General features: G+C 32.7%; 96 protein-coding genes, 1 pseudogene, 2 riboswitches and 1 other annotated feature (1 of these 100 only partly in view). Of the genes and pseudogenes, 32 read left to right on the top strand and 65 right to left on the bottom strand.

The genetic code is table 11. The annotated features are described in order from the left end of the window. The 11 genes and pseudogenes from ABEY15_RS04000 to ABEY15_RS04050 form a co-directional block, all read right to left on the bottom strand. Nucleotides 1-98 carry the 5' portion of a lipopolysaccharide biosynthesis protein gene (locus tag ABEY15_RS04000; RefSeq protein WP_429888604.1) on the bottom strand. 1,336 nt of this gene lie to the left of the window's left edge, so only the first 98 of its 1,434 coding nucleotides appear in the window; the start codon lies at nucleotides 96-98; the stop codon falls past the left edge of the window. Next, nucleotides 88-1,221, bottom strand: coding sequence for a glycosyltransferase family 4 protein (locus tag ABEY15_RS04005; RefSeq protein WP_429888842.1), 1,134 nt, complete (start codon nucleotides 1,219-1,221; stop codon nucleotides 88-90). The genes ABEY15_RS04000 and ABEY15_RS04005 overlap by 11 nt, the downstream gene beginning before the upstream one ends. A gap of 214 nt (nucleotides 1,222-1,435) precedes the next feature. Further along, nucleotides 1,436-2,140 carry a sugar transferase gene (locus ABEY15_RS04010; protein ID WP_429888844.1) on the bottom strand — a complete coding sequence of 235 codons (705 nt, stop codon included), beginning with the start codon at nucleotides 2,138-2,140 and terminating at the stop codon, nucleotides 1,436-1,438. A gap of 61 nt (nucleotides 2,141-2,201) precedes the next feature. Continuing rightward, nucleotides 2,202-3,089 carry a UTP--glucose-1-phosphate uridylyltransferase GalU gene (galU, locus tag ABEY15_RS04015; protein ID WP_429888605.1) on the bottom strand — a complete coding sequence of 296 codons (888 nt, stop codon included), beginning with the start codon at nucleotides 3,087-3,089 and terminating at the stop codon, nucleotides 2,202-2,204. Between the two features lie 239 nt (nucleotides 3,090-3,328). Next, the gene (locus tag ABEY15_RS04020; protein WP_429888606.1) at nucleotides 3,329-4,093 is read right to left on the bottom strand and encodes a tyrosine-protein phosphatase; all 765 of its coding nucleotides are present in this window, start codon (nucleotides 4,091-4,093) and stop codon (nucleotides 3,329-3,331) included. Continuing rightward, complete coding sequence (locus ABEY15_RS04025) at nucleotides 4,090-4,791, bottom strand: CpsD/CapB family tyrosine-protein kinase (RefSeq protein WP_429888607.1); 702 nt, start codon at nucleotides 4,789-4,791, stop codon at nucleotides 4,090-4,092. Before ABEY15_RS04025 ends, ABEY15_RS04020 begins: the two co-directional genes overlap by 4 nt. Further along, nucleotides 4,784-5,518: a YveK family protein gene (locus ABEY15_RS04030; protein WP_429888608.1), complete on the bottom strand. Its 735-nt coding sequence runs from the start codon at nucleotides 5,516-5,518 to the stop codon at nucleotides 4,784-4,786. The genes ABEY15_RS04025 and ABEY15_RS04030 overlap by 8 nt, the downstream gene beginning before the upstream one ends. 1,166 nt (nucleotides 5,519-6,684) lie before the next feature. Continuing rightward, nucleotides 6,685-8,232, bottom strand: a complete 1,548-nt coding sequence (locus ABEY15_RS04035; RefSeq protein ID WP_429888609.1) for a chitinase — start codon at nucleotides 8,230-8,232, stop codon at nucleotides 6,685-6,687. A gap of 33 nt (nucleotides 8,233-8,265) precedes the next feature. Further along, nucleotides 8,266-10,571 (bottom strand): annotated as a pseudogene (locus ABEY15_RS04040) (glycosyltransferase family 2 protein). 365 nt (nucleotides 10,572-10,936) lie between these two features. Continuing rightward, nucleotides 10,937-11,812: a UTP--glucose-1-phosphate uridylyltransferase GalU gene (galU, locus tag ABEY15_RS04045; protein ID WP_429888611.1), complete on the bottom strand. Its 876-nt coding sequence runs from the start codon at nucleotides 11,810-11,812 to the stop codon at nucleotides 10,937-10,939. Between the two features lie 497 nt (nucleotides 11,813-12,309). After that, nucleotides 12,310-12,528: a hypothetical protein gene (locus tag ABEY15_RS04050; protein WP_429888846.1), complete on the bottom strand. Its 219-nt coding sequence runs from the start codon at nucleotides 12,526-12,528 to the stop codon at nucleotides 12,310-12,312. 965 nt (nucleotides 12,529-13,493) lie between these two features. Here ABEY15_RS04050 and ABEY15_RS04055 point away from each other — a divergent pair. Then, the gene (locus ABEY15_RS04055) at nucleotides 13,494-13,643 is read left to right on the top strand and encodes a BH0509 family protein (protein ID WP_429888613.1); all 150 of its coding nucleotides are present in this window, start codon (nucleotides 13,494-13,496) and stop codon (nucleotides 13,641-13,643) included. A 527-nt stretch (nucleotides 13,644-14,170) separates the two neighbouring features. Here ABEY15_RS04055 and ABEY15_RS04060 read toward each other — a convergent pair. Further along, nucleotides 14,171-14,857, bottom strand: coding sequence for a winged helix-turn-helix domain-containing protein (locus ABEY15_RS04060; protein WP_429888614.1), 687 nt, complete (start codon nucleotides 14,855-14,857; stop codon nucleotides 14,171-14,173). Nucleotides 14,858-15,028: 171 nt separating this feature from the next. Between ABEY15_RS04060 and ABEY15_RS04065 the strand changes: the two genes are divergently transcribed. Further along, nucleotides 15,029-15,982: a PstS family phosphate ABC transporter substrate-binding protein gene (locus ABEY15_RS04065; RefSeq protein WP_429888615.1), complete on the top strand. Its 954-nt coding sequence runs from the start codon at nucleotides 15,029-15,031 to the stop codon at nucleotides 15,980-15,982. Nucleotides 15,983-16,053: 71 nt separating this feature from the next. On the opposite strand, the gene ABEY15_RS04070 is transcribed toward ABEY15_RS04065, so the two are convergent. From ABEY15_RS04070 to ABEY15_RS04100, 7 genes are all read right to left on the bottom strand, one after another. Then, entirely contained in the window at nucleotides 16,054-17,019 is a 966-nt protein-coding gene (locus tag ABEY15_RS04070; RefSeq protein ID WP_429888616.1) for a phosphotransferase enzyme family protein, read from the bottom strand. A 79-nt stretch (nucleotides 17,020-17,098) separates the two neighbouring features. Then, complete coding sequence (locus ABEY15_RS04075; RefSeq protein ID WP_429888618.1) at nucleotides 17,099-18,652, bottom strand: response regulator transcription factor; 1,554 nt, start codon at nucleotides 18,650-18,652, stop codon at nucleotides 17,099-17,101. Continuing rightward, nucleotides 18,630-20,459 carry a sensor histidine kinase gene (locus ABEY15_RS04080; RefSeq protein ID WP_429888619.1) on the bottom strand — a complete coding sequence of 610 codons (1,830 nt, stop codon included), beginning with the start codon at nucleotides 20,457-20,459 and terminating at the stop codon, nucleotides 18,630-18,632. Before ABEY15_RS04080 ends, ABEY15_RS04075 begins: the two co-directional genes overlap by 23 nt. Nucleotides 20,460-20,732: 273 nt before the next feature. Continuing rightward, nucleotides 20,733-20,912 (bottom strand): hypothetical protein, encoded by a 180-nt coding sequence (locus tag ABEY15_RS04085; RefSeq protein WP_429888621.1) that lies wholly within the window; start codon nucleotides 20,910-20,912, stop codon nucleotides 20,733-20,735. 260 nt (nucleotides 20,913-21,172) lie between these two features. After that, nucleotides 21,173-22,444 (bottom strand): extracellular solute-binding protein, encoded by a 1,272-nt coding sequence (locus ABEY15_RS04090; RefSeq protein WP_429888623.1) that lies wholly within the window; start codon nucleotides 22,442-22,444, stop codon nucleotides 21,173-21,175. A 129-nt stretch (nucleotides 22,445-22,573) separates the two neighbouring features. Next, on the bottom strand, nucleotides 22,574-23,404 hold the full coding sequence (locus tag ABEY15_RS04095; RefSeq protein ID WP_429888624.1) for a carbohydrate ABC transporter permease: 831 nt from the start codon (nucleotides 23,402-23,404) through the stop codon (nucleotides 22,574-22,576). Then, entirely contained in the window at nucleotides 23,404-24,339 is a 936-nt protein-coding gene (locus tag ABEY15_RS04100) for a carbohydrate ABC transporter permease (RefSeq protein WP_069032763.1), read from the bottom strand. Before ABEY15_RS04100 ends, ABEY15_RS04095 begins: the two co-directional genes overlap by 1 nt. Nucleotides 24,340-24,623: 284 nt before the next feature. Here ABEY15_RS04100 and ABEY15_RS04105 point away from each other — a divergent pair, with 284 nt between their 5' ends. After that, complete coding sequence (locus ABEY15_RS04105) at nucleotides 24,624-24,968, top strand: hypothetical protein (RefSeq protein ID WP_429888625.1); 345 nt, start codon at nucleotides 24,624-24,626, stop codon at nucleotides 24,966-24,968. Between the two features lie 51 nt (nucleotides 24,969-25,019). On the opposite strand, the gene ABEY15_RS04110 is transcribed toward ABEY15_RS04105, so the two are convergent. Together ABEY15_RS04110 and ABEY15_RS04115 are read right to left on the bottom strand one after the other, a co-directional pair. After that, nucleotides 25,020-25,889: an amidase domain-containing protein gene (locus ABEY15_RS04110; RefSeq protein WP_429888626.1), complete on the bottom strand. Its 870-nt coding sequence runs from the start codon at nucleotides 25,887-25,889 to the stop codon at nucleotides 25,020-25,022. Between the two features lie 195 nt (nucleotides 25,890-26,084). Further along, complete coding sequence (locus tag ABEY15_RS04115; RefSeq protein ID WP_429888627.1) at nucleotides 26,085-26,426, bottom strand: DUF805 domain-containing protein; 342 nt, start codon at nucleotides 26,424-26,426, stop codon at nucleotides 26,085-26,087. A 258-nt stretch (nucleotides 26,427-26,684) separates the two neighbouring features. Between ABEY15_RS04115 and ABEY15_RS04120 the strand changes: the two genes are divergently transcribed. Then, nucleotides 26,685-27,083 carry a VanZ family protein gene (locus ABEY15_RS04120; RefSeq protein ID WP_429888628.1) on the top strand — a complete coding sequence of 133 codons (399 nt, stop codon included), beginning with the start codon at nucleotides 26,685-26,687 and terminating at the stop codon, nucleotides 27,081-27,083. Nucleotides 27,084-27,137: 54 nt separating this feature from the next. Here the strand turns inward: ABEY15_RS04120 and ABEY15_RS04125 are convergent, their stop codons facing one another. The 7 genes from ABEY15_RS04125 to ABEY15_RS04155 form a co-directional block, all read right to left on the bottom strand. Further along, complete coding sequence (locus ABEY15_RS04125) at nucleotides 27,138-27,479, bottom strand: DUF805 domain-containing protein (protein ID WP_429888629.1); 342 nt, start codon at nucleotides 27,477-27,479, stop codon at nucleotides 27,138-27,140. A 169-nt stretch (nucleotides 27,480-27,648) separates the two neighbouring features. Next, complete coding sequence (locus tag ABEY15_RS04130) at nucleotides 27,649-28,695, bottom strand: LysM peptidoglycan-binding domain-containing protein (protein WP_429888630.1); 1,047 nt, start codon at nucleotides 28,693-28,695, stop codon at nucleotides 27,649-27,651. A 229-nt stretch (nucleotides 28,696-28,924) separates the two neighbouring features. Then, nucleotides 28,925-30,196: an extracellular solute-binding protein gene (locus ABEY15_RS04135; protein ID WP_429888632.1), complete on the bottom strand. Its 1,272-nt coding sequence runs from the start codon at nucleotides 30,194-30,196 to the stop codon at nucleotides 28,925-28,927. A gap of 15 nt (nucleotides 30,197-30,211) precedes the next feature. After that, nucleotides 30,212-31,042: a carbohydrate ABC transporter permease gene (locus ABEY15_RS04140; protein WP_429888633.1), complete on the bottom strand. Its 831-nt coding sequence runs from the start codon at nucleotides 31,040-31,042 to the stop codon at nucleotides 30,212-30,214. Continuing rightward, complete coding sequence (locus tag ABEY15_RS04145; protein ID WP_429888848.1) at nucleotides 31,042-31,974, bottom strand: carbohydrate ABC transporter permease; 933 nt, start codon at nucleotides 31,972-31,974, stop codon at nucleotides 31,042-31,044. The genes ABEY15_RS04140 and ABEY15_RS04145 overlap by 1 nt, the downstream gene beginning before the upstream one ends. A 118-nt stretch (nucleotides 31,975-32,092) precedes the next feature. After that, nucleotides 32,093-33,037: a DMT family transporter gene (locus ABEY15_RS04150; protein ID WP_025568574.1), complete on the bottom strand. Its 945-nt coding sequence runs from the start codon at nucleotides 33,035-33,037 to the stop codon at nucleotides 32,093-32,095. 140 nt (nucleotides 33,038-33,177) lie between these two features. Continuing rightward, a complete protein-coding gene (locus tag ABEY15_RS04155) occupies nucleotides 33,178-34,110 on the bottom strand; it encodes an SH3 domain-containing protein (protein ID WP_429888634.1) in 933 nt (310 codons plus the stop codon). Between the two features lie 493 nt (nucleotides 34,111-34,603). Between ABEY15_RS04155 and ABEY15_RS04160 the strand changes: the two genes are divergently transcribed. Beyond that, the gene (locus ABEY15_RS04160; protein ID WP_429888635.1) at nucleotides 34,604-36,523 is read left to right on the top strand and encodes a heavy metal translocating P-type ATPase; all 1,920 of its coding nucleotides are present in this window, start codon (nucleotides 34,604-34,606) and stop codon (nucleotides 36,521-36,523) included. 308 nt (nucleotides 36,524-36,831) lie between these two features. Here ABEY15_RS04160 and ABEY15_RS04165 read toward each other — a convergent pair whose 3' ends face one another. Genes ABEY15_RS04165 through ABEY15_RS04175 form a run of 3 tightly spaced genes read right to left on the bottom strand, consistent with a single transcriptional unit; the run spans nucleotide 36,832 to nucleotide 38,760 of the window. After that, nucleotides 36,832-37,713, bottom strand: coding sequence for a YihY/virulence factor BrkB family protein (locus ABEY15_RS04165; protein WP_254664549.1), 882 nt, complete (start codon nucleotides 37,711-37,713; stop codon nucleotides 36,832-36,834). Between the two features lie 17 nt (nucleotides 37,714-37,730). Continuing rightward, the gene (locus tag ABEY15_RS04170; protein WP_069032751.1) at nucleotides 37,731-38,270 is read right to left on the bottom strand and encodes a hypothetical protein; all 540 of its coding nucleotides are present in this window, start codon (nucleotides 38,268-38,270) and stop codon (nucleotides 37,731-37,733) included. Nucleotides 38,271-38,283: 13 nt separating this feature from the next. Continuing rightward, nucleotides 38,284-38,760: a low molecular weight protein-tyrosine-phosphatase gene (locus tag ABEY15_RS04175; RefSeq protein ID WP_429888636.1), complete on the bottom strand. Its 477-nt coding sequence runs from the start codon at nucleotides 38,758-38,760 to the stop codon at nucleotides 38,284-38,286. Between the two features lie 351 nt (nucleotides 38,761-39,111). Further along, nucleotides 39,112-39,216: riboswitch (TPP riboswitch) on the top strand. A 281-nt stretch (nucleotides 39,217-39,497) separates the two neighbouring features. Here ABEY15_RS04175 and thiT point away from each other — a divergent pair. Beyond that, entirely contained in the window at nucleotides 39,498-40,079 is a 582-nt protein-coding gene (gene thiT / locus ABEY15_RS04180) for an energy-coupled thiamine transporter ThiT (protein WP_429888637.1), read from the top strand. An 84-nt stretch (nucleotides 40,080-40,163) separates the two neighbouring features. Here the strand turns inward: thiT and ABEY15_RS04185 are convergent, their stop codons facing one another. Together ABEY15_RS04185 and ABEY15_RS04190 are read right to left on the bottom strand one after the other, a co-directional pair. After that, nucleotides 40,164-42,242 (bottom strand): WxL domain-containing protein, encoded by a 2,079-nt coding sequence (locus tag ABEY15_RS04185; protein WP_429888638.1) that lies wholly within the window; start codon nucleotides 42,240-42,242, stop codon nucleotides 40,164-40,166. Between the two features lie 31 nt (nucleotides 42,243-42,273). Continuing rightward, entirely contained in the window at nucleotides 42,274-43,284 is a 1,011-nt protein-coding gene (locus ABEY15_RS04190) for a DUF916 and DUF3324 domain-containing protein (RefSeq protein ID WP_429888639.1), read from the bottom strand. A 480-nt stretch (nucleotides 43,285-43,764) separates the two neighbouring features. On the opposite strand from ABEY15_RS04190, the gene ABEY15_RS04195 reads away from it, so the two are divergent. The 7 genes from ABEY15_RS04195 (at nucleotide 43,765) to opp4A (ending at nucleotide 50,889) form a co-directional block, all read left to right on the top strand. Further along, the gene (locus ABEY15_RS04195; RefSeq protein ID WP_429888640.1) at nucleotides 43,765-43,920 is read left to right on the top strand and encodes a hypothetical protein; all 156 of its coding nucleotides are present in this window, start codon (nucleotides 43,765-43,767) and stop codon (nucleotides 43,918-43,920) included. 320 nt (nucleotides 43,921-44,240) lie between these two features. Continuing rightward, the gene (locus ABEY15_RS04200; RefSeq protein ID WP_335478994.1) at nucleotides 44,241-44,693 is read left to right on the top strand and encodes a Dps family protein; all 453 of its coding nucleotides are present in this window, start codon (nucleotides 44,241-44,243) and stop codon (nucleotides 44,691-44,693) included. A gap of 559 nt (nucleotides 44,694-45,252) precedes the next feature. After that, nucleotides 45,253-46,278 carry an ABC transporter ATP-binding protein gene (locus tag ABEY15_RS04205; protein ID WP_429888641.1) on the top strand — a complete coding sequence of 342 codons (1,026 nt, stop codon included), beginning with the start codon at nucleotides 45,253-45,255 and terminating at the stop codon, nucleotides 46,276-46,278. After that, complete coding sequence (locus ABEY15_RS04210; protein WP_429888643.1) at nucleotides 46,259-47,185, top strand: ABC transporter ATP-binding protein; 927 nt, start codon at nucleotides 46,259-46,261, stop codon at nucleotides 47,183-47,185. The genes ABEY15_RS04205 and ABEY15_RS04210 overlap by 20 nt, the downstream gene beginning before the upstream one ends. Nucleotides 47,186-47,200: 15 nt before the next feature. After that, the gene (gene opp4B, locus ABEY15_RS04215; RefSeq protein ID WP_429888644.1) at nucleotides 47,201-48,166 is read left to right on the top strand and encodes an oligopeptide ABC transporter permease; all 966 of its coding nucleotides are present in this window, start codon (nucleotides 47,201-47,203) and stop codon (nucleotides 48,164-48,166) included. A gap of 14 nt (nucleotides 48,167-48,180) precedes the next feature. After that, a complete protein-coding gene (locus ABEY15_RS04220; RefSeq protein WP_069032748.1) occupies nucleotides 48,181-49,086 on the top strand; it encodes an ABC transporter permease in 906 nt (301 codons plus the stop codon). Nucleotides 49,087-49,110: 24 nt separating this feature from the next. Then, complete coding sequence (gene opp4A, locus ABEY15_RS04225; RefSeq protein ID WP_429888646.1) at nucleotides 49,111-50,889, top strand: oligopeptide ABC transporter substrate-binding protein; 1,779 nt, start codon at nucleotides 49,111-49,113, stop codon at nucleotides 50,887-50,889. A 477-nt stretch (nucleotides 50,890-51,366) separates the two neighbouring features. On the opposite strand, the gene ABEY15_RS04230 is transcribed toward opp4A, so the two are convergent. The 3 genes from ABEY15_RS04230 to ABEY15_RS04240 all read right to left on the bottom strand — a co-directional run bounded on the left by ABEY15_RS04230 (nucleotide 51,367) and on the right by ABEY15_RS04240 (nucleotide 55,550). Then, the gene (locus tag ABEY15_RS04230) at nucleotides 51,367-52,773 is read right to left on the bottom strand and encodes an amino acid permease (RefSeq protein ID WP_429888647.1); all 1,407 of its coding nucleotides are present in this window, start codon (nucleotides 52,771-52,773) and stop codon (nucleotides 51,367-51,369) included. Nucleotides 52,774-53,037: 264 nt separating this feature from the next. Beyond that, a complete protein-coding gene (locus ABEY15_RS04235) occupies nucleotides 53,038-54,324 on the bottom strand; it encodes a Glu/Leu/Phe/Val family dehydrogenase (protein WP_429888648.1) in 1,287 nt (428 codons plus the stop codon). Between the two features lie 14 nt (nucleotides 54,325-54,338). Continuing rightward, nucleotides 54,339-55,550 carry an ornithine--oxo-acid transaminase gene (locus ABEY15_RS04240; RefSeq protein ID WP_429888650.1) on the bottom strand — a complete coding sequence of 404 codons (1,212 nt, stop codon included), beginning with the start codon at nucleotides 55,548-55,550 and terminating at the stop codon, nucleotides 54,339-54,341. Between the two features lie 331 nt (nucleotides 55,551-55,881). On the opposite strand from ABEY15_RS04240, the gene ABEY15_RS04245 reads away from it, so the two are divergent. Together ABEY15_RS04245 and ABEY15_RS04250 are read left to right on the top strand one after the other, a co-directional pair. Further along, a complete protein-coding gene (locus tag ABEY15_RS04245; RefSeq protein ID WP_429888652.1) occupies nucleotides 55,882-57,303 on the top strand; it encodes a sigma-54 interaction domain-containing protein in 1,422 nt (473 codons plus the stop codon). A 126-nt stretch (nucleotides 57,304-57,429) separates the two neighbouring features. After that, nucleotides 57,430-57,699, top strand: a complete 270-nt coding sequence (locus ABEY15_RS04250; protein ID WP_387363496.1) for a hypothetical protein — start codon at nucleotides 57,430-57,432, stop codon at nucleotides 57,697-57,699. A gap of 52 nt (nucleotides 57,700-57,751) precedes the next feature. On the opposite strand, the gene pheA is transcribed toward ABEY15_RS04250, so the two are convergent. From pheA to ABEY15_RS04265, 3 genes are all read right to left on the bottom strand, one after another. Beyond that, nucleotides 57,752-58,600, bottom strand: coding sequence for a prephenate dehydratase (gene pheA / locus ABEY15_RS04255; protein WP_429888654.1), 849 nt, complete (start codon nucleotides 58,598-58,600; stop codon nucleotides 57,752-57,754). Between the two features lie 103 nt (nucleotides 58,601-58,703). After that, the gene (locus ABEY15_RS04260) at nucleotides 58,704-59,690 is read right to left on the bottom strand and encodes a LacI family DNA-binding transcriptional regulator (protein ID WP_429888655.1); all 987 of its coding nucleotides are present in this window, start codon (nucleotides 59,688-59,690) and stop codon (nucleotides 58,704-58,706) included. Between the two features lie 258 nt (nucleotides 59,691-59,948). Next, a complete protein-coding gene (locus tag ABEY15_RS04265) occupies nucleotides 59,949-60,386 on the bottom strand; it encodes a hypothetical protein (protein WP_429888656.1) in 438 nt (145 codons plus the stop codon). A 641-nt stretch (nucleotides 60,387-61,027) separates the two neighbouring features. Here ABEY15_RS04265 and ABEY15_RS04270 point away from each other — a divergent pair. After that, the gene (locus tag ABEY15_RS04270) at nucleotides 61,028-61,399 is read left to right on the top strand and encodes a DUF2500 domain-containing protein (RefSeq protein ID WP_429888657.1); all 372 of its coding nucleotides are present in this window, start codon (nucleotides 61,028-61,030) and stop codon (nucleotides 61,397-61,399) included. Between the two features lie 20 nt (nucleotides 61,400-61,419). Next, the gene (locus ABEY15_RS04275) at nucleotides 61,420-62,415 is read left to right on the top strand and encodes an NAD-dependent epimerase/dehydratase family protein (RefSeq protein WP_429888659.1); all 996 of its coding nucleotides are present in this window, start codon (nucleotides 61,420-61,422) and stop codon (nucleotides 62,413-62,415) included. 154 nt (nucleotides 62,416-62,569) lie between these two features. Here the strand turns inward: ABEY15_RS04275 and ABEY15_RS04280 are convergent, their stop codons facing one another. Beyond that, a complete protein-coding gene (locus ABEY15_RS04280; protein ID WP_429888660.1) occupies nucleotides 62,570-63,247 on the bottom strand; it encodes a diphthine--ammonia ligase in 678 nt (225 codons plus the stop codon). Nucleotides 63,248-63,329: 82 nt separating this feature from the next. After that, on the bottom strand, nucleotides 63,330-63,650 hold the full coding sequence (locus tag ABEY15_RS04285; RefSeq protein ID WP_429888661.1) for a hypothetical protein: 321 nt from the start codon (nucleotides 63,648-63,650) through the stop codon (nucleotides 63,330-63,332). Between the two features lie 142 nt (nucleotides 63,651-63,792). Between ABEY15_RS04285 and ABEY15_RS04290 the strand changes: the two genes are divergently transcribed. Then, complete coding sequence (locus ABEY15_RS04290; RefSeq protein WP_429888662.1) at nucleotides 63,793-64,569, top strand: class I SAM-dependent methyltransferase; 777 nt, start codon at nucleotides 63,793-63,795, stop codon at nucleotides 64,567-64,569. A gap of 85 nt (nucleotides 64,570-64,654) precedes the next feature. Here the strand turns inward: ABEY15_RS04290 and ABEY15_RS04295 are convergent, their stop codons facing one another. Next, entirely contained in the window at nucleotides 64,655-65,929 is a 1,275-nt protein-coding gene (locus ABEY15_RS04295) for an ATP-binding protein (protein WP_429888663.1), read from the bottom strand. 233 nt (nucleotides 65,930-66,162) lie between these two features. Here ABEY15_RS04295 and ABEY15_RS04300 point away from each other — a divergent pair, with 233 nt between their 5' ends. Beyond that, nucleotides 66,163-67,308, top strand: coding sequence for a metallophosphoesterase (locus ABEY15_RS04300; protein ID WP_429888665.1), 1,146 nt, complete (start codon nucleotides 66,163-66,165; stop codon nucleotides 67,306-67,308). A gap of 134 nt (nucleotides 67,309-67,442) precedes the next feature. Continuing rightward, on the top strand, nucleotides 67,443-68,669 hold the full coding sequence (locus ABEY15_RS04305) for an ATP-binding protein (RefSeq protein WP_429888666.1): 1,227 nt from the start codon (nucleotides 67,443-67,445) through the stop codon (nucleotides 68,667-68,669). A gap of 476 nt (nucleotides 68,670-69,145) precedes the next feature. Here ABEY15_RS04305 and ABEY15_RS04310 read toward each other — a convergent pair whose 3' ends face one another. The 3 genes from ABEY15_RS04310 to ABEY15_RS04320 form a co-directional block, all read right to left on the bottom strand. Beyond that, nucleotides 69,146-69,781: an FMN-dependent NADH-azoreductase gene (locus tag ABEY15_RS04310; protein WP_069032735.1), complete on the bottom strand. Its 636-nt coding sequence runs from the start codon at nucleotides 69,779-69,781 to the stop codon at nucleotides 69,146-69,148. Nucleotides 69,782-69,940: 159 nt separating this feature from the next. Then, a complete protein-coding gene (locus ABEY15_RS04315; RefSeq protein ID WP_429888668.1) occupies nucleotides 69,941-70,555 on the bottom strand; it encodes an acetate uptake transporter in 615 nt (204 codons plus the stop codon). 133 nt (nucleotides 70,556-70,688) lie between these two features. Beyond that, nucleotides 70,689-71,570, bottom strand: coding sequence for a radical SAM/SPASM domain-containing protein (locus tag ABEY15_RS04320; RefSeq protein ID WP_091022907.1), 882 nt, complete (start codon nucleotides 71,568-71,570; stop codon nucleotides 70,689-70,691). Nucleotides 71,571-72,592: 1,022 nt separating this feature from the next. Beyond that, nucleotides 72,593-72,851 (top strand) — a binding site (T-box leader). Between the two features lie 66 nt (nucleotides 72,852-72,917). Between ABEY15_RS04320 and ABEY15_RS04325 the strand changes: the two genes are divergently transcribed. From ABEY15_RS04325 to ABEY15_RS04335, 3 genes are read left to right on the top strand one after another with little or no spacing between them, the layout of a single operon-like run. After that, nucleotides 72,918-73,694: an amino acid ABC transporter substrate-binding protein gene (locus tag ABEY15_RS04325; RefSeq protein ID WP_429888669.1), complete on the top strand. Its 777-nt coding sequence runs from the start codon at nucleotides 72,918-72,920 to the stop codon at nucleotides 73,692-73,694. 15 nt (nucleotides 73,695-73,709) lie between these two features. After that, nucleotides 73,710-74,351 (top strand): amino acid ABC transporter permease, encoded by a 642-nt coding sequence (locus ABEY15_RS04330; RefSeq protein ID WP_088013247.1) that lies wholly within the window; start codon nucleotides 73,710-73,712, stop codon nucleotides 74,349-74,351. A gap of 13 nt (nucleotides 74,352-74,364) precedes the next feature. After that, on the top strand, nucleotides 74,365-75,018 hold the full coding sequence (locus ABEY15_RS04335) for an amino acid ABC transporter ATP-binding protein (RefSeq protein WP_429888671.1): 654 nt from the start codon (nucleotides 74,365-74,367) through the stop codon (nucleotides 75,016-75,018). A 393-nt stretch (nucleotides 75,019-75,411) separates the two neighbouring features. Here the strand turns inward: ABEY15_RS04335 and ABEY15_RS04340 are convergent, their stop codons facing one another. From ABEY15_RS04340 to ABEY15_RS04360, 5 genes are all read right to left on the bottom strand, one after another. Further along, nucleotides 75,412-76,428, bottom strand: a complete 1,017-nt coding sequence (locus ABEY15_RS04340; protein WP_025569211.1) for a cytochrome d ubiquinol oxidase subunit II — start codon at nucleotides 76,426-76,428, stop codon at nucleotides 75,412-75,414. A gap of 113 nt (nucleotides 76,429-76,541) precedes the next feature. After that, nucleotides 76,542-77,873, bottom strand: coding sequence for a cytochrome ubiquinol oxidase subunit I (locus ABEY15_RS04345; protein WP_429888673.1), 1,332 nt, complete (start codon nucleotides 77,871-77,873; stop codon nucleotides 76,542-76,544). Nucleotides 77,874-78,107: 234 nt separating this feature from the next. Beyond that, the gene (locus ABEY15_RS04350) at nucleotides 78,108-79,436 is read right to left on the bottom strand and encodes an MATE family efflux transporter (RefSeq protein ID WP_429888850.1); all 1,329 of its coding nucleotides are present in this window, start codon (nucleotides 79,434-79,436) and stop codon (nucleotides 78,108-78,110) included. Between the two features lie 59 nt (nucleotides 79,437-79,495). Beyond that, nucleotides 79,496-79,864, bottom strand: a complete 369-nt coding sequence (locus ABEY15_RS04355; RefSeq protein ID WP_429888674.1) for a GIY-YIG nuclease family protein — start codon at nucleotides 79,862-79,864, stop codon at nucleotides 79,496-79,498. Between the two features lie 19 nt (nucleotides 79,865-79,883). Further along, nucleotides 79,884-80,639, bottom strand: coding sequence for a DUF2087 domain-containing protein (locus ABEY15_RS04360; RefSeq protein ID WP_429888675.1), 756 nt, complete (start codon nucleotides 80,637-80,639; stop codon nucleotides 79,884-79,886). Between the two features lie 572 nt (nucleotides 80,640-81,211). On the opposite strand from ABEY15_RS04360, the gene ABEY15_RS04365 reads away from it, so the two are divergent. After that, nucleotides 81,212-82,510: a polysaccharide deacetylase family protein gene (locus tag ABEY15_RS04365; RefSeq protein WP_429888676.1), complete on the top strand. Its 1,299-nt coding sequence runs from the start codon at nucleotides 81,212-81,214 to the stop codon at nucleotides 82,508-82,510. A gap of 117 nt (nucleotides 82,511-82,627) precedes the next feature. Here the strand turns inward: ABEY15_RS04365 and ABEY15_RS04370 are convergent, their stop codons facing one another. Further along, a complete protein-coding gene (locus tag ABEY15_RS04370) occupies nucleotides 82,628-83,194 on the bottom strand; it encodes a GNAT family N-acetyltransferase (protein WP_429888677.1) in 567 nt (188 codons plus the stop codon). 447 nt (nucleotides 83,195-83,641) lie between these two features. Here ABEY15_RS04370 and ABEY15_RS04375 point away from each other — a divergent pair, with 447 nt between their 5' ends. The 3 genes from ABEY15_RS04375 (at nucleotide 83,642) to ABEY15_RS04385 (ending at nucleotide 87,306) form a co-directional block, all read left to right on the top strand. Continuing rightward, the gene (locus ABEY15_RS04375; RefSeq protein ID WP_429888679.1) at nucleotides 83,642-84,127 is read left to right on the top strand and encodes an RNA polymerase sigma factor; all 486 of its coding nucleotides are present in this window, start codon (nucleotides 83,642-83,644) and stop codon (nucleotides 84,125-84,127) included. Nucleotides 84,128-84,151: 24 nt separating this feature from the next. Further along, entirely contained in the window at nucleotides 84,152-85,024 is an 873-nt protein-coding gene (locus tag ABEY15_RS04380) for a DUF3298 domain-containing protein (RefSeq protein WP_429888681.1), read from the top strand. Nucleotides 85,025-85,272: 248 nt separating this feature from the next. Then, the gene (locus tag ABEY15_RS04385) at nucleotides 85,273-87,306 is read left to right on the top strand and encodes an acyltransferase family protein (protein ID WP_429888683.1); all 2,034 of its coding nucleotides are present in this window, start codon (nucleotides 85,273-85,275) and stop codon (nucleotides 87,304-87,306) included. 518 nt (nucleotides 87,307-87,824) lie between these two features. On the opposite strand, the gene ABEY15_RS04390 is transcribed toward ABEY15_RS04385, so the two are convergent. Continuing rightward, nucleotides 87,825-91,979 carry a S8 family serine peptidase gene (locus ABEY15_RS04390; protein ID WP_429888684.1) on the bottom strand — a complete coding sequence of 1,385 codons (4,155 nt, stop codon included), beginning with the start codon at nucleotides 91,977-91,979 and terminating at the stop codon, nucleotides 87,825-87,827. A 421-nt stretch (nucleotides 91,980-92,400) separates the two neighbouring features. Between ABEY15_RS04390 and ABEY15_RS04395 the strand changes: the two genes are divergently transcribed. Then, nucleotides 92,401-93,621, top strand: coding sequence for a helix-turn-helix domain-containing protein (locus ABEY15_RS04395; RefSeq protein ID WP_429888685.1), 1,221 nt, complete (start codon nucleotides 92,401-92,403; stop codon nucleotides 93,619-93,621). A gap of 62 nt (nucleotides 93,622-93,683) precedes the next feature. Here the strand turns inward: ABEY15_RS04395 and ABEY15_RS04400 are convergent, their stop codons facing one another. The 6 genes from ABEY15_RS04400 to ABEY15_RS04425 form a co-directional block, all read right to left on the bottom strand. Then, entirely contained in the window at nucleotides 93,684-94,490 is an 807-nt protein-coding gene (locus ABEY15_RS04400; protein ID WP_429888686.1) for a M15 family metallopeptidase, read from the bottom strand. Between the two features lie 672 nt (nucleotides 94,491-95,162). After that, complete coding sequence (locus ABEY15_RS04405; protein WP_429888688.1) at nucleotides 95,163-96,737, bottom strand: SagB family peptide dehydrogenase; 1,575 nt, start codon at nucleotides 96,735-96,737, stop codon at nucleotides 95,163-95,165. 23 nt (nucleotides 96,738-96,760) lie between these two features. After that, nucleotides 96,761-98,704, bottom strand: a complete 1,944-nt coding sequence (locus ABEY15_RS04410) for a TOMM precursor leader peptide-binding protein (protein WP_429888689.1) — start codon at nucleotides 98,702-98,704, stop codon at nucleotides 96,761-96,763. Beyond that, nucleotides 98,701-100,647 (bottom strand): putative thiazole-containing bacteriocin maturation protein, encoded by a 1,947-nt coding sequence (locus ABEY15_RS04415; RefSeq protein ID WP_429888690.1) that lies wholly within the window; start codon nucleotides 100,645-100,647, stop codon nucleotides 98,701-98,703. Before ABEY15_RS04415 ends, ABEY15_RS04410 begins: the two co-directional genes overlap by 4 nt. A 169-nt stretch (nucleotides 100,648-100,816) precedes the next feature. After that, on the bottom strand, nucleotides 100,817-101,050 hold the full coding sequence (locus tag ABEY15_RS04420) for a heterocycloanthracin/sonorensin family bacteriocin (RefSeq protein WP_429888691.1): 234 nt from the start codon (nucleotides 101,048-101,050) through the stop codon (nucleotides 100,817-100,819). Between the two features lie 237 nt (nucleotides 101,051-101,287). Then, nucleotides 101,288-101,809 (bottom strand): hypothetical protein, encoded by a 522-nt coding sequence (locus tag ABEY15_RS04425; protein ID WP_429888692.1) that lies wholly within the window; start codon nucleotides 101,807-101,809, stop codon nucleotides 101,288-101,290. A 353-nt stretch (nucleotides 101,810-102,162) separates the two neighbouring features. Between ABEY15_RS04425 and ABEY15_RS04430 the strand changes: the two genes are divergently transcribed. From ABEY15_RS04430 to ABEY15_RS04440, 3 genes are all read left to right on the top strand, one after another. Next, entirely contained in the window at nucleotides 102,163-103,596 is a 1,434-nt protein-coding gene (locus ABEY15_RS04430) for a BglG family transcription antiterminator (RefSeq protein ID WP_429888694.1), read from the top strand. 34 nt (nucleotides 103,597-103,630) lie between these two features. Continuing rightward, on the top strand, nucleotides 103,631-104,197 hold the full coding sequence (locus ABEY15_RS04435) for an HD-GYP domain-containing protein (RefSeq protein WP_429888696.1): 567 nt from the start codon (nucleotides 103,631-103,633) through the stop codon (nucleotides 104,195-104,197). Nucleotides 104,198-104,270: 73 nt separating this feature from the next. Then, nucleotides 104,271-104,372, top strand: a riboswitch (purine riboswitch). Between the two features lie 102 nt (nucleotides 104,373-104,474). Then, complete coding sequence (locus ABEY15_RS04440; protein ID WP_098428231.1) at nucleotides 104,475-105,062, top strand: xanthine phosphoribosyltransferase; 588 nt, start codon at nucleotides 104,475-104,477, stop codon at nucleotides 105,060-105,062. Nucleotides 105,063-105,122: 60 nt separating this feature from the next. Here ABEY15_RS04440 and ABEY15_RS04445 read toward each other — a convergent pair whose 3' ends face one another. The 4 genes from ABEY15_RS04445 to ABEY15_RS04460 all read right to left on the bottom strand — a co-directional run bounded on the left by ABEY15_RS04445 (nucleotide 105,123) and on the right by ABEY15_RS04460 (nucleotide 109,048). Further along, a complete protein-coding gene (locus ABEY15_RS04445) occupies nucleotides 105,123-106,133 on the bottom strand; it encodes a FecCD family ABC transporter permease (RefSeq protein ID WP_429888697.1) in 1,011 nt (336 codons plus the stop codon). Then, nucleotides 106,130-107,140, bottom strand: coding sequence for a FecCD family ABC transporter permease (locus ABEY15_RS04450; RefSeq protein WP_429888698.1), 1,011 nt, complete (start codon nucleotides 107,138-107,140; stop codon nucleotides 106,130-106,132). The genes ABEY15_RS04445 and ABEY15_RS04450 overlap by 4 nt, the downstream gene beginning before the upstream one ends. 191 nt (nucleotides 107,141-107,331) lie before the next feature. Further along, on the bottom strand, nucleotides 107,332-108,252 hold the full coding sequence (locus tag ABEY15_RS04455) for an iron-hydroxamate ABC transporter substrate-binding protein (RefSeq protein WP_429888700.1): 921 nt from the start codon (nucleotides 108,250-108,252) through the stop codon (nucleotides 107,332-107,334). Next, entirely contained in the window at nucleotides 108,203-109,048 is an 846-nt protein-coding gene (locus tag ABEY15_RS04460) for an ABC transporter ATP-binding protein (protein ID WP_429888701.1), read from the bottom strand. Before ABEY15_RS04460 ends, ABEY15_RS04455 begins: the two co-directional genes overlap by 50 nt. 208 nt (nucleotides 109,049-109,256) lie before the next feature. Between ABEY15_RS04460 and ABEY15_RS04465 the strand changes: the two genes are divergently transcribed. Continuing rightward, nucleotides 109,257-110,306: an NAD(P)/FAD-dependent oxidoreductase gene (locus tag ABEY15_RS04465; protein WP_429888703.1), complete on the top strand. Its 1,050-nt coding sequence runs from the start codon at nucleotides 109,257-109,259 to the stop codon at nucleotides 110,304-110,306. A gap of 292 nt (nucleotides 110,307-110,598) precedes the next feature. On the opposite strand, the gene ABEY15_RS04470 is transcribed toward ABEY15_RS04465, so the two are convergent. The 3 genes from ABEY15_RS04470 to ABEY15_RS04480 form a co-directional block, all read right to left on the bottom strand. After that, entirely contained in the window at nucleotides 110,599-111,993 is a 1,395-nt protein-coding gene (locus tag ABEY15_RS04470) for an amino acid permease (RefSeq protein ID WP_429888705.1), read from the bottom strand. Nucleotides 111,994-112,146: 153 nt separating this feature from the next. After that, nucleotides 112,147-113,451, bottom strand: a complete 1,305-nt coding sequence (gene gabT, locus ABEY15_RS04475) for a 4-aminobutyrate--2-oxoglutarate transaminase (RefSeq protein ID WP_429888707.1) — start codon at nucleotides 113,449-113,451, stop codon at nucleotides 112,147-112,149. Nucleotides 113,452-113,674: 223 nt separating this feature from the next. Continuing rightward, nucleotides 113,675-115,096 (bottom strand): aldehyde dehydrogenase family protein, encoded by a 1,422-nt coding sequence (locus ABEY15_RS04480; protein WP_429888708.1) that lies wholly within the window; start codon nucleotides 115,094-115,096, stop codon nucleotides 113,675-113,677. Nucleotides 115,097-115,343: the final 247 nt, after the last annotated feature.

The raw sequence follows: 115,343 nt of genomic DNA on the forward strand, positions 1-115,343 counted from the left end.
GTAGTCAATGGAGATGAAATAAAGCCCAATAAAAGGGTTATCCCACTTCCAATCGCATATTGGAAAAATTTTTCAACTAAATTTTTATTATTGTTCATTTGCTGTTCCCTTACTTGTACTAATAATAACCTCTATCTCTCTCGTAATTGTAGCTTCTTTCCCACATTTCTTTTTAATATCTTCGCTTGCTTGTTTAGATATTTTTTGAAATAAATCAGGATTTCTATATACTTCTAAAATAGAATCAGCTAATTCTTTATAATTATTTGAAAGCAGACCACTTACATTGTTCTCAACAAATTCTGGTATTGCAGTATTATTTGATGTAGCAACGACTAAACCACTCGCCATCGCTTCACACATTGAAACTCCTTGGGAGTCTTGCCTTGTTGGACACAAAAAGATCCCAAATTCCTTGTGTAAATTTGAAATATCATTTTGTTTTAGAAATTTATTATTGCAAATAACATTAGGAAAGTTTGCAAGTTTTTTAGTCAACTTCTTATAATACTTACCTTTCCCATAAATACAAAATTCCATATCATTAAATTCTTTATGTTTACTTAGTTCAATAATTGATTTAACTGCTATATCATTCGCATATTTTCTTGATACAAAAGGTCTAATTAGAAGTATTTTCTTTCTTTGTTCACTAGATTTTGGTATATAAGTAAATAAATCAGTATTTATTACATTATGAACTACGTCTGCTTTATAAAAATCAATACCAATATCCCTTGCTGCGACATTTTTTATCCATTCAGAAACAAAAATAAAAGAAACAGCTCTTTTTTTCATTTTTTGAACAAAGTTTTTATAAGAATTCAATTGAATTCTGTTCCAATTAATGTATCTAAGGAATTCAAAATTCGTGAATTCAAACCATCTACGATACCATCTAATTACTTCAAATAGATGAACCCAAATTACAATTGGAATATCCTTTTCTAATTTATATAATAATTCAATTATCGATTTTATTAAAAAATGTATTAGTAGTCGATCAACATCATTTTCTTTTATATGTTTTAAAAATAATTCTTCATTTCCACTGTAAACAGTTATCCCTTCAAATTCATAAATATGAACTTTATCCATACTTTGATTCAAAATCCAGATATCAGTTTTATAACCATTTTCCAAATAACTTCTTACCCTCTGGTGGACAAATGCATTTCTATATAGATCTTCGTCACTAGGATATCCATCAGTTAGTAACATAAATTTCAATCTGTTTCACTCCTTAACCAAAAAATTAATCCTCTAATATTGATGATAAACAAATTCTTAGAAACATGATTAGATAGACTAACTTTCTAAAGTAGCCAAATTTGTAAAAGTAATATCCTTAAATTTCCCGAGTTTTATTATTAGAATACAAACGAAATCTTTAATTTCTTCCACTTTTTTCTAATACAGAATAATATTTAGTAAATTAATAAGCTCCTTTTCTTAATGCCACATTAATAATAGTTAACATCAAAATCTTAATATCAAATAAAAAAGACTGATTATATACATAATATAGTTCTAAGTCAACTCGTTCTGGATAAATCACTTCACTTCGACCACTAGCTGCCCAATATCCAGTAATACCAGGTTTTACTGATAAAAGTTCATGTTGTTTATATTCGTACTCTTTTAGTTCCTCTTCGACAACTGGACGTGGGCCAACAAGGCTCATCTCACCTTTTAATACATTAATAAACTGTGGAATCTCATCTATACTTGTTTTACGCAAAAATGCTCCTAATTTAGTAATACGCGGATCTTCTTCTGGCTCCAATTTATAGTTATTTGCTATATATTTAGAGTATAATTTTTTATTAGTTTTTAACTTTTCTTCAGCATTAACAACCATTGAACGATATTTGTAAATATAAAAAACTTTACCGTTTTTCCCCACTCGTTTTTGTTTAAAAAAGATAGGACCTTTATTTTCGCCGAACAAATAAATGAATGAAATAAATATTAACGTAAGTCCTAGGAATAATACCCCAACTAAGGCTCCACAGATGTCCAAAGTTCGCTTTCCAAATAAATAAAAATTATTTAATTTTTTCAGTCTAGTTTTTGGAACAACTGAATTATAATTAACTTTTACAAGTTGTGTATCTGGCATTAACTCTCTCTCCTCAATAAATAATAAAACCTCATAAAGAAGTTTTTTATAATTTTTTCATTTTCTTTACAAAATTTCTTTATTGTTTTATAAGGTCTCTTTTTAATATTTCATCCATTAACTTTAATAAATCATTGCGTAACTCACCATTTTTTAATGCCATTTCAATCGTTGTCTGAATAAATCCAAACTTCTCTCCAACATCAAAACGTCTACCTTCAAAATCATAAGCAAATACTCGTTGAATCTTGTTTAGTGCTTGAATCGCATCCGTTAATTGAATTTCATTTCCAGCCCCACGCTTTTGTTCGTCTAAGAACATAAAAATTTCTGGTGTTAAAATATAACGTCCCATAATTGCTAAATTAGATGGTGCAGTACCAGGTGCAGGTTTTTCAACAAAGTCACTTACTCCATATCTTCTTCCTTCATTAATAGATGGATCAATAATACCGTAACGATGTGTTTGATTATCTAACACTTGTTGTACACCAATTACTGAAGAGTGCGTGTTCTCATATTCATCCATTAGTTGGCGTAAGCAGGGTTTACCATCTTCGTTTTGAACAATATCGTCACCAAGTAAAACAGCAAATGGTTCATTACCAATAAATTTACGCGCACACCATACAGCATGCCCAAGACCAAGTGGCTCTTTTTGACGAATGTAATGAATATCAACTTGTGATGGAGCTTGAACTTCTTTTAAAATATCGTACTTTTTCTTTTCTAATAAATTTTGTTCCAATTCGAAAGCATTGTCGAAATGATCTTCAATTGCTCTTTTGCCTTTTCCAGTTACAATGATAATATCTTCAATTCCTGATTCGATTGCTTCTTCAATAATATATTGAATAGTAGGTTTATCTACTATTGGAAGCATTTCTTTCGGAAGTGCCTTGGTAGCTGGTAAGAACCTTGTTCCTAAACCAGCTGCTGGAATAATCGCTTTTCTTACTTTTTTCATAATACCCTCCAATGTTTCTAACCAAATTTTAATGTTAACTTCAAAATAGATCGATTCCATCTATAATCCTTATAGAATTACACATGGAATCGTACTATATGTATAATCTGGGCATCTAACCCATCCTCACACCGTACTCTTGACGACTCGCGTCTAAGGAAGACAAACGTTTGCCTTCCCACAGTACAGCCGAGTACCTCCATTGATAGTGGTAAGGAGATATCACCATTAAACGTTTTTTAAAGAAATAGGCTAAAAATTGACTTCTTTTTTACTGGTTTCGGTGATTCTGGATAAATCACTCTGCCATCGAGTAATGCTTCAGCATTCTCTCGAAACTCAAAAACTTTATGACTACCGTATCTTTTTTCAATCTCATTGAAAGCATCTTGTAAATAGAACCCTCTTGATGTTGTATTATGCGCATCCGATGCAATGAAATGTGTAAGATTCGCTTCGATCAATTGTCTAGAAAACTGTTGGATGTTTTTCCCGAATTTTCCAACTAAACTAGACGCTGTTAATTGAGTTAGTGCACCTTTTTCGACTAAATTAAGTAGAACATCTGGATTTTTCATTAGATCAGTATTTCGTTCAGGGTGTACAATAATTGGAACTTTTTTTTCTAATTGTAAGTCATAAAATAATTTCTCTGTGTAACGAGGAACATGATTAGACGGAAATTCGACTAAAACATACTTATTGCCGAGCGTAAGGATTTCATCCCTTTTAATGTCTTCGATTAAGTCACCATACGCTCTTACTTCTTGACCTGCTAGGATTTGAAGTGGAATTTGTGCTTCATTAAGTTGATTTTGTAAATCAATTACCAAGTGTTCGATATCTTCTTTATCATTAATGTATTTTCCATTTTGATGGTGAGGTGAAGCAACGATTGTTCTTACACCTTCATCTACTGCAGATCGAGCCATCGAAAGTGAATCTTCCATTGTTTTTGCTCCGTCATCTACCCCAGGTAAAATATGACAATGTATATCAATCATTTGCTTTCACCATAATAATAGTAGGTATTGTTTTTATCTTGAGGTACTCCATTTAAAACGGCACCTAAAATTTTAGCACCTACTCGATCTAATAATTCTTTCGATTTTTTAACATTCTCTTTTTCTGCATGTCCGCTACGTATAACTAACACGACACCATCACACTCTTTTGCAAGTATTTGAGCATCAGTCACCGCTAGGATAGGTGGCATATCAAATAACACTACATCAAAATCTTGTTTACATTCTTGGATAAATCGCTTCATTGCTTTTGATGAAAGTAATTCAGATGGATTTGGTGGAATCGGACCAGATGTAACAACAGACAAATTTTTAACCTTCGTTTCTTGAGCAACCATACCCACTGATAGTCCTTTTGTAAGCGCTGAAGTCAGTCCTTCGTAGTTCTCAAGCTGAAATGTATAATGCGTTGTTGGTTTACGTAAGTCAGCGTCGATTAATAAGACTTTCTTTTCTTGATTTGCAAATGTTACAGCTAAATTAGAGATTGTTGTAGATTTCCCTTCACCAGGACTAGAAGAAGTCACCAGTATTGTAGAGATTTCAGTATCGATTGCTGAAAATTGAATGTTTGTACGAATTGTTCGGAATTGTTCTGATGTTGGCGATTTTGGTTCAGTATGAGTAATTAAATTACGATTTTTACCGCTAAATTGTTTTTTCTTACTTTTAAGCATTCTTTACCTCTCCCTTCAAACCAACTCTTTGAAGACTATTTGCTCTTTTTGGCGCGTCCATTTCAGTAATTACACCTAATACAGAAATACCTAAAAGATCTTCAATATCTTTTTCTGTTTTAATTGTGTTGTCAATAAATTCAATTAAGAACGCAAGTCCTACTCCAACCATTAATCCAACTACTACAGCTATCGCTATGTTAAGCTTTGGATTAGGCTTAATTGGTGCAGGATGATCTGCTAATTCTGCTTTTGCTAAAATACTTACATTATCAACACTCATGATATTTCCAATTTCTTTTTGAAATACTATAGCAATCGTGTTTGCAATATCACGTGCCATTTTTGGGTTTTTATCTTGAACTGATACAGTAAAAACTTGAGAATTTTGTTTAGCTTCAACTGTAATTTGACCATTTAATTGATCCATCGTTGTATTTAAATCTAATTCCTTAATCACTTTATCTAAAATAACTGGACTTTTAATAATTTCGTTATAAGTGTTAATCAACTGTACATTAGTTTGAACTTCATTATATTGATATACATCACCAGCCGATTTTTTCTGATTAACTAAAAGCTGTGTTGAAGATTGAAAAATCGGTGTTAGGACAAAAAAACTAACCACTCCTGCAACCATTGCTGCTATAGCAACACATAAAACAATTAAAGTCATTCGCTTTTTAAGTACATTTAATAAATCCTTTATATTAATTGTTTCTTCCATTTTTATCCTCCATTAAGAACGTATTTATATTAAAACTTCTTTTCATTTGTAAAAAATAAATTTCGTTTGTTTTTTTAGTACGTTGGATATTATACCACTATTAATCTAGCAAATTAAGGAAAACATTCATATTTTGTACACCTTTTTTTAAAATAAGGATTTTGGTAACGAAATCTATTAAATTCAAAGTTTTCAGAAGGTATATATACCTATGATTTTTGGTTCATATCTTTCATTATTTCATTATACGACACATAATGTCGAAATTAACATAGGTAATTTTTATCAGAGAAAAAAATTATCTTAAAATAATGATTAATTAAAGATTAGCCTTTAGTAAATGGAATATTTTTCAAAAAACCGAACTGAAAATCATATCAATATAATATAGAATTTAAAATTCATTTTAGTTTGTTAAAATTTAAAATTAAATGAATTTAATTAATATTTTTAATATGTTTGTAAAAAAAATCCTAAATATTACTTTTTCCCTATGATTGCTCAAGCTAACTGAAAATTTTTATAATAGTGAATCACTAAATACAATTTGAAATAATTTCTTACAGAATTATAAGAATTAGTCTATAAAGATTAACTTCTTCAATATTTTTGGTAGTATTTTACAACCTCAAAGTAATTTAGCTTTTTAATATGTATAGATTTATATCCCACTGAACTCCCCCTTTTGCTTAGATTTTATCTCACATCTCTCGAAATTTATATTAAGTCCCCTTTCATCTATAGGAACAAAGGGGTTTATATCGTGTATCAATGAAAGACTAAATTCTTTAAATATGTATCAAATCGCTTGAAGCATAAAACCATCAAAACATCGCGGACATTTATCTTGATATTACCGAAAAAAAAAAGAAGAGACGAACTAAAAAAGTTCGCCCCCTACACTAAAGGTAATTTCAACTTAGCACAAACCTTTGACATGACACCGATTTGGCAAGGTATGAATTCCCCTAAAACCTTTGATAAGCAAAGGATTTTTATATACTATCCAATAGACCCTTCCATCTTATACCTGAATATGAAAGGTTTTTAAATGGGTTCATCTACCGGTTTAGCATTTCTGGTATATGGACTTTCATATTGTTTCATTGTTTTTCATTTTAGATAGGCAAAAATTAGGCACGTATCAATCATAAGCCTAACCATCATTATTTATTAATTTCCTGCAACACTTTCTTAATTTCATCTTGAGTCAACTGTTTCCATGGTGCTGCATCATCATTAGCAAGGGGTTTTTCAGGATTTTCATCTTTGTTCCACCATTTTGCCTCATACGGGATGCCATTAAACATTACCCGATCACCACCATTATAGACTTGTCCTTCTTCCCATTGCTGATAGGTTCCTTTAGGCAAGCTAACTTTTGGCAATGGTTTTTCTCCAGGCAATACCGGACCAACAAGTTCCCAAGGAATTGTATTTTCATCCAAGATAGGTGCATCAGGAGCATCTCCTTTTGTCCACCATTTAGCTCTATATACATTGTGTCTCCAGACAACACGAGTACCTTTTAAATAGGTTGTCGATTCATTCCATATCTCATATGGGGAAGTTTTCGGATCATCCGGTTTATTCAAATCTACGTTCGTTACATCTGACTTGGTTGTCCGTTTTGCATCACCAGAAACACTACCATTCATATTCTCTTTCAAAGTCGTTGCAAACTCTTGATTGTTTTGTCTAACACCACTATAAAAGTTAGAAACACTTTGAATTCCAACACTATTCTCACTTGACTTCCTGTCACGGTTTGCTGACCACATAGACAATCGTCCTAAACCATTATCTACGGCAAATTTATTCAGCTTAGCAGCATCTTCTAAACTAAAAACTTCACCTTGGATATCATTTTGGCCAATCATTGGTGTTGCGCCTAGTTTTCTCCATAATGCTTTATCACTCAAGTTAACCCCTTGTTTTTGATAAATAATCCTTAGTTGGCGATGAGTTTTTTTCAAGGCATTAATCGAATTGTCTGCCATAGAAAGTGCTGAATTACGACTTTCCCCATAATTCATTGTCATAATATTGACGCCAGCTAAGTCTACTCCAGCTTTCAATAATGCTGTTACAGCATCCGTACCATCCTCAGTCAAACCTTGCGGGGTTACTGGTAATGTTACCCAAATGGCTAAGTCTTTTTTATCTTTCTTTCGTTCTTGCTGCAATTTTGCCAAAGCTTCCCCACGAAGTTTAGCTGCATGCTTATTTGTCAATCCTTCTTGCTCTAAATCCACATCAATCGTATTCAGATCATAACGCTTTACTACTTTAGCATATGCATTTTTCATTTTTCCAACATCTGTTGTTGTAATTCCTAATTCCGAATTGGATAAGCCACCAAATGAAACAATGACTTCCCCACCTTTTTGTCGTAGGCGAGCAATTCTCCGGTCCATATCTAAATCCTCAGATGCCTGATCCAACGAATAGGCGCCTCCCCAACTAGGAACAGCACTATTTTTATTCTCAGCTGTTATGAAACCAAGCACAACATTACCATCGACTTTTTCAAATTCATATTGCGGTGTCAGTGTAGCATCGACATAAGCGGCAAACCAAGGGCTCGATTCTACTGCTGTTTTTTCTGTTTTTTTTGTTTTTTCTATTTTACTGACTACGACTATATTATCTCGATAAAAATAACTTACTCCTACAGCTACCACAACTAAACATACCAACATTAAACGCGGCATAGACAATTTCTTTTTATTTTGCATAATCTTTTTTCATCCTATTTTTTTATTGCTGAAATTAAGTTTATCTTCAACTTCAGTTGTCTCTGTATTTTCCATTTTGCCAAGTGAAATACTTAATGGGACTTCTGTTCGCCCTTTATCATCACCATAGTATAAAACCGATTGCCAATTGATTTCTGATTGATTTTGTTCAGCTTTTTCAGTTTGCTTAGGTTTTACTTCTACGAATATCCATTCTTTAAAGTTATGAACCAAATCCACAAGCATATTGACAGGTCCGATAAATGATAATGCAGCCCACCCACAAGTAAAGGCGTTAAAAAAGGAAAATAAAGCATTCGGCCAATTGCCAAGCATGAAAGAGCGCCAGCAAATAAAAGCAGAATAAGCAATAATGATGATTGGCGCTAAGATATAAAGTGTTGGCGTGCCAGTCCGGTCATTAACCTTAGGCGTTCGTGCAAAAGGAATTTTTTCACTTGTTAATAACTGTTGGATTGACTTTAGTACTCCAGCCAAATTAACAGCCAACAAGATTAGATTGAGACCATAAATTCGGAAGATGTCCATTCGTTTATAACGATTGTATTTTAAATCACTCGCCATTGCAGTAAAGTAAGGGACAGCTGCACCAACAATAAAAATACTCAATAAACGATCGTCAAATGGATAGGCTAATAGGAAGATTAAGCCAAAACTAGCCCAAGCAATAGATGCCATGTAATTCACTCGCAACAAGATTTCCATTAACTTAATTGGATTCCCTTCTTGACGGCGTTGGCGAATAGTAGCAAATAGTTTCGACATAATGATTAATCCACCATTAGCCCAACGACGACGTTGAATAACTAAAGAACCGAAATCTGGTGGAGTTGCTGAGTAACTCAAGCGCTCCGGATAATTTGCCAAGGTCCAACCATTTTTTCTAAATCAATACTAGACTCCGTATCCTCAATTACTGTACGGTCTTGGATAAAACGGCGAATTTTAAATCCATTTACATATTCTGTTTCAGCAATTTCCTCGATCGCACGTTTTCGAATAACCGCGTTCGCCCCTACCCAAAAAGTCGCGCCATAATACGTTGTTCCTTGGTGTAAGGTGTGTTGAATATCTGTTGTAGCACCAGCAATTCGTTCGATTCGAGTTGGACATCCACGGAAAGAAGAATAAGGAGTTTGTGTTACAGCTACATTTTCATTTCCTTCTTGATTCAATAGATAGACTAGACGTAAACAATACTCTCTTAGCAGAATAGAATCGGCATCAAGAGTTAGTAAAAATTCAGTATCTGGAATAACTAAATCTGCTTCTGCCTCTGAAGATACTTTCTGCAATACTTTACCGGCTGGTGTTTGGCGAATCTTGTAGCTCCCTCCCATTAAATCAATATAAGAGTTAAGATTCATCGCTTTATTCGCTTCATCAGATAAAGAAACATACTGTTTTCGTTGGAAATACCCTACTTTTCCGGTAAAAATCCATACTAATCGAGAATAAAACTGATAGATCCGTTCATAGCTCATGTAATAATTTTCTTTTGTAGATTTCTCTAACGCTACTGCTGTTACATCTAATTCCTCAGCTAAAGCTCTTAAAACTTGATTATTAAAGAAATCATCTACATGAGTCTCCGAAGGTTCTTCATCAGCAAATTTATTAATCCATTTTGCAGCATACTTATATTGCTTTATTAAATCATTTAAAGTAGAAGAAGAGATTTCCCCTGTTTTGTTATATGTATTTTCAAAATCGTCACGAGCTTTTGCTAGCTTTGTATAAGGGACTTCCAAAAGCTCTGTTATTTCTTTTGCAAGATTCATAGTTGCTTGCAATTTTTCCCTTTTTTGCGGATCTGTTGGATTCGGCTTATCATCAATCAAAAGTTGTACATTGATTTCCGGATATTCTTGTAAAACAGCTGATAGTAATGTTTTTCGAATAACGTCAATCTCTTCATCATACGATGGAACCAAAACAGTAATTCCTGGTTGATTCTCAGAAAAATAAGCAGATAAGGTTTCCCGTGGGACCCGAGTATGCTCTTTAAATCGGATCAATGCCCCTTGTCTAGAATAAAGATACATCAATGCGGAAAAACATAGTGTCGTAACAATCAAGATATATAATCCTGCTTCAACGACTTGTTTAAAAGTACCATTCCCATTATGCAGTTGATCAAAAATTGTGGATGCTACATAAAGCAGCCAAAATCCAATCGTAAACAAAATATAGATTCGATTCAATGTCAATTTTGCAGTGGATGGTTTTTCATGCACTCTTGGTAATGGTTCCAAATTGCTTTCAGTGTTCAATTGTCTTTTCATTTTGTTCATCCCTCTTGTTTCAAGTCCCTATTATTGGGTAAATAAAAAAATACAATGTTTCAACTATTTATGGGTGGGCAGATTAAATTGTCACGTCAAAAATCTCCCATCCTTTTCCGAATAAACTCTTTTCCATTTTTACCGGAGTTTAAAAAAGAAAATTGGACCTTTAGGATCTTCTAACTTTAAAATAATAGCAATAATAATATGAACTGGTAATAGTAGTATAAGACCCAAAAAAGCGCCAGATAAATCCGCTAAGCGCTTAGTAAATAAGTAGATCCTTCTTTTTTCAATTGTTTCTTTCGATAAGAATTGCAAGAAGCATATTCTGATTGTTCAAATCTCATTGCTTTCAATCTAATCATCTATCCTTAATTAACACTGACTGTTAATGTTTCATGTAAATACTTCAATAAATCTTCTCTTAAGTCTTCATTTTTTAAAGCAAAATCAATTGTTGTCTTAATAAACCCTAATTTTTCACCAACGTCGTGACGCTTTCCTTCAAAGTCATATGCAAACACACGTTGAATTGAATTTAATTTTTGAATTGCATCTGTCAACTGAATTTCGCCACCTGCACCGATATTTTGTTCTTCTAAATACATAAAAATTTCAGGTGTAAATACATAACGACCCATGATTGCTAAATTAGAAGGTGCTGTTCCTGGTGCTGGCTTTTCGACAAAGTTTTGTACTTCGTATCTTCTACCCTCTTGCATAATTGGTTCAACAATGCCATATCGATGCGTTTCTTCTTCTGGTACTGTTTGAACACCAATTACTGAAGAATATGTATTATCATATTGGTCCATTAGCTGCTTCAAACCTGGTGTTTGTGCTTCAACAATGTCATCACCAAGTAATACTGCAAATGGTTCGTTGCCGATAAAATTACGCGCACACCAAACAGCATGACCTAATCCTTTAGGTTCTTTTTGTCTTATGTAATGAATGTCGATATTAGATGGAGCTTTAACCTGTTCTAATAACGCATATTTTTCTTTTTCTAATAAATTTTGTTCTAGCTCATATGAATAATCAAAATGATCTTCAATTGCGCGTTTTCCTTTACCTGTTACGATAATGATATCTTCAATGCCTGATTCAATTGCTTCTTCAACAATGTATTGAATTGTTGGTTTGTCTACGATTGGTAGCATTTCTTTCGGCATAGCTTTTGTTGCTGGTAAAAAACGTGTTCCTAATCCTGCTGCTGGTATAATTGCTTTTCTTATCTTCTTCATATCAAAAGCCCCTCCATTGTTTCTTTCCCAAAAGAATAAAGTTTCTACTTCTACATTCATACGAATAAATATACAAGAAGAAACTCTATTTTCTTTTAATCAAAATATAATTTAAGGCATCTACCCCCTCCTCACACTATACCTCTGACGCCTTACGTCTAAGCAGATCATATTATTTTTTTTATTCCTTTTCTCCAATAGGCTTTGCCCAATAGTTTGATTAATTTCAAAAGGTCTATTTGCATTAAGATAAATGGAAAACTAATCAATTTAATCATCTACCACAATATAGCCGAGTACCATCATTGATAACGGTAAGGAGATATCACCTATCATTTATTAGAGATTCTTAGTAAACGAATAAAAATATTTTGTTTTAATTTAAGAGGTTCTTCTCGATAAAGAATGTCACCATTCACAATTGATTGCGCATTTCCCCTCATTTGGAACTCAGTATCTATCCCCAATTTTTTCTCGGATGATTTCGTATGCATCATTTAACTCAAAATTTCGTTTTTCGTGTTACTGCCTCTGATGCAAAAAATATGTACCCAATTTGTCTCAATGTATTTAAAAGCAAACTTTTTAATTTTTTTACCGAATTTACCTGTTATTAATGAAGCCGTTATTTGAGTTAATATACCCTTTTGGACAAATTCAAAAAGAATGTCTGGTTCGTTTATAAGAACTTTGTTGCGATCAGGATGTACAAGGATCTACATAATTCGATTTGATTGTACTTAGTAAAATAACCTAATTGTAAATTGTGGTATATGGGATGAACTTCACATAGTAAATAGCGCCTTTCATCATTAATTGAAACAATTGGATTTTGCTCAATGTCTTGTATCAATTCTCCATAAAACCTTACCTCTTGCCCTGGTAAAATCGTTAAGTGTATAGCTTTTTCTTTTAATACATATTTAAATCTTTTACTTTTTTTACGATTTCTTTTCTGTCTGTATTGTAACTTCCGTTCTGATGATGAGGTGATGGAACAATTGTATGAATCCCATTGTCCACGGCTGCTCGATTTAATAACACACCTAGAATATTTGCGTTTACTAATGTTTATAGCTCTCTTGCTTATTTTATTTTTTTGCTGTGTACCCTCTACGGACAACTAAAATCGTTCCATCACAAACCTGTGAAATGATTTAAGCATCTGTAACTGCTAACAATGGAGGAGCATCTAAAAGAATTAAATCTTATTGTTCATTCCTGTAAACTAATCGTCTACCATCATTTCATCCTATCAATATAACTATTAATTATTCTATTAAAATATAACCTCTGATTCAACAGTGCTTAGTATAACAATTACTTAACAAAAAGTTAAGTAAAAATTAATCATATATTGGTAAATTTTAGGTAAACTCCCCATAAAATAGGTTTTTTTGTCGATTAATTTTCCTAGTTTATGGAAACCATTGCAAACAGGCTTAGTTACATTACATACATTAATGAAAATTGTAACATTAGATACTATTCTAGAATAATTATTAAGTTGAAAATTGAATAATTATTAATCAAATGATAAAAAATAATTTTTACCCTTTTTAGTAAAAATCACTAGCACATTTTAACTTTTCTGTTATATAATAACTAATAAATAAATACACTGTATTAAAACAGATTTAAAAAAATTAATCATTCATTTAATTCAAAGGGAGTGTTGTTAATGATGAGTAGAGAAGAGCGTAAAAACATGGTTCAATTTTTGGCATTAACAAAAGGATTTTCAACTGAGGACTTAGTTTTCATGACGGATGCTGATTTAGAGCACCTTTACGACACAGCTTATACGTATATGTTACATCACGCTGAGTAAGATCTTACATCTTTTGATTCTGCACTTATAAAATAAAAAGCTAGGTGACTATCCTAATTTGGATTCATCTAGCTTTTTCATTTATCAATGTTTTTACGTTAATGCTGTGTTCAATTACTTATTTTTCTTTTTTTTTTCGAATTTACAAAAGACATCAAAAGTCCTACTTTTCCGACCATATTCAACAATTTGAGACAAAAAAATTTTAAAAGAGTATTTTCTAGGTATCTTTTTGTTATATCGAAATTTTAATTTTCCCAAAATATGGTAAATTAAAAATTAGGATTTTTCGTTGTTTAGTTATGAAATTGTATACAATTTATCCGTTTTTCCCCTAGACATTTTGTCTAATAGAGTTTGTACAAAAAATATTTTTTTTATTTAATTTTTAATAAAAAAATTTGTCTATTCTTTTATTAAAAACAATAAAAGTGCATTTCTCTATCCCAACCTCTGCCTCATAAAAATAAAAAAGCTAAATGGCATCCTTAAAAAGAATCCACCTAGCTTTTTAATTGTACTCATTTTTAATAAGCAAGCGTTTCAAACCTATACCCTTTCCCCTTAATCGTTTTAATATATTTAGGATAATTAGGCAGCTCCTCAATTTTATGTCGTAAACTATGAATATAAATATCAATTAATCTTCTATTTTTATAAACAGATATCACTTCCATTAATTCTTCTCTCGTTACAATAAATCCAGCTTTTTTGATTAGAAAAAGTAATATTGCGTATTCTCTTCCATTTAATTCGACCCTCATTTTGTTTTTATAAACCTCTTCTCGATTTAAATAAAAGGAAATCTCTCCAAAATTTAAAACTTTTTCGCGGTCTTCTTCAATTTTTTCGTTGCCTGCCCTCCTCATTACTGCTTTTATTCTTGCCGACAAGTCTCTAGGATGAATCGGATATTTAACATATTGATCCGCTCCCGCTTCAATACAAATTGCTGCTTCGTATGAATCGTAAGTTTCAACTAATAATATGATCGGTATTTCTGATATCCGTCTTATTCTCATGATTAATGGAATAAACTCGTCCAAAACTTGGCTTTTCATTAATACTATGCAGCCTTTTAAGAAACCTAAATGAGTTTCTTCATTAAATTCTCCATATCGATATGTGCTGATTTTAATTAATCCGAATTGTTTACTTTGTTGAAGCACATGTTCAATCTCGTTTTGATCTTGGATGATGACAATTTGCTCCACCGTATATCTCTCCCATTTTTTACTGTTTATACGGTCATTTTAATTGGTTATTAACAAAAAAGGGGGACTTTCACTATACCTTTACAAATTCTTTACGTAGCGTTAAAAGCAAGTTAATCTTTGTGGGATATTGTAAGAAATGTAGCAAAAACAACGAGGGGGGAACTGTAGATGCAACTTAAAAAAGCACTTATATTTGTCGTCGCAATCACAGCTATGTTATCTTTAGCAGCTTGTGGAATTGCCTATCATCCTAATTCAAGTACATCTGAAAAACAATTAACTGGTAGCATACTAATCGATGGTTCATCTACCGTTTTCCCGTTTATGCAAAAAATAACGAAACAATATAGATCTGCACAACCTGAGGTAACTATTTCATTAGGTAATAGTGGTACGATTGATGGTTTTAAAAAATTCGCAAATGGCGTAACTGATATAAACGACGCATCTCGCCCATTAACAAATAAAGAAGAGACAATCGCTAAACAAAATAACATCGATTATATTCAATTAAAATTAGCTTACGATGGTCTATCAGTCGTAGTAAATAAAGACAATGATTTTGTTAATCAATTAACAGTTGAACAACTAAAGAAGTTGTGGTCTGTAAAAAGTAAAATAAAAACTTGGAACGAACTAAACTCTGCTTGGCCAAAGGAAGAAATTAAATTTTTCAGCCCTGGTAATGAGTCAACAACCTATGAATACTTTAATAAAACCATCTTAAATCAAGCTGGTGAACGGAAGGATGCTCAAACGTCTGAAGATGACAAAAATCTTGCAGCTGATGTTGCTAGTGAAAAAGGTGCAATTGGATACTTTGGTCATGCTTACTATGAAGAAAACAAAGACAAATTAAAAATCGTACCAATCGTTAATCCAAAAACAGGTAAAGCAGTTTTACCAACTGAAGAGTCAATCAAAAATGGGACTTACCCTCTTTCACGTGAACTCTTCACATATGTAAATATAAACTCACTTAAACGTCCTGTCGTTTTGGACTACTTGAAATTTGTTAATGAAAATGCTCCAATTTTAGCTGAGCAAGTTGGCTATATCCCATTAGAAGATGATCAATATGAAATCAATATTAATAAAATAGAAGAAGCTAGACACAAATAACGTTACTTCCCCCCCAATTTAAATATAAAAAAAGCTACGATTCGTGTTTGAATCGTAGCTTTTTCTTTAATTTACAGATCAATTATCGTCTTCTTATTTACGATTCTATCTTTCAACTCTTCACAAAGTTCAATAACCCTTTGTGTTTTCTCTTCATATTTCATATTCAATACATGATAAAGCGTAAGATCACGACATTTTAAAAATGAAGGAATTCGGCTATACCATACTTCGTCTAATACATACTCGGTTTCATAACCTTTTCGAAAGATTTCTAGCTGTCTTTTTGCGAAATTAGATTTTTCTTCAAACGATGCCTTACTACCCCAAGCAGTATAATATAAGACAATTGCGATATCTGAAATGAAATAATTATATTGCAGATCATCGAAATCAAAAGCCGTTATTTCACCTTTATCATTTACGAAGAAATTGTGGAGATGTAAGTCACTATGAATTAATCCATATGAATCTTTCTTTCTGTCATAAGCTTGGATTTCTTCTATTAAATCCTTCGTAAAAATGCCAAGTTCTTCATCAGCTAACATTTCATTTAAATAAGCTTCTTCGTCCCAATGCTCACGATCGTTTGTTACAGGGTATTCCACTGTTAAGGCGTGGAGCTTTCCGATCGTTTTTCCCCATGTGTACATTAAGTCATCATTCCACACAGCTGGGTTTGTACGATCAACTAATTGACCGTCTGCCCATTCAAACATTGATGCATAAAAACTTGTGCTATCACTTGCATGTTGGACTTCTACTAAATTACCGTTTAAGGAAGTTAAAGAACCTGCTGCATTCGCTCCGTTTTCTCTAGCATATTTTAAAAATTTAAGCTCTGCCTCAATTTCTTCCTTTGAGCGATGAGATGAATGCGTTAATCGTAAAATGCGATCTGTTCCATCTGCCAGCTTACCTTTAAATAGATAGTTCTCGAACTCTCCGACTGGTTTTTCTTCTAATGTAATACCAAATCGTGCTGCTGCATTCGATAAAATTTCTTTTGTAAAAACTCTTTCAACTGCTTGTTCCATTTTTTAATCCCCCGAAACGTAAGAATAAATATCTAATTACTTATTCCTCAGTTTCCAAAGATTTCCTGCAACTTTTTTACTAATCATTCATATTTCGGTATTCATTTGGGGTCATCCCAACGATTTTCTTAAACACTTTTCGAAAGTATTTATCATCCTGATAGCCAATTTTCCCAGCTATTTCATAAATTTTTAAATTGGGGAACTTCAATAATTCCTTTGCTTTTTCGATCCGAATTGAAACAATATAATCTGATATATTCACACCGTAAATTTGTTTAAACTTACGGGATATATATTCGCGACTTAAATAAAATTTCTCTGAAAACTCCTGGAGTGAAATTTCCTCGGCATAGTTAAGCTGAATATAATTGGCGATTGCCTCGATACTATTTAGTTCTTGGTTCGTTTGATTTTTTTCTTGAATAATCGACTGTACTCTTTCCCTTTGAGTCGCTACATAATCGCCAATTTCAAAATGTCCTTTCGCATTCCAGAACAATTCTAGATTCACTTCCTGAATGGTTTGAAGTGATAGTTTATTAATCCAGTGATTAAGAAAGATTAGAAACTCCTGGTGCAATGAAAGTAACTGCGCAAAAGGAAGATTATTCTTCTGTGCGATTCGTTTGCTAAAAAGTTGAATGACTTCATCGTAAATATAAATATCCTGTTTCTCAACCATTTGTTCAAATAAGTTGATGATTTCTACTAGATTAATCGGATTATACTCTTTTATATCTTCATAAGAATAAACTGGTACATCTCGCTTTTCTAAAATATTTACATGCTGTAAAACATTTACAACTTCCTCATACCCAGACTGAATCGATTCAATTGTTAACTTTCTACTGATTGCAAAATGAAACGGGAAAGGTACAACTGTCGATAAAATTTTAGCTATATGTTGGATACTGTCAGTGACTTGCTCGCTCCAATATAGTAAACAGATCTCCTTTGTACCTTGTAAATTACGAAATGCAATACCTCCATTTTGGTTTTGAAGAACTTCATTTACAATATTCAATAGGGCAAAAAAGCATAAATCCTCTGGCCAAATATCTTTGAAGGTCTCTAGATTTCGTAATTTTAGTAAAGAAACATGTAAAGTTTGCCCTTCCTCATATCCTAATTGGTTTAACATATTCTGATTAAATTCTTTACCGTAAATTGCATTTGTTAATTGCTTATCTCTGTAAACAGGTAAAACTTCCTGCAGCAAACGAAAATCATTTAACGCATCAATTCTCTCTTTTTCTTTTTCATTCCAATCTGAAACTACTTTTACTAAAGTTTCATTTAATATATCCGGATCAATTGGTTTCAATAAGTAATCAGACGCACCGAACTGAATGGCTTCTCTCATATAATGATAATCATCATATCCCGTTACAACGATTACTTTGCAATTAATATTTTCTGAATGAAGCCACTTTAATAATCCTCTACCATCTAGCTCTGGCATCATTAAATCGGTAAAGATAATTGTCGGTCTTTCCTTTCTAATGATGTCTTGAGCAATCGCTCCATTTTCTGCTTCTAATATTTCAGTAACACCAATTGCATCCCAATCTGCAAGAAGTTTTACACCTTCTCGTACATGCTTTTCGTCATCTATTAGTAGAACCTTCATGATTAACTTCTCCTCTTGTCATTTCAATCGGTAAGATTATCGTTACAACAAAGTTTTCATGCTTCACACTTTCTATTTTTACTTCTGCTTTTTTACCATAATAGAAATGAATGCGATCAGAAATATTTTTTAATCCGATACTCTCATGAGTATTTAATCCACCTTCTGATAGCGATGAATTGATGATTTCTAATTCCTCTTCTGATGCACCTTCACCATTATCAGCAATGACTATTTTTAAACGTTCATCTTGTTGTCTATGAATCGAAATATTTAATTCACCGAGTTTTTGTTGTTTTTCAAAGCCGTGTTTAAAGAAATTTTCTACGATTGGTTGTAAAATCATTTTCGGCATTTTTACTTTGTTTAACCCTTCTTCCACTTCCAGGTTATAGACAAATTTGCCATCATATCGTTCATTTTGAAGCGATAAATAATCTTTTATATGGTTTAATTCATCCTTAAGTGTTACAAAATCTTCATTATTTTTCATGCTATATCTCATGATTTTTGATAGTGACATAATTAATCGGTACACTTTAATTCCGTCATTTTTTAATGAAAGAGTTCCAATTGACTGCAAGGCATTGTATAAAAAATGCGGATTTATTTGAGACTGCAGTACTTTTAATTGATTCGTTTTATTCTCTATTTGAAGCTTGTATTCTTTTATATATAAATCATTTAACGTATCGACCATTGAAGTAAAATGTTTACCTAACTGACCAAACTCATCATTTCCTAACGTATCAAAGGAAACAGCAAGTTCTCCCTTTTCAATTCGCTGCATATCTCGAATTAGGATTCTTATTGGACGTGTAAATCTGAAGGATACGATAATGGTTAAAATGATGACTAATAAGACCGAAATCGCTCCTAGTGTAACTGTAATTTTCAACAATTGATTTGAATTATGATAGAGATTTTTATAAGGAATGCTTTTAATGATCGTCCATTGTTGATGATTGCTCTTTATTTTGTCATACACATAGACCCCACTAAAGTCCTTGTCCTTCCAATCAAAACTTGCTTGTCCTGACAGATCTGAGCTAATTTTTTTATACCATTTTGTTTCTAGCTTTTTACCTATTAATCTTTTTTCAGAAGAATATAGAACAACATTCCCATCACCAACAACGAAAAGATGTTCCTCTCCTTTTTTATAAATACGGTCGAAAATCTCTTTAATTCTACTTAATTCAATATCGATTGATAAGAATCCTAACCATTGGTCGGATGTAACATTATTTAAAAAGTAATGAAATGATACAACCTGTTTAACTGGCTCGATTCGAAAATCAGATAAATTATTATAGTTTTGAATCGGATGAGTCGGTTGAATATAATACGAGTCCCTCGAAAAACTTAAATTTCGATATGTGGGGATTTGGTTAAAATTATACAATTTCCCGCGACTACTCACCTTTGCATTGTAGACGGTGTAATCATCCTTACCCTTCGTTAAATACAAATGTAACTGCACGAACTCTCTTCTAGAAAAATAAAGTCCTAATAAACTACGTTGAATTTCAGCAGAATTTTGTTCGATGTATGCAGTAGCACCATTTTCTAACACGGACAAAAACGGTCTATTACTATAAATGGACAATGGAATACCGTAAATCTCGTTATAATAATTCAATAAATCATTCCCACTACGCTTCAATAAATCATGGTTTGTATTTACAAATTCCTTTGTTACCGTATTCTTCGTATAAAAATAATTTGCAATAATCGATAATCCAAATGGAATAATCGTGGCGATTAATAATAAGACAATCAACTTACTTCTAATACTATTTTTCATGATAACATCCTTTGCGGAAACGTTTGCACTTTCTTATATCTAGTTTATCAGAGTTAAAGAACGAATAATACCTTTATAAGGATAAAACCATCAGTAAAAAACCTATCTAATGCTCTGATTATCAGCTTTTCTGATACTGGCAGTACTGTAAAAAAGTATAATATTTTGCGGACTTTGTGCATAACCATATGGAACTATTTCTATCCCAAAACAAAAACCACAAGGAGAGTGATTCCTTGTGGATATCTATTATTATTTAGAAGTTTATTCTTATCATTCATAAGAAAGAAACTGTTCTCTTTCTTTTTCTGTCAGATCTTTAGGCTTTAATCCTCTTTTCCTACAGTATTCATACAATGCCTTAACCTTTACTTTAGGTTCACTTGTGAGGTTTGGTTCTACATAAACTCCGTCAGGAAATCCTTTTTCGAACTTTCTCATTTCATCAAGCATTGCATCACCCAATCCTTATATTGAATATCATATTTTCAATTCACTTTCAATATTTCATAATTAAATCATATCACGGATTTAGTAATCTTTAGTAAAATATAAGGTTTAAACCAGAACACTTTGTGAACAAAAGCAGATAGTTGTTAATAACATAAGGCTCTTAAACACCTCTATTACATAGAAAAAACCCACAAGGTTCATAATTCCTTGTGGGTTGCCTTAATCTATAGGGTATTTCAGGGAAGCCTAAAATTAAGAACTTATTTCTTTAATTTCATCCAAGTATCTTCAAGAGATTTTAACATTTCGTCAGCAGATTTTTGCTTTCCAACGTAAGCTTGCATTGATGCGCCAAACTCATTTGTAGCTCCATCTGGGTATTTGAACCAGTTCCAAGATAATGTTTTACCTTCAGCAGAGTATTTTAATAAGTCGTCTGCGATTGGTCCTAAGTTTTTACCTTGAATTGTTTTTAAAGCAGGAATGAACTTGAATTTTTCAACAATATATTTTTTACCTGTATCAGAAGTAACCATCCACTCTAAGAATTTCTTAGCTTCTTCTTTGTTTTTAGAGTTTTTGTTAACTACCCAGTTATTTGGTACACCCATTGGTAATTTGTCCATTGCTGCTTTGTCATCGTTAATTGGAATTGGTAACACGCCTAAGTTCATGTTAGGAGTAATTCCATCAACCATACCTTGAATCCAGTTACCTTGTTGGATCATAGCCGTTTTACCTTGAGCAAAGTTTGTAACTTGAGTGTTGTAATCAGTTGTTAAAGGATTTTTGTTACCATATTTAACTGTTAAATCAAACAGTTTCATAAATTGTTTAAATTTCTCGTTGTCTTGAATTTTCACTTTACCTGAATTCACATCGGCCATAAATTTATCTGGGTCTTGTTGTTGAGCGAAAGGAATATTTAATAAGTGAATTCCTAAGATCCACCACTCACCGTATCCGATTGAGAAAGGAGTGATACCTGCTTTTTTAAGCTTTTCAGCTGCTGCAGTTAATTCGCTTAATGTTTTTGGTGCTTCAGTAATACCAGCTTTTGCGAATAAATCTTTATTGTAAATAAATCCATAACCTTCAGTGTTCATTGGCATACCATAAAGTTTGCCGTCAATTGTCATTGGTTTTTCAGTTCCTGGATATAAATCTTTTACCCATGATTGATCAGAAAGATCTTCTAATTTATCTTTCCAAGTTACTGCTTCTTGGAATCCACCGTTGTTAAAGATATCAGGCTCGTTACCTGAAGCAAATTGAGCTTTTAATGCAGCACCGTAGTCAGCACCGCCACCAACAGTTTGAATTTTAACTGTTACGTTTGGATTTTCCTTATGGTAATCCTTCGCCATTTGTTCTAAATCTTTCGCAATCTCAGCTTTAAACTGGAATACGTTTAATGTTACTTTTTTATCCTTTGAATCATTTGAAGCTTTGTCTGAAGATCCTCCAGAACATGCAGAGAATAACATCACTGAAGTTGTTAATGCTGCTGCTACCTTTAGCATCTTTTTCATCCTAAAAACCCCCGTCTCAATATTCTTTATTTTGAATACGCTTTCATTATACATTTAAAAATAAACAACTATGGATAGCCTATATTGACATGATGGGTGGAATATATTGATAGCTTCCACCCAATCACATTATTTAATTGAACCGCTCGTAATACCTTTAATAATATGTTTCTGTGCTGCAAAGTAGAAAATTAGTAGTGGTGTTATACCTAAAACAAGTCCAGATAATGCTAAGTTCCACTGTTTCGTATATGCTCCAAAGAAGTAGAATGTAGCAAGAGGAATTGTTCTTAATTCCATATCTCTTAATACAAGCGATGGTAATAAGAAGTCATTCCAAATCCATAACGTATTTAGGATAACAATTGTAACCGTAATTGGTTTTAATAGTGGAAAAACAACTTTCCAGAAAACCATAGTCGGTGAACATCCATCAATAATTGCTGCTTCCTCTAACTCAATTGGAATTGTTTTAATAAATCCATGATATAGGAAGATTGATAATGCTGAGCCGAAACCTAAATACATTATTACTAGTCCCCAATGGCTATTCATTAAATGAAGCGTACTTCCAACTTTCACTAATGGGATCATAATTGATTGGAACGGGATAACCATTGTTGCTACAAAGATAAAGAAAATGATATTTGAAATTTTACTTTTTGAACGAACTAGTTTATAAGCCGCCATTGAACAGAAAAAGACGATTACAACATTACTAGCAATTGTCACGATTAACGAGTTCATTAGCGCTTTCCAGAAATTCATGACTTCAATTGCTTGTTGATAGTTTGTAAAATCTAAGCTTTTTGGAAGCGAAGACGTATTTTGTAAAATATCAGCAAATGATTTAAATGAGTTGCCTAACACATAATAAAAAGGAACTAAGAAGATGAGAGCAAGTATAATTGCCGCTATTTCTAATATAAAAGTTAAGCTAGTATATCGTTCTTTTAGCATTATGCCTCAACCTCCCTCTTCTTCGTAATGTATACTTGAATAACTGAAATTAACGCAACGACTACGAAGAATACAATCGCTTTTGCTTCACCTAATCCATAACGGTTATTAACAAAAGCTTCAGTGTAAATGTTTAAAGCCAACATCTCAGTAGACTTAAACGGTCCACCATTTGTTAATGATAGGTTTGTATCAAACACTTTAAATGACCAAGAAATTGTTAAGAATAAACAAACCGTTACAGCTGGTGCTACCATTGGAATAATGATTTTACGTAACACTTGGAATTTATTTGCACCATCAATTTGAGCTGCTTCAATTAATTCCTGTGGTACTCCTTGCAGAGCTGCTACATAAATAACCATTATATAACCTGCACCTTGCCAAACTGCTACGATGACAATTGCCCAGAACGCACCTTTTTCTTCACCTAAAAGTGCTCTTTGTAAAAAGTCTGAATGTAATAATTGTCCAATTGAAATTAAACCTTTATTAAAGATGAACTGCCAAATAAAACCTAATAATAATCCACCGATTAAATTTGGAAGGAAAAAGACTGTTCTTAAAATATTACTAGTCTTCAAGCTTTGCGTTACGATTAACGCTAAACCAAAACCAATCACATTGGTTAAGATCACAGCGAAAAATGTATATTTACCTGTTAATATAAACGAGTGAATAAAATCCGTATCTTTCGTAAAAATGTATTTATAATTTTCAAGTCCGACCCACTTAGCAGAATCAGCTACACCATCCCACTGAGTAAATGAATAGAAAAAGCCGATTAAAAATGGCGTTAACACGATCGCTGCAAAAACAATAGTTGCTGGTCCTACAAACGTAAGATAATTTAAAAAATCTCTTAATTTTTTAGATGACTTCTTTGTCTTGGCATCTGTTAAATTTGTATCAATCACTTTTTTCGTTTCAATCATCTGTAACACCTCCACTATCATCATAAAATACCTCTCTTATTGTGAAAACGTATTCATTTGAACAGTAGGGTGGAATATATTGACTAGATTAATTTTTAGGTTTAAAAGATTAATCATTTATTACCTATGATACAAACTGCTGATTACCGATCAAAACACACTCCTAAACAAGTCTCTCAATGGGTTTATTCATAAAAGTTTCAATTTCTCCTTATTAACTAAAAATAAATACCTTATTAAAAATGATAAAATGTTTATAAACCTGGAAAAAGGAGGAATTTCCAATGAATAAAATAAATAAGAAGTTTTTATTTACATTCCTTTTTTTGATCGTAATTATATTTTTTGTTGTACATAAGCCATCTAAATTAAATAAGGGTTTTCCTATTCCGTTAACTGCAATTCAATCCAAAATTGACTACAAAAATCAATATGAAATCTACAATTGGAAATTAGCATCTGAAGAACATGGTTTACCAAAGTATTATGAATTAATTTTAAAAATGTGGGGTTGGAATGAAGTAGAAGAAGAAGCGCTAGGCGCACGAACGGTTTTCACCAAAGGTGGAGAAATGGTTTATATTATTTCTTTAAATGATAAGATGGAAATACACTTTATTAATAATTAATTAACGTGCTAAAGAGTGTTCTAATTAGAACACTCTTATTTTTATTTTTCACTAATAGTTAGAAAACTTTAGCACGGACCAACTACGATTCGATGTTCCTGCGTCTCTTATATCAAAATCTATATCATCTCTAGTATGTTGAGTTACCTTTACAGTTGAAGATGTTTTAGTTGTAACAAATACAGTATGCCACCTTATACCTGAATCGGCATGTTTATATTGAATAACATCCCCCACTGATGCGTATGATATCGTGTCTTTAAGAGTATATAAAGTTTTATCAGTCACCCTTGGTCCCCAATAGCTATAAAAATCCTTAACTCTAACCCAAGACGTTGAGTTTCTAATCGTTTTTATTGGGTAACCTCCGGGATTTGATACTTGATCACTATACCAATAATTTGAAGTTGCATAAGTTCCACTTGGCGGATTACTAGGTCTAGTCTTTACAATACCCCCATTGAATAAAATTTGAGATACAAAATTCGTACAATCATTTACATATTTTGCATATTCAGAATTGCGCCCTTTTCCCCATGCTCTAGCATAACTAACAGCCTTGGAGATATTCCAAGAGGCTGCTGCTCTTAGACTTCTGCTATTTTGGGCTATCTCTTCTTTATCATTGTTTTTATTTATTATTTCTGTTATTGATAAATTTGTTAACTCTCCCATCCCGAAAGCTGGAGTTGAATCTGGGTTTTCCTGATTTCCGAATTCATTTAAATACTCAGCCGCATAAACAAGTATTGAGAAATAATCTGAATGATTAACTAAATTTTGATCACTCTCATACATTAACTGATTAAATAAATAATTATAAAAACCTTTTGAACCCATTTCGTAATCTAACTGGTTTTCAATTAAATAATTGAGCAAAATCTTTTCAATATCCCCTAAATATATTTCACTACAAACCATATGTCTCTCCTCCACTCAAAATATTTTTGTGAAAATATTCACAAAAATATTCTATCATGTTGTTGGAATAGAATTTTTTCTTATTATTGAAATATTAGTGAAATAGTAGGACATACGATAAAAATAACAAAAAACCGCCCTTTTCAAGACGGTTTACATATTGACCCTTAGAATTAATATCTAGACATCCATTTACTACTTAGGATTCGTCCCAAATCGATTATCTCCCTCTTCACTATCCAAACAGAAGAAAATCAATAGAATGATTCCACCTATAAACGGTATTAAACAAAGTAACAACCACCAACCACTTCTACCTGAATCATGTAATCTACGAGCTCCTACTGCTAAAGAAGGTAAAAAAATCAAAATACTATAAATTATAGTTAATACTTCCCCTATATTCGCAATTCTTTGTAAAATTGAAAGTATAATCGAGATAATGGCATTAATCAGGAAAAACATCCAATACTCTGTTCTTCTAGCTCTTCCGTTGAATACTGCGTAATTCTTTAATACTTTTAAATACCATTCCACGATGGATCCCTCCTAAGAAGTAATTACGGTACATTTAAGTCTATTCTTAATACCCATGTAACATTATTAATTTTTAATAATAGGACAATCTATTTTGAATTAACACAAAAAACCGCCTAAAATTAGGCGGGTATTAAGCTTAGATTATCTCGGTGTTGGGCCAAACGATCAATTTAATGCAAAGTTTGTTGAGGAAATAAAAAATTATTAATGTATAATTACTTATTATTAATTAAAACATTTTTTGGGAGATTTACTTTGAAACCTATTTTCATAAAATATTTACTGTTAATTTTTTCACTTGTGTTTATTTTTAGGTTTACATTTTTTCCAGTCGTTTCTTTAGGAATAGGTGTTTCTGAGGGTGGATTAAATTTAATCCCATTAATTAAAATGTTTAATGAGTTTAGCAGCATTAAACATTTTATCGTTAATATCTTTGGAAATATCATTCTTTTTGTGCCATTTGGGTTTATTTTAACATCCATTAAGAAATCAAAAAAAGTTATACTAATTGGCTTATTTTTATCGGTAAGCATAGAAGTTGTCCAATTTATTATGTCTTTTAGAACCTCAGATATAGATGATGTTATTTTAAATACTATAGGGACTTATATTGGGTATAAGATTTCAAAGATCAATTTATTTAAGAAATAATATGGTACATTTAAGTCTTTACCTAATACCCAATGAACATTATTAATTTTAATTTTATCTTGGAACTGGTCCAAAACGATTCTCGTGATTTTCACTTTTAAAACAAGCAAATATTAATAAAACAATTGATCCTATAAACGGAATTAAACTAATTAAATACCACCAACCACTTTTACCAATATCATGTAATCTGCGGACACCGACTGCAATTAGTGGTAGCAAAGTAAGCAAACCATAAATTCCTGAAATCATGTTATCTGTATTTGCAAAGTTATCTAATATACTAAGTAAAAAAGTAATAATTGCATTAATCAAGAAGAACATCCAAAATTCAGTTCGACTCGCTCTACCATGAAATCCTACATAATTCTTTAATCCTTTTAAATACCATTGCACGACTGATCTCTCCTAAGAAATTATTTTATCCAAAAGCTAGTGTATACTTCTTTTTTAATATTCCCCATAATAAAACCAAATCACCTATTTCTTATTAAAAAAATGAAAGATAATCAGTGGATAAATAAAAAAAGGAAGTCCAAAATCTTGGACTCCCTCATCAAATAACTTATTTATTAACATGTGTTAACGTAGCACCATACGGAGTTACATCAAAGAAGTCTCCATAACCAACAACTGTACCACTGCCGTTCGCAATTACTGATTTTCTAGATTTCCATGTTTCTCTCCATTGTTCATTTACGTCTGCAGCACGACGATTAACGATAATATTCATTTTTTTCGTTTCGATTTGTTCTTTTGTCATGTTTTTTGTATCAATTTTTTTAAAGTCATCTAATATTAAATTTTTCGTTTTATCCGAAATCGCACCACTTTGAACAAATATATCAAACATTAGTGCATATCCTCTTTTTGTCCATAATCCGAATGTTTTGTAATACTTTTCTGTTTGATCGAAGTACCATTTTGAAGCATTAATTTGTTCATCAATACATTCTTTACTCGTACCTAGATTTTTAAAGTAAGTCTTCCAAGGCTCTACAACTTGGTATTTATTATTAGGGTCACTTATTGAATCTCCCCAAGCTACCTGTTCTTTTGTCGTTTTGTTCATAATGACATCTTTAAATGTATTATAAGAATCCGTATCTCCATTAAAAGCTTTTAAGACAACATCATTATGATTTGCGAACATATTTTTCATAATTGGTTGTAAAGTTTCTGTTCCAAAGTTTTCTTGAAGCGCGCCAAAAGATAAGCCGGCACCGTCGAAATTACCACTTGTTGCTCCAAATGCATCAGCCTCAGATGATGATGTTTCATACCATGAAGTGATTTCTAGTGCCATCTTTTTAACTGATTCACTTGCTGGAAGCTTAACTGGACTAATCGTTTGTGTTGCTGGCTTCTTTGTAGCAACTTTATTTTTGATAGGAATATTTAACTTTTGTCCAATTTTAATTGTATTCGATTTTAACTTATTCTGCTTTTTAAGCTCTGTAACAGTTGTTTTATATGTTTTAGAAATTTTGTAAAGCGTGTCCCCTTTTTTAACTTTATAAACAACAGTAGCAGCATTAGCTGGTCCGACTACTGTTCCTAAAGAAAAGACAATCGCAGTTGATAAAATAACATTTTTAATCGATTTTTTCATAATTGATTACTCTCCCTTACTATTAATCTATTTATCTAGGTTAAACTCAGGAATTTCATTTATATTCGCAACGATAATTACTATATCACGATAATTAATTCAGTTCATCACATAAAATCTTCCAATTGATAATTCTTTAATGAAATACCATTTAATAATTGCACAAAAAAAGACAAACCTTACTCGAAATTATTTCGAAATAAGGTTTGTCTTGATTTTCACTATTCTATTATTTCTTTAACTTATCCCAAGTATCCTGAAGCGATTGCAGTAATTGCTGTGGATTTTTTTGTCCTCCAACATATGCTTGCATTGAAGCACCGAATTCATTTGTTGCACCGTTTGGATACTTAAACCAGTTCCACGAAAGTACTTTTCCGTCTGCTGAGTATTTTTGAATATCATCAGCAATCGGGCCTAAGCCTTTTCCTTCAATTGTTTTAACTGCAGGAATGAATTTAAACTTTTCAACGATATATTTTTTACCTGTATCAGAAGAAACCATCCAATTTAAAAACTTCTTCGCTTCTTCTTTGTTTTTTGAATTTTTGTTAACTACCCAGTTATTAGGTACACCGACAGGGATTTTGTCCATCGCGTTTTTGTCATCATTAATCGGCATAGGTAAAAGACCAAGTTTCATATTTGGTGTAATACCATCAATCATACCTTGTGTCCAGTTTCCTTGTTGCATCATAGCTGTTTTTCCAGATGCAAAATTAGTAACTTGTGTATTGTAATCCGTTGTTAATGGATTTTTATTTCCATATTTAATCGTTAAATCAAATAATTTTATAAACTCCTTAAATTTATCATTATCAGGGATTTTTACTTTACCTGCATTTAAATCGGCGATAAATTTATCAGGGTCCGGTTGTTGTGCGAATGGAATATTTAATAAATGAATTCCTAAAATCCACCACTCACCATAGCCAACTGAAAACGGCGTAATGCCAGCGTCTTTTAATTTTTTTGCTGTTGCCTCTAATTCAGTTAATGTTTTTGGCAATTGTGTAATACCAGCATTATCAAATAAATCTTTATTGTAAATGAATCCATAGCCTTCCGTGTTCATAGGCATTCCGAGTAATTTCCCATCAACTGTCATCGGTTTTTCGGTTTCCGGATATAAATCCTTCACCCAATCTTGATCTGACAGGTCCTCAAGTTTATCCTTCCAAGTAACGGCCTCTTGGTATCCACCATTATTGAAAATATCTGGTTCATTTCCTGATGCAAATTGAGCTTTCAATGCTGCTCCATAATCGGCTCCTCCACCTACTGTTTGAACCTTTACAGTTACATTTTTATTTTCCTTTTCATATTCCTTTGTTAAAGCCTCTAGATCTTTTGCAATTTCAGCTTTAAATTGAAAAATATTTAATGTAACTTTTTCACCAGCACCAGGCTTTTTTGTTTCTTCTTTTTTATTATTACATCCAGTAAACAACAGCATACTAGTTGATAAAACGGCAACCGACTTAAATAATTTTTTATTCATATGATCCTCCTTAACTTACTTTATTGAGCCACTTGTAATACCTCGGATAATTTGCTTTTGGGCAGCGAAGAAAAAGATTAATAACGGTGTAATGCCTAAAACTAATCCGGCAAGTGCTAAATTCCATTGTTTCGTATACGCGCCAAAAAAATAAAAAGTAGCCAGTGGTATTGTGCGTAGCTCTTCATCACGCAAAACTAAAGATGGTAACAAGAAATCATTCCAAATCCATAAAGTATTCAATATAACAATTGTTACGGTAATCGGTTTTAGTAAAGGAAACACTACTTTCCAAAAAACCATAAATGGTGAACATCCATCAATAATTGCTGCTTCTTCAAGCTCAATTGGAATACCTTTTATAAACCCGTGATAAAGAAAAATTGAAAGCGCGGAACCAAACGCTAAATACATAACAACAAGTCCATAATGACTATTCATCAGATGAAGTGTACTTCCAACTTTAACAAGTGGAATCATAATTGATTGAAACGGAATTACCATCGTTGCTACAAATATAAAGAAAATAACCGTTGAAATTTTATGCCTTGTTCGAACGAGTTTATAAGCTGCCATTGAGCAAAATAAAACGATCAACACATTACTAGCTACTGTTACAATCAAAGAATTCAATAAAGCTCTCCAGAAATCCATGACAGCAATCGCTTGGGAGTAATTTGTAAAATCTAAGGATTTTGGTAGCGATGATGTATTTTGCAAAATATCTGCAAAGGATTTAAACGAGTTTCCTAAAACATAGTAGAAGGGAACAAGGAAAAATATCGCTAAAATGATCCCAAATAGCTCAAGCAAAAACGTCAGTCCGGTATAGCGTTCATTTTCCACTATGCTTCAACCTCCCTTTTCTTCGTTAAATAAACTTGGAGAATTGAAATAGCTGCGACAACGACGAAGAAAACAATTGCTTTTGCTTCCCCTAATCCGTATCGATTGTTTACGAATGCTTCTGTATAAATGTTTAATGCAAGCATTTCGGTCGATTTAAATGGTCCACCGCCAGTAAGTGATAAATTTTGATCAAATACTTTAAAAGACCATGAGATTGTTAAAAATAAACATACAGTTAAAGCTGGTGCTACCATTGGAATGATGATTTTCCTTAAAGTTGTAAAACGATCTGCGCCGTCAACTTGAGCTGCTTCTATCAATTCCTGAGGTACTCCTTGGAGTGCCGCTACATAAATAATCATGATATATCCTGCACCTTGCCAGATGGCTACAATTATAATTGCCCAAAACGCTCCATTTGCAGTACCTAACAATGACTGCATTAAAGAATCGATCCCTAACGCAGCTCCTAATGAAGTGAGACCCTTATTAAAAATGAATTGCCAAATAAAACCGAGTAATAACCCACCTATTAAGTTTGGTAAAAAGAAAATCGTTCTCAGGATATTTCTTGATTTGAGCCCTTTAGTAACTAATAAAGCTAAGCCAAAGCCAATCAAATTCGTTAAGATTACAGCAAAAAACGTATACTTTGTCGTAATAATAAAAGACTGTTTAAAGTCTGCATCTTGCGTAAATATGTACTTATAATTATCAAAACCGACATAATGGATATTTCCAACTACCCCATTCCAGTTTGTAAAGGAATAATACAGACCCATTAAAAACGGAATAAGAACTAAAGCTGCAAATACTAGAAAGGCTGGACCAACAAATACGATAAAACTTCCACTATTTCTACGTTTCTTTCGATAGGAGACCTTAAAGTCAGTAGCATCATCTACAACTGTTTCAACTTCTTTATTCATTGCTTTATCAAACTTTGACAACTATGTACCTCCCTTCATAACGATCTATAAAAAAAAGCAACTCCACCTTATTATTAAAAAGTAGAGTTGCTTTTATTCGGGATGCATTCTATTCGAGTCAAGACGCACTCTTCATATGAGTGCTACGTTGATCCTTTTGATAATTTACAATAATAATACCTGACGTAACCATAATTAAACCAATAAATACAAGATAAGATAACACTTCATTCAGCATAATTGATGATAAAATGACACCAAAAACAGGAACTAAGAATAAGTACATTGATACTTTTCCAACTTGGTTATATTTCATGACATTGTTCCACAGTATGAAACCTACAGATGAAAGTACCGATAAATAAACTAGCATGCCAAACGTTTTTAAATCAAAGTGGAATGGTAAAAATCCTGCTGTTAAACCACCAATTAATAACAATCCAATTGAACCGATCATCATTTGATATGCCGTTAAATAGGCAACATCCACTTTCTTTGCAGCTTCCTTAGCAAGTACATTACCATAGCCACCAAACGCCATTGCAAATAATAATAAAATCTCACCAATTCCTAAATGTAAAGATAGTGTGCCTTTTGTGATATTTACGATAATTACACCCGCAAACCCTACCGTTACACCTAGAATCTTACGCAAGTTTAAACGATCATTTTTATACATAAAATGAGCTGCTAAAAGTTGAAAAAACGAAGTAGTTCCAGCAATAATCGAGCCTTGAACTCCCGTTGAAAAACTTAATCCAATATAAAACAACACATATTGTAAAAACGTTTGAAACAAACCTACTTTTCCTACTACAAAAAAAGTATCTCGCTTAAAAGTTAATTTTCTACCAATTATCGTAAAAAATATTAAAATTAATAATGAGGCCAAAAAGAAACGATAACCCGCAAAAATCATTTGTTTCCAAATCTCATTCTTCCCAATATGCAAGTGCTCATAACTTAGCTTAATAAACGGAAATGCGCTTCCCCATAAAAAAGTTGTAATAACCGCTGATGCAATCACTCCCAAAGGATGTGTAAAAAATCTCTTTGCAGACATTGTTTCCCTCCATAAGCCTTTTTCTCTCTATAGAATACAGTTTATTCTATCATCTATAGGGCATTCCTACTATTGTTTGATTTTGAGAAAGGCCTGATGGTAAAGACAATTGTTGAAAAACTTTATATGAGGAAATTAAATTAAGATTTAATTCGCTTATACCCTAAAAAATGCGTTTTCCAATATGAGTCATTTATATTAGAAATCGTAACGCCGGTACTACTACCAGCTTGTATAAATTCATTTTTGTTTAACATAATGCCCATGTGTGATGGGCCATACGTATATGTATTTTGAAAAAATATCAAATCACCTGGCTGTGAACTTGTTACTTTTTGGAATGAAGTATTGTTGTGCCAATAACCTGATACATTTGTTCTTCCAAATGGCTTACCGTTTTCCTTAAGGACATAATAAATAAAGCCACTGCAATCAAAACCTGAAGGAGATACTCCTGCCCATTTGTAAGGAACTCCTAAAAATTGTTTTGCAAAAGAAATCATATTTTGCTCATCATATGTCGAATCATTTGAATGATCAATTTCTTTTTTAGTATATCCAGCACTAATATAACCGGTTTTTCTTTGATAGATGATCTTGTGCCAACCATTTGAAGTTGAAATAACGTCTAATTTCTGATCTTTTATCGCACTACCTATTATATTGTAATTCGTTCCCGCTCCTGAGCGAATATTAACTGTGGCTCCTGTTACAATATATTTAATCGTATTGGATACTTGTTTTTCATCTTCAATTTTTCTTTGTTTTTGAACATAAGTGCCACTTATGAAGCCAACTCTTCCTTGATAAGTAATCTTATACCAACCATTTGAGTAAGATATGACATCTAATTTAGCATTCTTATTTACGCTTCCTAAAATTCTATAATTCGTTCCTGCCCCTGAACGAATACGTACTCCGTCCCCTGTTGAGATGTAGTGATCCGCGTATGAAATGAATTCTTTAGGTTGATTTGTAATTGTACTTTCTGCATCCGCTTCTACTAAATCCATAGAATTAATACATGAAACAGATCCTATGATTGCAATCGATTGTATAAATTTTTTTTTCAAAATCTCCACCAGCTTTTTATTTTTATTTATATTTGCTATACTTTTTTGAATTTGAAATAGATAAACTAGAATTTAATGTAGTAACAAATATGTATTTAATGTGCTTACTGTATAAATATCGGTTGGATGCTTAGAATTCTTTAATGAACATTAGAAAATTTTTTAATAGAAAGAATCGTTAAAATTAAATAAGCAGACTGAATTCCTGTCTGCCCCAACCCTACCTCTATTTTCACAACTCGATCACATTCATTAAAAAATTTTTAATTTAAAAGTAAATTTTTTTCTTCACATATAAAGTAATGTGGTAATATATATTTAATAAGAATTATTTTAATTAAGAAATCTGTGAACTACACAACTAAGAGATTAAATAAATAGTAAGGTCTTATAAAATGTACGCTGCTGTCCTAGGACGGCAGCTTTCGTCGTTTTATAAGGATAGTGAATTTGATTATTTTTCTCAATTGAAAATAAGAAAGGGGTATTTATTATGGAAGCAAGTCCAAAAGTTACTACGATTCATGCTACATATGAAGCCGACCATGTGGAATCTACATCATTTCTTTCAAAACATGGAGAATTAATTGCCGCTTTAGTTTCTGGTGTATTAATTCTAATTGCTTCATTCTTTAAAAACGATAATTCAATCATGTCGATCATTTTATATGTTTTAGCATTTTGTATTGGAGGATACGCAAAGGCAAAGGAAGGTATTGAAGATACGATTGCTGAAAAGGAACTAAACGTTGAAATGCTAATGATTATTGCGGCAGTTGGTTCAGCTGCAATTGGATATTGGACTGAAGGTGCAGTACTGATTTTCATATTTGCTTTAAGTGGCGCACTTGAAACATATACGTTAAATAAAACGAATAAAGAGATTTCTTCACTATTATCTCTTCAGCCACAAACAGCAATTCGATTAGTTGATGAAGTTGAAGAAGTTGTCAGCATTAAAAGTTTAAACATTGGTGATTATATTTTAATTAAAGCTGGAGAACGTATCCCTGCTGATGGTCAGATCGTTAAAGGAGAAACATTAGTAGATGAAGCTGCTCTTACAGGTGAATCAGTTCCAGTTGTTAAAAACTTAAATGATGAAGTGTTTGCAGGAACAATCAACATTAAAGGAACGTTAGTAGTCGAAATTACGAAACATAGTGATGAGACTCTTTTCCAAAAAATCATTAATCTTGTTCAAACAGCTCAAAGTGAACAAACACCTTCTCAACAATTCATTGAAAAATTTGAAGGTGTTTATGTTAAAGGAGTATTAATTGCTGTATTATTCATGATGTTTTTACCGCATTTCGCATTAGATTGGTCATGGACAACAACATTTTATCGAGCAATGATTTTACTAGTTGTTGCATCACCTTGTGCATTAGTAGCATCGATTACACCAGCTGTTTTATCTGCAATCTCGAATGGAGCAAAGTCCGGAATTCTTGTAAAAGGTGGTATTCATTTAGAGCGATTAGGTGTATTAAAAGCAATTGCATTCGATAAAACTGGTACGTTAACGATTGGTAAGCCAGAGGTAACTGGTTTTGAGAAAATAGAAGATTTTGATCGTACAGAGTTATTATCGATCGTTGCTTCAATTGAAAGATACTCAACTCATCCGCTAGCTTCAGCAATTGTTGAATACGCTACGAAACAAGGAATCACAGTATCTTCGTCATTTGAACAAATTGATGACCACCCTGGTTTCGGTGTTTCAGCAATTTTAAATGGTTCTGAGTATAGAGTAGGTAAAAAAGAATTCGTAACAATGAAACAAAATCCACTCATTCATTTTGAACAACAATGGGAACAAGAAGGAAATACAATTGTTTATGTAGGTACTCAAGATAAAGTTGTTGCGATTTTCTCATTAAAAGATTTAGTTCGTAACGAATCAAAGCAAGCCTTATCTACTTTAAATAAATTAGGTGTTCAAACAGTCATGATTACAGGTGACTCAGAACAAACGGCGAAAGCAATTGCTGCCGAAAGTGAAATCAATGAATACTTTGCATCTTGCTTACCGGATGAAAAAGTTTCGATTGTTAAAAAGCTAAAAGACAACTACGGTCAAGTGGCAATGGTTGGTGATGGTATAAACGATGCCCCTGCTCTAGCAACTGCAAATGTAGGTATTGCAATGGGTGGCGGAACTGGAGTTGCTTTAGAAACTGCAGATGTCGTTTTGATGAAAAATGACTTAACAAAAATATCAAAAGCAATCACTTTATCTAAACGCATGAACAAGATCGTAAAACAAAATATTATCTTTTCACTAAGCGTAATCGCATTCCTGATCTGCTCGAATTTCCTACAAATCATTGATTTACCTTATGGAGTAATCGGTCACGAAGGAAGCACAATTTTAGTTATTCTTAACTCATTAAGATTATTAAGAGATTAAAAAAAAGCATCGTACAAAATTGTACGATGCTTTTTTCTTCTAAACTGAACTATCATGAGCTTTTTTAGCAGGAAAAGTGACTATTCTAGTCAGTTTAAAAATTAATGGTAATCATTATGTCCGTTTGCAGAACCGCTAGTTTTGCCCTTTGGATGAGAGCTACTTTTTTGTTTCTTATTTGATTTATCATTATGGTTTTTCTTATTATTACTCATTTTAAAGTTCCTCCCTTTTTGAAGTCTTTTTTAGTTTACCTCACTAAAATAAGACTACTCATGGAAGAAAACTCCATTATATTATAGAAGAAACTATTTTGGATTTGGATTATTAGGGTCAATTAATTTTGGTTTTGCTTTGTGCTTACCATACTGTCTTTGCTTTATTAAAGCATTAAGCTCTCCACCAATAATCACAACCATTGCCGAAATAAAAAACCAAATCATCAAAACAATAATCCCACCTAAACTACCGTAATGACTTGTGTAATTACCAAAGTTATCAACGTAAAAAGCAAATCCAAAAGAAGAAATGATCCATCCAAATGTTGCAAATAGTGAACCAAAAAACACCTTTTTAATGTGAACTACTTTACTCGGTCCAATGGAATATAGAACAGTAAATACAATCATTAGAATCACAAAGCTTAGTGACCAACGAATTAAGCTCCAAGTGTATAAGAAATCCTGAGATATATCTAAAAATTGAAATACAGACTTAGCAATCACTTTTCCGAACACTGGTATTAATAATGCAAACACAATCACAAAAATCATAATAATTGTTAAAAGAATTGAAACTCCTCTTGTGACAAAGTAATTTCGTTTATCCTCTACATCATACGCATCATTAAGTGCTCGGATGATTGCATTAATCCCATTGGACGCAGCCCAAATAGTCGCAATTAACCCTACTGATAATACTCCACCATGTGATTGTCCGATTATTAACTGCAAGTTACTTCGTATAATAGCCATGGCATCTGGCGGCGCATATTGACTCAAGAATGACAATATTTGATCAGTAGAAAGTGGTAAATAGGTTACGACTTGAGTTAGAACAAGTAGAAATGGAAAAAGAGATAGCATTAAGTAATATGCTAGCTCCGCTGAACGAGATACTATTTCGTCTTCCATACACTTTTTCACTAAATCCCAAACAAATGCTACAATAGAATTCTTTTTCTTAATCAAATTGACACCTTCAATTGTTATTCTTTAGATGTATTACCTGCCAATAAAATTGATTCTACTTTCTCTTGTACTTCATCTGCATTTTCATCAGTTAAATCTTCAATACCTTCTAGAGTAGCTTCTAACTGCTCGTCAGTTTCAGAAGATTCATTTTCATGGTTTACTTCTAGTGAAGTCGCTGAAATTTGCGATTTGCCTTCTTCTAAATCGATTGAATCTTCAATTTTCGCTTCTACAGCTTCAACTGCTTTTTCTGATACTTTAGAAGAGCCTTTATCAAACTTATTTAATGTTGAATCTTTAATTTCGATCCATTTATCTTTTACAAGCTGTACATTGCCTTCTAATTTCTCAACTGAGCTTTGTACTACTCTCAATTGATTTCGAACAGCACCTTTTACGATTTCTGGATCTTCTTTAATTTGATTTAATTTGTTTGTTACGCTTCTTCCTTTACGTGAGATTTTCTCACGATTTTCCTTGTTAAGTAGAGTAACCCCTGCACCAATTGCGACTCCGACTAGAATATTGCGTAAAGCTTTGTTACGTTTTGACATTCTACATCCTCCTCTAAACTGTTAATTGGTGTTGCTTTAAAATATGCTGAAGTAAATGAGAGCATCCTTCTGTAACGATGTCATATACTTCATTAAAATTACCCGTATAATATGGATCAGGCACTTCCTTCCACATTGATGCTGGAACATAATCTGAAAGTAGTGAAATCTCTCCTATACAATTATTTCTTGCTAAATTCATTAAATCCTCTTTATTCTGTGCATCCATAGCAACAATATAACTAAAATATTTAAAGTCATTATCTGTCACTTTTCGAGCTTTCATACCTTCGCAGGTTATACCTTTTTCACTCAATAAACCTTGTGTTCCCTTATGTGGAGGGTGACCTAAATGCCAATCTCCAGTACCAGCTGAGTCTATCATAAATTGTTTATCTAACCCTTTTTCTGTCACTAAATGACGAAAAACAGCCTCAGCCATTGGCGATCGACAAATGTTACCTAAACAGACAAATAATACTTGAATCATCTCAATGTCTCCTTCAAATTATTTACACTTTCTGCCAAAATTTAGCTGTTTCTTCCGTATTCATTCTACACGGTAAATTTTAAAATGAAAAGCAAGCCATTGTGAATAATTTATGACCAATATAAATAAGATAAAAGTTATAATGCTTATTTTTTACATAATAGCTATGATTACACTCGTTTTTTTAAAATAATTTAAATAATTATCTAAAAAGTTAGCTCTGTTAATGTGTTTTGCGATTCTTACATAGATTCCATTAACAGAAGCCAAATTTTTTTAATTTTTATGGATAAATTAATTGTATTTTTATATCACCTTGACTATATTTAGTAAAGACAACTAAATGTAAGCTAAAACCACAAGGGGAGCCATTTGGCTGAGAGTGAATAGATTAGCTATTCTTACCCTCTGAACCTGTTAGTTAGTACTAACGTAGGGATGTGGCACGATGAAAAGCAACGCCGGGATCATCATGCTACCCAGTATTGCTTTTTTTATTTATTCCTACTGAAATCTCCCTAGTTCGAAATGTGGAAGCGGCTCGCTTTTGGCCCGACAAGCATAAGGCAAAGACAGAGGAAGATTGCTTTTTATCTTCACACTTTGACTTATGACCTCGAATGGCAAGGTGCTGGAACTAGACATTACAAATGTGTGCGACTAGTTGCTTAATCATCATTACTTACAAAATGTTTCACTACATAAGTTGTCCACTAGATAAAGGGGGAAATATATATATGAAGACATCAAAGATTCAATTAATGACAGAAATAGCGATGTGTGCAGCACTTGCAATCGTTTTTGATTTTTTACCATTATTTACTGCACCTCAAGGCGGCTCTGTATCATTATCAATGATTCCAGTTTTTCTAATTGCTTTTCGTTGGGGATTAAAACAAGGATTAATTACTGGCCTATTATTAGCAGCACTGCAAATCGTTACAAAACTATATTTTGTCCATCCAATCCAAGTATTTTTAGACTATATTGTAGCATTTACAAGTCTGGGGTTAGCTGGTCTTGTCTATAAACAAATTAAAAATAGTTTAGCAAATGGCAATAAAAAAAGTGCAGCAGCTTATATTATATTAGGAACTTTTATCGGCTCGTTAGCTCGTTTCATCTGCCATTTTATTGCTGGAATTGTGTTCTACGGTTCTTACGCTCCAAAAGGAACTCCAGTTTCACTTTATTCATTAGTATATAATGCTTGGTACATGGTTCCTTCCTTTATTATTAGTGCAGTTCTTTTAATCATTTTACTTTCTTCTGCGCCAGTTCTTGTTCATGTTAAAAAGAATCGAAATCAAGCAGCTTAATCTAAAAAGAAAACAAAACCCCTTAGAGTAGAATTTATCATTACTCCAAGGGGTTCTCTTTTTCTATTGAAGTGTTTTTTTATATTAAAGTGGTGTATCTGATAATGTCCATGTTAGTGACGTCTTATATTGTGCATCTGCTACTTTATAAGCTGCTCCTGGCACAAAAAGTGTAATACTAGTTGCACCTTCTGCTTTATTCTGTCCATATGCAATCGTCCATGTACCGTGTCCTTTACCTTGATCCGCAAAAGCTACATCTTGAGGAGCTCCATTTGGATCTAATATAACTGTATTTGCTTCTGGTTTATATTGAACAGCAGTGGACGAATTTAAAAATGGATTCGTTAATTTTAATTCTGCACCTGTTAACTCATTACTCCCACTCTTGAATTGACCATTTTGTTGAACTGTCAATTTCCATCCTGTATTCGTTCTACGCTGGTCAGTTACTTGAATAAAGTTTGGTACTTGAATAATCGAATCATTTGAAGCTTGCTTTACTGAATCTAATTGTGCAGTATAAACTTTATTCTGACCCGAAATTTCCTGCTCACCAAAACGGAAGTTTGATATATAGTCAATACTCAATGCACTCTTTGTTCCCGGCTCATGAGGATCTTCAGGATCAGTTGGATTGACTGGTCCAACAGGATTTGTTGGGTCTGTTGGGTCGACCGGATTTTTTGATTCTGCCGTTACTGTAATATTTGATTCTGCACTCGTATTCCCTGCTACATCGGTTGCAGTTACACTCACTATATCGCCAGCGAATAGTGTCTTCGGTGCTACTGCTACCGAGTACGAACCATCTTCTCCAGCTGTCGTAGTGATAATTGATTGATCTTGTAATTTAATTTTTACAGTACTATTCGTTTCTGCTGTACCAGTTATACTTGTACTAACGTCCGTAATTAGGTTAACCACTGGAGGAAGAATAGTTTTGTCAACTGTAAAGTTAATATCCTTTTTATTACCAGCATGATCAGTAATCACTAAGTTATGTGCGCCATCTGCTGGATTGACTTCCCCAGTAGTAATACTTATACCATCTAGAAATGCTGTATTTATCCCACTTAAATTGTCGCTAAAAATAATGTTTTCTGCGGTATTATTGTTATATAATCGTCCTTCAACATAATTGGTAATAGGTGCCTCTTTATCTATTCTCACCGTTAACCTTGAACCTTGGTCTGTTACTGGATTACTTTGATTCCCAGAATCATCCTTCACTCGTACTTGAATATTCGTTATGCCTTCGTTTGTAACTGTATAGTCAACGCCTGTTTTAGTGCTGTTACCTAAACCATCTTTACTCCAAGTAGTACCATTATCTGTTGAAACTTCGTACGTTGTTGGATCAATTCCATTATCATCATTTGCTGTAAAATGAATCGTTGTATTTTGATTTGTCCATGACGTACCACCTGTATACCCTTCTGGAATGGTAATATTTGCAGCCGTTATTTTTGGTGCCTCCGAATCTAATAAAGTTACAGAAACATTTTTAACTTTAAAGATTGAATAGCCATCATTAGGACCTGAGCTATAATCCTCAAAACTAATAACAAAATTAGATTCAGTTCCCATCGCAGTGAAAGTAGTGGTTGCTTCTAGAGGCCCTGTGTATTCTCTTAATCCTCTGTCAGTTAAATTGGTGGATGTTTCTCTATCAGTTACAAACCAGTCGTATCTTAGTTTGTTAATGGTATTTTCAATAAGATTAAAAGACAACTTAACAGTATATGTTTTTCCTGGAATTGTTTTAACTCGTTGTCTCATGGCTATAAACTCTTGAGATGGAGTAGTATTCATTAGTTTTAATAAAATTCCATCACCAGAAGGTTGAACATAGGCTTTTGATTTAGGGCTACCAGATACTTTATACCAACCGTTTTCTTCTACCAAATCAAACATATAGGGTTCAGGAGGCTGTCCCTCATTAAAATACCCCATAAATGCCCAGTTTGGAATAGTAGTGGTTTGATGATCAAAATTAAATGTATGGTTTTCTACTATATTTGGAAGTGTTGCTGCTTCAGCAATGTTATTTTTGAACGGTCCTTGTAAATCGGCTGATTTTGGTAGAATACCACTCACCATCACTCCAAAAATAGAAGCAAAAACAGTTGCTTTAATAAGACTTTTTCTTTTTCTAACCAATCTATTTCTTCCTCTCAAATTTAATCGTATTTCATTTATCTCGATTTTTTTTTATTCTCCTTCTAAGTAAAAAGAACGCAAATATAAAAAGTAAAAAAAGTAATAGCATACCGCCTATCGTCCACATTGTATTATCTTTTTCCATCTCTACTGCAGAAGTGTTAAGTTTTTTAGCTGTATTGTCCTTAATGGTGAAGGTTCTTGTCCATTCCCAAGTTTCGTTACCATCTGTAGCTTTCATTTCTAAACGGTACTTACCTGGTTCAAACGCTTTGTTATCCCAATTAATTGCATAATCAAAGTTTGAATTAGGAGCCATTCTTAAATTTTCTTTTTTTGTTTGATGAAGGACATTTACTCCTTTTTCCTTATAGACTTTTGCATCTACGCTTAAATTCTTTAACATAGCTCGCTTTATATTTTGCAAGTTAGCAATAACAACATTACGTGCATTGATTTGCATTGGTTTAATTTCATTTAATTTTAGATCTGGCTTGATTTCTTTATCGGTTTCTCTTAAAACAACACCAATAACATAAGCATATTTATTATTAATTTGAACGCTTTCATCTTCTTTTTCTGCTTGTCCTTCGTCTTCTTTCTCACTGAAATGGAGTCCACCCAATATGACACCATCGAATTGCTGCTTTGGCATCTCAATCGTAATCTCTACTGTTTTTTCACTTCTTGCTGGAATTTTCGTCTCTTTATTTACTTTAGTTATATTAGCGAATTGGATTTCTAATGTATTGTCCACTTTTGGATTTGAAATACTGTAATCTGCAATACCGCTACTATTTGTAATAGCTGAATTGGCGCTTGTTTGAATCGTTACACTTTTATCTTTGGCATTCTTTATTTGAACTTTTAGGATTTGTTTTTGGCCAGGTTTCATTTTCAAATCGAAATAAGTTTTGCTCGGATCAATCTGATTAGTTGGAATAACAGGCGATACTGCAAAATTAATTTCAGCTGCACTTGCATGAAAATTATTAATATTAATTAGAAATAAAATAATCATAAATTTTTTTAGTACATTCATAGATAGCTCCTTTTTTTGATATTGACTAAAAAATTTCATGTAGATTAGGTTCCTGTTATTTAGTTTCTTTATATTTATTTGCAATACATAAATTGAGTCGATTTAGCTGTCATTTATTTTTGAAAATCACATCAAAGCCTCCAACTTTGATTCTTCATTGAACTCACAGTTAAATATGTGAAAAATGTAACATGATTATATTTAATCGTTCAACGACATTTTTTACCTATGTCAACGGTAATCGGGTTAAGTTTTAACTTGTTTTTTGTTTAGGTAGTTCTTCTTAATATTTTAGGTGTAACTGCTACAAATGGTGATGTCACTTGCTTTTAGTTAAATCAATCCAACCAAATAGTAAAAACAATCTATCCACATTTTAAATATGCATTTAAATTTTGAACACTTTGTGAATTTTGGTTATCTGTCCTTTTCTTCAATCATATATATGAATACAGAAAAGTTTCGAAGGGGGTTTTAACATTGGTCTATGATGTAATCATCTTTTTCTTTTACTTTATTATTCTTTTAGGTATGATTGGTTCATTTTTCTTAGTATTAAAAAATGCATTTAATGTAGATGATGCTTTAAGAATTGACCCAAAGCCTTCCCTTCCTGAAGAGAGCGTACATTCATAGCTAAAATAACCTCATCTAACTAGATGAGGTTTTTTTGTTTTTTCCTTACATATAATCCTGTTTTGAGTAAGGGATTTTCGTCTATATGTTTTTTAATTACTGATCATCTTTTCTTAATGTAAGTAAGAATCCTATCTCCATCCAAACTTCTAATAAGATGAATTTTTTTATTTCAATATAAAGCTATTTACAATTTAACGTTAATTTTACTAATTGTTGTCTTAGCTATCAAATATTACCATGACTATTTTTACTCAATATCAGTTAAGATGGTTTATATGGTTTTTTAATCTTTTACATCATTTAGAGGAGGGATTTTAATGGATACATCATCCATCTCAAAAACGACTGTTGATGTGCTAAATAAGCAAATAGCAGACTGGAATATCCTATTTGTAAAGTTACATAACTATCATTGGTATGTAAAAGGTCCAAATTTTTTCACTCTACACACTAAATTTGAGGAATTTTACAATGAGGCAAGTTTACATATTGATGAGCTAGCAGAGCGAGTGTTAATAATTGGTGGAAAACCACTAGCTACAATGAGAGAGTATCTTGATACTTCAAGCCTTAAAGAAGCAAATAAGAATATTACTTCTGATGAAATGGTCCAGGATATTACTAAGGACTATAATTATTTAATTGAAGAATTAAAAGATGGTATGGAAATTGCAGAGTCTGAAAATGATTCAGTTACTCATGATTTACTATTAGCCATCCGAGAACAACTTGCAAAGCATGTTTGGATGTTAACAGCCTACTTAAATTGAGTTAAGACTTAAGATTAAATTAAGAAAAGCAGTGTAAAATAAAATGGATTATTCATCCTTTTATCTTTATACTGCTTTTTTTCTTTCCTAATTTATCTAAAATTAAAGTTTAGTAGACATCTATTTTTTAAAGTAATTCTTATTTTTTCGTGTAAAAACAGGTATTTTGAACTAGGAACATCAAACTACAAATTGTACATCGAAAATATATTTTCCACTAAATTATTTCAATTTCCGACAAAAACCTTTTTCTTTCTCCTTTATTTTCAAACACATCTTTTTATCTACTCTTCAAACCATTTTGGAAACGTTTTCATTTTGTGTTTTCCTTACTCTCCCTTATTTTATTTAATCTATCAACCTTTCTATCGAATCATAGTGACATTTTTTCCCTATTAATTTACTAGTTAATCCGAATTATGAATGAATCTTAGTCAAAAAGGACTATATATTACAGAAAATGTTTTCATATTGAAACATTCGCGTAATAATATTATACTTATGAAAATTCAAAATATATCAACAATTTCGCTCATGAAATCTCGAAAGGAGACACGAAATGTCAAAACCTCTTTTGGAAATCGAACATTTAACGACATCGTTTCGTATAAACAACCAATACTATCCTGCTGTGGATGATGTATCACTGACTGTCCATGAAAATGAAGTTCTTGCAATTGTGGGTGAATCAGGCTGCGGTAAAAGTGCTCTAGCCCTATCAATCCTAGGACTACATTCAAATAATCGTACAAAAATGAATGGATCGATCTCTTACAAGGGTACAAATTTACTAACACTAAATGATAGTAAGTTAAATAAAATTCGAGGCAAGGAAATCGGAATGATTTTCCAAGAACCTCTTACTGCTCTAAATCCTTTAATGACGATTGGTAAACAAATTGAAGAAAATTTAGATTTTCATACTGATCTTTCACGCTCAAAAAAAAAGGAGCGTGCATTAGAGTTATTAGATCAAGTTGGAATTCCGAAACCAGAGGTTACTTACAAACAGTACCCACATGAATTATCTGGTGGTATGAGACAACGTGCTATGATCTCAATTGCCATTGCATGTAACCCATCGTTCATTATTGCAGACGAGCCAACTACTGCTTTAGATGTAACGATACAAGCTCAAATATTAGATTTATTAAAAGAAATACAAAAGAAAACGAAACTAGGCATCATTTTAATTACGCATGACTTAAGTGTTGTTGCCGAAGTAGCAGACCGTGTTGCTGTTATGTATGCTGGACAAATTATTGAGACTGGTTCAGTAGAAGAAATACTAAATAATCCTTTACACCCATATACGCGATCACTATTAAACTCTATTCCTACTACTCATTCAAAAAATCAAAGACTTCATATTATTGAAGGTACAGTTCCACCACTAGACAAACTACCTAGAACAGGCTGCCGATTCAGCCATCGTATTCCTTGGATTCAAAATTATGCTCATGAAAATCAACCTATCTTGCACGAAGTTACACCAAATCATTATGTACGTTGTTCTTGTTATAAGCATTTCCATTTCAAGAACGAGAAAGGAGCACCGATCATAAATGTCTCTATTAAAGGTTGATAACTTAAAAGTACATTACCCTATTCGTGGTGGTATTTTTCGAACAGTTGTAGATCATGTTCGAGCTGTTGATGGAATTTCATTTGAACTAAACGAAGGCGAAACATATGGCCTAATTGGAGAATCAGGTAGTGGAAAATCTACTGCAGGTAAGGCAATTCTTCAATTAACACAGGCCACTAATGGAAGTATTAAGTTTTTAGACAATGACTTAATAAAGCTAAATAAAAAGCAATTACGAGCATTTCGCCAAGAGATTCAAATGATATTTCAAGACCCATACTCTTCTTTAAATCCTAAAAAGAGAATTATTGATTTGGTTGCAGAACCGCTAAGAAACTATGAAACTTTAACTGCTGAAGAAGAACGTGAAAGAGTACTTTACTACCTGAATAAAGTTGGATTATCCCCAGAATCACTATATAAGTATCCACATGAATTTTCTGGTGGTCAACGTCAACGAATAGGGATTGCTAGAGCTTTAACTTTACAACCTAAGTTAATTGTTGCAGATGAGCCTGTTTCCGCTTTGGATGTTTCAGTACAAGCACAAGTACTAAATTTCTTACAAGATTTACAAGAAGAATTCAAACTAACTTATTTATTTATCGGGCATGACTTAGGCGTTATTCGCCATTTATGTGATCGAATTGGTGTTATGTATAGAGGAAGACTTGTTGAAGAAGGTACTACTGAAGATATCTTAAACAACCCACAACATATATACACTAAACGTTTAATTGCGGCAATACCAGATATTCGTCCAGAAGTTCGAGAAGAAAAAATTAAAGAAAGACAAGAAGTTAGAAAAGAATATCAACAAAATGCTTCTTCTTACTTTGATGAAAATGGTCGACCATTTGATTTAAAACCAATCTCAGATACTCATCGAGTAGCATTACCTTAGAAAGGAGTAACGAATATGTTAAAATTTGTCATTCGCCGTGTACTCATCATGATTCCTCAGCTTCTTATCTTGAGTATACTAATCTTTGCACTAGCTAAAGCAATGCCTGGTGATGCTCTAACTGGACGATCGATTAACCCAAAAGCTAATCCACAAGAAATTGAAAAAATTCGTGAAGAAATGGGTTTAAATGATCCTGCTTATGTTCAGTATTATCACTGGATTAAAAATGTTGCAAAAGGAGATTTTGGTGTTTCCTATACACACAAAATCAATGTAGTAGATGTAATCGGTGACCGTATTGGAAATACTGTATTACTTGCTCTCTGCGTGTTTATTGTAACTTATTTACTGGCAATTCCACTTGGTATTATCAGTGGGCGCTATAGCGACACGTGGGCCGATAAGCTGATAACCGGATATAACTATTTAGGTTTTGCTACCCCTCTATTTATTTTTGGAATTGTTATGTTGTTTGTTTTTGGATTTTATTTTGATCTTTTCCCTACGGGCGGTAGCGTAGACCCTCAGATAGCTGACGGAACTTTTGCTTATTATGTAAGCAAGTTAGATCATCTTGTTTTACCAACTTTATCAGGTGCACTTATTTCAACTGTTGGAATTTCTCAATATTTACGCAGTGAAATTATTGATACTAAAGTAAAAGATTTTGTAAGAACAGCTAGATCAAAAGGTGTTCCTGAATCAAGGGTTTATTCTCGTCATATTTTACGAAATTCATTTTTACCAATCGCTGCATTTTTAGGCTATGAGATTACTGGTTTAATAGCTGGTTCAGTATTTTTAGAATCAATTTTTGGATATCCAGGAATTGGGCAACTGTTCGTCAAATCCGTTATGTTACGTGATTTTACCGTTGTAAATGCGCTTGTTTTAATGACATGTCTTGCAACACTTTTTGGGACATTAATCTCAGATATTATTCTAAGCATCGTAGATCCACGTATACGGATTGAATAGGGTAGGTGAAATTTATGGAATTAAAAATCGAAAATCAAACTCATATTACTGAGCAACGAAAAAGTCCATCAGGATTTAGTGTCATTTGGGCTGAATTTAGACGAGATAAGTTAGCTTTAGGTTCTCTTATCGTGCTTGGCCTAATAATAATAAGTGTGTATGGTACTTCGCTTATTCTAGATCAAGATCAAATCGTTAAAGTAGACTTTCTATCAATCTATCAGCCTCCTTCCTCTACTCATTGGTTAGGTACTGACTACGGGGGACGCGATATATTTGGACAACTAATAATTGGGACAAGAAATTCCTTTACTATTGGATTTTTTATCACAATTATTACAAATCTACTAGGCCTAGCATTAGGTTTAATAGCTGGTTATTTTGGTGGTTGGGTAGACAGTGTCGTAATGCGTATTATTGACTTTTTCTTATCCTTACCAACATTAATGTTAATTATTGTATTCGTAACTGTAGTACCTAAATTCTCAATCATAAATTTCGTCCTTATTATGAGTCTTTTTTTATGGACAGGAAAAGCAAGATTAATTCGTTCAAAAGTATTATCAGAGAGCGAATTAGATTATGTGGCAGCAGCTAAAGCAATTGGCACACCGAATTGGAAAATCATTATCTCACACGTTTTACCAAACGTAAGCTCTTTAATTATTGTTGCATTCACTTTAAACCTAGCAGGAAATATTGGAATCGAATCTGGTCTAACCTTCCTTGGATTTGGTTTACCAGAAAGTACGCCAAGTTTAGGAACACTTGTTAGTTATGCAACAAATCCTGATGTTTTACAAAATAAGCTGTGGATATGGTTACCTGCATCGTGCATGATTTTAGTGCTCATGCTGAGTATAAATTTCATCGGTGAAGCGCTAAAGCGTGCAGCTGATGCTAGACAAAGAAGAGGATAATTAAAAAATAAGGAGAGTGGAAATATGAAAAATGCAAAAAGCTTTACTAAAGTATTAAGCGCAATGGCAGTATCTATGATGATTCTTTCAGCATGTAAAGGTGGCGACACAAAGACTTCAACTACTACTAAGCAAATCGATCAAGCTGCTTTTCCGATTAAAGTTACAAATAACAAAAAATCAATTTCAGGTGGCATTTTAAAATATGGTTTAGTTTCAGATACGCCATTTGAAGGTATCTTAAATACAGTTTTCTATGAAGGTGATCCAGATTCTCAAGTTCTTCAATTCTTTGATGAAGCACTTCTTTCAACAGATGAAAACTATATTTATGACCAAGATGGTGCTGCTACATATAAATTAAGCGACGACAAAAAGACAATCACATTAAAAATTCGTGATAATGTAAATTGGACGAATGGTGATCCAGTTACAGCAGAGGATTTAGAATATTCTTACCTTGTAATTGGTAATCCAAAATATACAGGTGTACGTTATGACTCACAAATGTCTATGATTGAAGGTATGGAAGATTATCATAACGGAAAGGCAAAAAATATTTCCGGAGTTAAAGTAATTGATCCTAAAACAATTTCAATTACCTTTAAAGAAGCAAACCCATCAGTTCTTACTGGTTTATGGACTAACCCACTACCTAAAAAATATTTAGGCAATGTGCCAATCGATAAGTTAGCATCATCTGACCAAATTCGTAAAGCTCCTATCGGCTTTGGACCATTTAAAATTAAAAAGATCACTCCAGGTGAAGCTGTAGAGTTCGAAGCGAATAAAGATTACTGGAACGGTGCTCCAAAACTTGACGGTGTACTTTTAAAAGTTGTTAATCCAACTATTGCTACATCTTCTCTAGCAAACGGAGATATCGATATCGCTTCTGTTTCAGCTGACCAATATGATCAAGCTAAAGAATTAAAAAATATCCAATTAATCGGTAAAACTGAGTTAGCTTACTCTTACATCGGATTTAAATTAGGTCATTACGATGCGAAAAATGGCGTAAACGTAATGGATAATCCAAAATTCCAAGATAAGCGTGTACGTCAAGCAATGGCTTATGCCCTTGATAATAAATCAGTTGGGGAAAAATTATACAAAGGATTACGAGTGCCTGCAACATCTGTAATTCCACCATCATTCCCTAAATACTTTGATAAAGCATTAAAAGGATATACTCATGACCCTGAAAAAGCTAAAAAATTACTAGATGAAGCTGGTTACAAAGATGTAACTGGAGATGGCTTACGTGAAGATCCAAACGGAAAACCATTTAAAATCAACTTCGCTTCTATGAGTGGTGGCGATATCGCTGAACCATTAGCACAATTCTACTTACAATCTTGGAAAGAAGTTGGCTTAGATGTTCAATTATTAGATGGACGTTTACATGAGTTCAACTCATTCTACGACATGGTAGAAAAAGATAATCCAAAAATCGATATTTTCGCAGCAGCTTGGGGAACAGGTTCTGATCCAGACCCATCTGGAATTTGGGCGAAAAACGCACCATTCAACTACGTTCGTTGGGTTAATAATGACAATGATAAACTATTAAAAGAAGGTATTTCAGCTAAAGCGTTTGATGAAAAATACCGTCAAGAAGTATATGATAAATGGCAAGAGCTTGTAAATGACGAAGTGCCAGTTATCCCTACTCTATTCCGCTTCGGTTTAGATGGAGTTAATAAGCGCGTTAAAGGTTACGACTTAACAGCTGGTCAAGGCTTCCAAGGTCACTTACAAGACATCACTGTAACAAGTGCAGAGTCTGAAAAAAATAAATAAGCTGTAAAAAATGTAGCTGTCCCTTAAGTCAATATACTTTTGGGACAGTTCTTTTTTTGTGTGTATAACTCCTTCCTTTTGGTTCTAAAGAATACATAGCCAACAGTAAAAATGTGGATAAGTAACTCCCCCCTTCCTTTCTATATTGAATTACTGAAAGTTATTAACAAGTACATGCGAACATTTATTGATATTTAATGCAGGGTCAGTTGAAAACAGTAATAAGATCATCAAAACAGTGGATAAGTAGCCGCTTTCCTCTTCAAAATCAAAAAAATATTAACGAAAATATGCACACTGTTGATAAAATTGTGAAATTTGTTAATAAAGTAGTAATTTTTATTTAATACTCTAAAACCGACCCAATTATTGCTAAACCTAATTAACAACACAACCACAATCAAGAAAACACAAAAAACTCGCTAGTAGTAACTTACTAGCGAGTTTTCACCAATTTTTGAGACAACCTCAAAACTATTAACTTACTTTTTTACTCTCTTCTTGCTCGTGTTTTTCAATTTTATGCTTAGCAGAGAAGTGATAATAAATTAAACATGCAATCATAAATGGTACACCACAGTACAATGCAATGCGTTGATCTGGGATAAATGCAAGGCTAATGATTACAGCTACATTTAAAATTAGAGCAATGATTGGAACGATTGGATAAAGAGGCGTTTTATATTTTAAATCCTCTACTTTTCCACCTTCTTGGATATATTTCTTTCTGCCTAAAAGGTTTGATAGTGCAATGCTTGCCCAAACAAATAAACAGCCAAATCCTGCAATTGATAGTAACCATAGATAAACCGTGTCTTCTGCGTAAATTCCGCTTAATAGTGATAAACATCCAAAGAACATACTAAAAGTTAAAGCGTTTAAAGGTACACCTTTTTTAGTCAATTTACCTAATTTAGCGCTAACCATTCCTTTTTGAGCCATTGAATACATCATACGTGATGTTGCGTATAAACCCGAGTTAGCAACTGATAAAACTGCTGTAATAATAACAAAGTTCATAATATCTGCTGCATATGGAATACCGATGTTATCAAATACTACTACGAATGGACTATCTACTAAGCCAGCTTTCTCCCAAGGGAATAAGCCTGCTAAAACAAATATTGATAAAATAAAGAATACTAGAATTCGCCATACAGTGTTATTAATCGCTTTTGGTACAGCTTTTGCTGGATCTTCACTTTCACCAGCTGCAATCCCTACTAATTCACTTCCTTGGAATGAGAAGTTAACTGCAACCATTGTGACGCAAATTGCTAAAAAGCCATTCGGGAAAAGTCCACCGTGGTCTGTAAAGTTAGTCAGCATTGGAGCCTTTGACCCTTCCACTGGTACAAAGCCAAACATTACTGCTCCACCTAAAATAATAAATAAAACAATTGTTACTACTTTAATACTTGCAAACCAAAACTCAACTTCAGCAAATGATTTCGTTGATAGTGCATTTACTGCGAATAATATTACCCCAAATACTACACACCAGATCCAAGTCGATACATCTGGAAACCATCTCTTCATTAACATACTCACTGTGATTAACTCTAACCCGATTGTTACCGACCAGTTTAACCATGCCATCCATCCAACTACATAGCCTGACGCTGGTGAGATATATTTAGTTGCATAAGTTTGATAAGAACCAGCATCTGGTAAATTAACTGCTAATTCTCCTAAACATAGCATTGTTAAATACATTACTAATCCACCTACTAAGTAGGCTAATATTGCTCCGCCTGGGCCAGCTTCACTAATTGTATAGCCTGATCCCATAAACAAACCTGTCCCAATTACTCCCCCAAGAGCAATCATAAACAAGTGTCTGCTTTTAAGCTCTTTCTTTAACCCCTGTTCTTGTTGTTTCATGAAAGTCCCTCCTCTAGATGTAAATTGTGCGTATAAGTTAAAATATTCTGATATAACAGAATATTATTCCCCCTATTTCCTTGACGCACATAAAAGCGCTTTAAATCAACATATTTTGAGACTAAATTTTCAGACACAATCTGAAAGCGTATACAAACTATTGTATCGAAATAATATCTTAATTATAAAAATAGAGTTTATTATCTGTCAATACAATATAATGCTCCAGATGAAATTTCCATCTGGAGCAAACCTATTAATCTATTAAACCCATCCACGGAAACGAGATGCTTCCGCCATTTTGCGAATACCAACCATATATGCAGCTAATCTCATATTTACTTTGCGATTAACTGAAGTTTGGTAAACACTATCAAATGAACGAACCATTTTTTCACGAAGCTTTTGAGCAACTTCTTCATCAGACCAGTAGTAACCTTGGTTATTTTGAACCCACTCAAAATAAGAAACAGAAACTCCACCAGCACTTGCTAGTACGTCTGGAACTAGTAAAATTTCGCGCTCTGTTAAAATTTTAGTAGCTTCAAGAGTCGTAGGACCATTTGCAGCTTCAACTACGATTGATGCTTTAATATTGTGAGCATTTTCAATTGTAATTTGGTTTGAAATTGCAGCTGGAACTAAAATATCACAAGGTTTTTCTAGTAATTCTTTATTCGAAATTACATCAGTAAATAAGTTAGTTACCGTTCCAAAGCTATCTCTTTTTTCTAGTAAGCTATGAATATCTAAACCGTCTGGATCGTATAATGCGCCAAGTGCATCAGAAATACCGACTACCTTTGCACCTGCTTCAACCATGAACTTCGCTAAGAAGCTACCCGCATTTCCAAATCCTTGAACAATGACACTAGCACCCTTTAAGTCGATTCCCTTACGTTTAGCAGCCTCTTCGATACAAATTGTAACACCTTGAGCTGTAGCTGTTTCACGTCCTTCTGATCCACCTAATACTAGAGGTTTACCAGTAATAAATCCAGGAGAATCAAACTCTTGAATTCTACTATATTCATCCATCATCCAAGCCATAATTTGTGGGTTAGTATATACGTCTGGAGCAGGAATATCTTTTGTTGGTCCAACGATTTGACTAATCGCACGAACATATCCTCTACTTAAACGCTCTAACTCAAAAACTGACATTTTTCTCGGATCACAAATGATACCGCCTTTTCCCCCACCGTATGGTAAATCAACGATACCGCATTTTAAGCTCATCCACATTGATAAAGCTTTTACTTCGTCCTCATTAACCTCAGGATGGAAACGAATTCCACCCTTTGTTGGACCTACAGAATCATTATGTTGTGAACGATAGCCAGTGAAAATTTTCACTGAGCCATCATCCATTCTTACCGGAATTTGAACTGTTAAAAATCGTAATGGTTCTTTTAATAACTCATAAAGTTCTTTTGAATAACCAAGTTTATGAAGTGCTTCTGAGATTACTTCTTGAGTAGACTCAATTAATTCTCTGCCTTCTTCTTTGATTTTGTTTTGTACTTCATTTTGTGGGATTGTAGTTGTCATTTTTATCGCTCCATTTATACAGTTGCTTTATATTGGCTAAATACTTCGTTAATTTGTTGAATTGACCAGTCTAAATCTTCTTTTGAAATAATTAATGGTGGTGCAAAACGAATTACTGTATCATGTGTTTCTTTACATAATAAACCTTGTTTCTTCAATGCTTCACAATAAACACGTGCTGGTACATGAAGTTCAACACCAATAAATAATCCACGTCCTCTAACTTCTTTAATATGAGGATGATCGATTTCTTTTAATTTTTCCATAAAGTAGTTTCCAAGCTCATTTGAACGCTCAGCTAACTTCTCTTCTTCAAGAACTTCTAGAGCAGCTACAGAAACTGCACAAGCTAATGGATTTCCACCAAATGTAGATCCGTGAGAACCTGGCTCAAATACGCCTAAGATTGAACGATTTGCAGCAACACAAGAAATCGGGAATACTCCGCCACCAAGTGCTTTACCTAAAATGTACATGTCAGGAATTACTCCATCCCAATCACATGCAAAAGTTTTACCAGTTCTACATAAACCTGTTTGAATTTCATCTGCAATAAATAATACATTTTCATTCTTACAAACTTCAGCTACTTCAGGTAAGAATCCCTCTTTAGGGATATTAATTCCAGCTTCACCTTGAATTGGTTCAATTAAGAATGCAGCAGTATTAGGCGTAATTGCAGCTTTTAATGCCTCAATATCGCCATAAGGAATTAACTTAATTCCTGGTAAGAATGGTCCAAATCCACGTTGATAGTCTTTTTCTGATGATAAAGAAACTGCAGCCATCGTACGTCCGTGGAAGTTTCCAACACAAGCGATAATTTCAGCTTGGTTTTCTTCTACACCTTTAACATCATAAGCCCATCTTCTAGCAGCTTTAATAGCTGTCTCAACAGCTTCAGCACCAGTGTTCATAGGTAAAATCATATCTTTGTTAGTAACTTTTGCTACTTTTTCGAACCACTCACCCATGTTTTCACTATAGAAAGCACGAGAAGTTAATGTAACTTTGTCAGCTTGATCTTTTAAAGCTTGGATAATTTTTGGATGACGATGTCCTTGGTTTACAGAAGAATATGCGCTTAACATATCTAAATATCTGTTACCCTCAGGGTCTGTAACCCAAATACCTTCAGCTTTAGCGATTACTACTGGAAGTGGATGATAGTTATTTGCGCCATATTGATTTGTTTGGTCAATGATCTTTTGAGAATTAGTAGTCATTTGAGTTCCCCCAATATTATTGATTAATTTTTAGTTTCTTACTAAAAGAATAAGCAATTTCCGTGCCAAACATGTTAAATAAATTAAAATTCACAAAATGTACTTATTCTAAGCGTTATTCGTCCTTAAGCATGATACCGTTTTCAATTTACCGCAAAATATTTTTGCATTCAGGCGCAAAATTAATTAAAATATGCATAGAATATTTGCAGCAAAAAAAACGATTAACAAAGAAAATTAGCACATTCGGAAAAAAACTGCCTTTTTATCTTACCAAAAATAGTTAGAAGTGCAAATTTTTTCTATTGTCATAATGAAAAGAGAGAATTATATGAAAAATGATAAACAAAACTTTTTAGCTGTTGATGAGTTACTACAATTAATATTAGAAGAAATAGATATCGGTATACATGTAGTTGATCAAGATGCAAATACAATGGTATATAACCGCAAAATGATGGAAATCGAAATGATGAATGAAGAGGATGTCTTACATAAAAATCTTTTAGATGTCTTCACATTTCAAAAAAACCAATCGAGCACCTTACTTGATGCCCTCCAAAAAGGTAAAGTACGAAAAAATATTAAACAATCTTATTTTAATAATAAAGGAAAAGAAGTTACGACAATCAATGATACTTACCCAATAATGAAAGAAAATAAAATTATTGGAGCAATTGAAATGGTTCGCGACGTGACGGAATTAAAGCAATCTGTGCAGGAAGGTATTCTTCAAAATCGAAATACACGTTATACATTTGAACAATTAATCGGAACATCCGGTTCATTTAAAAGCATAATTGAAGATGCAAAAAGATCTGCCAAAACTTCATCATCAGTTTTAATTGTAGGTGAAACTGGAACAGGTAAAGAACTATTCGCTCAAAGCATTCACAATGCTAGCAAAAGAGCAACAAAGCCATTCATATCTCAAAATTGTGCCGCACTTCCAGAATCTTTAATTGAAAGTATTCTTTTTGGGACAAAAAAAGGAGCATTTACTGGGGCAATTGATAAGCCTGGATTATTTGAAGAGGCAAATGGTGGAACATTATTATTAGATGAAATTAATTCACTTAGCCCTAACTTACAGGCTAAACTTCTAAGGGTTATTCAAGAACGTAAAGTTAGAAGAATTGGTGAAATTAACGAAAAAGAATTAGATGTTCGAATTATCGCTACGATAAACGAAGACCCTATTGAAGCAATCGCGAATAATCATTTACGTAAAGACTTATATTACCGTCTAAGTGTCGTTTCATTATTTCTACCACCACTACGTGAACGTTTCGAAGATATATTGTTGTTAGCAAACTTCTTTATTCAAAAATATAATCGTCTTTTTGGTCATCGAGTAACTAATTTAGATGAAGATGTAGCAAATTTCTTCCTGAATCATAACTGGCCAGGTAATATACGCGAACTTGAACATATGATTGAAGGTGCAATGAACTTAGTAGAAAATGAAACAACTATATCTCAAACTCATTTACCATCTAGGTTTTTTAATGAAAAAAGAAATACAAACGTAGCACCGACTGCTCAACAAATTAGAGAAGTTAAAATAAATCAATCGGAATTAACAGATGATAAATCAAATTTGAAAATTACTTTATTAAACAATGAAAAGCAGTATATTATAAATGTTTTAAATGAGCATAACGGCAATATTACACAGGCTGCAAAAAAATTAGGCATCAGTAGACAAAACTTACAATATCGAATTCGCAAGTTTAATTTATTGAATGATTAAGTAAAAAATTAATCGTAACAAATTCTAAGTTTCCAGTACGTTTAAAATGCAATATGCCCAAACCTTCAGCATTTGTCCTGCATATTTTGAATATGTAAGACTTAAACGTAAAGGAGGTTTGATTGTATGCAAAATGAACAAGATTATCGTCCGTTTGGTGGTGGCTTCCATGGTGGGATGGGTGGCTTTCACGGTGGAATGGGTGGATTTGGTAGACCTGGATTTGGTTTTGGTAGACCTGGATTTGGATTCGGCAGACCTGGATTTGGCTTTGGACGTCCGTTCTTCCGTCCATTTTTCCCATTTTTCCCATTTTTTTGGGGTGGTTATGGTTATGGCTATCCTTACTACTATTGCCCACCAGGATACTATTGTCCTCCCCCTTATTACTACTAAAAATGTAAAAATAAAAAATATAAAAGAGAAGGCTTATAAACCTTCTCTTTTTTTATAGTGATATTGTTGAATAACTTCCTACAACATCTACTGAAAAGCCCAAAGCTTCCAATTCCTGCTTTACTCCAGGTAATAACACTTCATCATAGCCCATCTCAACATCGATAATGAAAAAGTAATTTCCTAATCCAGTTTTCGTCGGACGTGACTCGATTTTTGAAAGGTCAATTTTTCTCCATGCAAATGCAGAAAGTACTTGGTGAAGCGCACCAGCATGATTCTCCGGCATGTTAATAACTAGAGTTGCCTTAGTATGTTTAGGTTGAAAATAACTTGTTTCTAATTTAGCATTTTGTCTTTGCAAAACAACAAATCTTGTGTGGTTATATGAATTTGAATGAATATCTGAAGCAACAATTTCTAATCCATATTTCTTTGCAGCAAATTCGTTAGCGATCGCAGCTATACACTCATTAGGTTGCTCACTAACCATTTTAGCTGCAGCACTTGTAGAAGTAACAGGTTCTAACTTTGTATATTTATATTGATTATGCAAAAATGTGTGACACTGAGCTAACGCATGGGAATGAGAATAAATCACCTCAATATCCTTTACTCGATGTACTTGTCCTTTTGCCATCAATAAATGCTGTCTTATCGGTATAATAATTTCACCAACCATTTTTAATGGCTGTTCATGTACAAGATAATCAATTGTTGTAGTAACAGATCCTTCAACCGAATTCTCTATTGGAACGACAACTAAATCAACTTCACCTTCCGCTACATTATCCATACAAACTGGAATACTAGAATAAGCAATATGTTCATCATTCTTAAAAACAGACCGAACAGCAACATGTGTAAAAGTCGCCTCAGGACCTAAATACCCAACCTTCACGTTCCCACTCCTTTTAATTTTTAATTATACTAAAAAGAGTTAAGATTAAAAGTAAAATGTTTAATTTTTAGCAATTATCTTACAAATCTCGCAAATATTCGCTTTAAAGGCTACTTTGACGAATCTTTAACGTCGTAGGAACAATCACTTTTTTGGCTACTTTCCTACCTAAAAGTCTTTCCATTAATAAATCCACTGCAGATTCACCCATCAATTCAGTGTAAACCTTCAAAGTACTTAAACTAGGAAAAAGATATTTTGAAAACACGAAATCATTCATTCCGATTAAATTCACACGCTCTGGCACTGATATTTTTGCTTCATGAAGTGCTCTTAAACATCCGACAGCCATCGTATCACAACCAATTATAAATGCTGTTGGTAAATCTCCACCTTGTTCTCGAATTGCTTTGTTCATCAAATTAAACCCTGCTTCAGCTGTAAATTCACTTAAGTACAGATTCTCTTTTCGAAAGAGGCCCTTTTCCTCTAAATAATTTTTATATGTTTTCACTCGAGAATTAATTTTTTGACCTTGCTTCTTGTCATACTCGCGTCCACCAATATATCCGATTTTTTGATGTCCATGCGAAATAAAATGATCTAAAATTTTTATAATAGCATTCTCATAATCTGTAACAACAGAATCGTATTTCTCTTCATCTGGTGAAAAATCAACAAAAACGATATTTTTTGATACTTTTTTCAATGAACTAATTTGCTGATCATCAAACTTACCTAATGCAATCACACCAAGTATTTGCTCATCTAACATCCCCTTTTCATTTCCACGAAAAAAAGTAGAAATGTGCAGGGAATGTTGTTCACACTTATTTTCAATTCCAAAACGAATTAGCATATAAAAAAGATCACTTAGTTCTTCATTTCCATTATCACCTTTAACAAGTGCGATTTTAGCAATGTTCTTTTTTACTTTCGATTTTTTCTTATATGAAAGCTTTTCTGCTGTTTCAAAAATTCTTTGTTTTGTATCGTCACTTACTGATAGTGCAGGGTCATAATTAAGCACTCTTGATACAGTAGCAATCGATACACCTGCTTTTTCGGCAATTTCTTTAATTGTAGTCATTACAACTCTCCTCGTAACCTTCCAATCTGAATTGTTTTCGAAACTATTACTTTAATTTTAACAGTTGAAGGTTGTTCGATTATTCATTAAATATGGAGAATTTTTTACATATTTTATTTTCTTTAAATCAAGATCGTATAATTAAGTTTTATTTATGCAATTTTGAAATATTATAATTTACAGGAGGAGAATTTAATTTTTTCGGAGTAATCTTAGCTGTTTTTTAATTGTTGAAAATATTGATGTGGTTTCTCGCTTCTATTCGTATAAAGTTTTTAACATTGTATCTGTTAAAGCTTCAACTGATTTAGTAGAGGATAGCCCTACTTCATTTGGAAGATTACTGTAAATCAGTATGTCCATCCCCCTATTAATACGATACCCTGCTTGTTTTAAATAACTTATCACTTTCTTTAAGTAGCTAGTCCAGTCATGCTTTATTTCGTCCCCTAAATCATTTAAAGAAATTTCAATGATTCCTAAATCTTCAAAGTTTAAGGATACTAATTTAATTAATTGCGTCTCTGTTCTAGACAAAAGCACATAAATGCCAAATGATTGTGAAGCATGTTGACCATTTCCATCAAAGTCTGTAATTTCTTCGATTTCGTCAGTATGACCTGATACAAAAAAAACGCGTAAATTAGAATGACTGTAATACTGATTGTAAACTGATATTAAGTCTTTAACATTCATTTCCTTATCACTCCTATAACTAATTTTCCATGATCCCTACCCGCTTTTCGATCTGATAGAAATAGATAAACCAAACATTTAGTTATCTAACCCTGTATCTCCTCACTATCAATTCTTACTGTTAGTAGATAACAATCTTACTATTACGGATCACCATCCTAGTTTTTAAAAGCTACTACCTTAGCAATGGAACATAATAAAGAGAAAAGAGTTCTATTAAAAGTATCCTACTCCCATGGATATTATTGGTCAATAATTTTCCCAATTAAAATTTACTAAAATGGAAGTATTTTTTACTTAGTTTTTTATTCTGTCACAATTAATGTTCTAATAAGGAAAATAACGAGGTTTCCACTTAATTTAAAGCTCTTAGGATAATAGTTCTATTAGATTATTAATAGTAATTATTTTACATCTTTTACTAGTTGGATCGATTTTAGAGTTATATCTATATAACAAAAGAAATAAAATTCACTAAAATATTTTAACGTTTACAATACAGCTCCAATTTTATTTACTTGTTGAAAGAAATAAGTTTATTACTTTCAGAAAATTTAATAAACTATATATAGGGAGTTCGATTTGACTTAAAAGGATTAAGAAGTGTGAGACTTACAATTTATTAAAAGGGGGTCTTAATAATGTCAGGGTTTGGTGCAGATTTTGATATTTTTAAAATTATCGCTTTCGTATTCCCAATCATTTTCGTCTTCGTTTTTGCAGGTATATTTTTTGCACTAATAAAAGGATTAAAGCAATGGAATTATAATAATAAACAACCCAAATTAATTGTCCCAGCAAAAATAGTTACTAAAAGAATAGATTACGTTCAGCGTGCTAATACGAATCAGTTCGCTCATTCCTCTACACATTATTATGTTACACTTGAGGTCGAATCTGGGGACAGAATTGAATTTCAAATTGATGGGTTCATTTATGGTCAATTAGTAGAAAATGATACGGGAAAACTAACTTTCCAAGGAACGAGATTCATAAACTTTGAGCGACAATAATTTCTTTTCGGGGTGGAATAATGAATGTTTTCATAAGTGGTGCCACGGGTTTTTTAGGAAAACATACTACTAAAAAATTAAGTGAAATGGGCTATTCCGTTATAGCCTTTGGAAGAAATGAGGAAGCAGCTAAATTTTTCAACAATTTGGAGAATGTCACCTTTGTCAAAGGCGATTTGAATGACTCTGTCTTATTAGAAGAAAATATAAAGAATGTAGACTATGTAATCCATTGTGCTGCACTTGCAGCACCTTTTGGACGTTTTTCTGAATTTGAGAAAACAAATGTTGAAGGGACAAAAAATATTGTTAAAGCTTCACTTTCAACAGATTTAAAAAAGTTTATTAATATTTCGACCCCGAGTGTGTACTTTACTAGTGAGAGTCGTAAAGATGTTAAAGAAAGTGATCCACTGCCATCAAAACACTCCAATTACTACGCTAAAACAAAACATATGGCAGATTTAATTATTGAAGATGCAATTGAAAAAGGACTACCTGCAATCTCATTAAGACCTAGACAAATTTTTGGTCCTTTCGATCATACGATTTTCGGAAGATTTATACAGATAAATGAAAATGGAGGAATTCCATTAGTTCATAAAGGACAAGTTCTAATGGATTTTACTTATATCGATAATGTTGTCGATATGATCATAGCTTGTATGAATGCAGATAATGCCTTTAATGGTGAATACTACAATATTACAAATGATCAACCTATGTATTTAATTGACGTGCTTAAACAGCTCTTCTATGCCTTAAATAAAGAGTTGCACACAAAAAATATCCCACCAAAACTACTGTCATTTATCGCGTTAAATTCGGAAATAATTGCAAGGATTACTAACAAACCACCAAAAGTATCCAAGCATATTGCCAATTTCTTAAGTTACGACTATACACTAAATATTGAAAAAATCAAAAGTGATTTAAACTATGTACCAAAAGTATCAATTAGTGAGGGTATTAAGCGTTATGCTGACTGGTACTTAACTACAAAAGATCGAAAGTAAGACAAACTAAAAACAAGCTAAAGTCACCTAAATTAATTATATTTAAGTGATTTTAGCTTGTTTTTGATTAGCTGCAATAGGCTGTTTATTTACCCTAAAGCAATGTTAATAGCAATCTCAAACTATATTTTCTTTATAAAAATATATTAGAAATCTATTTAATAGTTGTTTTTATCTCCTTAATATTTAAAGACCATAATCCACTATTTAGAATTGTATCTGCATCTACTATATTTAATCGTTCTTTGAATAATGGGCCATCAATTACAAACGTATGATATTCTCCGCTCTCGCCCATTAAACAGATTTCTTTGCTAATGAATAGTTGTTTTAAATCTTCATTTAAGCCCTTACCCACGATCGCAGAATCAAAAATATTCTCTTTTGCCCTACAAATAATTGCATCGTATCCAGTCTCAAGCCATTGATCTAGTAAATTAGTAGTTTCACTTTTCTTAATCCACACTGGGAACATCGGTTCAAGTCCTACCTTAGTTGCAACTAGTTCATTCCATTGTCGATCTTCCTCGACATATAAAGTACCAAATGCAATTGCAGAAAGGTCAAATTGCTCTTTTATTGTTTTTAATCCATTGATCATTGACTCCTCGTATTTACCTGCAGAGTCAATCATGACAAGGGGAATACCAATTGCATCAGCTTGCATTTGTAAGAAATTAAGCGGCGTCCCGTGCGCATGATTTCTTTCATCCTTTTTCGATACCATTGATACTAAACAGGCCACTTCATATTTGTTTTTAATTAGTAAGTCTAATGCTAAACAACAATCCTTCCCACCACTCCAAGAAACTGCTACTTTACGGTTGTTCACTTATCCCATACCTCCTTAACATTAAAACGATAGAAAAAATTAAATTTCTACCCATAGTTTATAACAAACAAATTTTTAGTGATTAGTTTTTTAGTAAACTTTTAACGTATGTCATACCCTTTATAGCATAATCAAACCACTGTTGATCCCCGTATGGAATTTCAACCCATTCTCTCATATGTTTCCCACCCATTGGGTCAAAGTTTTTTGCTCCGCTTAATTTTAAAGCTGTTGCAACATCTTCTGGCTTTAACTTTACAACAATATTAGGTTCATTATAGAATACAAAAACTTTACCTTGTATTTTTAATCCTTTATGGCCAAAGATACTTCCTTTTGATGCTTCATAGTGATTGATTAGTTCTGTTCTTAAGCTTTCAAATCTTTCTATTGTACCTTCCATTTTCACCATTCCTTTTTATCTAACGCTCTTCTTAATAAAAATATCTTATTAATGCCAATAACTTATTGATATTATTCAGTGTAATATCATCGTCTATACTAATAAATAGAAGCACCTTAATCAAATTTAGGGAGGTAATCAAATGGCCATCAACTTCCACGATGCACAAAATAATACGACTTATACAACTAGAGAGGCTGATCATTCTTGGATTCAATTAATGAGGGATAACATTGATTTTTTAGGAAAAGACGCAGTTGATATAGGTTGCGGTGGAGGGATCTATTCGAAAGCTCTCTCTAAGTTAAAAGTAAACCACGTTACGGCGGTAGATTATTCAGAGGAAATGCTTAAAGGAGCTAGTGAAAACTGTAAAGACTACAGTAATATTTCCTTTAGTAAAGGTGATGCATATCATACTAAACTCCCCTCTTCAAATTATGATGTAGTTTTAGAAAGAGCTTTAGTTCACCATTTAGATAATTTAAATGCCTGTTTCAATGAGGCAAATCGTTTACTAAAAAAGAAAGGAATATTAATCGTACAAGACCGGACGCCAGAAGATTGTTTACTTCCTGGAGACGGTAGCCATATACGAGGTTATTTTTTTGACCTTTATCCAAAATTGAAAACGAAAGAGATATCAAGAAGATATGATACACAAGAAATGCACTCAGCATTAGAATCAGCTGGTTTTCATATAGAAAACACAGTAAAACTTTGGGAAACAAGACGCATCTATACTGACCTAGAATCACTTCGGAGTGATTTATTACTTAGAACAGGTCGATCAATTCTTCATGAACTCACTGATGAAGAGCTAAATCAATTAGTAAAATTCATCGATAATAAGCTTCAGCATCAATCTACTATTATTGAAAAAGACTGTTGGACAGTTTGGTTTGCTAGAAAGAAATAATATTATGGAAACTACTCTAATTAATAGAAACGCTTAGTAAATTCTAAGCGTTTTTTCATTCTCCCATTAAGTTCCAACCAATCAATTATCCGTTCACTTTACCATCTTTAGGCTCAACTTTTGGTAGTTTAATTGTTACTTTTGTTCCTTCATGAACGCTACTCTCGAAGGTGATTGTTCCATTCATTGCTTCAATGATTCGAACTGAGACTGTTGTTCCTACGCCAGTTCCCTTTTCTTTAGTTGAATAGAAAAGAGTACCAATACGTGAAAGCTGTTCTTTAGTCATTCCTTTTCCATTATCTCTAATCGTAATGACCGTTTTATCTTTTTCTTCGTGTAGCTTCGTATGTACGAATCCACCTGAGCTAGTTGCCTCTATTGCGTTTTTAATTAGGTTTATAAGTGCTTGTTTAAATTGATTTTTATCTGTATTTATAAATGTTTCTACTTCTGTATCGCCTTTTAATTTAACATTTTGCTTTAATGCTAAAGGAACTAATAAGGTGACTACATCTGAAACGCATTGCTTTAAATTGAACGTTTCTACTTTTTCAAATTGTGGTTTGGCAAAGTTTAAATAATCATTAATGATTCCTTCTGCTCTACCTAATTCGCTTAATACTAGCGGTAAATACTCCATAGACTGATTGTCTTTGCTTTCTTGCATTAATTGTAGGAAACCTTTTACAACGGTAAGTGGATTCCTAACTTCATGAGCAATAGAAGCTGCCATTTCACTTAATGTATTAAGTTTCTCAGCTCTTTGGATTTCTTTATGAAGTATTTTATTTTCAATTAGTGTTTCAATCAGTTTTGCTCCTAAAGTAATTGCGATTAACTCGATTACAATAAAAATAAGAACTAACCCAAATAGTCTGTAATCGCTTTTAAAACTAATCTTATTTACGATTAGAAAAGTAAATAAGATTCCTAGTTGAACTAAAGCAGGCCATAAACTAATAAGAGCTGTTGCTAATATTCTCTGTTTAGGCTTAAATGTCCAAAACCATTTAAATAAAAATAAAGATCCTAGTGAGGATAAGGTAATACTGATCATACCAAATATGATAGCGTCTCCACCTAAAATTATTCTAGCTAATAAGATCGCTAAAAAGGTCACGATCCCCCAGCGATAGCCGCAATAAAGAAACGCAATCGTTAGTGGTATATATCTTAAATCCCAAAATAATCCATATGCTGGATATGGAAAGGCCATGCAAAAAAAACCTGCTACAGCCTGAAACATGCCAAAAAGATAAATTTTATCTTTATAGCCATGCCTTTCATAAATAATACTGTATATTAATATTGGACTTAATATGATTAAAACATGTAGCAAAAGTTTTTCGATTAACACGTTTTTATCCTCACTAGATTCGAAATTTTCGAAATATAATTAACATGTATATAATACGACAAAACTTCCAAAAATCCTTTATTTTCCCCTATTAACTCACACCATTTTTCATATTCTGTCGATTAATATTTTTATGCTATTTTTCAATTAAACAGAAAGTGAAATAGGTACGTTTATAAGTTTAAACATTTATACTAGAAGTACCTTACCACTATCGTATGAAAGGGATAAATATGAATAAAAAAATAGTATTAAATATTAGTTTGGTTATGATTTTCTTTTTCCTAATTAATTTTTACATAGGTCTGAATGGATGGATTTATATAAATACTTTGCTAAGTAAATGGGCGAATCCAACAATAAAAATAATCTATTGGATCGTATTTCTGTTAATAACTTTCGCGTATATTCTTTCAAGAGTTTTAAAGAGTAAGCTTCCTACTTCATTCTTTAAACCGATCCATAAAATTGGAGCATACTGGTTAGCCATCTTTTATTATTTAATTTTCTTTGTCATCATTGCTGATTTGATTGGACTGATTTTAAGAGAATTTACTTCTTTCAAAACAAGTAGTATAACTGTGATACTTGGAACAATTGTCATATTATGTGTCGCAAACCTTATCGCTAAAGGAAGAAAAAGTGCACTAGACACACAGGTAGTTCATTATGACATCAATTTTGATAAACCCAATGAAAAGTATAAAGAACTATCTATTGTACTAGTTTCGGATTTACATTTAAGCACATTAGTCACGAATAAAAGATTAGAGTTTCTTGTTGAAAAGATTAATAAGCTTGCTCCTGATTTAGTCTTAATTGCTGGAGATATTATTGATGAAGATATTACTCCTTTTGTTGAGGAGAATATGATTCAAACGTTGAAAAAATTAAAGCCAAAGATTGGTATATATGCGGTCCCTGGTAATCATGATTATTACGGTGGACATTTAGATTTACTTGCCCGGCATTTAAAGGATGCTGGTATTCATATTTTATTGGATGAGAAAGAACTAGTTGATAACAATTTCTATATCGTTGGTCGTAAAGACCTTGCAAGTAAAAAACGCTTAGATTTACATGAACTACTTGAAGGAATCGATCATACAAAACCAATTATCTTACTCGATCATCAACCCTATCATTTAGAAATTCCAACTCAATTAGGCGTAGATTTACAAGTGTCCGGACATACACATCGCGGTCAGTTTATGCCAAATCACTTAATTACCCGTCGACTTTATGAAGTTGACTGGGGCTATTTACAAAAAGAACGCTCACACTTTGTCGTTTCATCAGGATTTGGAACTTGGGGACCTCCAATCAGAACAGGTAATCCTTCTGAGATTGTTACGATCACTGTTTCATTTTCTAATTAATTCAAACTATTAAGAGACCAAAAAACATTTTTTTGGTCTCTTTTATATTAATTTTGTCATAATTTATCTATAAAAAGTTTTCTGAAAAGTGTAAAATATTATTGAAAGTTTCTTTTCAGAACGGAGATTGAAGCATGAAAAATACAGAGTACTACAACAAAAGGAGCCGTCGAATTTATATTTTCTTTATGGCTTTAATTACTTCCTTGTTATTAGTAGGAATTACACTCTCTCCCTTAACTTTTAAGGATCATCCAATTGAACTTATTACTCAAATTATCTTAATGTTCATTGTTATTTTTGCTTTATTCAATTTTGTTAAAAGAGATAACACTTTTTCAAAAGTATTATTTACGACCATTTCTTCACTATATGTGTATATTAAATTTTGGACATACCCAGACACATCAACAATGTATAGTTTTGTAGCAATCGTCCCAATCTTTACGATCTTTTTATATAATCGCATAGCATTTTATATCGGTTGGGCATTAAATATATTAATTGGACCTACCTTTGTATTACTAATCTCATTCACTGATCTAAAAGAAAAATTTTCTTATATAGCATTAGACCCTGTCGGCAATATATTAGAATTCCTATCGATCCAATTAATACTCTTATTTGTATTTTTACAAACAGAAACGAAGGTCATAGCTTTAGAAGCCAATCACAAGGAAATACAACAAGCGAAACAATTAAATTCAATTGGTCAACTAGCTGCAACGATCGCACATGAAATTCGCAATCCAATCACTGTCGTAAAAGGTTTTGCACAACTTTTTCAAAAAACAAAAACTATGAACCCCGACGAAAAATACTATGTCGATACGATGCTAAAAGAATTAGAATACGCTCAAATTATTATTAATGATTATTTATCACTAGCAAAACCTCAAACTGAAACGCTACAAGTCGTAGAAGTAAATAAAGAAATATTGAATGTAACTGATTTGCTTGCCTCGATGGCAAATAGCCAAAGCATCGGTTTCCATTTAAACTTAAATCAAATACTTTTTACAAAAATAAATCCGATTGAATTTAAACAAGTTCTCGTTAACTTGATGAAAAACGCACTCGAATCAATGCACGATGCCGGTTTTATAACAATCAATCTATTTCAAGAAAATGAATATGCACTTATTGAAATCATAGACACAGGAATTGGAATGTCCCAAGAAACAATTGAAAAGCTCGGTACTCCATTCTACTCATTAAAAGAAAGAGGCACAGGGATTGGGTTAACTGTCTGCTTCAATATAATCGAAAAATTTAAGGGCAAAATTAAAGTAAGTAGTAAGGAAAACGAAGGATCCATATTCCGGATTTATTTACCGATTTGGCAATGTGAAAATGAATGAAGAAAAACCATAAACTTATATGGTTTTTCTTTTTGGACTGTGTTTCAAATAATTCAACATAAAAATGTGGAGTAGATGGCTCATGAGGACTTATATACGCTAATTTCTGTAATTTAACTTCCTCATGACAGGCTCATAAGGACTTATAAACGCTAATTTCTGTATTTAACTTCCTCATAACAGGCTCATGAGGACCTATATACGCTAATTTCTGTATTTAACTTCCTCATAACAGGCTCATGAGGACTTATAAACGCTAATTTCTGTATTTAACTTCCTCATAACAGGCTCATGAGGACTTATAAACGCTAATTTCTGTATTTAACTTCCTCATGACACGCTCTTGAGGACTTATAAACGCTAATTTCTGTAATTTAACTTCCTCATGACAGGCTCATGAGGAACACGATAATTTGATCAATACTAAAAAAACAAAAAACTCACCAAAAAAAGTGAGTTTTTTTGTTCTATAGAAATTAAAAATCCTTTGCAGTTTCCTTAGCTTTTTGAATTGCTTGTTCTTTAATTTCTTGTGCTCTGTCAGGGAATTGATTTTGACCTTCTACAAAAATTCCATTAAAGTCTTGAACACCTAAGAAGCCCATTATCACTCCAATATAGCGATGTCCCATTTCAAGGCCAGCAGCTGGACCTTCTGAATAAACTCCTCCACGTGCCTGGATGTGCAATGCTTTTTTACCACCTAATAATCCTTGAGGACCATTAGAAGTATATTTGAAAGTTTTACCAGCAACGCAAATCGCATCAATATAGTTTTTCATAATTGGAGGGAATAAAAAGTTCCATAAAGGTGTTACAAATACATATTTATCTGCTTCAGCAAATTGAGTTACAATCTCATTTAATCTTCCTACTTTTGATTGCTCACCTGAAGAAAGTGTATCAAAAGATCCTCCAGATTGAAGTTTCCCCCAACCTGCAAACACCTCAGCATCAATATGAGGAATCGTTTCATTATAAAGGTCAATATGTACTACTTGGTCATTAGGATGTGCAGCTTTATAACTCTCGATAAAAGCATCACCAACCGCCATACTGTATGAAGTAGACTTATCGTGAGGATGTGCTGTGATATACAATAATGTCGTCAAACGAATTTCCACCTTTCATTCTTACCTTATTAAAAGCACGATATTATCATCTGTCATTTCTAACTAAACAATACAAATATAAAAAAAAAACCTTTACTCCAAAGGTAAAGGTTTTTGTGTATAGACAAAGTCCAAAATATTTATTTTAAAACTGAATTATTATTTCGCTTTAAAAATCCCAAAAGGTTTCCCTACAGGTAAGAATTCTCTTCCAAAGTGACTATTTAATACAGCTGCAGCCGATCCATAAAATGACATAATTGCTATTCCTAATTCACTGTATGCTGCAAAAGTATGTGTAGCTTCTTCCATAAAGCCTAATGTACTTAAAGATAATCCAATAAATAAACAATCAATTAATACAAAAATAACAAATAATACCTTATGAGTTTCCATTGCACCGATTGTCATAAAAATTGAAAAGATTAAATATCCTACAAAAGCAAAACCAAGTTGTTTAACATCAGCAGCTTTCATTAATGCTTCTCCAAAAACACCTAATTGGATTAACCAAGTAGTCCCAACAGCTAACCAAAAGAAAGCATATGCTCCAAATGCTGTTGCTCCAAATACATTATTATGTTTAAAATCCTGGATACTCGCAAATAATTGTGCAATAGCACCTAAAAAAATCGCCCACGGTAATACTAATGAAACACCATCAGTAATTCCTAATTTTTGTGTTGAGGCAACAAGCGTTACCATCGCTAAACCGAATAAACCAATTGCAGATGGATCTGCAGTAGTTATTTTAATTTGTTGTACGTCTTTCATTGATGTAAATCCTCCTAAAATTTTAAACAGACTAAACTATACTACTATAAAATTTTGGGGATTAATATAGCTTTTTTTCGCTTTTAAATAAGAAAGCACTTTCTTTTAAAAAGAAAGCGCTTTTTACCAAAAATTACTTTTTATGTCGTTTTGCATAACCGCATCTTTTGCATAATTCTTCCACTGCACATCGTCTTGAGAAACCATCATAAATTGCTCTTGCTCGCTCAGAATTTAAAATATCTTCTAGTGATGTCTCATAAATATTCCCTAGTGGAATCTTACCTTCGCTATCTAAACAACATGGTACTACTGTTCCATCAACTAATACTCCGATTTGATCTCTTAAACCATAACAGAATACATTTTCATCGATGATATCATTACCCATGTCTGGCCATTGGAACTTTTCTGCCATATTTAAATAAATTTTATCGCGCAGTTTAATATTATGTGTTTCCTGAAGTCTTTCACTTAAAGAAAAATCTAAGTTTAGTTTTTCCTCGAGTAAATTTAAAATATCAATATTCAGTGAGTTACTTGCTCTTAACTCTTCACTATCCATATTCCAAAGCCTAATTGCACAAATCATATCACTTTTTTCATTCGCTTCATTAATGAAGTTCGTAATGTTTTCAACGTAATCGTGCAAATCCTTCGTTAAATCATTCGCCTCAAAACTATGCAGTGAAAAATTGATTTGTCTTAAACCTTTGGATTCAATTAATAAATCCTTTACTTTATTAATTAACGTACCATTCGTTGTTATGTTAACCTTCAATCCATTTTCATGGCTAATATCCAAAAATCTACCGAGCTTTGTATTTAAAAATGGCTCACCCATCAAATGAAAATAAATATGATCCGTATAAGGTTTAACCGAATTTACAACGTGAGTAAATGCTTTCTCGTCCAAAAACTTCAACGGTCTCTCTAACGTAGGGCTCGGACAAAAATTACACTTCAAATTACATATATTTGTAATTTCTATATAAACTTTCTTAAATTTTCTCATTCTACTCTCCTACTTTACATTATCTATATCCATATTTTTCGCTCTAAAAAAACTATAATCCTATCATACAATAATTTTTAAGATATTAATATTTCAACACTCTGTTCAATTTTTACCAACCGAACAGAATTGTAATCATTCTAAAACTTCATGAAATTGTTTAAATTTTATAATTACAACTACAGTTTGATTATAATTATTTTATTATAATCAAACTAAGCAATTGAATAGCATAGGGGAATTGGTTTTATCTTCTTTTCTACGCATTTTTGTAGAAAGGTGGTGATGCCAATGCAAACACTTGAAATACTTACTCTAATCTTCATAGCAATGACTTTTGTCGTTGCTTTGATCCAATTAGTAGTTAGTATTATTAACGCAACAAAAAAGAAATAGCCCCTATGCCTTGAACCGCATGGGCTACTTCTTAGTAAAACATTCATAGATAAAACCATCTCGGCTTATTTAGTTGCCTAGAACGAGTGTTACAGCACTCGTTCTTTTTTAATATATGTTTATTATATCATACGATTCTTTAGATATACTTTGAGTACATAAATTTTTTGTTAAATATAAAGAAATTATTGTTGCATTGATTCAATTAGTAGTTAGTATTATTAACTCAACAAAAAAAAATAGCCCCTATGCTTCGCAGGGCATGGGCTACTTCTTAGAAAAAATACATTGATAAAACCATCTCGGCTTATTTAGTTGCCTAGAACGAGTGATTTCCCGCTCGTATTAAATATAATTTATCATACTTTTCAATCGAATTTTATAAAGTATATGTTATTTTTGTGAATTGATAATATTTGACAATCCCATCAGTTTTATCAGTATTCAATCGACAATTTTCCATATTTCCCGAGAAATTTCCTACCCAAGTTTTGACAAAATCAAAGTTTTTTTTAATAAAATTTGTTGACAGTTGTTTGTAATCTGTAATATTATTTGTTCATCGCAAAACAAACTAGTTTGATTTTATAAAAACTGCAGTATTGAACATATTTGAAAATTTAATTTTAAAAGCATTGATGAGAAATAGTAAAAGTATTAAGTTCTTAAACAGAGAGTTCCCGGTTGGTGCGAGGGGCGTAAGACAATATTTTGAACACATCTCTGAGCTGAGCACCGAACCCTTTTTGGTAGTAGACTGTTTCCGGATTCCCTGCACCCGTTATCGTGCTAGAGTATAGCTTAATTGCTGCACTTGAAGAGGTTGGTATCGTGAGGTATCAATAAATAGAGGTGGAACCACGTGAGTATACTCCCGTCCTCTAGCTATTTCATATAGCTAGAGGTCGGGAGTTTTTTGTTTTTCAAGAATATTTTAAGGGAGAGAGTAAAATGAATAAAAAATTAATGTCAGCAATTATCATTTGTATGATTTCAATATTAGTTGTAACTGGTTGTGGAAAAGAAAAACGAAATGCAAACGAAGTAGTCGTTGGATTAGATGATACTTTTGTACCAATGGGTTTTAAAGATGATAAAGGTAAGGTTGTAGGTTTTGATATTGATTTAGCAAAAGAAGTATTTAAACGTGAAAATATGAAAGTAACTTTCCAACCAATTGATTGGTCAATGAAAGAAACTGAATTAAAATCAGGAAATATTGATGCAATTTGGAACGGCTATTCAATTACAGATGAGCGTAAGAAAAAAGTAAATTTCTCAGATGCATATTTAAAAAATAGACAAGTTATTATCACCCTAGCAAATTCAACAATAAAAACGAAATCAGATTTAAAAGGTAAAAATGTTGGGATCCAAGAAGGATCAAGTTCTTTAGATGCAGTTAATAAAGATAAAAACTTAGTAAAATCATTTAACGGTAGTAAACCTGTATTATATGAAAATAACAACCAAGCTTTAATGGACTTAGAATCAAAACGTGTAGATGTGGTTGTAGCGGATGAAACATTAGCTAGATATTACATGAACAAAAGAGGCCAAAACAAATACAAAATTTTAGAAGACAACTTTGGTGAAGAAGAGTATGGAATTGGCGTTAGAAAAGATGATGCTGATTTACTTAAAAAAATTAACAAAGAAATTAGTGCTATGAAAAAAGATGGTACTTACGACAAAATTTATAAAAAATGGTTCGGTACATTGAAATAAAAGGAGCTTACGAACATGGAACAAATTACATCTTTATTACCTTCCATGCTTGATGGATTAAAAGTAACGCTAGAGGTTTTCCTAATTACTCTAGCGTTAGCAATTCCACTTGGAATCATCATTGCACTTGGAAGACTTTCGAATATTACAGCAATCAAATCAATTATTAGTTCTTATATTTTATTAATGCGTGGTACACCTCTACTTTTACAATTAATCTTTATCTTTTTTGGTTTACCATTAGTCGGAATTGTCTTTGACCGTTTTACAACGGTTATTATCGCATTTGCACTTAATTATGCAGCTTATTTTGGAGAAATATTCAGAGCAGGAATTCAATCAGTTGATAAAGGTCAATATGAAGCAGCAGAGGTTTTAGGCTTGAGTCGCAGTCAAACTTTTAAAAGGATTATTCTGCCTCAAATGACTAAAAAAGTATTACCTCCTGTTTCAAACGAAGTAATTACTCTAGTAAAAGATTCAGCCCTTGTTTATGTTGTTGGACTTGACGATATGCTTCGAGTAGCTAAAATCGCATCTAATACAAGTGCATCACTGCTGCCTCTTGTTTTCGTTGGTATAATTTATCTACTACTAACAGCTATATTAACGAATTTATTCAAACGATTAGAAAATCGATATTCATATTATAAATAAGGAGAGACTAAAAATGTTAAAAGTAAATAACTTAACAAAACAGTTTAATAAACAAACCGTATTAAATGAAGTCTCTTTTGAAGTTAATAAAGGAGAAATCGTTACTCTATTAGGACAATCCGGAGCAGGTAAAACGACTATACTTCGTTGTATTAATGGTTTAGAAAGCTTCGATGGCGGATCAATTGAAATAGATGGCCAAATGATAAAATCTAAAAAAGATCTTTTAAAAGTTAGAAAAAACGTTGGACTTGTTTTTCAAAACTATAATTTATTCCCACATAAAACAGTAATTGAAAATATTATTGAAGCCCCTACCCTTGTACTAGGTATGAATAAAGAAGAAGCTACAAAAAGAGCAATGGTTTTATTAGAACAAGTTGGTCTAAGTGATAAAGTAAATTCATTACCAAATGAATTATCCGGTGGCCAGCAGCAACGTGTAGCTATCGCTAGAGCGTGTGCACTACAGCCAAAAATTCTTTGCTTTGATGAACCTACTTCAGCACTAGATCCTGAACTAACGAACGGAATTGCTGAGATTATGAAAAAATTAGCAAATGACGGAATGAGCATTCTTGTCATTACTCACGACATGGAATTCGCAAGTAATGTTTCGACTCGTACGCTACTTGTAAAAGAAGGAAAAGTTTTAGAAAGTGCATGAATATAGCGGAAACTTGGTTATATTTTAAAATATTTGCTTAGATTTCCCCCTTTTCTATCTAAATAATACGAACGTAATCTCAGGTGAATTTAGCATGTTAATTGCAGATTCACCTTTTTTATTTGCAGTTCCAACTGATTTATTTGCACCCCCGTAGCTTTAGTGCAGTTTCCATCAGTTTATTTGTAGTTCCATAAAATTAATTTGTAGTGCTCCCCTACCTCCTTTGTTCCCCAAAAAAAGCGCCTCAATATAAATAGGCGCCTTTCCACTCATTATTCAATGAAAAAATTTACTAATAAAAGATAATCCCATTATAAAAGCTACAATAAAACATAGAAGTACAAGCCGCTTTTCATGTTTATTAGAAGAGTGCATTTCATCTCCCCCACTTTACTTTTTGCCTTGAACATACTCAGCATCAAATAAAAATAGTTTAAATAAGAACAATAGCGATGGAACTAATAGTAGTAACCCTAAGACAAATACAGTTACTAGCATGGTACCAGATGTTTGATTGGTGTATCCATTATATATTGTAATATATGGATCTAATATATATGGCAAATGCGCTGCTCCATAGCCGAAAAAAGCGAAGAAGAATTGGAGCATTACAAATATAAAGGCTGTTCCATAATTTCGTTTTAGTAAAATTAATGATGATGCTATTAAAAAACAAATTAATGATAATAAAAACATCCACCAATAATGATTAACTATATTTTGATAAAACCTATTATTATTATCTCTTAATCCAACAAAAACAAGAAAACTTGAAAGGATCGTTGGAGCGGTCCAATATAAAGCATATTGTCTTAATATTTCCAGCGCACTTTCATCTTTCGCTTTACTTGCGTAATAGGTTAAAAATGTTGCACTAATATATAAGACTGAAATGATTGCAATGATTACTACACTCCAAGAGTATAAACTTGTTAATAAGTTTTTAGCTAAAAATTGAACGACTCCGTTTTTTTCAACTATATACCCTCCTCCAGAAATGGTCAGAACCGTACAAAGTGAAGCGGGAATCAATAGGCCAGTTGCTCCATATAAGAATAAATAAACCTTGTTTTTCTTTGATCCATAGTTAGAAAATGCATAAAATGAGCCTCTAATTGCCAATAGAACTAGTGAAATACTTCCTGGGATTAAAAGGGCCGTTCCATAGTAAAATGCAACACTTGGAAAGAAACCTATAATGCCAACAAAGAAAAATACAAAAAATACATTCGTTATCTCCCAAACAGGTGATAAATATCTACTAATCAAATTATTTATTAAGTGATCTTTTTTCGTTACTTTTCCATAATAAGCAAAAAATCCAGCACCGAAGTCAATTGATGCAATAATGATATATCCATATAGAAATATCCATAAAACGATTATTCCTAATAACTCAATATTCAATGTTCACCCTCCTATTCATTGGCTTTGTTCAGATTCAAGTAATACTCTTTCAAGCTACAACATTTACTTATTCGTAACTTACCGAGAGTTTTTTGATTGAAATTTAACAGAGCCTATTTTTTTAAACGATATTGAAGTTCATCTTCGGGTGGATTATGGATGAACATTTTTCGAATAACGATTGTACAAAAGACTCCTAAAAAAACATACAATACAAAAAATAACCAAAACATACCGCCTAGTCCTTGGGCAGTTGTGGCTCCCTCTGAAACCTTCATATATCCTCTTAATATCCATGGTTGGCGGCCAATTTCGGCAATCATCCATCCAAGTTCGATATTGATCATCGCTAATGGACCAGTCAGCGCTAGTCCACGTAAAAGCCATTTATTATGCATCCAATTTTTCTTCTTAATAGAAAACACAACAAATATGAAGGTCATCGATATAATTAAGCCTACAAATGTCATCTTAATATCAAATAAATAATGTATGAACAAAGGTGGCGTCTCATCTTTTGGAAATTCATTTAATCCAGTTACTGGTGCATTAAAATCTGAGAAAGATAAAAAGCTTAGCAGTTTAGGAATTCGAATTTCATATTTTACTTCATGTGTTTTATCATCTAGTGTTCCGAATAAGACAAAATCTGCCCCTCTTTCTGTCTCAAAATGCCATTCAATTGCTGCTAGTTTTTCTGGTTGATATTTAGCAAGGAATTTTGCTGAAACATCTCCTGTGACACCTGTTAAAACGGCAAAAATTAAACCTAGTGTTGCTGCTAATCGAAGCCCTTTTCGTGTGTATTCCGTATTCTTTCCTCTTAATAATTGAATAGCGGCGATCGACGTTAAAATAAGAGCAGATGCAACATATGCAGTAACAATTACATGTAAAGTTTTAGAAGGAGCAGCTGGATTAAACATTGCGGCAATTGGATCGACCGTTTTAATTATTCCATTTTTCAGAGTAAAACCTTGTGGAGTATTCATAAACGCATTTACTGTAGTGATAAAAAATGCCGACAAAGTTGAACCTAATATAACAGGTAAAATGATCAACCAATGATAAATTGGTTTTTTAAATCGGTCCCAAGTGTATAAATAAATCCCAAGGAATATCGCTTCAAAAAAGAAAGCGAATGTTTCCATAAACAATGGGAAACTAATTGCTTGACCCGCAATTCTCATAAAGCTCGGCCATAATAAAGATAGTTGTAGACCAATACAAGTACCAGTCACTACTCCAACTGCAACGGTAATTGTGTAACCTCTTGCCCACCTTCTTGCCATTAACGTGTAATGTGGATCCTTCTTTAGGATTCCTAACCCTTCTGCAATTGCGATCATTAAGGGTATTCCTACACCAATTGTTGCAAAAATAATGTGAAATATTAGTGTCATACTTGTTAGTAATCTACTGAGTGTGACATTATCCAACTCCATCAAGAAATCCCCCCTATAATGTAATATCTTATTGTCCAATGAAATTAATTATTCTAATCAAATGACCGATAATGTTACGATTTTATGAACACAAACAGTAAAATTGCATTTTAATTTGTATCTATAAAAGTATGTTCCTATAACAATAAAGGTATACGGTATTTCTATAGGGAAAACAAATAACCACAAGGAGTTCCCTTGTGGTTTTAGTTCATATAAATAATGAAATTCAAATTAATTTACTAAACGGACTATACGTTGCTTTCTCCATGAAAATTTATAATATAAAAAGTTTAATCCAAGTCCAACTATAAAAGCTGCCGGATATCCGAACCAAATTCCTTTCATTCCGAGACTTGTATAATGAGATAAAAGATAGGCTACAGGTACTTCAATGCACCATATTACGAATATACTAATCAGCGTTGGCCACAGTACTGCTCCACTAGCACGCATTGTGGACGATAAAATAAATGAATGTCCGAGTACTAAATATCCCCATAACGTAATCATCAATAAACTATTCGCTATTTGTACAGTACTATCATTCGTAAGAAATAAATTTAAAATAGGCTTTGTGAAAAAATAAGTGAGAAATACTACTATGCCACCTATCACATAGTTAAGTAGCAATCCTATTTTAATAACTTGGTTTAATCGATCAACCTGATTTGCTCCTATTGACTGAGCAGCAAATATTGATACTGCGATGCCAATACAAATTGATGGCATTTGAACATAACTTACTAACTGATTTACTACCCCATAGGATGCAGTAGCCTCTGATCCATATTGATTAACAAATGTAATAACAGCAATCTCAGAAATTGAAAGAAATACCATATTAATACTCGTTGGAATACCTAGTTTTAAAATTAGTTTTAAAAGTTTAGGATCCATCCTCAAATAGTTTCTTATTGAAGTATCAAGGCGAAGGGGATGATTCGTTTTGTGTAAGTATACGAATAGAATTATACACGTCAAAACCGTTGAACCTACTGATGCATATGCTGCCCCATATATTCCTAGCTTCGGTATGCCTACCCAACCAAATACTAATGGTGGTAAAAGTGCAACATTTAATACTGTACTTAATATAAGAAAATAAAACGGTGTTTTTGAATCCCCAATACCTCTCATTAGAGTTGTATATACCATATAGATAAATAGCACGGGAATCGACCAAAATAAAATGGAAGCATAGTGTGTACTTACATGAAGAATATTTTCAGGAGTTCCTATTAAACTCAAAAGTTGTTCAATAAAAATATTACCGATTATCGCAAGTACTACTGAGAGGAAAAGAGTAAAAGTAAGAGTCGTACCAACAATAGCTTTTACTCTATCTTCAAGTTTTGCACCATGTGCCTGACCAATTAAAATTGAACTACCAGAGCCAATTCCAATAATAAATGATACTAAAAAGAAAAATATTGGAAAGAAAGCTGATATTGCCGCTAATGCATTTTCCCCTAACCAATTTCCGACTATAATCATGCTAAAAACCTGGCCAATTGACTGCATAATATTACTTAAAAGTAATGGAATTAGAAACATAATCATAGGGCGTAATAAAGTAAATTTTACTTTTTTTGGCTCTTGAGGATTAATCTCAGATGTAATCAAGTCTGCTCACCCTTGCTATTGTATGTGTGATATCCTCTTTCACCATACGGTTGAAGTTTTTCTAACCATTTTTCCTCTAGTCTTTTTAGATCTCCCTTGATACCTAATGGACTAATGTCTTCTTCTTTTAAAATTTCTAATTCCTCAAATACAAATGACTCTTTTCCATATTCATTCCATTCTTGTTGAAGAGTTTTATTTGTACAAGACCCTGCTTCTAATTCAAATTTCTTTCCATTAATTGTTTTTAAATTTTTAGTACTTACTATGAATATTTTTTGATTTTTTATGTTTTTAATTTGATAAATCCCTGCTTGAACTTTCGTTTCTTTATATTGCATTTTTAATTCTTTTTTTCTACTCATTTTTAACAACCTTTCTCTTTTAAGCTTTTAACCAATAACTACTACCATCCGACTTTCGATCAATAAAGCCATATTCAATTAAGTATCTTCTTAACACGACATAATCAGGATAAATTGCTGTCAGTACTTCATTTATCTCTTTTTCTGTATATTTCTTATTTGGTGAAAATCTTTTAACGATTTCTCTTAGAACAACAAGCTTTTGTTTTTCCTTTAATGGAAATTTTTCCAATGGCCCATCTATGCCTTCTGGAAAGTATTTTTTCAAAGTTTTTTCCATTTCATCTTCCGTAATGTTATAGCGCTCATCGACCATTTTTGCTGTTTTATGAAGTGGTAAAAAACTTGGCGCATGCTGATCCTTTTCTTTTAAAAGCTCCATCATGACAAGAAATAATTTTGCTTGTCTTTCTTTTTCCTTTAAAACAAAGCGATGATTCCTGATCGTAGAAGCGCTACCGATACCAGTTTCTTTTTGAATATCTGTATCACTCTTCCCTTGATAGAAAAGACGTAAAAGATGATTTTGATGTTCTGTTAATCCTGTTAGTTTTTTATCCAGTTGGATTAAATAATCAAAAACAGAGTCATGACTTTGTTCTATATGAACTTTCATGTATTTTTCGGCTTCATATAAAATGCCTGAATCTTGATAAATAATTCCTTTTTCAATTTTTTTACTACAGAGTAAACATAAATAATGATTTTCCTCTTCGATATATCCTTGTTTTAATTCTTCTATATCTGCATTCCAAAAAACATCTAAATTTTCCACTTAACAAACACAACCCTTTTTTGTTTATTATTAACTAAACAAATTTCTAAAATGTTTATTTATTTACAAACATATTATGTTATTGTTTACAAAATGTCAATTTTACTTTTTAATAACAGGTTGTTTTATGCTTTCTTATTTATAAAAAGGATTCCTCAAAAGTCCTTTTAAAATGTTGAAACTCTTGATTTACACAAAAAAAGCGTCTCAAAGGTACTTTTTTCCTAATGGGATGCCATTTCAATTTATTAAAAATTTTCAAATGGTACTTTCTATACTTTTCAACCTAATTCTCTTGTTCCAAAGGGACTAATTTCAAATCTTCAATTGACAATTTCTTACAGTACTTTACAATTAAATTGTAAGGTAAATTTAATATTCGACATATTTTAATGTATTTAAAAAAACTGTTCTCAATAGGGAAAATCTTTACATATTATTTTCCTTATAGACTAATATATTTAAAGAAAAACAGTAGAAATAATTATGACAAAAGATATAATTTTAGGTCAGTCTTTACTGCCTTTGAATAAACGAAAATTAATGATTTCTTTACAAGATAGGAGGAAGTTATGTCAATTTACAATGAAAAACTTATTGAGCTTTTATCAATCGAACAAAGATTCGATAAATCATTTTTGCATATAAAACTATTATTTAATCAAGAAATAGAACTTCATTGGGAAATTGACAACGAAACGGCCAATCTTATGAAATCAAAAATTATTTTTGATGATAACTATAAGTTTAGCCTTTCTTTATGTAGTACTTGGGATGAGGATAAAAATCAGTTTACTAGTTTTGTAACTAAATCAAACAATAATGAGAGTGAAAAAATCTACTTCTCTTGTTCAGAAGAGTTTCATCTTCAACTTCACTCCATAAAAAATATGAAGGATCTTAGGATTTTAATTGATTTACCTTATTTATCAATTAGTCGATCCAGTTCCAAAAAAGAAAAGAGTAATTCGAAACGTTATAAACTTTATGGTTGGCTTACTGTTGCTGCTATTAGTATTCTATCGATTAGTTTAATAGCTTATAAGAGTCAAACTTGTAAATCAGAATCTTTATTTTGCGGAAAAAAACCAGCAAAAGCTGAAAGTGTTTCAAAGGCACAAAATATAAAATCTCCAGAGAAACCAATTAAAACAAATCAGGATAAACAAGATCCAAAGAAAACTGATATTAAAAACGTATCTCAACCGAATGTGCACACAAATGAGCCGGATGTTAGATATGCAATAAAGCAAGAACCAATCAATAAACCTATCCAATCAATTTATCCGACTGTAAAATTAAACAATGTAGTTAACTATAGTATCCCACAAGGTAGCGTAGCCCTTACTTTTGATGATGGTCCCTCGAAATATTCAAAGGAAATTGTAAATGTTTTAAAAAAATACAAAGTAGGCGGTACTTTTTTCTACATCGGAGATAACGTTCAAAGATATCCTGATTGTGTACAATACGCATATTCTAACGGTTACTCAGTTGGAAGCCACTCCATGCACCACAATGACTTCTTAAAACTATCTTATAAAAATCAAGAAGATGATCTGGTTAGAACAAGTAATCTAATAACAAATATTACAAAGCAATATACAACTCTCTTCAGACCACCATACGGAGCAAAAAACCAAGCAACTATTGAATTAATGCAAAAACATCAATTTAAAATGGTTTTATGGGATAAAGATACTGAAGATTGGAAGAACCGCAATACAAATACAATTATAAATTACGTTAAAAGCCACACCGAATCTGGAAGTATCATTCTACTTCACGAAACTAAACCTTCTTTAGATGCTTTACCACAAATTATTGAATATCTTCAATCAAAAAATTTAAAAATTGTTAGTTTAAATTAAAAAAAGTAGTCGCTATTAGCTTAGCGACTACTTTTTTATTCAAACGTTTGTTTAAACTTTAAAATCCTTAATACGTGAAAAAATAGAAACCTATTTGATTCTCTATTTTTCAAGTTATTATTTAGAGTAATACCTTTCATTCGTTAGCTCAAAAATGCATGAATGTATGTCTTTTTCATCCGTCGATATCCTATTTACCAAGCCTTTATTAATAAATTTATTTCTCTCTAAAATTTGGATTGATTTTTGATTTTCTGACTGAACAATTCCTTCAATGACATGTAATTCAAGTGTATTAAATCCATATGCTAACACTGCTTTTAATGCCTCTTGCATGATTCCTTTACCTTGAAACTCTGGTGAAAGTTCATATCCAACTTCCCCTTTCGATTGCTCGACCGAAAAATTCCACAAGCAAATTGTACCGATTAATTGATCACTTTCTTTAAGAGTAATTGCCCAAAGAACCCAATCATTACGTTCAATCCCGTCATTAATCATTATTATATATTGAAGTGCTTCATCAACTTCTTTTGCAATCGGTCTATTTATATATTGAGACATCTTTTCATTTGATCGTAATGCGAATATTTCATATTGATCTTCATTATTCATTTGTCTTAAAACTAATCGATTAGTGACAATTTTTGGAAATGGGTTAAAATTATATTGTTCTTTAATCATATATCCTCCAACTAAATTAGTAAGATTAGTACAGTTTGCAAAAATCTTATTTCTATTATCTATAATCTCAATATGTAAATAAATAGCTATCATAGAAAAAGCACTTTGTACGATCAACAATTTCAAATAAAACGACTATGAAAGAGCAAGATTTTAAGATCCTTGCTTTTTTTGTTATGGTTCTTTTTATACTTTAAAACGCTAGTTGATTGGAGCTGAAGTACTTCTTGGCTCTTTTTTTGATTAATTGTCTATAGTTTGTTTACGAATAAGTATGCCATCTGTATACTACTAATTTAGGCCAAATTTCCATTAAACTTTGTGGCCAGTTTTTAGTAAAAATTTCCTTAAATATTTTTTACTTTTTATAAAACTTTTTCGAATAGGTATACGTCTTTTATATTGTGTACCTTCTTAGATACGTATCTCAAAAAAGGAGCTCTTTAAATGAAGGGGAAATCTAACTTAGAAAAGGAACTTGTAGATTTTATTATTAATAATAAAGATGATTTTTATCGGTTAGCTTATAGCTACGTTAAAAATTCAGAAGATGCGGTGGATATATTACAAGATTCTATTCATAAAGCCATTTCCTCAAAAGATAAATTAAAAAATGAACAATCTTTAAAAAGTTGGTTTTATAGAATTGTAGTAAATACATCGTTAGATTTTTTAAGAAAACATAAAAAAGTAACTGTAATGGACGAAGAAAAGATTGAGTTATATTCTTCAGGACAGGATGATAATTATACGGATATTGATTTAGAAAGATCATTAGAATCTTTACCAACTAAATATCGGGCTGTAATTGTCCTCAGGTATTTCGAAGACTTAAAGATTGAAGAAGTTGCTGAAATTTTACAGGAGAGTCCAAATACTATAAAAACTCGTTTATATAAAGCTTTAGAAATACTCCGGATTAAAATGAAATGAATTTATTTTTGGGAGGCCAATTAGTTGGATAAAAAATTAGAAAAATTAAGATCGGACTATAAAAATGTCCCTATCCCTGATAATTTGGACATTATTGTTAAAAAAGCAATTAAACGTTCCATACAAAAAAGATTCCCTCTAAAGTCAATTACAGGTTTTTTTACTGCTGCACTATTTGTTTTATCAATCAATACTAGTTCGACTTTTGCAAAGACATTATCGAATGTTCCAATACTTGGAAATGTTGTTAATGTACTAACTTTTACTGAATATACTGTAGATGAGCCAACCTATAAGGCAGATTTAAAAGTCCCTGCAGTTAAAAATTTAAAAAATAAAGATTTAGAGCAAAGCTTGAACAAAAAATACTTAGAAGAAAATAAGAAGCTATATGATCAATTTATGAAAGATACAGAATCTGTAAAAAAAGATTCTGGTGCACATTTAGGAATTGATAGTGGTTATGAAGTTAAAACAGATAATGAGGACATATTGTCGATTGAAAGATATGTTGTTAATACTGCTGCTTCCTCCTCAACAACTATGAAATTTGACACAATTGACAAGAAAAAGGAAATTTTATTGTCATTACCTATTCTTTTTAAAGATAAATCATATGTAAAAATAATTAGTGAAAACATTAAAGAACAAATGAAAGAGCAGATGAAAAAAGATGAAAGTAAGGTATACTGGATACCGGAGGCAAATCTTGACTATTCAATTGATCCTTTCGTAACCATTAAAGACAATCAAAATTTTTATATAAATAAAGATCATAAGCTTGTTATTTCATTTGATAAATATGAAGTTGCCCCTGGTTATATGGGTGTTGTTGAATTCACGATTCCAACTGACGTTCTTTCAAAAGTTTTAGTTGGACGTCATTATATTAGATAAATTTTAACAAACGAATAAAGGAGCCATTCTTAATTGATTAGGTTTGGCTCTCTTTTAAGAAAAACAAATACATTAAACAAAAAGCCAAATATATAAAGAAGGCTGACATAAATAGTTAAATTAGGGGAAGGGGAAATTATTAATGAACTTCGCGGTTCAGACGGTTAAGAAATTAAATTTTATAAGCGCTCAACATTTGTTTGAAAAAGAAATCGTTTATGAGGTGTTTAAACGAAGAGGTTCTGCTTATGTCTAATAATAAACAGTTCCGTTATATGGCTGGATTAGACGGGCTTAGAGCTTTAGCAGTTTTATCGGTCATTGCTTATCACTTAAATTTTTCTTGGGCTTCTGGTGGATTCCTAGGAGTAACAGTATTCTTTGTACTTTCAGGTTATTTGATTACTGATTTATTAATTGCCGAGTGGAGTACAAATCAAAGGATCGACTTAAAAAGTTTTTGGTACCGCCGCGCAAAAAGACTTTTACCAGGAATGTTCACCTTACTACTAATCGTCATTGCATTTGTTTCATTATTCAAATCATCAATGATCGGAAATTTAAAACAAGATTCAGTAGCTGCAATATTTTATTACAGTAATTGGTGGTATATTTTCCATCATCTTTCGTATTTTGAGTCTTTTGCCAATCCATCAATATTAAATCATTTTTGGTCGTTAGCAGTTGAAGAGCAATTTTATATTATTTGGCCAATCCTTACTTTATTAGGCTTAAAATATATTAAAAATAAAGATCGTCTATTTTTGTATACATTAGTTGGTGCAATCGTTTCTGCATTACTGATGGCGATATTATTCCATCCGGGTAGTGATCCTAGTAGGGTCTATTACGGTACTGATACGAGAGCTTTTTCATTATTAATAGGAGCTTCATTAGCATTAGTATGGCCAAGCCGAAAACTTACAAATAACGTTACAACCTCTGGAAAGATTTTAATTGATCTAGTTGGGATTACTGGTTTACTAATTTTTCTACTTATGGTCGGTAAAACAAATCAATATGATAGTTTCCTTTATCGCGGAGGAATGTTCCTATTGTCTATTTCCGCTGCAATGCTAATTGCAGCACTCGCTCACCCTACAAGTAAGATTGGTAGATTCCTAGCAATGAGACCATTGAAATGGATCGGATTACGTTCATATGGAATCTATTTATGGCAGTACCCTGTAATTATTTTATTTTCCCCTAAGGTTAACACTGGCGATATTTCACTTTTTAGAGCGTTTTGTCAAATTACTTTAATATTTGTTCTTGCAGCACTATCCTATCACTATATTGAAGACCCAATTAGAAAAGGTAAACTAGGTATACTTTGGAAGAACTTCCTCGCAGGAAATATTAATTTAAAAGAATTCTTTTATAAACATATTGTGATTATAAGCACGTTTATTTTACTATCTGGTATCGCAAGCTTTGGGCTATCTGTGCTCCCTGATGCTAAAGGTGTAAAAGCAAGCTCAGAAATTGAATCGGTTCAATCCGTATCAAAGCAGTCATCTGAAACTGTTGTTGAAAACGATACTAAAGAACCTCCTTCAACAGCTATAGTTGATCACGATAAACAGGTAACTAAGCCAATTCAGAAAAATGAAGATGAAAAAGCAGTAAATAATGAAGAAAAAACAGTAAATAAAGATGAAAAGCCGGTTACTGACAATACAAATAAGCAAAATAATAATGGTCAAACTAATGAAGATCCTAAACCAGGTGTAAATAACAATCAAACTCCAAATAATAATAATAATGTTAATACTAATAAACCTGCTGAAACGAATAAGCCGGTTGTTTCAAACAATAGTGTATTTATCATCGGAGATTCTGTTGTTATTAATTCAATTCCTGAACTCAAAAAAACATATTCATCTCTTTCGGTAAATGCTAAAATTGGAAGACAATTTACTGAAGCATCTGCAATTATTCACCAAGCAAAAAATACAAATTCGCTTGGTAATATTGTTGTCATAGAGCTAGGTACAAACGGTCCGTTTACCGTAAAACAAATGTCTTCTCTCATAGAGTTAATTGGAAAAGATCGAAAAATTTTATTTGTTAACACGCGAGTACCAAGACCTTGGGAATCGATTGTTAATAAAACTTTAGGAGAAGTATCAAGTAAATATTCTAATACTAGAGTTGTAGATTGGCATAGTGCTAGCGCAAATCATAATTCATATTTTTCTCCAGATGGCGTTCATTTAAAACCAGATGGTGCAAAAGTATTTGCGTCATTACTAATAAATGCAATTGAATCTTGGAAGTAACACATGACGAAAGGCCACAAGGTAAATTCCTTGTGGCTTTGTGTCTTTACTAGGTTGTTATCATAGTCCTTATGAACAAAAAACATGGCTTCATGTACAAAATAACTACTTTGTATAAAAGGTCGTATTTAGATTGGTACTCTAAGAATGGAGCAGTTCTCCTTATTCATTATCGAATTTTTTAGTATTATATATTAAAACAAGCCCAATTATGAGAATAATGATATATGAAAGTAAAGCATACTGTTCCGAAACAAATGGTAAAATAAATTTAAAATGAAATTTACTGCTGCTGAACCAAGGCACAATTCCCCTTATTAAACCTTGGACACTAATAATAAAAAAGATAATACCTAATAATCTTAAAGATGTATTAATAATGGTTCACTCCTACAGTTTACTAATTTGAGTATGACTTCATTATAATAATGTATCAAATAAGCTCTTTAAAACAAAGAAAAACCACAAGGTAACACATCCTTGTGGCTTTGTATTGTGAAATCACTTAATCTTGCACACTAGTTAAAGCTCTTTTTTAATTCTTCTAACGTTAATTTACCTACTTTTTCAACTGGGTTAATAGATGTAGGGAAATATGGGTTTGTTGTCATGAAGTTCTTTTCAACATAGTTGAAGTCTAGTATATCAACTACTCCATCTTTATTTAGATCTTCCTTCAACTTATCGCCAGTTTCCTGAGCTTTATATGCAATAAGCTTTGCATCATAAATGTCGATTACATTATCTCCATTAATGTCTCCTGCCGCTGCAGTATCAGTATAAGCGAAATAGTCTATACCTTGGACTTTTCCATCTATTAATTTACCTAATTTAATTTTTCTACTATATTGATAGTGTCCTGGAATGTTAACTACGAATGTATAATCATCCTCAGTTGCCGGAATATCAAAGATCGTCATATAGCCATTTTCCGAAATATCCGCTTTATATTGTTTACCGTTTTTATCCACAACATATGCTTTCACACCTAACTTCGAATAATCTAAATCGTAGTTATAAAAGTTAACTGCCTCACCGTGGAAATACCCTTCTAAAACTGAATGTTGGGCGATGAATTTAAAGCGATTAGCATATGTCGGTAACGTAACCTTATTACCTTCATTTGTTTGATATGTTGACTCTTGATAATAAAAGCCACTCTCCCTCATATAGTTAAGGTCGCTCACAACCTTTAAATTAATGTCTAATAAATCAATATTCCCATTAATTTTTACTGGTAAATTCGTCTTTTTATCCTTAATATCAATTGAAAATGTTGTAATACTTGACCAAGTATCCTCTGTTATTTGTGGTTTTCCAATACGAATACTCCAATTATTTTTCTTCATTAACTCATCTAATTGTTTCGATTGCTTTACACTCATAACTTTGTAATAGTTTGGAATATTGATTGTCGCATTGGCACTTGTTAAGTCCTTTGCATTGTGGACAGTAAATGTACTTGTAAACTCTGAGCCTAGCGTAACTTCTTTAGACGCTGTATTAATTGTTGAATATCGATCACCTTTATTAATAATCGTAAAATCTGGGAAAATCGGATTTCCTGCTGAAGCATAATCATGAGTATAAATTGCTATGTTTGTAGGATAATTTGCATACTCTTCTGGTAATACACCAAATTTGAAGTCACCATTTTTAGTTGGGAAAAATTGCGCTGTCGGCCATGAAGAATCCTGATAAGCATAAACTGTATTTGCTTCTTGAGTTAGATCATGCCCTCTACTCTTTAAATAGTCAATTGTATCGTCGTATACATTCCCGTGGACCCAGTAAGCTTTGTAGTCTTTACCATCCAATGGGTTTGTTTCGGTTGTTAAATCTGCATCGGAAATTTCATTAATGCCTGTCTTTTTATCAAAAACTACTTTTGGAGGTGTATTATCAATTACCATATCATTGTCTACTTTATAGGTTTTTCCATCTGCATCTGTACCAATATACGAAACTATATATTTACCCTCATTTAATGTTTCATACTCAAGTGATAATGGCTTATTTGGGTCACCTGTAAATAATTTTACATCACCTGAAAAGCCGTACATGATTAAGTAGTCTGTATCAACATTTGCACCTTCTGAATCGAAAGTACCGTAGAGGCCAATTGGTTTTCCTGATAGATCGCTAACAACAACATCAATTTTTTTCATTTCACTGTTTAATCTTAACGTGACTGGTGTAAAAGGTAGTATTTCAGGATGGAAGTTACTTAGGTCACTTGTAATTGCATTCTTATAGAAATCAACCTTTGCAAAGCCACTTGTCGTATACCTCACGTGGAATGGAATTTGGTACTCCTGTGTTTTTGATTCATTTTCTACATAAATATATCCTTCATATATGCCAAGCTCAGCAGATTTTGGTATTGTTACTTTGGCGTCTAGATTGACACTCTCATTCCCATTAACAGTTACTTTAGAAGGCAATTCGAGTTTTACTCCATTTTTACTAGCATCCTTTGAAACATCATCGATCGTTAAAAATTCTACTCTTGTATGATATGTCTCATTATTTTTACTTAAATTTTTAATACTAATTGATGTTGTTCGATTTTGTTCCTCGCTTGTTTGTGTAATACTTCCAAAAGGTATTGAACCTGAGACATCATCAATTTGCTTTCTAAATCCATTTTCATCTAATGTGTACGTTTTATTTTGTACTTCTACTAAAGTCGTGTTATGAACTGCCTCATAAGCATCTACTCGTCCAGCTCCAACTTCGTTTACATTATACGTTCTTCCTTTTAATGGATCTGCTGTATTCATAAGTGCCGCTTTTACATCGGCAACAGTATATTCCGGATGGGATTGTAGTAATAATGCTGCAACACCCGCTACATGCGGTGTAGCCATTGAAGTTCCATCCATGCTCGCATAACTAGTTGAATAATCCGTTTCTTTCCCTGGATTATTAATATATTCTGGTACAGTTGAGAAAATAGAAACCCCTGGTGCCACAACATCTGGTTTAATATCAAAATTATTACTTACAGGTCCTCTGGAACTAAAATCTGCTAATACGTCACCAGATGTCATATTTGACTGTAAATCCGTCATTTTTAATTTAACATCCGAATTCTTATTGAGTTCATCAACAATACTTTTCCCTTCCTCTTGACTCATTTTAAAGGTTGGTACATATCCAAAGTTTTCTCCTAAGAAGAAAGGAATCTCATCTTCAATATTGTTATAAATTAGCACTGTTACCGCCCCTTTTTCATGAGCACGACGGATTTTTTCATCAAAAGATAAAGTACCACGTGATATTAGCGCCACTTTCCCACTTACGTCTTTATTTGTATAATCCTCTTCGGCACCTATTCCTACATCTACTACATTCAATTCTTTATCCATAATACTTAAATAATCTTTACCTAAACCATGAGCCATTAACTCATTTGAAACTGAAACATTCCCAATACTCATCTGCACAGTTGGTATATCTGTAGGAACATCGCTTGCTCCAACAGTAATAGCTAACGGTGATGAACCAGGAGAACCTAATGACCCTGGCGTAGGACCTGCGTTACCTCCAGCTACAACGGGAACTACTCCTTGCAAGGCTGCATTATTAATCGCTACTGCTGTAGCATCTAAAGAATAATTATTACTGTTTCCTAAAGAAAGATTAATCACATCCATGCCATCTTCTACAGCCTTTTCTATACCAGCAATAATCCACGAATCATACCCTGAACCATAATGCCCTAAAACACGGTATGCATATAAATCAACATTTGGTGCAACGCCAGTCATCGCATAATCAACGTTATTTCGTGGGTTTGATGCAATCGTACCTGCAACATGCGTTCCATGTTCAGTAACAAATGGACGACCATCAATTTCTGCCGGCTCACCAGAAGCAGCAAGATCTGCAGGTGTAGACTCCATTGGATCCGAGTCATTATTTACAAAGTCATAACCACCTTTATAAACATCCTTTAAATCCGGATGATTGTAATCAATACCCGTATCAAGAACTCCTACTTTAATCCCCTGTCCTTTTATATCCTCGTTATGTAAACGATCTACACCCATAAGGGGTAAAGCTGGCGGAACGCTTTTGTTTTCTGTATAAGCGTTAACAGAAAGCTCATTGATTGGTACACTAACTTTGTTATCCTTCCACACTCGTTTCACAACACCTGTTTGAAGAAGTAAATTAATTTGATCTGTCGGAATGGTCATTGCCACTCCATTAAATACATTTTCAAATGATTGTTTAATATGGAATTGGTTTGTTTTCTCCTTAGCTTGCTGAGTTACTTCCACTTTTTCGTTTTTCTTACTCCATAATTCTGTTAATCGCTTTTTAAAGAACTCTTGTTCACCTTTAATTTTTTCTTTCTTACCTTTAGAAATCTCTTTTACTTTTCCATTTTGATCATTTTCAACTGGTGAAGTTTTTAGTTCAACAATTATATTTGCAGTTTTATCTTTTAAAGATAATAAACTAGGGTCGATCACAAAGCCTTCTTGAGGAGTTAAACGCTTAATCGACTGTCTTTGCTCATCTGTCAGCCCCTTTAAGATTGATTCTACAGAGTTCGACGTTGCATAAGATTTTTTTTGAGGCATTAAATAAGATGTAAAAAAGCTTGTAGTTAATACACTTGTTACCATTACATTTAGCATTTTCTTATTTCTAATCTTCATTTCGATGCGCTCCTTCTACTAGATTAAGTTAAATTAAGTAAAAAATAGTTACTGCATGAAAAATGATTAAATTAACTAACTCTAATTCATTCCTCCAATTAAAAAAATGATGTAAAATTGGAATTAGAATAATTAGATAAATCTAATAATTTAATTGTAATTTAGCTATTTTTCGTGGTAAATGGGGGTTATTTCAGTCCAAATTTTTATTTATAATCCTTATTTCGACATTAATCATCATAATTAAATTTTCTTTTTAGAATTAAAGTCATATATTTTACTAAATTTATTGATTTATTGATTGTGTTTGGAAAGAAAGTCATTAAAATTCAATAGAAATTTTTATTATTAACTTGGGGGAATTGATGGTTTTCTACTGCTCAAACTATTAATAAAAAGGTTTAAAAGGGAGAAATTTGTTATGTATGAGGGGAAAATCATAAAATATTATCGAGAAAAATCTCAGATGACACAAGAACAATTAGGGAAAGGAATTTGTTCTAGTACACATATTAGTAAAATAGAAAGATCTCAAACAGAATATGCAAATGAAATTATTGCCCTACTATCGGTTCGACTTGGAATAAAAATCGAAAATGAGATTTTAAAATTAAAAAATATTAAGTTGCGTATAAATAGTTGGCAGCAGTCTATTGTAATGCAACTATTTGACGAAATAGAAGAAATCAACTTAGAACTTGAACAAGAAGAGTTAATTCAAATTTCAAATTATGTTAATCAATATAAATTACTTCGCATCAGATATTTATTAATGAGTAATTTAATGAATGAAGCAAAAGCGCTCATTAATGAAATAAAAAAAATAAAGCACAAATTGTCTCCTTATGAAATAAATCTTTTTAGACATGTGCAAGGAATTTATCACTTAACGAACCATGAACCCTTACTTGCCATTCAAGTTTTACAGAAAATTAATATTGAAGAATATGCAAACGAGGAATATTATTACCATTTAGCTTCGGCTTACCATTCTAACGATTTACCAGTTATGGCTTACTTTTATGCTGATAAAGCCCGTCAGTATTTCAAAAGTATTAATTCCTATCTTCGTGTAATCGACTCCGAAATGCTTATGCTAATACAAGTTAAAGATAATGAAGAATTTTCAGAGACGATTAAAAGATTTGAAAACTTAATCCAAAGCTGTGAAATTTGTAGATCATCAGACCGAAAAGCAAGGGTATATCATAATTTAGCGTTTGAATATTACCGAAGAAAAAATTATGAGTTAGCAAAAAAATACTATTTTGAGTCTATGAAATTGAAGGATTCCAACTCTATACCCTATTTACTTTCCCTAGAAGGATATATACGAAGTTCCTATTACGGAGAACTAATACCTAAAGGTGAATTATTGCAGTATGTAGGTAAAGGGTTTAATATTGCTTCCAAAAAAAATGACAAACTTTTTATCAATTTATTCATCTTATTAGACTTTTTAATCTTAGAAAAAGAACAAGAATATCACCAATATTTGGCGGATCATTCATTACCATTATTTAAAAAACTAGGATTCGCTTATTTAATCAATCATTCGGAAAAAGAATTGTTTAACTATTATTTTAAACGCAAACAAACCCGTAAAGCACTAGGCATGGCAAATACTTTAATCAATCAGTAATAGTAATTAGTAGATAGTAAAAGGCATGTCTCATACGAATGGAACATGCCTTTTTGTTATTATTATTTTTTTGCTGGCATCGCTTCTTCAAGTGCAAGATGATTCGTGTATAAATAAGTAGCGTATTCTTTTCCAACGTATCGAATATGCCATGGTTCATAGTGATATTTTGTTATATCTACTTTATCTTCTGGGTAACGAATAATAAAGCCGTATTCATGTGCATGCTCTGCTAGCCATGTTCCTTCAGGCGTTTTGGCAAAACCTACTTCTAAAGCATTACCAAATGCCGGTGATGAAACATCCATCGTTAGTCCAGTTTGATGTTCACTCGTTCCTGGATATGCACTGTATGCCTTAGTCCATGCCTCACCGTGTACAGAAATATAATTATTGTATAAAGCAACTTGTCGATCATACGAACGGTATCCAGAAATTGCTGTTAATGTATAACCATCTGCAGCTGCACCAGAAAATAACTTCTCTAATGCATGTCCAGCTTCACTTCTCATTCTAGTTTTTTCTTTTACTGCCCCATTTAATGGTATTGATGGATAGATAAGATCGTTAGGTTCATAACCATCTGGTAATTTTCGATCTTTATTAACTAAGACTAAATTTGAATCAACGTTTAACACTTCTAATAATCCAGATTCATCTTCTTTTGTAGTTTTATAATAATCTGGAAAATTTAGTACATTATCATTTTTTACAATGTCATTTTTAACTTTATCATTCTTTTTAATAACAATCGTTTTAGGTTCTTTGTTTTGTTCATAAAGAGTACCTGCAACTCCAGCTACTAAAACTAAGGAAATGGCGATCCCTAAAATTGGTTTTTTTCTACGATTTTTCATAACTCTGGACAATTGTTTTCTCCTCCATTATTTCTATACTTTTTATCGCTTTTTTAATTGGTTGTTGTCGTAAGTATTTGATAGATGATTAATAAAGTTATTTTTATTCTAGTATCGTCACGAATTCTTTTAATCAAACTACTAATAATCAACGTTTAAGATTAAACAAAAGCTAACACGAAAAATAGTTAAATTTTGTTTTACTAAAATTAGACGATTTAATTATACAAAAAGTTTTATAATCTGACATTTTTTTTAATTATATGTTATGTTAATAAATAGTATTTATAACAATTCTAAAGTTTTTTTAATATAATTTTAACCAGTAAACATAAAGCATAATTTTTAGAAGGGTTTTCACTAAAAAAACTAAATACATCTAAGAATCTATATGCTGGAGAATAAAATAAAAAACCTTCTATTCGGAAGGTTTTTTTATATTTAAATAACAACTAAATTAATTATACTATATAAATTTAATTCAAAAGTACTATTCATTCTAATTTCCGAGACTTTTGTATGTCGAATAAATGTCGATTAATTATTTAACCCATGCCTCCATTGGGTTTGGTGGATTCAATTTTCTTAATTACTCCGTCAAATAAATATGTTATAAACTAGAACAAAAAAACAAGAATACCCAGAAAGTATTCTTGTTTTTAGTTTTTAACTTATTAAGTTTTATTAACTATGCAAATTTCCTTTTAACCAAGGTCTATTCCGATAATGACCTATTGGAATTTGAATTAAACTTGTTTTTCCTATTTCGTCTAATTGGTATAGCTCATCGCATAATTTTACATTATATCCAAGTAGTGGGTGCCCCCCTAATCCTAATGCTGATGCGGCTATTAGTAAACGCTGAATCATCATGCCAGCTTCCATCTGTTGAATCCGATAGCCTCTATAACTATGTGTCGATTTTATATGTTCCTTATTCCCCACTACATGTATACAGATTGGCACTTGGAATAAATTAACGGTGGGGGCACTCATTCCATATTGGAGCTGCATTCGTTGATCGCCTAATTTAGTTTGTACTAGCATATGGGTATGATCATCATAATAATAGGCACCATTGTTAATCCCTTCAACATTATACAAACATAAATATAATTTTGGCCGGTTATTGTTAGTTTCAAAGGATCCATCTAAATCATTTAAATATGAGAAGGATGCTGTCGCCTCTTTAAGTAGTGTTGCTAGGTTTATTTGACTAATAGGGCGTAAAACAAAGTCAAGTTCAGGTGAAAACCGTTCTTTACATATGGTGGCTAAATCATAGGATAGACGCTCCACCTTAGGTAATATTATTCGATGCCGTTCATCTAAAGCATCAACGGTTTCGTCAACTTTTCTAAATGTTTGAGTCGATTCGATCATCGATACTTTATTCATTTTAATTAGCATCGGGAACTCTCTAATCTTTTTCGATTTTACTAAATATTTATGTGAAACTGCTTGTAACTCTTTACTTAGATCGGTTGAATTGTAATTTTTACTTTTTACGTTATGATTTGAAAACAAGGCAGATTCTTCAATAGAAAGCGGAATTACACCGTATACGCTTTCCTCTCGTTCGTGTATGCCGATTAAATGGTTGATTGCTTGATCTAGAAACTGGTAATATACTCCCGCTTTAAACCCAAAGCGTTTAGCCATCTCTAAAATCTGTCCAATTAACACACCGCAATCTAATCCTTGAAGCCGATAAGAAAAATTATTGTACTTAAAGAAATTTTTCCAAAACATTGTTGAAATAAAAATAGTACCAAAACACTTTGGAAGATCACATCTATTTCCTAAAGCTCTTGATACATAAGAATCAAAATTTCCTTCTCTTAATAAAACTAAGCAATGTCTAGCTACATCATAGTGATAAATTCCTGAAGAGACTTGATCGGACTTAAGATATAAATACAACTCATTCGGATACAATCCTCCACCAGAGGGAACGAATCTTCGGTTTGAAGACATCATATTAACAAAATCGTTAGAACCAGAAGTAATTGCTGTTTGAGCAACTTGGGTTAATCCATATACATACCATAGAAAATACCCTACTTCATCTAAATTGGGCTCAAATGCGTCCCCTTTCTCTTTTAAGGATAATGGAACGTTAAGAGAAAGTGGAATAGTAGGTAAATCTTTATAAAGCTTATAATTTAGTGGCGCATCCTCCCAATCTACTTCCCAACCCGATTGATTTGCCTTCTCAACATCAAAATGAAGATTGTGTAAAAATGTCTGTAAACTCATCCAATGACCTCCTAGAACACCACCTATGGGAACGGATGCGGATATGGATTGAGCTGCTCCGGTTTTAGCGGCTTCTTCGTGTAGCCCAATTTAACTGGAACTTTTAACACTCGATCAAGTCCATTCAATCGTTTTAGATGATTGCCGAATGTCATAGGCAGCATCCCTGGAATTAAGACTTTTACACAAGATAATCCATTTCTTTTGATTTCAGGTGTAGTTTGATCGACTACAATCACATCAAGATTTAATTGTTTAAATACTTGTAGAATATCCTTTAAATCATTCGTCAAATCCAGATGGTTTGTATTCCATTTAAATTCTTCCTCAAAAGTCTTTAATGGACGGTTATCATCTAGTAAAAACTTCAGACGCTCCTCTGCTTGAGGTAAACCATATAACATTCCATGATCATCCATTTGTTTAACGAGAGTATTGTCTAATAGCATTTTCATATTTTTAGCATAATTTTCTTCAAACTTTTTATCTAATGTTAACATCATCCCAGCTAACTCATGCACTGCGCTTTTAACCGCCCGAACCGGATCAAGATGAGCACCTGCTGCACAAATGAGATTTAAACCATTTTCTTTTCGATTTTTTGCAATGGCAACAATACTTGGAATTCCATTCTCCATCGTCGAATTAAATAAATGAAGATCGTATCCGCCAACCAAACGCATGCGTTCAATCATTAATTCCAGTTCTTGATCCTTTGCCGATTTTGGATCAAGTCGAGGAAGAGGCAACTGAGCATACCAAGTCATTAAAAATGAATCCCGTTCAACAATTTCCAAAATACCGTAGAATATAGCTTCTTCTAAGCTACCTCCTAATGCGCATCCATTGGAAGTTTCATACACATAACCGTGACCGCATCCTAGACTATAGTATGAAAGCAACTCTGGTACAAGAATCGGCTCTTCCTTCATAAATGAATAGCCCCATACCCAATCAATCTTACGTTTAGGATTAAACCTCTTAAATGGAAAACGTGGCAGAGCATATTGCTCTTTCGAATGAGTACCAACAATTTCGGGATTCACTGCATAATCTTTTACATTGTTATAACTATCATGTACTACCGTTCTTTTTCCTCGTGGAGTGAGGCCACAATACCTTTCTAACCCTTCCAAAATGGCCGTTAATTCACTAGATTCATATGAAAGCGTACGCCCCGCTGTTCCCTCATCCCCTTGTAGTAACGGTAAGTTTACGACTACATCTGCAAATGGCGTGGTTAGATCATATGCCTTTCCATTTAAAAAACCTGTCTTTTGACCTAAATAGTCATTAACTAACACTTTCTTTAATTCATCCATTGAGCGACTACGATAGCTAGTTGGAGAAACTTTCATACTAGGCTCAAGTGAGATAATAGCAGAATCAGAAGTATCATCTTCTAATTCACCACAAATTGGACATAAAGGATTCGGTAAAAAAAAGTGATTAGAGCTTTTGAATGTTTTCATGTTTAGTAAAAAAATACGTTCCTCTAGACGAGTTTCTTTACCGTTTATAAATTTTTCTACTTCGGCCGCAATTAAGTAAGCCATTTGTAAAAGTCCCGTTCTTGTACCCCATACATCATCCGATACTCCACTACCTTCTAATAACTGATGATCTATTTCTAGCATTTCTCTGCGCTCTCTACCAGCCATTAAACGTCTAAAATCGGCACACTTTATACATCCCTTCTGCTCTGGATGTACTAAAGGTCCGATTACACCCTCCCCAAATGATACACAAGCACGTAGCCATGGAACTGTTCCGATCCTTAAAATTTCATCTGCTTTTTCATAAATCTTAGGGTTCCATGCGTCATCTAAAATAAGTATTAAACTAGTATCCTCAGAAACCTTTGACTCTAAATCTTTCTGTTGAACGATCTTATATTTATTTATAAGAATTTCGGATGTGTACTTACTTAATAATCCCTCTCCAAAAATGGTAACCGTTGAATTCAAATCGAGCTCACCTCTCTTAACAAGACACCATAAACCCCCGCTAGTTCATCTACATTAATCGATTCAAGCATAAACTCCAATGTTAGTAATTCCATATGATTCTGTTTTAAGATATCTATAGCCGAGACTAATAAATCAGTATGTTGAGCACGATTAGATTGATGAATAATGATTTCGGGTATTTGCTTTTCTTCCACTAAAACTGATGAACTCTGGGTAGCATTTGATGCAAGTAGTGGGGTTTTATTTTGTGATTCCTTAAGAACTTGTTTTAGTGCATCCTGTAAGGCCATTGTTATATTTAAACCAACACTTCTATACCAGCCTTTTTCTGTACCAATCCAGACTACTGGAAATCCACAAATCTCTTTTCCTAATGCTATTTTTGGAGATTCATTTATTGTATTTAATGTTTGTAAATAAAATTGAGCACAATCATCTTCAATTTTTATCGCTTTAATTTCTTGAATATGATTTTTATGATCGCCTGTTTGTTTATAAAGCTCTTCAGACAAATATTTTTGTAGTGCTCTACAAATACTTTCTGAAAAGGTTTGACCAGTAGCGATTGCGATGTATTCCCCAGGTTCAAAACACTCTACAACATCAGAATCAGAATTCATAATAAGTTGTCTGGCTATTTGAGATACATACATTTCAACTCCAGTAAGCCCCGCCTCTCTTCGTGCTTCTTCATGAGTTAATTCAGTACAAATCGTACTCGTTAATAGTTTTACTGGGCCTTCTGTAAGAGGATCTACTACTTGTATCCGACATTGAGCTAATGGAAGTTGATTTAATTCGCCCTCATCCCAAACGTGAAATAATCCAGTTTCTTGTGAATTGAACTGCCCTAAGTTAGTTAATAACTTACTTTGATCTCCTCTAGGTTTGTTTTGCTCTAACTTTTCATCAAAATTATGAACTATTTTAGCTTTCGCTTTTCCAGTCACTAGTGGATGAGGAGAGAATGAGTGCCAACTGCCCTCTAGCGTCTCTTGGTTAATAATATAAACCTGATTATTCTTTTCTGTTTCGCGTGACTTTGTAATATCCTTAAATAACTCGAACACCATTATATTTGCCAACATTGCTGATGTAATCGAAGACACTGTTTGGTTGGTTCCTTCTTCACAGAGTATGTTTTGATGCACACTTCTCCACGCCGACTCGAAGCAAGCTTCAGAATTTGATGTCACTAGTGGTCCGGCCATACAGATCTTTTGCGAAGAAATTGCTGGGATAAATCTCTTTTTCTCTCTTTTGCAAATGTCATTGAGCATTTTCAGCTCATAAACACGATCATCTTCTGATACGTATAAAATCGAGTCAAAAGTAGAAACAATCTCTTGTAACGAAAGCTTCTCTCTCTTCATTAATTCAACTTCGACTTCACGATCGGTCTTCCGTGCGTTGTCTACAATTTCTTTTATTCGTTTTTTATCAGTATTTTCCGTATTCGTTATTAAAAGATGGAATTTCGCTAACCCCGACTCTAATAATGCTGAAACTAGCGAAGTGACAATTGTTCCAGAACCAATTGCCAATACCTTGGATTGGCGATAGGTTTGAAAACGATATGAACCAGACTCTCCAAAGCAATTTAAAAACTCAATTTGACTTGCATACTTAGTTAAAATATCTTCTGATAATTGATGTGGATGATCCATACTTACATCCCGTGCAAAGCCATTATTATATAAAATCTCACCTATTTCATATACTCTTTCTCGGTATTGGTCAGGCAAACCATTTGTTAAAATTTCTAATGAGTGTTCACCGTTAAACATAGGAAGTAACTTTTCAATCCACTGGTAAACAGATGTACCTTCCATTCGAAATGAACTTAAGTTATTCCTAAAATAAACACCTCCATTCGAATCAGGTACAAAAAAAGTATCTCTATTAACCTTTAGACGTGCAAATGGACTCAATTTTGACATCCTTTTCAACCCCTTCGATACAGTGAGTTGTTCTTTGAATAGCATAAATACTTTCTTCATAATCCTATGTAATTTATGTATTCCTTATGTCATAACAAGTAAACCCCTACGTAAGATAAGTAGGGGTTGATTGTCTAAATAGACAAATAGTTTTTATGAAACATTACAATTAACGGTGACAGCGACCGCATCCTCCACAACGGAAACCTCCGCAACGGAAGCAACCTCCACATCCTCCGCATCCTCCACAACCAAAACAACTAAAGAATGGGAAGAAGCATGCAAAGCCAAAGCACATACGAGAATCGTAATTTTGATCCTGACTATAATCCCATGGAACTACTTGACTAGCTTGAAACTGATCAACGTTTAATTGTTGAAGCTCTCTTTGAAAATCATACATTTTTATAACCTCCGACATAAAATTTGAAAGCGAATAAAACCATAACGTATTTAATAAAATAAATACGATTCCCTAATTTGAATCTACTAAAACTCAGACTCTCAACAACAAAATATGTTGAGGACTTGGGCATTGTTACCGATTCACTTGCCCAATTTATAAGCTGATTGAAAATGAAAAAACCTCACATCAAAAGTGAGGTTTTTCGTACGTCTTTCATCATTAAATCAGTATTCCTTAATCTTCATTAAGTTTAAAGTTATTAAGGGGTGAATATGAAATTACATTGTTTTTAATTGCTCTTTTATTTCTCCTGATTTCTTTTCCAAAAATTAACTTCGTTGCCTTTAATTTAAGTACTTTGAATAGTATGAGGTATAGTAATAATAGAAAATCAAAAATGAAAAGTAAGTCCCCTATCATAAAAAACGAGAATATTGTATTGGAGATTTCATCTGTTTGGTCCAGAGTAGAAAATACAAAAACAGCATATCTTTCATAAACAGTACAGATTAAGAATATAGTTCCAACCACTAATGAAGTAAAACTATAACCAATAGATCGTTCTCTTTTATTGAATTCTAAAAAGATTGGCAGTAAATATAGCAAAACAACAATAAAAATACTAAATAATAATCCTAACAAAGTAATTCGGCTATGTAACATAGACTGAACTAACAAAAGTTTTCCTAGGATAAAAAAAAGCAACACTATACCCATCATTTGCCTCCTCATTTCTCCATTTAGAGCAACACTCATGATCACGCCCATATACAATCACAAATTAAACGAGTTCCTTTTCAAAATAAATTATAGCCTTGCTTATTAAAGTTTCAAATGCTCTTTTTTACCGTTTTGATAGGTAAAAACAGTTAATATATAAAGTTTCATAAAATGATGTAGGACCTTCGTTAAATAAAAGGAGATTATCGATTAAAATATATTTATTACCGTTTTTAACGGTAAAAATAGTCATATCCTTATTCATCATCTAAGTTTAAAATAATTTTGAAAACATTATCTTAACAATACTTTTTGTGATTATTATCACAAAAATAATTAGTTTATTTATGTTAGTAAAAATAATATTTTAGATCAAAGTAGGAGATGAGATGGATAAGGCGAGTTTAAGAAGATTACACTTAATCGATATTTTAAGTAGTCAAGAAAAATGGTTCAAAACGGAGGAGCTTGCTAAAAATTTAAATTGTACTGAGAAAACAATACGAACTGATATACAAATTATCAATGCAACATTCCCAGAAGGATGGCATATTGAAACGATAAAAGGAAAAGGTATTTATATAAATAATCCAATTAATTCCTCGCTTGATCAAGTTCGTTCACTTTTTGTAAAGAACTCTTTATCGCTTCAGGTAATCATGTTTATTCTAATAAAAGAGATTGAACACATTAGTGATTTAGGAAAAGTCTTATATACGCATCACAATACTGTTTATAAAATTCTCGAACGAGTAGACACCTTATTGAAGTCATATAATTTAAGTTTGAAGCGTGCACCACTTGAAATTGTAGGTAATGAGTTTCAAAAAAGAATCTTATGCTGTGATGTATTGTATGGTCTATATTCCCATACAAATAAATGGCCTTATGATTCTCTATCGTTTTCTATTATAAAAAAAGTAGTTACAAAGTCAGCAGAAAAAAATAATTTTCTTTTATTTCCACCTACTATATATAAATATATTTATTATGTTGGTACGATGCTTCAAAGAATCGATCGAGATATACAATTGGATTTAAATCCTACTAACAATATTAAGGAGTCAAAGTTTTTTTCAATTGCAACAGATATATGCGTACAGCTAGAAAACATTTATAAAGTATCAATTCCATTAAATGAACTAAACGCTCTTTCTATTATGATATCTGCATCCTCTTATTTTTCTAGCGATAATGAACCTCAAGATGAAATTATAAATAGCTACCATAATAAATCAGAAAAACAATATATAGAATTACACGAGCTCGTTACGATGCTCGAAAAAAAGCTTAGTATAAAATTACATGATCATAATGATTTTATTCTCACTCTTCAAAAACAATTTAAAGCCTTTTCCCTAGTTCTTTTTTTAAACGGTAGAATTGATCGATCTTGTCTCATTTCCGAATACGTTAAAAAGCGTTATCCGGAGTTATTTAATAAAGTAAAAACTGTATTTCGTAATTGGTGCAATTACTTTTCATACCCAGAAGTAAATAATGAAGTAATTGCTAAAATCACATTAAATATTCAAGCAATCATCATTAAATTATCATTCGTAAAAAAAAGGGTACTACTGTTAAGTAGTGAAGGTTATGGTGTAAGACAGTATATAACGACTAAACTAATAAAAGAATTTGGAGATAAAATGCAATTTGTTGAACTTCAAAACGGCGAACTGAGGCCTGAAACGATTAGTGAATTACGTTTGGACTTTATCATTGCTGATTTTCAAATTGATATCGAAATTGTTCCAATTGCGGTAATTAGTTCTACTCTTTCACAGCGCGATATTAATCATATCGCCCATTTATTAAAATAAATTTTATTTTGAATAAGCATTCAAAGGTGATTTTATGATAAAAGAAAGGTCAACATTAGTCACAAATGAGTTAGTTGTACTATTAAAGCAACTTGATCATGATACTTTTTTACACGGGATGCGTGTAGGTGAAATGTCTTATAAATTTAGTAGATATTTAGATCTCTCTTTGCATCAATCCAATCAATTACATTTTATTGGTTATGTACATGATATTGGAAAGCTCAAAATACCAGATTCAATCGTTACAAAAAAAGGTCCACTTACTGATTTCGAGTGGAATCTAATGAAGAATCACACAATTTATGGGTATGATTTATTAAAAAATTTTTCATATCATAATGATGTTTTAAATGCTGTGCGTTATCATCACGAAAATATTGATGGGACTGGCTATGAAGGTTTATATAGTAACGAAATTGATTTTAATTCGAAAGTAATTAGAATAATTGATAGTTTTGATGCACTAACCCATGATCGTTCTTATAGAAAAAAATGTTCAATTGAAATAGCCTTAAAAAAAATTCAAAAACAAAGTGGTACTGTTTATGACCAAGATTTAATAAAGGAATTCACTAAGTTTATTTGTAAACTGTATTAAGTAGTATTCAATAATGCTAATAATTTACACCTACTAATTGCTAGACCAGAATCTATTAACATGTTATAGTTTCATTAAAATTATAAATTTCACTCGTATAATAGTGAGGATATGGCTCACAAGTTTCTACCGGTTAACCGTAAATTTACCGACTATGAGTGGTAACACATCTGACATTTAGCTCTAGTGAATCAAAGACTCAAAATGTGTTACTTCACTCATTTTATACAGTGAAGTACATGTTTTGAGTCTTTTGTTTAGATTAAGGGGGATCATTATGGAATTATTACTAAAAAAAATTGAACAAGAAGGAATCGTTTTAGCAAATGATGTATTAAAAGTGGATGCTTTCTTAAATCATCAAATGGATCCTGTTTTAATGAAAGAAATTGGGGAAGAATTTGCGCGATTATTTTCTGAAGAAAAAATAACAAAAGTAGTTACTATAGAATCTTCAGGTATTGGACCTGGGCTAATGACAGCACTTGCTTTAAATGTCCCTCTAGTTTTTGCACGTAAGAAAAAGTCAATCACAATGCAGCAAGATGTTTATACTGCCAAAGTATATTCATTTACAAAAAAAGAAGAAAATGAAATTTCAATTTCTCATAAATGGTTAGACGAAGGCGATAAAGTTTTAATAATAGACGACTTCTTAGCAAACGGACAGGCAGCTCTTGGATTACTTTCAATCATGGAACAAGCTAAAGCAGAAACAGTTGGCTTTGGAATCGTTATTGAAAAATCATTCCAAGATGGCGGAAAGATTCTGCGTGATCGTGGTTATCGAGTTGAATCTCTTGCTCGTATTCAATCTTTAAAAGACGGACAAATTAAATACTTCAATGAAGAATTAACTGTTTAAAAATAAAAAAAGACATTGTTTGAACGATTTGTGTTGTTCACAATGTCTTTTTTCTATTAATTAAGCCTTTTTTAGGATTAAATATACAAAGTATGGTCCACCGATTAGGGCTACTATAATCCCTGCTGGTATTCCTTCTGGATCGACTAAGTTTCTTCCGATTGTGTCGGCAACTAATAGTAATAATCCACCAATTAAAATTGCGATTGGTATAAATAATTGATTTCTTGGGCCAACTAAACTCTTAGCAATATGTGGTGCCATTAATCCGATAAACGCAATACCTCCTGTTACTGAAACAGCAGATGCTGCTAATGCAACTGCTGCTAACATTAAAACAATTCTTTCCTTTTCTAATGAGACCCCTACCCCGATTGCAACAGGCTCATTTAAATTAAGAAGGTTTAATGTATTTGCTTTATATAAAGTAAACGGAATTAATACAATTAACCAAGGTAAGAATGCCCAAATAAACGGCCAATCTGTCCCCCAAATATTACCTGCTAACCATTTTGCAATAAAATCTACTTTAGCACGTTCCGCAGATGAAATTAATACAATCATGATTCCTGAAAGAGCCATCGAGAAACCAATACCTACTAAAACTAGTCTTATAGGTTGTAAACCCGAATTTTTCTTATAAGAAAATAAGTAAATAATAATTGCTGTAACAACAGCACCACAAAATCCAACGATTGGGATTAAATAAACAAACGATCCTGCTTCAATTGGAAAGTATAAAAAGAATACTGTAATAGCTACACCTGCACCAGCATTAAAACCTAGTATTCCAGGCTCAGCCATATCATTACGTGTTACCCCTTGCAATATTGCACCAGATAGTGCAAGTGCCATTCCCGCCATTAAAGTTATAATCATTCTAGGTAATCGAATTGAAAAGATTACAAACTCTTCTTTAAATGTACCTTCACCTAAAAATGTTGGAAGTAATCTACTATATGGTATTGCTGAAAATCCCAAACTCATTCCAATAAACATTGTTAAGAGAATAAGTATAAAAAGTACCAACAGAATAACCCTTTGTTTTCTAACAATAACAGGCTGTATCATGAAAATTCTTTGCCTCCTTTATGTACGATAAATAGAAAGAAAGGAAGGCCAATCATTGCAACAATCGCTGCAACAGGTGTTTCATAAGGTATATTAATTGTTCGCCCAAGTGTATCTGCCAAAAGTAAGAATGTGGCACCAAAAATAGCAGACATCGGTATAATAAATCGGTAATCAGTTCCGACGAATCCACGTACCATATGAGGTACCATTAAACCAAGAAATGCCATATTCCCTACTAGCGCAACTGCTGCTCCAGCTAGTAAAACGATTACTACAAATAAGATTGCTTTGATTCTTGGTATATTTTGACCTAAACCTACAGCAACCTCTTCATTTAAACTAAGTATTGTTAATTGACGTGCCAAGAAAATTGCTACTAGAATACCGACTACAATAAAAGGCGTAATCGTTTTTACTTGCCCCCATGAAGTACCAACTAATCCACCCGAAGTCCACATTGAAATATTTTGAGATATTTTAAAGTAAATCCCTACACCTTCAGAAATAGCAGTTAAAAAGCCTGTAACAGCCGCCCCTGCTAAAACAATACGAAATGGAGAAAAGCCCCCTTTTTTCACTGTAGCAATACCAAAAACGATTAGTGAACCGACCGCTGCACCAATAAAACAAGCTATCATAATCCCAAAATAATTTACTTTTGGTAGGAAAGCCATTGTTATTGCTAATGCTGCATTTGCTCCTGCCGTTAACCCAAGCAAACCCGGATCTGCAAGTGGATTTCTTGTCATCCCTTGCATGATAGCGCCTGCCACCGCAAGAGCTGCCCCTACAAATATTGCCGCTACCTCGCGAGGTAACCGTAACTCTCTAATAATAGAAATCTGTTGACTATTCATGTTTGTAAAAATCGCATTCCAAACATCCCCAACGGTTGTATCTGCTGCTCCGAAAACAATCGCTATTACAAACATAACTATAAAAATGATAATCCCCAATATAAATTTAAAAAAGAATGGAACAGAACCTTTGTTTTTTTGTGTCATTAGCCTCTCATCTTCTCTTTATAGAATGTCTTCAGACTGCCCACCAAACGCTCGCTTTCTGCATTGCTCATTACCAATAGGCTAACTTCGCGCCTCAAAAGATATTGTTTTCAATTAGCCTGCAATAAAATTTTTTGGACAATGTCTAAATAATAAGAGTAGGAATAATAGAATTCCTACTCTTATTTTTGTTAGTTACCTAAAAATTGCTTTTTAAAGAATTCTAATTGCATGTCTAAAGTATCAGGATCATTGAAGTAGAATTCACTTCCATTTACTTCGAAAACGTGCTTATTCTTTACTGCTGGTGTATTTTTGTAAGTATCTGTTTTTTCTACAGAAGTATCAGTTTGATCAAATTTACTGAAGATTACATAGTCACCCATAAACTCAGGAAGTACTTCTAAGGAGATTGCATAATATCCTGGTTTCAAAGCATTTTCTTCAACTTTTTTAGGCATTTTTAATTTCATTTCTTGGAAAAGAATCTCTGTTCCACGACCCCAGTTGTTACCATATACATAAAGCTGCTTATCGAATTTTTCAATTACAGAAACTGTTGCATCTGGACCAATTTTAGCTTTAATCTCTTCTCCGGCCTTTTGTGCACGGGCTTTAAAATCATCTACCCATGCTTGAGCTTCTTTTTCTTTGTTTAATAATTTACCAATTTCAATATGTTGAGTTAAGTAATCTACTTTGCCGTAAGTATAAACTACAGTAGGTGCGATTTTCTTTAATTTATCAAGGTTTTTAACATTATCTAAACCAATAATTAAATCTGGATTTAACTCAATAATTTTTTCGATATTATCATCTGAAACTACTTCAGCATTTTTTAATTTTTCAGCCCAACGAGGATTCGACTTAGACCAAGAATCAACACCGACAATGTTAACCCCTAAAGACATTACATTTCCCGCAAACGAAGATAACACTACTACACGTTTAGGGTTAGCTGGGACTTTAACTGGACCATTTTGCGATTGATATGTAATTGTTCCAGACTTTTTTGGTTCATTCTTTGAGCCTTCTGTACTTGATGCTCCTTTACTACATGCACTAATAATTAGCACGAATATTAAAAGAAATGGTATTAAGATTTTCTTCATTTTTCTCTTCTCCCTTAAGTAAGTTATATGTAATGCACATTGGTTTATTTGTTCTTGGGTCTCTTCCAATTACTGTATCAATTGAAAAAACTTTTTTGAGAACTTCATGTGTAATGACTTCTTCGCAAGAACCTGCTTTAACGATTTCTCCATCTTTAAGTGCGATGATATAATCTGCAAATCGAGCTGCTTGGTTTAGGTCATGTAAAACCATTACAATCGTACGTTCTTGCTCCTGATTCAGCTTTTGTAACAACTCCAAAATTTCGAGCTGATGAGCTAAATCCAAATATGTAGTAGGCTCATCAAGGAAAATAATTTCAGTTTCTTGTGCTAACGCCATTGCGATCCAAACTCGTTGACGTTGACCGCCTGAAAGTGAATCAACTGACTTGTACTTATATTCCTTCGTACCTGTAACCTCAAGTGCCCAGTCAATTACTTCAATATCTTTTTTAGTTAATCTGCCTAAACCACTTTGATATGGGAATCGACCATAAGATACTAGTTCACCTACTGTTAAACCACTTGCACTCTCTGGTGTTTGAGGTAAAATTGCCATTTTTTTAGCTAGTAATTTAGTATTCTCTGAAGCAATGTTTTCTCCATCTAAGATAATCGTTCCGGATTGATGAGAGATTATTCTTGTAATCGCCTTCAAAAGAGTCGACTTACCACATCCATTTGAACCGATGATTGTTGTAATTTGTTTATCCGGAATTTTTATATTAAGGTCTTTTACAATCAAACGATCACCATAACCAATGGTCAATTCATTAGTATATAACCGAACCATAAACGGACCTCCATTCATTTAATAATCAAACCGTTAATGATAATGATAATGATAATTATTATCAGTTGATGTTACTAGGTAAATATAAGTCTATTTACTATTATTGTCAATATTAATTTTTAGTTAAATCATTGAAAAATTCGCAAAAATGGTATATATTTTATTGAGAATGATAATCAATGACAGAATATTCTGGAGTGAGACGGAAATGAATATAAATGATCTATATGATGTAACAGTAATCGGGGGAGGTCCTGCTGGACTATACTCTGCTTTTTATAGTGGTTTAAGAGAAATGAAAACAAAAATAATAGAATTTCAATCTGAATTAGGTGGGAAAGTTCATTGCTATCCTGAAAAGATGATTTGGGATGTTGGAGGACAACCACCAATTCCTGGTGAGAAATTCATCGGCCAAATCGTTCAGCAAGGATTAACGTTTGATCCTACTGTTGTGTTAAATGAAAAAGTCGACACGATTACTCGTGATGATAATGGCATTTTTATTTTACATACTTCTTCAGGTCAAAAGCATTATTCTAAAACAATTATTGTTGCAGTTGGTAGTGGAATATTAAACCCAACGAAGCTTAAGATAGATGGTGCAGAAAGATTTGAGGTTTCAAATTTAAACTATACAGTAAAATCACTTAAACATTTTAAAGACAAAACTGTAATCGTTTCCGGTGGTGGTAACTCTGCGATTGATTGGGCTAATGAATTAGAGCCGGTTGCTGGGAAAGTGTATTTAACTTACCGAAAAGATGCTCTAAAAGGTCATGAAGCACAAGTCTCTCAATTAATGAATAGTTCTGTTGAATGTCTTTTCAATACATCTATTACGAAACTAATTGCTGGTGAAAACCATGAAGAAATAGAAACGGTTGAACTGACAAATAATGAAACTGGTGAAATATCTCATTTGGCAATTGATGAAGTAATCATAAACCACGGTTATGAACAAGATACTTCTTTATTAAATAACAGTGAAATAAAAGTAGAAATGATTCAAGATTTCTATATTAAAGGGAATACAACGAGTGAAACTTCGATTGAAGGGATTTATGCAGCTGGAGATATTTTAATGCATGAAGGAAAGTTACAATTAATTGCTGGCGCATTTCAAGATGCCGCTAATGCTGTTAATAAAGCAAAGCAATATATCCAACCAGAGGCTAGTGGTGCAGCAATGGTTTCATCTCATAATGAGGTATTTAAACAACGAAATCGTGATTTAATTAAACAGATGATGAACTAGAAAACAACCTCTCTTTTCCATGTTAAACTATTAAACAACAAATGAAAAATGAATCAACATTTTATTTTGATACGATCGATGAATTTAGCAATTTTTTATTAGGTTAAAACAAAAAACAATACAAACTTACTCTTTAAAAAAAGACGCATCATTTCTAAAATTGTTGTGTTAGTTTTGAGGAAATTTTCATAAAAAAGAAGACCGTCAATACACGGTCTTCTTTTTTGAATTTTCTAATGTAATTAACAAGAAGCGCTTTCATAACAATTTCAATTTTTGTTTCTTTTTATCATCAACTAGGTATATTAGTCCGCCTGCTGTTTGAATCAACTTCTTCTTTTTTTCCAATTTTAAAAATAAAGAAGGAAGAAATCACTAAAACTGTAATTAATGAAGTTAAATAGAACTGAGAGCGAAGATCATCCATAAAGTACATCGAAAAATAGATGACGATCATCGCTAGTATAGTAACGTAAGTAACATATGGGAAACCCCACATTTTTAACCGTAACACTTTTCCCGTTTTCTCAGCTTGTCTTCGCTTTACTACATGTGATATTGCAATAACAATATACACTAGAAGCGCAATTGAACCTGATGCATTCAAGAGAAATGAAAAAAGTTTATCAGGTGAAATAAAGTTAAAAATTGCAGCTAGGAAGGCGAAAGCTGAACTTGCCCATACCGCCCAATACGGTGATCCACCTTTATTTACTTTTGTAAAGATTCTCGGAGCACTTCCTTGCTGCGCCAAAGAATAAAGCATTCGAGAATTCGTATAAAGTGCTGAATTCAAACAAGAGAGTACTGAAAAAAGTACAACAACCTTCATGATTGTTCCAGCTCCTGGAATCCCTAAATTGCTAAGCAACGTTACATATGGGCTACTTAATGATTTTGCATCATCCCAAGGCATTAATAAAACTAAAATAGATACTGACCCAATGTAGAACAATGCTACACGCCAAACAACAGTATTAATGGCAGTAACAACAGATTTTTGAGGATCTTTTGATTCACCAGCAGCAATTGCTGCAATTTCAGACCCAAAGAAAGCAAACATAACTGTCATAAAACCACCTAATATTGCGCTTATGCCTTTCGGAAAAAATCCGCCATGCTGTGTTAAATTTGATAATCCCGGAGACTGGATCGTAGGGATTAATTTGAATAAAATTGCAAGACCTAATAACATAAACGCTGAGATCGCCACTACCTTTGTAATGGCAAACCAATATTCAAACTCTCCAAATGTTTTCACTGATAAAATATTGGTAAGTGTAAGTACAAATGTAAGAATTAAAGCCCATCCCCATAATGGGATACTTGGGAACCATGAATTCATTATATTTGCACCTGCAATCGCTTCAATTGCAATTGTAATTAACCAGAAAAACCAATACAACCAACCAATCGTGTATCCTGCCCAAGGGCCAATCGACTCTTTTGCATACGTTGAAAACGAACCACTAACTGGGTTCTCAGCAGCCATTTCTCCTAACATTCTCATAAGTAGTGCAACTAATAATCCCGCTATTAAATAGGCAACAATTGCTGATGGACCTGCACTATGAATAACATTCCCACTACCTACGAATAAACCTGCCCCTATAATTCCACCAATTGAAATCATTTGAATATGACGGTGTTTTAGATTTTGTTGTAAACCATTGTGTTGTTTCTCCATATTCACCCTATCCTTTTTTCCGTTAATATAAAAATATTTATAAAAACCTTGCAGTAAAAGACTCGAGCAAGTCCTATTAATCTACACATTTGGACATTACTTTTAAAAAGTTTGAACATATGAAAATCATTGAATGATCAGTTTCAACAAAATTTAGCAATTAGTTAATACGTTTTCTAGAATAGCAAGACCTTCGTTTAACTCATTTTCTGTAATCACTAATGGACTTAAAAAGCGAATAATATTTCCATCTAAACCTGCAGTAAGTAATAGAAGCCCAGCTTCATTTGCTGCTTTTGCAATTTTTGTAGTAAGATCTTTATTCGGTGTTTTTAATTTTTGATCTGTTACAATCTCTACTGCACACATTGCTCCTAGACGACGGAATTCTCCAATAAAGTTATACTCTAATTGCCACTTTCTCACACGGCTTTCAAGTACATCTCCAATCCATTCTGCTTTTTCACACAATTTTTCTTCTTCAATAACTTCTAATACTGCCAATGCGGCTTCACACGCAAGTGGATTTCCACAATAGGTTCCACCTAATTCACCCGGATCTGCTATATCCATTATTTCTGCCTTACCAATAACAGCACTTAGTGGCATACCACCTGCGATAGATTTAGAAGCTGTCATAAGATCAGCTGCAACTTCGAAATGCTCCATCGCAAATAATTTTCCTGTTCTTGCGAATCCTGTTTGTATTTCATCTGCCACCATCACAATGCCATGTTTTGAACAAAATTCACGAACGTGTTTTACAAATGATTTTGGCGGTATTACAAATCCACCTTCTCCTTGAATCGGCTCCATGACAATACACGCTACAGTCTCTGGTGCTACAGTTGCTATAAAAAATTGATTAAACTGTGCAATAACATCTGCTTCGTATTGCTCATCAGTCATACCGTCTGGCTTACGGTACATATATGGATACGGTGCTTGATATACTTCAGGTGCAAAAGGACCAAAACCAAGTTTATATGGTTTTACTTTGCTCGTCATTGTCATCGTCATTAAAGTACGTCCGTGAAATCCACGAGTAAATGTGACAACTGCTTGGCGTTTTGTATATTTCCTTGCGATTTTCACGGCATTCTCAACTGCTTCAGCACCACTGTTTAATAAAATTGCTTTTTTTGCAAAATCTCCTGGAGTTGCTTCACACAATCTTTCACAAACTTCAATGTATGACGGATACATAACGACATTGAAGCCAGGATGAATGATTTTTTCTGCTTGTTCTTGTATGGCTGCTACTACTTTTGGGTGTGAATGCCCTACGTTAATGGTTCCAATAGCTGCACCGAAGTCAATAAACTTATTACCTTCTAAATCATATAATGTAGCTCCCTTGCCTTTTACAGCAACTGCTCGATTTCCATTGCTAACGCCTTTTACAACGTATTTATCTCGCTTTTCTTGCCATTCTTTTGTGGATAGTTGCTTAATCATTATTTGATTCCTCCGTTTTTATAGAAATTTTTCTACGATGTTTGTTTTTTCAATTACTGAATTAATTACGAGCTAATCATAGTAATATGTATAACTGCCTATACGCTCATTCAAACTTCCAGTATGAGAACCTTTAAACAGTTAAAAACGTGTACCGTCTAAAAAACGATAAAGCTAAACGGTACACTTAAAAATGAAAACCATTTTAGTTGATGTCTAAAATTTATCCTTTGTGCCAAATAACGAGTTTCATTTCAGTCATCTCTTCAATTGCATATTTCAATCCTTCACGTCCTGTACCACTTTCTTTTACGCCTCCATATGGCATTTGATCAACACGGAACGTAGGTACATCATTAATAACTACGCCTCCTACATGCAGATCGTCCGCTGCTTTTAGTGCATTAATAACACTATTAGTGTAAATTCCAGCTTGCAGACCATACCTGGAATCATTCACGGCATCAATTGCTTCATCAACCGAAGATACTTTACAAATTGAAACAATTGGAGCAAAAACTTCGTTACATGATACTTTCATGTTACTTGTTACATCTAAAATAACTGTAGGTTCAAGAATATTACCTAGCGTTTTGCCACCTGTTGCAATAGTCGCACCCTGCGCTTTTGCTTCTTCGATCCAGCTTAAAGCACGGTCCAAGTCATTCGGTGAAATAAGAGATGAAACATAAGTTTCAGGGTCTAAAGGGTCACCTAGTTTGAGTTCGCTAGCACTTTTTGCAAACTGCGGAACAAACTCATCATAGATTTTTTCGTGTACATATATACGTTGTAAAGAGATGCAGACTTGCCCTTGGTTTGAAAATGCGCCCATTAAGCAGCGATCAATAGCCTTTGTTACATCAATATCCTCATCAATGATTAATGCAGCATTTGAACCTAGTTCAAGTGTTGTTTTCTTAAGCCCTGCTTTTGCTCGAAGTGCAATTCCAACTGAGGAACTTCCTGTAAAAGTCACCATACTAACTAGATCACTTTCTACAATGACGTCACCCACAACTCTTCCTGGTCCTGTAACAACATTTAATACGCCATCCGGTAGACCAGCTTTTTTGAACAAATCTGCTATATAAAATGCAGAAAGTGGTGTTTGTGAAGCTGGCTTCAATACCACGGTATTCCCTGCAGCAATAGCTGGTCCCACTTTATGCGCAACTAAATTCATCGGAAAATTAAATGGAGTAATTGCACCAATAACTCCAATTGGATTTCGAATGGTGTAGCCTATTTTTCCAACTCCACCAACCGCCGCATCAAAAGGAATTGTTTCTCCATGAATTCGTTTTGCTTCCTCTGATGCAAATTTGTATGTTTCAATCGTTCTTATTACTTCTGCTTTGGCGAAGATAAGTGGTTTAGCCGACTCAAGAGCAATTACGCTTGCAGCTTCTTCTAAATTTTCTTCAAGAAGTTGCGAAACTTTCTCTAAAATGGCTGCTCGTTGGTGAGCAGGCATTTTGGCCATTACTTCTTTAGAATCATAAGCAACTTGAATTGCATTCTGAGTTTGTAGTTTATTCGCAATAGCAATATCTGCAATTTTTTCTTGTGAATAAGGAGAAAGCAAATCTGAATAATTTTCTGTTTCCACATCTTGTCCGTTAATCCAAATATTCTTTTTCATGTTTCCCTCCATAACTTATGAATACGTATTAATAATAAGCTTCATTTTTAATAATTGTCAAACAATTTTTATTTTTTAGCATTTTATAAATTTTCAATTAGCATCTGGAAAACTTATCTATATTCTCTAAAAAGTTGTGCTTAATGGTGATTGTATGTTGGCTCTAATAAGTATACTTTCGATTTTTATCAGCAAGTATCTAAACTAGGTAATGATGACACTTTCATTTTTTTCATGAATACGTATG

Source organism: Gottfriedia acidiceleris, from assembly GCF_050457485.1.
Classification (GTDB): domain Bacteria; phylum Bacillota; class Bacilli; order Bacillales; family Bacillaceae_G; genus Gottfriedia; species Gottfriedia acidiceleris_D.

Coding starts and splice junctions, on each gene's coding strand:
- ABEY15_RS04455 (WP_429888700.1), bottom strand. CDS start 108,252: ATGAAGAAAATCTTAATACCATTTCTTTTAATATTCGTGCTAATTATT.
- ABEY15_RS04080 (WP_429888619.1), bottom strand. CDS start 20,459: ATGAAAAATAGTATTAGAAGTAAGTTGATTGTCTTATTATTAATCGCC.
- ABEY15_RS04190 (WP_429888639.1), bottom strand. CDS start 43,284: ATGAATGTACTAAAAAAATTTATGATTATTTTATTTCTAATTAATATT.
- ABEY15_RS04470 (WP_429888705.1), bottom strand. CDS start 111,993: ATGGAGAAACAACACAATGGTTTACAACAAAATCTAAAACACCGTCAT.
- ABEY15_RS04345 (WP_429888673.1), bottom strand. CDS start 77,873: ATGGAGTTGGATAATGTCACACTCAGTAGATTACTAACAAGTATGACA.
- ABEY15_RS04025 (WP_429888607.1), bottom strand. CDS start 4,791: ATGCTTAAAAGTAAGAAAAAACAATTTAGCGGTAAAAATCGTAATTTA.
- ABEY15_RS04245 (WP_429888652.1), top strand. CDS start 55,882: ATGAAAAATGATAAACAAAACTTTTTAGCTGTTGATGAGTTACTACAA.
- ABEY15_RS04055 (WP_429888613.1), top strand. CDS start 13,494: ATGATGAGTAGAGAAGAGCGTAAAAACATGGTTCAATTTTTGGCATTA.
- ABEY15_RS04020 (WP_429888606.1), bottom strand. CDS start 4,093: ATGATTGATATACATTGTCATATTTTACCTGGGGTAGATGACGGAGCA.
- ABEY15_RS04325 (WP_429888669.1), top strand. CDS start 72,918: ATGAATAAAAAATTAATGTCAGCAATTATCATTTGTATGATTTCAATA.
- ABEY15_RS04210 (WP_429888643.1), top strand. CDS start 46,259: ATGTCTCTATTAAAGGTTGATAACTTAAAAGTACATTACCCTATTCGT.
- ABEY15_RS04150 (WP_025568574.1), bottom strand. CDS start 33,037: ATGTCTGCAAAGAGATTTTTTACACATCCTTTGGGAGTGATTGCATCA.
- ABEY15_RS04200 (WP_335478994.1), top strand. CDS start 44,241: ATGGATACATCATCCATCTCAAAAACGACTGTTGATGTGCTAAATAAG.
- ABEY15_RS04105 (WP_429888625.1), top strand. CDS start 24,624: ATGAATAAAATAAATAAGAAGTTTTTATTTACATTCCTTTTTTTGATC.
- ABEY15_RS04390 (WP_429888684.1), bottom strand. CDS start 91,979: ATGAAGATTAGAAATAAGAAAATGCTAAATGTAATGGTAACAAGTGTA.
- ABEY15_RS04405 (WP_429888688.1), bottom strand. CDS start 96,737: ATGAGTTTACAGACATTTTTACACAATCTTCATTTTGATGTTGAGAAG.
- ABEY15_RS04450 (WP_429888698.1), bottom strand. CDS start 107,140: ATGACACAAAAAAACAAAGGTTCTGTTCCATTCTTTTTTAAATTTATA.
- ABEY15_RS04265 (WP_429888656.1), bottom strand. CDS start 60,386: ATGAATGTTAAAGACTTAATATCAGTTTACAATCAGTATTACAGTCAT.
- ABEY15_RS04365 (WP_429888676.1), top strand. CDS start 81,212: ATGTCAATTTACAATGAAAAACTTATTGAGCTTTTATCAATCGAACAA.
- ABEY15_RS04095 (WP_429888624.1), bottom strand. CDS start 23,404: ATGCTAAAAGAACGATATACTAGCTTAACTTTTATATTAGAAATAGCG.
- galU (WP_429888611.1), bottom strand. CDS start 11,812: ATGAAGAAGATAAGAAAAGCAATTATACCAGCAGCAGGATTAGGAACA.
- ABEY15_RS04085 (WP_429888621.1), bottom strand. CDS start 20,912: ATGCTTGATGAAATGAGAAAGTTCGAAAAAGGATTTCCTGACGGAGTT.
- ABEY15_RS04230 (WP_429888647.1), bottom strand. CDS start 52,773: ATGAAACAACAAGAACAGGGGTTAAAGAAAGAGCTTAAAAGCAGACAC.
- galU (WP_429888605.1), bottom strand. CDS start 3,089: ATGAAAAAAGTAAGAAAAGCGATTATTCCAGCAGCTGGTTTAGGAACA.
- ABEY15_RS04445 (WP_429888697.1), bottom strand. CDS start 106,133: ATGATACAGCCTGTTATTGTTAGAAAACAAAGGGTTATTCTGTTGGTA.
- ABEY15_RS04070 (WP_429888616.1), bottom strand. CDS start 17,019: ATGGAACAAGCAGTTGAAAGAGTTTTTACAAAAGAAATTTTATCGAAT.
- ABEY15_RS04375 (WP_429888679.1), top strand. CDS start 83,642: ATGAAGGGGAAATCTAACTTAGAAAAGGAACTTGTAGATTTTATTATT.
- gabT (WP_429888707.1), bottom strand. CDS start 113,451: ATGATTAAGCAACTATCCACAAAAGAATGGCAAGAAAAGCGAGATAAA.
- ABEY15_RS04130 (WP_429888630.1), bottom strand. CDS start 28,695: ATGAAAAAATCGATTAAAAATGTTATTTTATCAACTGCGATTGTCTTT.
- ABEY15_RS04465 (WP_429888703.1), top strand. CDS start 109,257: ATGAATATAAATGATCTATATGATGTAACAGTAATCGGGGGAGGTCCT.
- ABEY15_RS04300 (WP_429888665.1), top strand. CDS start 66,163: ATGAATAAAAAAATAGTATTAAATATTAGTTTGGTTATGATTTTCTTT.
- ABEY15_RS04425 (WP_429888692.1), bottom strand. CDS start 101,809: ATGAGTGTTGCTCTAAATGGAGAAATGAGGAGGCAAATGATGGGTATA.
- ABEY15_RS04135 (WP_429888632.1), bottom strand. CDS start 30,196: ATGAATAAAAAATTATTTAAGTCGGTTGCCGTTTTATCAACTAGTATG.
- ABEY15_RS04065 (WP_429888615.1), top strand. CDS start 15,029: ATGCAACTTAAAAAAGCACTTATATTTGTCGTCGCAATCACAGCTATG.
- ABEY15_RS04305 (WP_429888666.1), top strand. CDS start 67,443: ATGAAAAATACAGAGTACTACAACAAAAGGAGCCGTCGAATTTATATT.
- ABEY15_RS04480 (WP_429888708.1), bottom strand. CDS start 115,096: ATGAAAAAGAATATTTGGATTAACGGACAAGATGTGGAAACAGAAAAT.
- ABEY15_RS04315 (WP_429888668.1), bottom strand. CDS start 70,555: ATGAAAGACGTACAACAAATTAAAATAACTACTGCAGATCCATCTGCA.
- ABEY15_RS04100 (WP_069032763.1), bottom strand. CDS start 24,339: ATGATTGAAACGAAAAAAGTGATTGATACAAATTTAACAGATGCCAAG.
- ABEY15_RS04235 (WP_429888648.1), bottom strand. CDS start 54,324: ATGACAACTACAATCCCACAAAATGAAGTACAAAACAAAATCAAAGAA.
- ABEY15_RS04275 (WP_429888659.1), top strand. CDS start 61,420: ATGAATGTTTTCATAAGTGGTGCCACGGGTTTTTTAGGAAAACATACT.
- ABEY15_RS04160 (WP_429888635.1), top strand. CDS start 34,604: ATGGAAGCAAGTCCAAAAGTTACTACGATTCATGCTACATATGAAGCC.
- ABEY15_RS04220 (WP_069032748.1), top strand. CDS start 48,181: ATGGAATTAAAAATCGAAAATCAAACTCATATTACTGAGCAACGAAAA.
- ABEY15_RS04075 (WP_429888618.1), bottom strand. CDS start 18,652: ATGAAGGTTCTACTAATAGATGACGAAAAGCATGTACGAGAAGGTGTA.
- ABEY15_RS04175 (WP_429888636.1), bottom strand. CDS start 38,760: ATGATTCAAGTATTATTTGTCTGTTTAGGTAACATTTGTCGATCGCCA.
- ABEY15_RS04460 (WP_429888701.1), bottom strand. CDS start 109,048: ATGGTTCGGTTATATACTAATGAATTGACCATTGGTTATGGTGATCGT.
- ABEY15_RS04270 (WP_429888657.1), top strand. CDS start 61,028: ATGTCAGGGTTTGGTGCAGATTTTGATATTTTTAAAATTATCGCTTTC.
- ABEY15_RS04350 (WP_429888850.1), bottom strand. CDS start 79,436: ATGATTATGTTTCTAATTCCATTACTTTTAAGTAATATTATGCAGTCA.
- ABEY15_RS04435 (WP_429888696.1), top strand. CDS start 103,631: ATGATAAAAGAAAGGTCAACATTAGTCACAAATGAGTTAGTTGTACTA.
- ABEY15_RS04395 (WP_429888685.1), top strand. CDS start 92,401: ATGTATGAGGGGAAAATCATAAAATATTATCGAGAAAAATCTCAGATG.
- ABEY15_RS04030 (WP_429888608.1), bottom strand. CDS start 5,518: ATGGAAGAAACAATTAATATAAAGGATTTATTAAATGTACTTAAAAAG.
- ABEY15_RS04430 (WP_429888694.1), top strand. CDS start 102,163: ATGGATAAGGCGAGTTTAAGAAGATTACACTTAATCGATATTTTAAGT.
- ABEY15_RS04335 (WP_429888671.1), top strand. CDS start 74,365: ATGTTAAAAGTAAATAACTTAACAAAACAGTTTAATAAACAAACCGTA.
- ABEY15_RS04415 (WP_429888690.1), bottom strand. CDS start 100,647: ATGTCAAAATTGAGTCCATTTGCACGTCTAAAGGTTAATAGAGATACT.
- ABEY15_RS04385 (WP_429888683.1), top strand. CDS start 85,273: ATGTCTAATAATAAACAGTTCCGTTATATGGCTGGATTAGACGGGCTT.
- ABEY15_RS04440 (WP_098428231.1), top strand. CDS start 104,475: ATGGAATTATTACTAAAAAAAATTGAACAAGAAGGAATCGTTTTAGCA.
- opp4B (WP_429888644.1), top strand. CDS start 47,201: ATGTTAAAATTTGTCATTCGCCGTGTACTCATCATGATTCCTCAGCTT.
- ABEY15_RS04290 (WP_429888662.1), top strand. CDS start 63,793: ATGGCCATCAACTTCCACGATGCACAAAATAATACGACTTATACAACT.
- ABEY15_RS04240 (WP_429888650.1), bottom strand. CDS start 55,550: ATGACTACTAATTCTCAAAAGATCATTGACCAAACAAATCAATATGGC.
- ABEY15_RS04370 (WP_429888677.1), bottom strand. CDS start 83,194: ATGATTAAAGAACAATATAATTTTAACCCATTTCCAAAAATTGTCACT.
- opp4A (WP_429888646.1), top strand. CDS start 49,111: ATGAAAAATGCAAAAAGCTTTACTAAAGTATTAAGCGCAATGGCAGTA.
- ABEY15_RS04205 (WP_429888641.1), top strand. CDS start 45,253: ATGTCAAAACCTCTTTTGGAAATCGAACATTTAACGACATCGTTTCGT.
- ABEY15_RS04420 (WP_429888691.1), bottom strand. CDS start 101,050: ATGTATGATTTTCAAAGAGAGCTTCAACAATTAAACGTTGATCAGTTT.
- ABEY15_RS04285 (WP_429888661.1), bottom strand. CDS start 63,650: ATGGAAGGTACAATAGAAAGATTTGAAAGCTTAAGAACAGAACTAATC.
- ABEY15_RS04110 (WP_429888626.1), bottom strand. CDS start 25,889: ATGGTTTGTAGTGAAATATATTTAGGGGATATTGAAAAGATTTTGCTC.
- ABEY15_RS04320 (WP_091022907.1), bottom strand. CDS start 71,570: ATGAGAAAATTTAAGAAAGTTTATATAGAAATTACAAATATATGTAAT.
- ABEY15_RS04170 (WP_069032751.1), bottom strand. CDS start 38,270: ATGTCAAAACGTAACAAAGCTTTACGCAATATTCTAGTCGGAGTCGCA.
- ABEY15_RS04260 (WP_429888655.1), bottom strand. CDS start 59,690: ATGACTACAATTAAAGAAATTGCCGAAAAAGCAGGTGTATCGATTGCT.
- thiT (WP_429888637.1), top strand. CDS start 39,498: ATGAAGACATCAAAGATTCAATTAATGACAGAAATAGCGATGTGTGCA.
- ABEY15_RS04035 (WP_429888609.1), bottom strand. CDS start 8,232: ATGCCGCGTTTAATGTTGGTATGTTTAGTTGTGGTAGCTGTAGGAGTA.
- ABEY15_RS04005 (WP_429888842.1), bottom strand. CDS start 1,221: ATGTTACTAACTGATGGATATCCTAGTGACGAAGATCTATATAGAAAT.
- ABEY15_RS04250 (WP_387363496.1), top strand. CDS start 57,430: ATGCAAAATGAACAAGATTATCGTCCGTTTGGTGGTGGCTTCCATGGT.
- ABEY15_RS04330 (WP_088013247.1), top strand. CDS start 73,710: ATGGAACAAATTACATCTTTATTACCTTCCATGCTTGATGGATTAAAA.
- ABEY15_RS04145 (WP_429888848.1), bottom strand. CDS start 31,974: ATGAATAAAGAAGTTGAAACAGTTGTAGATGATGCTACTGACTTTAAG.
- ABEY15_RS04090 (WP_429888623.1), bottom strand. CDS start 22,444: ATGAAAAAGATGCTAAAGGTAGCAGCAGCATTAACAACTTCAGTGATG.
- ABEY15_RS04355 (WP_429888674.1), bottom strand. CDS start 79,864: ATGAGTAGAAAAAAAGAATTAAAAATGCAATATAAAGAAACGAAAGTT.